This window comes from Burkholderia aenigmatica, assembly GCF_902499175.1.
GTDB classification, from domain to species: Bacteria; Pseudomonadota; Gammaproteobacteria; order Burkholderiales; family Burkholderiaceae; genus Burkholderia; species Burkholderia aenigmatica.
This window is the reverse complement of record NZ_CABVQC010000035.1, coordinates 1-89,231: the sequence shown is the minus strand read 5'-3', so window position 1 is coordinate 89,231 and position 89,231 is coordinate 1. Positions and strand designations below refer to the sequence as shown.

The 89,231-nt window shown below is 66.8% G+C and carries 81 protein-coding genes and 2 pseudogenes; 41 read left to right on the top strand and 42 right to left on the bottom strand.

Features of this window, described 5'->3' with window-relative positions:
* Nucleotides 1-2: 2 nt before the first annotated feature.
* The gene (locus BDO18943_RS24145) at nucleotides 3-458 is read right to left on the bottom strand and encodes a MarR family winged helix-turn-helix transcriptional regulator (protein ID WP_043179652.1); all 456 of its coding nucleotides are present in this window, start codon (nucleotides 456-458) and stop codon (nucleotides 3-5) included.
* Nucleotides 459-631: 173 nt separating this feature from the next.
* On the opposite strand from BDO18943_RS24145, the gene aceE reads away from it, so the two are divergent.
* Nucleotides 632-3,325: a pyruvate dehydrogenase (acetyl-transferring), homodimeric type gene (gene aceE, locus BDO18943_RS24140; protein WP_175024333.1), complete on the top strand. Its 2,694-nt coding sequence runs from the start codon at nucleotides 632-634 to the stop codon at nucleotides 3,323-3,325.
* 60 nt (nucleotides 3,326-3,385) lie between these two features.
* Here the strand turns inward: aceE and BDO18943_RS24135 are convergent, their stop codons facing one another.
* Genes BDO18943_RS24135 through BDO18943_RS24125 form a run of 3 tightly spaced genes read right to left on the bottom strand, consistent with a single transcriptional unit; the run spans nucleotide 3,386 to nucleotide 9,319 of the window.
* Complete coding sequence (locus BDO18943_RS24135; protein ID WP_043179656.1) at nucleotides 3,386-4,909, bottom strand: efflux transporter outer membrane subunit; 1,524 nt, start codon at nucleotides 4,907-4,909, stop codon at nucleotides 3,386-3,388.
* Nucleotides 4,906-8,079, bottom strand: a complete 3,174-nt coding sequence (locus BDO18943_RS24130; protein ID WP_175024332.1) for an efflux RND transporter permease subunit — start codon at nucleotides 8,077-8,079, stop codon at nucleotides 4,906-4,908. The genes BDO18943_RS24135 and BDO18943_RS24130 overlap by 4 nt, the downstream gene beginning before the upstream one ends.
* A 13-nt stretch (nucleotides 8,080-8,092) precedes the next feature.
* Complete coding sequence (locus BDO18943_RS24125) at nucleotides 8,093-9,319, bottom strand: efflux RND transporter periplasmic adaptor subunit (protein ID WP_175024331.1); 1,227 nt, start codon at nucleotides 9,317-9,319, stop codon at nucleotides 8,093-8,095.
* A gap of 80 nt (nucleotides 9,320-9,399) precedes the next feature.
* Here BDO18943_RS24125 and soxR point away from each other — a divergent pair, with 80 nt between their 5' ends.
* Both soxR and BDO18943_RS24115 read left to right on the top strand, forming a co-directional pair.
* Nucleotides 9,400-9,879, top strand: a complete 480-nt coding sequence (gene soxR, locus BDO18943_RS24120; protein WP_175024330.1) for a redox-sensitive transcriptional activator SoxR — start codon at nucleotides 9,400-9,402, stop codon at nucleotides 9,877-9,879.
* 23 nt (nucleotides 9,880-9,902) lie between these two features.
* Nucleotides 9,903-10,085, top strand: a pseudogene (locus tag BDO18943_RS24115) (LysR family transcriptional regulator); the annotation flags it as partial.
* A gap of 13 nt (nucleotides 10,086-10,098) precedes the next feature.
* Here BDO18943_RS24115 and BDO18943_RS24110 read toward each other — a convergent pair.
* Nucleotides 10,099-10,759, bottom strand: a pseudogene (locus tag BDO18943_RS24110) (TetR/AcrR family transcriptional regulator).
* Nucleotides 10,760-10,907: 148 nt separating this feature from the next.
* Between BDO18943_RS24110 and BDO18943_RS24105 the strand changes: the two are divergent.
* Both BDO18943_RS24105 and BDO18943_RS24100 read left to right on the top strand, forming a co-directional pair.
* Nucleotides 10,908-12,200 (top strand): NAD(P)/FAD-dependent oxidoreductase, encoded by a 1,293-nt coding sequence (locus BDO18943_RS24105; protein WP_175024329.1) that lies wholly within the window; start codon nucleotides 10,908-10,910, stop codon nucleotides 12,198-12,200.
* Between the two features lie 44 nt (nucleotides 12,201-12,244).
* Nucleotides 12,245-12,643 (top strand): DUF3331 domain-containing protein, encoded by a 399-nt coding sequence (locus tag BDO18943_RS24100; RefSeq protein ID WP_175024328.1) that lies wholly within the window; start codon nucleotides 12,245-12,247, stop codon nucleotides 12,641-12,643.
* A gap of 29 nt (nucleotides 12,644-12,672) precedes the next feature.
* Here the strand turns inward: BDO18943_RS24100 and BDO18943_RS24095 are convergent, their stop codons facing one another.
* Nucleotides 12,673-14,001: a dicarboxylate/amino acid:cation symporter gene (locus BDO18943_RS24095; protein WP_043179672.1), complete on the bottom strand. Its 1,329-nt coding sequence runs from the start codon at nucleotides 13,999-14,001 to the stop codon at nucleotides 12,673-12,675.
* A gap of 225 nt (nucleotides 14,002-14,226) precedes the next feature.
* Complete coding sequence (ggt, locus tag BDO18943_RS24090; protein WP_175024327.1) at nucleotides 14,227-15,978, bottom strand: gamma-glutamyltransferase; 1,752 nt, start codon at nucleotides 15,976-15,978, stop codon at nucleotides 14,227-14,229.
* A 364-nt stretch (nucleotides 15,979-16,342) separates the two neighbouring features.
* On the opposite strand from ggt, the gene BDO18943_RS24085 reads away from it, so the two are divergent.
* The gene (locus BDO18943_RS24085; RefSeq protein ID WP_175024326.1) at nucleotides 16,343-17,221 is read left to right on the top strand and encodes a MurR/RpiR family transcriptional regulator; all 879 of its coding nucleotides are present in this window, start codon (nucleotides 16,343-16,345) and stop codon (nucleotides 17,219-17,221) included.
* 67 nt (nucleotides 17,222-17,288) lie between these two features.
* On the opposite strand, the gene BDO18943_RS24080 is transcribed toward BDO18943_RS24085, so the two are convergent.
* The 5 genes from BDO18943_RS24080 to BDO18943_RS24060 all read right to left on the bottom strand — a co-directional run bounded on the left by BDO18943_RS24080 (nucleotide 17,289) and on the right by BDO18943_RS24060 (nucleotide 23,780).
* Complete coding sequence (locus tag BDO18943_RS24080) at nucleotides 17,289-18,053, bottom strand: hypothetical protein (protein ID WP_175024325.1); 765 nt, start codon at nucleotides 18,051-18,053, stop codon at nucleotides 17,289-17,291.
* A 228-nt stretch (nucleotides 18,054-18,281) separates the two neighbouring features.
* Entirely contained in the window at nucleotides 18,282-18,473 is a 192-nt protein-coding gene (locus BDO18943_RS24075) for a hypothetical protein (protein ID WP_175024324.1), read from the bottom strand.
* Nucleotides 18,474-18,999: 526 nt separating this feature from the next.
* A complete protein-coding gene (locus tag BDO18943_RS24070; protein ID WP_175024323.1) occupies nucleotides 19,000-20,346 on the bottom strand; it encodes an ABC transporter ATP-binding protein in 1,347 nt (448 codons plus the stop codon).
* Nucleotides 20,347-20,357: 11 nt separating this feature from the next.
* Nucleotides 20,358-22,109: an ABC transporter permease gene (locus tag BDO18943_RS24065; protein WP_175024322.1), complete on the bottom strand. Its 1,752-nt coding sequence runs from the start codon at nucleotides 22,107-22,109 to the stop codon at nucleotides 20,358-20,360.
* A gap of 81 nt (nucleotides 22,110-22,190) precedes the next feature.
* Nucleotides 22,191-23,780 (bottom strand): inorganic phosphate transporter, encoded by a 1,590-nt coding sequence (locus tag BDO18943_RS24060; RefSeq protein WP_175024321.1) that lies wholly within the window; start codon nucleotides 23,778-23,780, stop codon nucleotides 22,191-22,193.
* 255 nt (nucleotides 23,781-24,035) lie between these two features.
* On the opposite strand from BDO18943_RS24060, the gene BDO18943_RS24055 reads away from it, so the two are divergent.
* The 4 genes from BDO18943_RS24055 (at nucleotide 24,036) to BDO18943_RS24040 (ending at nucleotide 27,244) form a co-directional block, all read left to right on the top strand.
* A complete protein-coding gene (locus tag BDO18943_RS24055; RefSeq protein ID WP_175024320.1) occupies nucleotides 24,036-24,980 on the top strand; it encodes a metallophosphoesterase family protein in 945 nt (314 codons plus the stop codon).
* A 25-nt stretch (nucleotides 24,981-25,005) separates the two neighbouring features.
* Complete coding sequence (locus BDO18943_RS24050; protein ID WP_175024319.1) at nucleotides 25,006-25,338, top strand: cupredoxin domain-containing protein; 333 nt, start codon at nucleotides 25,006-25,008, stop codon at nucleotides 25,336-25,338.
* Between the two features lie 92 nt (nucleotides 25,339-25,430).
* A complete protein-coding gene (locus BDO18943_RS24045) occupies nucleotides 25,431-25,892 on the top strand; it encodes a cupin domain-containing protein (RefSeq protein ID WP_175024318.1) in 462 nt (153 codons plus the stop codon).
* 212 nt (nucleotides 25,893-26,104) lie between these two features.
* Complete coding sequence (locus BDO18943_RS24040) at nucleotides 26,105-27,244, top strand: patatin-like phospholipase family protein (protein ID WP_089452357.1); 1,140 nt, start codon at nucleotides 26,105-26,107, stop codon at nucleotides 27,242-27,244.
* Between the two features lie 137 nt (nucleotides 27,245-27,381).
* Here the strand turns inward: BDO18943_RS24040 and BDO18943_RS24035 are convergent, their stop codons facing one another.
* Nucleotides 27,382-28,545, bottom strand: a complete 1,164-nt coding sequence (locus BDO18943_RS24035; RefSeq protein ID WP_175024317.1) for an alpha/beta hydrolase — start codon at nucleotides 28,543-28,545, stop codon at nucleotides 27,382-27,384.
* Between the two features lie 384 nt (nucleotides 28,546-28,929).
* Between BDO18943_RS24035 and BDO18943_RS24030 the strand changes: the two genes are divergently transcribed.
* Nucleotides 28,930-29,229, top strand: coding sequence for a hypothetical protein (locus BDO18943_RS24030; RefSeq protein ID WP_235996181.1), 300 nt, complete (start codon nucleotides 28,930-28,932; stop codon nucleotides 29,227-29,229).
* Between the two features lie 275 nt (nucleotides 29,230-29,504).
* On the opposite strand, the gene BDO18943_RS24025 is transcribed toward BDO18943_RS24030, so the two are convergent.
* A complete protein-coding gene (locus tag BDO18943_RS24025) occupies nucleotides 29,505-30,185 on the bottom strand; it encodes an HAD family hydrolase (RefSeq protein ID WP_175024316.1) in 681 nt (226 codons plus the stop codon).
* 81 nt (nucleotides 30,186-30,266) lie between these two features.
* A complete protein-coding gene (locus BDO18943_RS24020; RefSeq protein WP_231937848.1) occupies nucleotides 30,267-30,578 on the bottom strand; it encodes a winged helix-turn-helix transcriptional regulator in 312 nt (103 codons plus the stop codon).
* On the opposite strand from BDO18943_RS24020, the gene BDO18943_RS24015 reads away from it, so the two are divergent.
* Entirely contained in the window at nucleotides 30,577-30,834 is a 258-nt protein-coding gene (locus BDO18943_RS24015; protein WP_175024270.1) for a hypothetical protein, read from the top strand. The two genes, BDO18943_RS24020 and BDO18943_RS24015, sit on opposite strands and share 2 nt — an antisense overlap.
* Nucleotides 30,831-31,373 (top strand): carboxymuconolactone decarboxylase family protein, encoded by a 543-nt coding sequence (locus BDO18943_RS24010; protein WP_175024315.1) that lies wholly within the window; start codon nucleotides 30,831-30,833, stop codon nucleotides 31,371-31,373. Before BDO18943_RS24015 ends, BDO18943_RS24010 begins: the two co-directional genes overlap by 4 nt.
* Before the next feature lie 34 nt (nucleotides 31,374-31,407).
* Here BDO18943_RS24010 and BDO18943_RS24005 read toward each other — a convergent pair whose 3' ends face one another.
* Nucleotides 31,408-31,914: a winged helix-turn-helix transcriptional regulator gene (locus tag BDO18943_RS24005; RefSeq protein WP_175024314.1), complete on the bottom strand. Its 507-nt coding sequence runs from the start codon at nucleotides 31,912-31,914 to the stop codon at nucleotides 31,408-31,410.
* A gap of 162 nt (nucleotides 31,915-32,076) precedes the next feature.
* Between BDO18943_RS24005 and BDO18943_RS24000 the strand changes: the two genes are divergently transcribed.
* From BDO18943_RS24000 to BDO18943_RS23990, 3 genes are all read left to right on the top strand, one after another.
* A complete protein-coding gene (locus tag BDO18943_RS24000; protein ID WP_175024313.1) occupies nucleotides 32,077-32,868 on the top strand; it encodes an SDR family NAD(P)-dependent oxidoreductase in 792 nt (263 codons plus the stop codon).
* Nucleotides 32,869-32,904: 36 nt separating this feature from the next.
* A complete protein-coding gene (locus tag BDO18943_RS23995) occupies nucleotides 32,905-33,324 on the top strand; it encodes a tautomerase family protein (protein WP_175024312.1) in 420 nt (139 codons plus the stop codon).
* 93 nt (nucleotides 33,325-33,417) lie between these two features.
* The gene (locus BDO18943_RS23990; RefSeq protein ID WP_175024311.1) at nucleotides 33,418-33,765 is read left to right on the top strand and encodes a hypothetical protein; all 348 of its coding nucleotides are present in this window, start codon (nucleotides 33,418-33,420) and stop codon (nucleotides 33,763-33,765) included.
* Nucleotides 33,766-33,819: 54 nt separating this feature from the next.
* On the opposite strand, the gene gcvA is transcribed toward BDO18943_RS23990, so the two are convergent.
* Entirely contained in the window at nucleotides 33,820-34,731 is a 912-nt protein-coding gene (gene gcvA, locus BDO18943_RS23985; protein WP_175024339.1) for a transcriptional regulator GcvA, read from the bottom strand.
* Nucleotides 34,732-34,907: 176 nt separating this feature from the next.
* Between gcvA and BDO18943_RS23980 the strand changes: the two genes are divergently transcribed.
* From BDO18943_RS23980 to BDO18943_RS23925, 12 genes are all read left to right on the top strand, one after another.
* Nucleotides 34,908-35,681: an SDR family NAD(P)-dependent oxidoreductase gene (locus BDO18943_RS23980; protein WP_175024310.1), complete on the top strand. Its 774-nt coding sequence runs from the start codon at nucleotides 34,908-34,910 to the stop codon at nucleotides 35,679-35,681.
* 118 nt (nucleotides 35,682-35,799) lie between these two features.
* On the top strand, nucleotides 35,800-36,081 hold the full coding sequence (locus BDO18943_RS23975; protein WP_175024309.1) for a hypothetical protein: 282 nt from the start codon (nucleotides 35,800-35,802) through the stop codon (nucleotides 36,079-36,081).
* A 55-nt stretch (nucleotides 36,082-36,136) separates the two neighbouring features.
* A complete protein-coding gene (locus BDO18943_RS23970) occupies nucleotides 36,137-36,481 on the top strand; it encodes a carboxymuconolactone decarboxylase family protein (protein WP_175024308.1) in 345 nt (114 codons plus the stop codon).
* Between the two features lie 74 nt (nucleotides 36,482-36,555).
* A complete protein-coding gene (locus BDO18943_RS23965; protein WP_175024307.1) occupies nucleotides 36,556-37,224 on the top strand; it encodes a cupin domain-containing protein in 669 nt (222 codons plus the stop codon).
* A gap of 2 nt (nucleotides 37,225-37,226) precedes the next feature.
* The gene (locus BDO18943_RS23960) at nucleotides 37,227-38,351 is read left to right on the top strand and encodes a flavin monoamine oxidase family protein (protein WP_175024306.1); all 1,125 of its coding nucleotides are present in this window, start codon (nucleotides 37,227-37,229) and stop codon (nucleotides 38,349-38,351) included.
* Between the two features lie 53 nt (nucleotides 38,352-38,404).
* Entirely contained in the window at nucleotides 38,405-39,490 is a 1,086-nt protein-coding gene (locus BDO18943_RS23955) for an alcohol dehydrogenase (protein ID WP_175024305.1), read from the top strand.
* Entirely contained in the window at nucleotides 39,487-40,494 is a 1,008-nt protein-coding gene (gene tehA, locus BDO18943_RS23950) for a dicarboxylate transporter/tellurite-resistance protein TehA (protein ID WP_235996180.1), read from the top strand. Before BDO18943_RS23955 ends, tehA begins: the two co-directional genes overlap by 4 nt.
* A gap of 164 nt (nucleotides 40,495-40,658) precedes the next feature.
* Nucleotides 40,659-40,832: a hypothetical protein gene (locus tag BDO18943_RS23945; RefSeq protein WP_175024303.1), complete on the top strand. Its 174-nt coding sequence runs from the start codon at nucleotides 40,659-40,661 to the stop codon at nucleotides 40,830-40,832.
* Nucleotides 40,832-41,416: a disulfide bond formation protein B gene (locus BDO18943_RS23940; protein WP_186248504.1), complete on the top strand. Its 585-nt coding sequence runs from the start codon at nucleotides 40,832-40,834 to the stop codon at nucleotides 41,414-41,416. The genes BDO18943_RS23945 and BDO18943_RS23940 overlap by 1 nt, the downstream gene beginning before the upstream one ends.
* A 90-nt stretch (nucleotides 41,417-41,506) precedes the next feature.
* On the top strand, nucleotides 41,507-42,028 hold the full coding sequence (locus BDO18943_RS23935) for a carboxymuconolactone decarboxylase family protein (protein WP_175024338.1): 522 nt from the start codon (nucleotides 41,507-41,509) through the stop codon (nucleotides 42,026-42,028).
* 133 nt (nucleotides 42,029-42,161) lie between these two features.
* A complete protein-coding gene (locus BDO18943_RS23930) occupies nucleotides 42,162-43,412 on the top strand; it encodes a MalY/PatB family protein (protein WP_175024301.1) in 1,251 nt (416 codons plus the stop codon).
* Between the two features lie 178 nt (nucleotides 43,413-43,590).
* Entirely contained in the window at nucleotides 43,591-45,024 is a 1,434-nt protein-coding gene (locus BDO18943_RS23925; RefSeq protein ID WP_175024300.1) for an amino acid permease, read from the top strand.
* Between the two features lie 69 nt (nucleotides 45,025-45,093).
* Here BDO18943_RS23925 and BDO18943_RS23920 read toward each other — a convergent pair whose 3' ends face one another.
* Complete coding sequence (locus BDO18943_RS23920; RefSeq protein WP_235996179.1) at nucleotides 45,094-45,957, bottom strand: AraC family transcriptional regulator; 864 nt, start codon at nucleotides 45,955-45,957, stop codon at nucleotides 45,094-45,096.
* 119 nt (nucleotides 45,958-46,076) lie between these two features.
* On the opposite strand from BDO18943_RS23920, the gene BDO18943_RS23915 reads away from it, so the two are divergent.
* The 3 genes from BDO18943_RS23915 (at nucleotide 46,077) to BDO18943_RS23905 (ending at nucleotide 49,810) form a co-directional block, all read left to right on the top strand.
* Nucleotides 46,077-47,399: a tetratricopeptide repeat protein gene (locus BDO18943_RS23915; protein ID WP_175024299.1), complete on the top strand. Its 1,323-nt coding sequence runs from the start codon at nucleotides 46,077-46,079 to the stop codon at nucleotides 47,397-47,399.
* A 163-nt stretch (nucleotides 47,400-47,562) separates the two neighbouring features.
* The gene (locus BDO18943_RS23910) at nucleotides 47,563-48,801 is read left to right on the top strand and encodes an MFS transporter (protein WP_175024336.1); all 1,239 of its coding nucleotides are present in this window, start codon (nucleotides 47,563-47,565) and stop codon (nucleotides 48,799-48,801) included.
* Nucleotides 48,802-48,904: 103 nt separating this feature from the next.
* Complete coding sequence (locus BDO18943_RS23905) at nucleotides 48,905-49,810, top strand: LysR family transcriptional regulator (protein WP_175024298.1); 906 nt, start codon at nucleotides 48,905-48,907, stop codon at nucleotides 49,808-49,810.
* A gap of 142 nt (nucleotides 49,811-49,952) precedes the next feature.
* Here the strand turns inward: BDO18943_RS23905 and BDO18943_RS23900 are convergent, their stop codons facing one another.
* Together BDO18943_RS23900 and BDO18943_RS23895 are read right to left on the bottom strand one after the other, a co-directional pair.
* The gene (locus BDO18943_RS23900; protein ID WP_235996177.1) at nucleotides 49,953-51,353 is read right to left on the bottom strand and encodes an APC family permease; all 1,401 of its coding nucleotides are present in this window, start codon (nucleotides 51,351-51,353) and stop codon (nucleotides 49,953-49,955) included.
* A gap of 72 nt (nucleotides 51,354-51,425) precedes the next feature.
* Entirely contained in the window at nucleotides 51,426-52,985 is a 1,560-nt protein-coding gene (locus tag BDO18943_RS23895; protein ID WP_235996176.1) for a carboxylesterase/lipase family protein, read from the bottom strand.
* Between the two features lie 162 nt (nucleotides 52,986-53,147).
* Between BDO18943_RS23895 and BDO18943_RS23890 the strand changes: the two genes are divergently transcribed.
* From BDO18943_RS23890 to BDO18943_RS23880, 3 genes are all read left to right on the top strand, one after another.
* The gene (locus BDO18943_RS23890; RefSeq protein ID WP_043181322.1) at nucleotides 53,148-53,702 is read left to right on the top strand and encodes a TetR/AcrR family transcriptional regulator; all 555 of its coding nucleotides are present in this window, start codon (nucleotides 53,148-53,150) and stop codon (nucleotides 53,700-53,702) included.
* A 220-nt stretch (nucleotides 53,703-53,922) separates the two neighbouring features.
* Nucleotides 53,923-54,231 carry an ArsR/SmtB family transcription factor gene (locus BDO18943_RS23885; protein WP_043179776.1) on the top strand — a complete coding sequence of 103 codons (309 nt, stop codon included), beginning with the start codon at nucleotides 53,923-53,925 and terminating at the stop codon, nucleotides 54,229-54,231.
* Between the two features lie 82 nt (nucleotides 54,232-54,313).
* On the top strand, nucleotides 54,314-55,375 hold the full coding sequence (locus BDO18943_RS23880) for an alkene reductase (protein ID WP_175024295.1): 1,062 nt from the start codon (nucleotides 54,314-54,316) through the stop codon (nucleotides 55,373-55,375).
* A gap of 97 nt (nucleotides 55,376-55,472) precedes the next feature.
* Here BDO18943_RS23880 and BDO18943_RS23875 read toward each other — a convergent pair whose 3' ends face one another.
* The 3 genes from BDO18943_RS23875 to BDO18943_RS23865 are packed head-to-tail and all read right to left on the bottom strand — an operon-like array spanning nucleotide 55,473 to nucleotide 59,200.
* Nucleotides 55,473-56,765, bottom strand: a complete 1,293-nt coding sequence (locus BDO18943_RS23875; protein ID WP_175024294.1) for an MFS transporter — start codon at nucleotides 56,763-56,765, stop codon at nucleotides 55,473-55,475.
* A 14-nt stretch (nucleotides 56,766-56,779) separates the two neighbouring features.
* Nucleotides 56,780-57,952, bottom strand: a complete 1,173-nt coding sequence (locus BDO18943_RS23870) for a porin (protein ID WP_175024293.1) — start codon at nucleotides 57,950-57,952, stop codon at nucleotides 56,780-56,782.
* Nucleotides 57,953-58,012: 60 nt separating this feature from the next.
* The gene (locus BDO18943_RS23865; protein ID WP_175024292.1) at nucleotides 58,013-59,200 is read right to left on the bottom strand and encodes a M20 aminoacylase family protein; all 1,188 of its coding nucleotides are present in this window, start codon (nucleotides 59,198-59,200) and stop codon (nucleotides 58,013-58,015) included.
* Here BDO18943_RS23865 and BDO18943_RS23860 point away from each other — a divergent pair.
* Nucleotides 59,199-60,236 carry a LysR family transcriptional regulator gene (locus BDO18943_RS23860; protein ID WP_235996175.1) on the top strand — a complete coding sequence of 346 codons (1,038 nt, stop codon included), beginning with the start codon at nucleotides 59,199-59,201 and terminating at the stop codon, nucleotides 60,234-60,236. The two genes, BDO18943_RS23865 and BDO18943_RS23860, sit on opposite strands and share 2 nt — an antisense overlap.
* Nucleotides 60,237-60,280: 44 nt before the next feature.
* Here BDO18943_RS23860 and BDO18943_RS23855 read toward each other — a convergent pair whose 3' ends face one another.
* Entirely contained in the window at nucleotides 60,281-60,808 is a 528-nt protein-coding gene (locus tag BDO18943_RS23855; RefSeq protein ID WP_175024291.1) for a GNAT family N-acetyltransferase, read from the bottom strand.
* Nucleotides 60,809-60,894: 86 nt separating this feature from the next.
* Between BDO18943_RS23855 and BDO18943_RS23850 the strand changes: the two genes are divergently transcribed.
* Nucleotides 60,895-61,506: a LysE family translocator gene (locus BDO18943_RS23850; RefSeq protein WP_175024290.1), complete on the top strand. Its 612-nt coding sequence runs from the start codon at nucleotides 60,895-60,897 to the stop codon at nucleotides 61,504-61,506.
* A gap of 56 nt (nucleotides 61,507-61,562) precedes the next feature.
* Entirely contained in the window at nucleotides 61,563-62,519 is a 957-nt protein-coding gene (locus BDO18943_RS23845) for an alpha/beta hydrolase family protein (RefSeq protein WP_175024289.1), read from the top strand.
* Here the strand turns inward: BDO18943_RS23845 and BDO18943_RS23840 are convergent.
* Nucleotides 62,516-63,436, bottom strand: a complete 921-nt coding sequence (locus BDO18943_RS23840; protein ID WP_175024288.1) for a phosphatidylinositol-specific phospholipase C — start codon at nucleotides 63,434-63,436, stop codon at nucleotides 62,516-62,518. The genes BDO18943_RS23845 and BDO18943_RS23840 overlap by 4 nt on opposite strands.
* 6 nt (nucleotides 63,437-63,442) lie before the next feature.
* Here BDO18943_RS23840 and BDO18943_RS23835 point away from each other — a divergent pair, with 6 nt between their 5' ends.
* A complete protein-coding gene (locus BDO18943_RS23835) occupies nucleotides 63,443-64,465 on the top strand; it encodes a LacI family DNA-binding transcriptional regulator (protein WP_175024287.1) in 1,023 nt (340 codons plus the stop codon).
* 32 nt (nucleotides 64,466-64,497) lie between these two features.
* On the opposite strand, the gene BDO18943_RS23830 is transcribed toward BDO18943_RS23835, so the two are convergent.
* The 17 genes from BDO18943_RS23830 to BDO18943_RS23750 all read right to left on the bottom strand — a co-directional run bounded on the left by BDO18943_RS23830 (nucleotide 64,498) and on the right by BDO18943_RS23750 (nucleotide 86,239).
* Nucleotides 64,498-65,385: a carbohydrate ABC transporter permease gene (locus BDO18943_RS23830; protein ID WP_374101901.1), complete on the bottom strand. Its 888-nt coding sequence runs from the start codon at nucleotides 65,383-65,385 to the stop codon at nucleotides 64,498-64,500.
* Nucleotides 65,355-66,224 (bottom strand): carbohydrate ABC transporter permease, encoded by an 870-nt coding sequence (locus BDO18943_RS23825; protein WP_175024285.1) that lies wholly within the window; start codon nucleotides 66,222-66,224, stop codon nucleotides 65,355-65,357. The genes BDO18943_RS23830 and BDO18943_RS23825 overlap by 31 nt, the downstream gene beginning before the upstream one ends.
* 34 nt (nucleotides 66,225-66,258) lie before the next feature.
* Nucleotides 66,259-67,497: an ABC transporter substrate-binding protein gene (locus tag BDO18943_RS23820; RefSeq protein WP_175024284.1), complete on the bottom strand. Its 1,239-nt coding sequence runs from the start codon at nucleotides 67,495-67,497 to the stop codon at nucleotides 66,259-66,261.
* A 201-nt stretch (nucleotides 67,498-67,698) separates the two neighbouring features.
* Entirely contained in the window at nucleotides 67,699-68,892 is a 1,194-nt protein-coding gene (locus BDO18943_RS23815) for a porin (protein ID WP_175024283.1), read from the bottom strand.
* 167 nt (nucleotides 68,893-69,059) lie between these two features.
* Complete coding sequence (locus tag BDO18943_RS23810) at nucleotides 69,060-69,998, bottom strand: helix-turn-helix domain-containing protein (RefSeq protein ID WP_041493501.1); 939 nt, start codon at nucleotides 69,996-69,998, stop codon at nucleotides 69,060-69,062.
* 63 nt (nucleotides 69,999-70,061) lie between these two features.
* On the bottom strand, nucleotides 70,062-70,649 hold the full coding sequence (locus tag BDO18943_RS23805) for a DUF3156 family protein (protein ID WP_175024282.1): 588 nt from the start codon (nucleotides 70,647-70,649) through the stop codon (nucleotides 70,062-70,064).
* Nucleotides 70,646-72,148, bottom strand: coding sequence for an APC family permease (locus BDO18943_RS23800; RefSeq protein WP_175024281.1), 1,503 nt, complete (start codon nucleotides 72,146-72,148; stop codon nucleotides 70,646-70,648). The genes BDO18943_RS23805 and BDO18943_RS23800 overlap by 4 nt, the downstream gene beginning before the upstream one ends.
* Nucleotides 72,149-72,385: 237 nt before the next feature.
* A complete protein-coding gene (locus BDO18943_RS23795) occupies nucleotides 72,386-73,726 on the bottom strand; it encodes an aspartate aminotransferase family protein (protein WP_175024280.1) in 1,341 nt (446 codons plus the stop codon).
* A gap of 72 nt (nucleotides 73,727-73,798) precedes the next feature.
* Nucleotides 73,799-75,301: an aldehyde dehydrogenase family protein gene (locus BDO18943_RS23790; protein ID WP_175024279.1), complete on the bottom strand. Its 1,503-nt coding sequence runs from the start codon at nucleotides 75,299-75,301 to the stop codon at nucleotides 73,799-73,801.
* A gap of 241 nt (nucleotides 75,302-75,542) precedes the next feature.
* A complete protein-coding gene (locus BDO18943_RS23785) occupies nucleotides 75,543-75,740 on the bottom strand; it encodes a hypothetical protein (RefSeq protein ID WP_043179813.1) in 198 nt (65 codons plus the stop codon).
* A gap of 160 nt (nucleotides 75,741-75,900) precedes the next feature.
* Nucleotides 75,901-76,572: a hypothetical protein gene (locus BDO18943_RS23780; RefSeq protein ID WP_175024278.1), complete on the bottom strand. Its 672-nt coding sequence runs from the start codon at nucleotides 76,570-76,572 to the stop codon at nucleotides 75,901-75,903.
* Between the two features lie 51 nt (nucleotides 76,573-76,623).
* Nucleotides 76,624-77,364: a helix-turn-helix transcriptional regulator gene (locus tag BDO18943_RS23775; RefSeq protein ID WP_175024277.1), complete on the bottom strand. Its 741-nt coding sequence runs from the start codon at nucleotides 77,362-77,364 to the stop codon at nucleotides 76,624-76,626.
* Between the two features lie 285 nt (nucleotides 77,365-77,649).
* A complete protein-coding gene (gene ypfJ, locus BDO18943_RS23770; RefSeq protein ID WP_175024276.1) occupies nucleotides 77,650-78,522 on the bottom strand; it encodes a KPN_02809 family neutral zinc metallopeptidase in 873 nt (290 codons plus the stop codon).
* Nucleotides 78,523-78,871: 349 nt separating this feature from the next.
* Entirely contained in the window at nucleotides 78,872-80,899 is a 2,028-nt protein-coding gene (locus tag BDO18943_RS23765) for a sigma-54-dependent Fis family transcriptional regulator (RefSeq protein ID WP_235996174.1), read from the bottom strand.
* A 309-nt stretch (nucleotides 80,900-81,208) separates the two neighbouring features.
* Nucleotides 81,209-81,715, bottom strand: a complete 507-nt coding sequence (locus BDO18943_RS23760; RefSeq protein ID WP_098551598.1) for an acetone carboxylase subunit gamma — start codon at nucleotides 81,713-81,715, stop codon at nucleotides 81,209-81,211.
* A gap of 43 nt (nucleotides 81,716-81,758) precedes the next feature.
* Nucleotides 81,759-84,083 (bottom strand): hydantoinase B/oxoprolinase family protein, encoded by a 2,325-nt coding sequence (locus BDO18943_RS23755; protein ID WP_175024275.1) that lies wholly within the window; start codon nucleotides 84,081-84,083, stop codon nucleotides 81,759-81,761.
* Nucleotides 84,084-84,094: 11 nt separating this feature from the next.
* On the bottom strand, nucleotides 84,095-86,239 hold the full coding sequence (locus tag BDO18943_RS23750) for a hydantoinase/oxoprolinase family protein (RefSeq protein WP_175024274.1): 2,145 nt from the start codon (nucleotides 86,237-86,239) through the stop codon (nucleotides 84,095-84,097).
* A 346-nt stretch (nucleotides 86,240-86,585) separates the two neighbouring features.
* Between BDO18943_RS23750 and BDO18943_RS23745 the strand changes: the two genes are divergently transcribed.
* The 3 genes from BDO18943_RS23745 to BDO18943_RS23735 all read left to right on the top strand — a co-directional run.
* Complete coding sequence (locus tag BDO18943_RS23745; protein ID WP_175024273.1) at nucleotides 86,586-87,377, top strand: SDR family NAD(P)-dependent oxidoreductase; 792 nt, start codon at nucleotides 86,586-86,588, stop codon at nucleotides 87,375-87,377.
* Between the two features lie 135 nt (nucleotides 87,378-87,512).
* Nucleotides 87,513-88,559 (top strand): LysR family transcriptional regulator, encoded by a 1,047-nt coding sequence (locus BDO18943_RS23740; RefSeq protein ID WP_175024272.1) that lies wholly within the window; start codon nucleotides 87,513-87,515, stop codon nucleotides 88,557-88,559.
* A gap of 100 nt (nucleotides 88,560-88,659) precedes the next feature.
* On the top strand, nucleotides 88,660-89,231 hold a 572-nt coding region (locus BDO18943_RS23735; protein ID WP_175024271.1), incomplete at its 3' end, for a DUF4286 family protein.

Below are 89,231 nucleotides of genomic sequence, written 5' to 3'. Positions count from 1 at the left end.
CGCTACTTCGCGTCGGCCGCCGCGTCGCGCGCCGCGGCGGTCGCGCGGTCGAGCGCGGCGGCCATCGCCGCCTGCTCCTTGCCGCCGAACTGATCGAGGAAGAGCTCCGCGACCGTCGACTGGTACACCTTCCACATCTTCTTGCGCAGCACCCGCCCCTTGTCGGTGATGCTCGCGTACGCGGCACGGCCGTCGTCCGCCGAACGGGCGCGCGTGACAAGCCCTTCCTGCTCGAGCCGGTCGACGAGGCGCGTCAGGTTGTAACGCTCGATCGCGAGCACGTCGGCAAGTTCGTGCATGCGGCGCGTGCCGTCGGGCCCGCTTTCGAGCCCCCACAACGCGTCGTACCACGCATAGGCCGGCAGGCCGGCCGCCGCGAGGCGGCGCTCGATCTCGCGAATCATCGTCCGGTGCGCGCGGACGAACGAGAACCACAGATCGGGTTCGGGTGCGCTCATGTCAGGTCGTTCCTCTCGTTGAATTGCAGTTGCAATTAAATTCTACCTCGATAACAATTGCCCTCACACGATTGCAATTGCAACTATCTGCCCGCCGATCGGCGGGCGTTCCGTCGCGCGTCGCGGCGCCACGACCGTCGCCCCGCGCAGCCTTATGCTTCTGGAGACACTGCATGACCGCACCTCTCGCGCTACCCGACATCGACCCGCAGGAAACCCGCGAATGGCTCGATGCACTCGAATCCGTGATCGCGCTCGAAGGCCGCCCGCGCGCGCACTACCTGCTCGACCAGCTTGCCGACCTCGACGCGGCGCGCCACGGCGACCTGCACGGCCGCGTGACGACCGCGTACGTGAACACGGTGCCGCGTGAACGGCAACCGGCCTATCCGGGCGATCTCGCGCTCGAACGGCGCCTGAACGCGATGATCCGCTGGAACGCGATGGTGATGGTGCTGCGCGCGGGCCGGCATTCGAACGTCGGAGGGCACATCGCGACCTACCAGTCGGCCGCGGTGCTATACGACGTCGGCTTCGATCACTTCTTCCGCGGCCGCACCGACACCTTCGACGGCGACATGGTCTACATCCAGGGACATTCGGCGCCCGGCATCTATGGCCGTGCGTACCTGGAAGGCCGCATCACGGACGCGCAGCTCGACTACTTCCGCCGCGAGACCGGCCGCGAAGCGGGACGCGACGGGCTGTCGTCGTATCCGCATCCGCGCCTGATGCCCGATTTCTGGCAATTCCCCACCGTATCGATGGGGCTCGGGCCGCTCACGGCCGCGTATCAGGCGCGCTTCATGCGCTACCTCGAATATCGCGGGCTGAAAGCGCATCAGGGGCGCAAGGTGTGGGCCTTTCTCGGCGACGGCGAAATGGACCAGCCCGAATCGCTCGCCGCGATCTCGCTCGCGGGACGCGAACGGCTCGACAACCTGATCTTCGTCGTCAACTGCAACCTGCAGCGCCTTGACGGCCCGGTGCGCGGCAACGGCAAGGTCATCCAGGAACTCGAAGGCACGTTCCGCGCGGCGGGCTGGAACGTCGTCAAGGTGATCTGGGGCGGCGGCTGGGATCGCCTGCTCGAACGCGACACCACGGGCTTGCTGCGCCAGCGCATGATGGAATGCGTCGACGGCAATTACCAGACCTTCAAGTCGCAGAGCGGCGCGTACGTGCGCGAGCATTTCTTCGGCAAGTATCCCGAACTGCTCGAGCTCGTCGCCGATCTGTCCGACGACGACATCTGGAAACTGGCGCGCGGCGGCCACGATCCGGAAAAGGTGCATGCGGCCTATGCGCAGGCGATGCGCGCGGACGGACGGCCGACCGTCGTGCTCGCGAAGACGGTCAAGGGCTTCGGGATGGGCGAAGCCGGCGAAGGCCAGAACGTGAACCATCAGCTGAAGAAGATGAGCGCGGACGCCGTCCGCGCGTTCCGCGACCGCTTCGCGCTGCCGGTCAGCGACGCGCAACTCGACGACCTGCCTTACCTGAAACCCGAACCGGGCAGCGCCGAGGCACGCTACTTCGCGGAGCGCCGTGCCGCGCTCGGCGGCCACGTGCCGGCCCGCTTCAGCCAGGTGGCGCCGTTGCCGGTGCCGCCGCTCGCCGCGTTCGACGGTCAGCTCAAGGACAGCGGCGAGCGCGGGTTGTCGACGACGATGGCGTTCGTGCGCATCCTCGGCACGCTGCTGAAGGATCCAGCGCTCGGCAAGCTCGTCGTGCCGATCGTGCCGGACGAATCGCGCACGTTCGGGATGGAGGGCCTGTTCCGCCAGATCGGCATCCACTCGCATCTCGGCCAGCTCTACACGCCACAGGACGCGGGCCAGCTCAGCTACTACAAGGAAGCGAAGGACGGGCAGATCCTGCAGGAAGGCATCAACGAATCGGGCGCGATCGCATCGTGGATCGCAGCCGGCACTGCGTACAGCAACCACGGCCTGCCGGCGATCCCGTTCTACATCTTCTATTCGATGTTCGGGCTGCAACGCGTCGGCGATCTCGCGTGGGCCGCCGGCGACGCGCGTACGCGCGGCTTCCTGCTCGGCGCGACGTCCGGCCGCACGACGCTGATGGGCGAAGGGCTGCAGCACGACGACGGGCACAGCCATGTGCTGTCGTCGGTGATTCCGAACTGCGTGTCGTACGACCCGACCTATGCGTACGAACTCGCGGTGATCGTGCGCGACGGCCTGCGGCGGATGTTCGCGGAACAGGAGGACGTGTACTACTACATCACGCTGCTCAACGAGAACTACCCGCATCCGGCGCTGCCGGACGGCGCGGAGGCCGGCATTCTCAAGGGGCTTTACCTGCTGCGCGAAGGCACGTCACAGGCGGCCGATATGCAGCACGTACCGCGCGTGCAGTTGATGGGCAGCGGCGCGATCCTGCGCGAAGTGCTCGCGGCGAGCGACCTGCTCGCGCAGGACTTCGGCGTGACGAGCGACGTGTGGAGCGCGACGAGCCTGAACGAGCTGCGCCGCGACGGGCTTGCGGCGGAACGCTGGAACCTGCTGCATCCGGATCAGGCGCCGCGCGTGCCATACGTGCAGCAATGCCTCGACGGCCGCACGGGGCCGGTGGTCGTCGCGACCGACTACATGAAGATCGTCGGCGACCAGATCCGCGGGTTCGTCGACGGCCGGCGCTTCGTGTCGCTCGGCACCGACGGCTTTGGCCGCTCGGATACGCGCGACGCGCTGCGCACGTTCTTCGAGGTCGACCGGCACTTCATCGTGATCGCGGCGCTGAAGGCACTCGCCGACGACGGTGCGATTCCGCGTGCACGCGTCGGCGAAGCCATCCGGCGCTACGGCATCGACATCGACAAGGTCGATCCGGCCAGCGTGTAGTCATGCGGTGGCGCGGCAGGCAGGATTGCGCCAGCCTGCCGCGCCACCGCCCTGCCCGCGCTACTGCCCCGACTGCGCGAGCGGGCCTTGCGGGCCCTGTCCCGTTCCCGACGGCCAGCCGCCCGCCAGCGCCTTGTACAGCGCCACCGTCGACGCCGCACTGCGCATCCGCCCGTCGGCCGCCGCATCCTGCGCCTGCAGCAGCGTGCGTTGCGCGTCGAGCACTTCGTAGTAGTCGATCGCCCCCGCCGAGAAACGCGCCTGCGCCAGTTGCGCGGCGCGCGCGCTGTCGGTCGCGGCCCGCACGAGATGGTCCGTCTCGTCACGCGTGCGGGCGGCGCGCAGCAACGCATTCTCCGTTTCCTCCAGCGCCCCGAGCACGGTCTGCCGGTACTGCGCGAGTTGCCCGGCCGCTTCCGCATCGCTCGCGGCGATCCGCGCACGCACGCGGCCGACATCAAGGAACGACCAGTCGATGCCGAGCGCGATCAGGTTCGTGTCGCTGCCCGCGCGGAAGAACCCGTAACTGCTCGTCGCGCTGCCGAGCAGGCCCGACAGCGTGAAGCGCGGGAACAGGTCGGCCGTCGCGACGCCGACGCGCGCGGTCGCCGCGTGCAGCCGCGCCTCGGCGGCCGCGACGTCGGGCCGCCGCCGCAGCAGGTCGCCCGGCGTGCCGGGATCGATGTCGGCGGCCAGCGCCGGCAGCGGCACGGGCGTGCCCGCCGACGCGGCTGCCTTCGGCAGATCGAAGCGGCCGATCAGCGCGTCCGGTGTCTGCCCGGTCAGCACCGCGAGACGGTGCTCGTCGACGCCGATCGCCGCTTCGTACACGGCGATCCGCGACGTCGTCGATTCGTACTGCGCACGCGCCCGCGCCGCATCGAGTTCGGAGCCGCGCCCCGCGCCGACGCGCGCATTGATCAGCGCGAGCGTCTGCTTCTGGTTGTCGGCGTTCTCGCGCGCGATCCGCAGCCGCTCCTGCGAGCCGCGCAGATCGACGTACGTGCTCGCCACCTCGCCGGCGATCGCGACCCGCACCGCGCGCACGTCCGCCGCGCTGGCGGCCGTTTCCGCACGCTGCGACTCGATCGACCGGCGCACGCGGCCGAACAGGTCGAGTTCCCACGCCGCATTGATCCCGACGCTGGACGTCGGCGTATCGCGCTGGCTGCGCGGCGCGCCGAATGCCTGATCCTTGCTCATCAGCTGATGGCCGATCTTCCCGCTCGCGGTGATCGTCGGGTAGCGGTCGAACGTGGCCTGCGACAGCAGCGCATTCGATGCGTCGTAGCGCGACACGGCGACCTGCAGGTCCTGGTTCGCCGCGAGCGCCGTGTCGATCAGTTGCGTCAGCGTCGGATCGCCGAAGCCGCGCCAGAACGTGGCATCGGCATCGGCCGACGCGTCGGGCGGCGTATCCGGCGTCGTACCGGACGGCGACGCATCGCGCGGCGACGCCGGATGCGCGTCGCGCGCGAACCGCGCGGTCGTGGCCGTGTCGGGCCGCTTGAAATCGGGGCCGACCGCGCACGCGGCGAGCGTCACCGACATCGCGAGCGCGGAAAGACGAAAAGCGGCGCTCATCGGTTTTCTCCTTCGAGGGTGCCGTGGTGTTCGCTCCACACGGCCGGTGTGCCGCCCGCGAGCTTGCGGATCGCCACATAGAACACGGGCGTCAGGAACAGCCCGAACAGCGTGACGCCCAGCATCCCCGCGAACACGGTGATGCCGGTGGCCGCCCGCACTTCGCTGCCCGCGCCGCCGCCGATCAGCAGCGGCACCGAGCCCGCGATGAACGCGACCGACGTCATCACGATCGGGCGCAGCCGCAGCTTGCACGCTTCGAGCGCGGACTCGATCACGCCCTTGCCCTGGATTTCGAGCTCGCGTGCAAACTCGACGATCAGGATCGCGTTCTTGCACGCCAACCCCATCAGCACGACCAGACCGACCTGCACGAACACGTTGTTGTCGCCACCGGACAGCCACACGCCGAACAGCGCGGCGCAGATGCACACCGGCACGATCAGGATCACCGCGAGCGGCAGCGTCCAGCTCTCGTACAGCGAGGCAAGCACGAGGAACACGAGCATCACCGCGAGCGGGAACACGACGATCGCCGCGTTACTCTGCGTGACCTGCTGGTAGCTGAGGTCGGTCCATTCGAGCGTGATGCCCGGCGGCAGCACGTCCTTCGCGATCTGCTGCAGCTTCTCGATCGCCTGCGACGACGACATCACCTTCGGATCGGCGTCGCCGATCAGGTTCGCGGCCGGATAACCGTTGTAGCGCACCACCGGGTCGGGCCCGTACGCGGGCGCCACCGTCACCATCGAGCCGATCGGCACCATCTCGCCCTTCGCATTGCGCGTGCGCAGGTTCGCGATGTCGGCGGCCGTCTGCCGGTGGCCGGCATCCGCCTGCGCCATCACGCGGTACACGCGGCCGAACAGGTTGAAGTCGTTCACGTACATCGAGCCGAGATAAACCTGCAGCGTGCTGAACAGGTCGGTCAGCGCGACACCCTGCGCCTTCGCCTTCAAGCGGTCGACCTTCACCTCGAGCTGCGGGATGTTCGCCTGGTACGAGCTGACGGGGTAGCTCATCCCCGGCGTCTTCGCGACCGCGGACTGGAACGCGGTGAGCGCGTTCTGCAATGCGCCGTAGCCGAGCCCGCCGCGATCCTCCAGGTACAGCGAATACCCCGAGCCGTTGCCGAGGCCCTGGATCGGCGGCGGCATCAGTGCATAGGTAATGCCGCCGCCGATGGCCGCGAAGCGCGCGTTCAGGTCCGCGTTGATCTGCGCGGCACTGCGGTGGCGCTGATCGAACGGCTTCAGGATCACGTACGAGTTCGTGATGTTCGGCGTGTTCACGCCCTGCAGCGCATTCAGCCCGGCAAACGCCGGCACCATCTCGACACCGTCGGTGCCGAGCGCGATCTTCGTCATCTGCTCGGTCACCTCGCTGGTGCGCGCGAGCGATGCGCCTTCCGGCAGCTTCGCGCCCGCGAACAGGTACAGCTTGTCCTGCACGGGGATGAAGCCGCCCGGCACCGCGTTGAGCAGCAGCGCGGTCGCCGCGAGCAGCGCCGTATAGACCGCGAACACCACGCCGCGCCGCTTCAGCGTGCGGCCAACGAAGCCGTGATAGCGATCGGAACTGCGGTCGAAGAAGCGGTTGAACGGATGGAACAGCCAGCCGAACGCGCGATCGAGCCCCCGCGTGAGCGCATCCTTCGGCGCGCCGTGCGGGCGCAGCAGCTTCGCGGCGAGCGCGGGCGACAGCGTCAGCGAGTTGATCGCGGAGATCACCGTCGAGATCGCGATCGTCACCGCGAACTGCCGGTAGAACTGGCCCGTGACGCCGGACATGAACGCCATCGGCACGAACACCGCGCACAGCACGAGCGCGATGGCGACGATCGGCCCCGACACCTCGCGCATCGCCTGGTGCGCGGCGTCGCGCGGGCTCAGCCCCTGAGCGATGTTGCGCTCGACGTTCTCGACCACCACGATCGCATCGTCGACGACGATCCCGATCGCAAGCACGAGCCCGAACAGCGTCAGCGTGTTGATCGAATAGCCGAGCAGATAGAGCCACGCGAACGTGCCGACCACCGACACGGGCACCGCGACGAGCGGGATGATCGACGCGCGCCAGGTCTGCAGGAACAGGATCACGACGAGCACGACCAGCACGACGGCCTCGATCAGCGTGTGCTGCACCGCGCGGATCGATTCGCGCACGAAGACGGTCGGATCCCACACGGGTCGGAACGCGACGCCGGGCGGGAAGCGCTTCGACAGTTCGTCGAACTTCGCGTACACGGCCTTCGCGACCTCGAGCGCGTTCGCGCCCGGCGACAGGAAGATGCCGACCACGGCAGAATGCTTGTTGTTGAAATACGAGCGCAACGTGTAATCGCCCGCGCCGAGCTCGATGCGCGCGACGTCGGACAGTTTCACGACCTGGCCGTCGCCGCCGTTGCGCAGCACGATGTCGCCGAACTCCTGCGCCGTGCGCAGCCGGCCGCGCACGTTGATCGACAGCAGGAAGTCGTTTTTCTTCGGCGACGGCTCGGCGCCGAGCTGGCCGGCCGACACCTGCACGTTCTGCTCGCGCACGGCGGCAATCACGTCGCTCGCGGTCAGCCCGCGCGACGCGAGCCGGTTCGGGTCGAGCCACAGCCGCATCGCGTAGTCGCCCGAGCCGTACACGCCGACGTCGCCGATGCCGGTGAGCCGCGACAGCTCGTCCTTCACATGCAGCGTCAGGTAGTTGCGCAGGTACAGCGAATCGCGGCTGTTGTCCGGCGAATAGAGGCTCACGTACATCAGCGGCGTCGGCGACTGCTTCTGCGTGGTCACGCCGTACTGGCGCACCTCGTCGGGCAGGCGCGACAGCGCCTGGCTCACGCGGTTCTGCACGCGCACGGCGGCCGTGTCGGGATCGACGCCCTGCAGGAACGTGACGACGACCTGCAGGCTGCCGTCGGAACCGGCGACCGACTTCATGTACATGATGCCTTCGACGCCGTTGATCGCCTCTTCCAGCGGTTCGGCGACCGATTCGGCGATTTCCTTCGGGTTCGCGCCCGGGTACGTCGCCCGCACGACGACGCTCGGCGGCACGACTTCCGGGTACTCGCCGGCCGGCAGCATCGGAATCGAGATCAGGCCGATCGCGAAAATGACGATCGACAGCACGACCGCGAAGATCGGCCGGTCGATGAAGAATCGGGAGAAATCCATGACCTGTCTCCCGTCACTGCGCGGCCGGCGCACCGGCGTCGGCGACGGCCTGCGTGCCGTTGCCTGCGCCGTTACCCGCGCCATTGCCGGCACCGGCGTCGGCGCGCGCAGGCAGTGCCTTCGGCTTCACCTGTGCGCCCGGATAATAGATCCGCTGCATGCCGTCCACGACCACGCGGTCGCCCGCCTGGATCCCCTTCTCGATGATCCGCTCGCCGTCCAGCCCGCGGCCGATCGTCACGTCACGGCGCATCGCCTTGTCGCCGGGTCCGATCACATACACGTACTTGCGGTCCTGGTCGGTAAGCACGGCCTTGTCGTCGACGAGCAGTGCATCCTGATCGCGGCCGCTGACGAGCTGCACGCGCGCATACAGGCCCGGCGTAAACGTATGGTCCGCATTCGGCAGCCGCACGCGCGCGCGGATCGTGCCCGTTTGCGGGTCGAGCCGGTTGTCGAGGAAGTCGACGGTGCCGGCATGCGGGAAACCCGTCTCGTTCGCGAGGCCCACGCGCACCGGATCGGCGCCGATCGCACGGTGCTTCGGATCGGCACGCCGTGCGTTGTAGCGCAGGTAGCTCTGTTCGTCGCAGTCGAAATACACGTAGACGGGGTTCTGCGACACGACGGTCGTCAGCAGCGTGTCGTCCGCGCGCGCCAGATTGCCGACGGTAGCGACCGCGCGGCCGACGCGGCCCGCGATCGGCGCCCGCACTTCGGTGAAACCGAGATTGAGCTTCGCATCGGCGACGGCCGCGTCGGCCGCCTGCAGGTCGGCACGCGCCTGCTCGGCCGTGGCGCGCGCGTTGTCGAGCTCTTCCTGCGACGTCGCATGCGCATCGATCAGCGTCTGCACGCGCTTGAGCTGCACGTTCGCGAGGCTCGCGGCCGCGCGGGCCCGCTGCAGCTGCGCATTCGCGCGATCGAGTGCGATCCGGTACGGGCGCGGGTCGATCTCGAACAGGAGCGCGCCCTGCGCGACCAGATCGCCTTCCTTGTAGGCGACGCGTTGCAGATAGCCGCTCACGCGCGGCCGCAGTTCGACCGCGTCGACCGCTTCGACGCGTCCGTTGAATTCGTCCGCGAGGCGGATCGTGCGCGGCGCGATCGTGGCGACGCCGACTTCGGGAAGGGATTGGGCCGACGACGTGCCTTTGCCGTCGTGACAGCCCGACAACGCCAGCAGCAGTGCACAGGCCGCGCCCAAAGGCGACGTCCTGCGTAGGGATAAGGAGAGCATGATGCCTCGCGACGGGTTAAACTGCCGCGTAGCATAAAAGTTGAAGTTAACTTCAAGTCAAGTTTTCCCGGAGGGGCAACATGGGTATCCAGGAAATCCCGCAATGGCCGCTGATGTCGATTCGCGAAGTGGCCGCGCGCAGCGGCGTGCCGGCGTCGACACTGCGGTTCTACGAGACGCGCGGGCTCATCAAGTCGCACCGCAACGGCTCGAGCCATCGCCACTATTCACGCGCGGTGCTGCGGCTGATCGCGTTCATCGTGTTCGCGCAGAAGATCGGCTATACGCTCGACGAAATTGCCGAGCAGCTCGTCAGCCTGCCCGAGGACACCGCGCCGAGCAACAAGGACTGGCAGCGGCTGTCGCGCGGCTGGAAGCAGCGGGTCGCGAGCCGGATCGAGGAGCTGCAGCGGCTCTACATCAGCCTCGACGAATGCATCGGCTGCGGCTGCCTGTCGCTGAAACGCTGCAAGCTGACGAACCCGGAAGACCGTGCGGGTCGCAACGGGCCCGGCGCGCGGCGCTGGCTCGGCGACCCGCCGCCCCCGGACCTCGAATGACCGGCAGACGGGCGCGGTGTGCGATGCCGCGCCTGTTCGTGCCGATGCAACCGCAAGGTATTACGTTCCGCGAACTGAAGGATGCGGGCAGCCCGCTCGCGTACGAGCTGGCGATCGCGTACCGGACGCCATCGCCGCTCGTCGATGCATTGCGCGAGACCGCGCGAAGTGCGGTGCGCGAACTGGGGCTGGTGCTGGCGGTGTGACCGCGCGCGGCGCTCAGCCGCCGACGACGTTGAACGCGACGTCGACCACGGCCTTCCGGAACGCGTCCGGCTGCGTGGGCAGCGACGTGTACTCCAGCATCATGTGACTGTACGACACAGTCGTGCCGATCGCGCTCGCGATCATGAAGAACAGCACCGTCGGCTCGACCGGGCGGATCACGCCGGCCTCCACCGCATCCGACAGCAGCGGGAACATCACGTCGTAATACGGGCGCACGATCTGCTCCTGCAGCCGGTCGAGCCGCCCGCCCACTTCGGTCGCCGCCGTCGAGAAGAACATGCCCATGTCAGGCTCGTCGAACTCGTGGTCGACACACAGCTCGATCGCGCGCCGCACGCGGTCGCGATGCGGCAGCGGCGACGTGCGCAGCGCGCGCATCGCATCGAACATCGGCACGGCCAGCTCGGCGATCTGCTCGACGACCGCCAGCCACAACGTTTCCTTCGTCCCGAAATGGTGCGCGATCAGCGCCGCGTCGACCCCCAGCTCGCGCGCGACTTCGCGCACGCTCGTTGCGTCATAGCCACGCCTCGCGAACGTGCGGCGCGCGGCGCGCGGCCCGCAGTATCACGTCCGGACCGACGGACGCCCCGGCCAGCGGCCGCCCTCGCATACGCCGCTTGGCCGGCGCGCGCTCAGTGACTTCAGCCACGTTCTCCTGCTCTCCTTGAATGATTCGAATGCCCCTGTTCCGGCCCCGCTTGAGCGCCGCCGAAACCGGGTGACCTGCCCCACTCCGTTGACACGCGAAGCCGGGAAGCGCTAGGATCATACCTTATTCATCACGTGATGATTTATACATGACAACCCCTACACGCATCGTCATCGTCGGCGGCGGGATCGCCGGACTGCAGCTCGCCACCCGCCTGGGCGAGCGCCTCGGCCGGTCCGGGCGCGCGCAGGTCACCGTCGTCGACCGCAGCCCGACCCACATCTGGAAACCCATGCTGCACACGATCGCGGCCGGTACGCGCGACGTCCAGCAGCAGCAGGTGATCTTCCTCGCCCATGCACGCGACCACGGCTACACGTACCAGCCCGGCGAACTGAAGGGGCTCGATCGCGCACGCCGCCGCGTGCAGCTCGGCGAGATCCGCGCGCAGGACGGTGAGCTGATGCTCGACGCGCGCGAACTCGAATACGACGTGCTGATCCTCGCGCTCGGCAGCCAGGCCAACGATTTCGGTGTGCCGGGCGTGCGCGAGCACTGCTATTTCATCGACAGCCAGCAGCAGGCCGAGACCTTCAACGAAGCGTTGCGGATGCGCGTATTTCGCAGCGTCGCGCGCGACGAAGCACTGCGCGTCGCGATCGTCGGCGCGGGTGCGACGGGCGTGGAACTCTCGGCGGAGCTGAGCCGGTTGCTGGAAGTGGGACAAGCGTATGGCGACGCGAGCGTGCGCGAGCGGCTGCAGCTCACGCTGCTCGAAAGCGGCCCGCGCATCCTCGCCGCGTTTCCGCCGAGGATTTCCGCATCGGCGCAGCGACGGCTCGAACAGATCGGCTTTCATGTGTTGACGTCGACGCGCGTCACGGCAGCCGACGCGAACGGCTTCCACTACGGCGACGGCTCGTTCGCGGAAGCGGACCTGATGGTCTGGGCGGCTGGCGTGAAGGCGCCCGATTTCATGCAGGCGCTCGACGGGCTCGACACGAATCGTGCGAACCAGCTCGTGGTCGGACCGACGCTGCAGGCCACGGGCGACGAGCACGTGTTCGCGATCGGCGATTGCGCGAGCCTGTTGCCCGACGGCCACGAACGGCCGCTGCCGCCAACCGCGCAAGTCGCGACGCAGCAGGCCGAGCATCTCGCGAAGCACCTGCCTGCGTGGCTCGACGGCACGCCGATTCCGCCGTTCGCGTTCCACGATTTCGGCGCGCTCGTGTCGATCAGCGACTACGACGCGTTCGGCACGCTCGGGCAGTTCGGGTTCTTTCGCGGCGGCTTCATCCAGGGGCGCTTCGCGCAGTTCAGCCACCTGATGCTCTACCGGCGGCACCAGCAGGCGCTGCACGGCTTTCCCAAGGCGACCCTGCTGTGGATCGCCGAACGGATCAACGGCTGCGTACAGCCGCGCATCCGCCTGTCGTGATGCCGCACGTGGCGGTGTCGCGTAACGTTTAGAGGAAAACTGACATGAACAACCGTATAGCGCCCTGGCTCGTGACCGTCGCCGCGATCAGCAGCTTCGACATGCCGTCCGTCTCGTGGGGCGTGCCGCGACGGCGCAGCGTCACGCGCGACCGGCTGCCGTCGTGGGACGCGACGAGCAAGCCGTCCATCAGCGTGCTCGAACGGCCCACGGCCGACACCGTGATGATTTCATGGTGCGACGCCTGCACGGGGCACTACGGTTACCAGAAGTGGCGGCTGTTCACCACGCGCAAGCGCGGCGTGTGCGCGCTGTCGGGGCAGCCGATCGAGATCGGCGACAGTGTCTTTGCGCCGCAATTGCTCGGCTCGACGCCGGGCAACGCCGCCGCGATGGTGCTGGCCGCGTGCATCGACGCGGCCCGCCCCGCCGAGGCGGCCTGAGGGCCGGGAATTCGGCCCGGGATTCCGCTTCAGGCAGTGGTGACGCGATCCGCATCGCGGACCGCCTCGCTCATCCGCGCTTCGGCTTCCGCATCCAGCCGCGCCGCATTCGCTTCGGCTTCCGCTTCCGGCATCAGCTCGCCTTCCCATTTCGCGACCACCGCGCTGGCGATCGAGTTGCCCACCGCGTTCGTGGCCGAACGGCCCATGTCGAGGAACGTATCGACGCCCAGAATCAGCAGCAGCCCCGCTTCCGGGATGTTGAACTGGTGCAGCGTCGCGGCGATCACGACGAGCGACGCACGCGGCACGCCGGCCATGCCTTTCGACGTCAGCATCAGGATCAGCAGCATCGTGACCTGCGTGCCGAGCGACAGGTGAATGCCGTATGCCTGCGCGATGAACAGCGACGCGAACGTGCAGTACATCATCGAGCCGTCGAGGTTGAACGAATAGCCCATCGGCATCACGAAACTCGAAATCTTGCGGCGCACGCCGAACCGGTCGAGCGCATCGAGGATCTTCGGATACGCGGCTTCCGAGCTCGCGGTCGCGAACGACAGCATGAACGCTTCCTTGATCAGCACCAGCAGCTTGAACACGCGGCGGCCGAGGAACAGCAGCCCGGCGGCGACGAGCGTGCCCCACAGCAGGAACAGGCTCAGGTAGAAGTCGCCCATGAACACCGCGAACTTCAGCAGGATCGACAGGCCGTTGATCGCGACGGTCGACGCCATCGCCGCCAGCACCGCGAGCGGCGCAAGCTTCATCACGTAGCCGGTAATCTTCAGCATCACGTGCGCGAGCTGGTCGATCGCCGCGACGAGGATCTTGCCGCGTTCGCCGAGCGACGCGAGCGCCACGCCGAAGAACATCGAGAACACGACGATCTGCAGGATCTCGTTGTTCGCCATCGCTTCGGCGATCGACTTCGGCACCATGTGACCGACGAAATCCTTCAGCGTGAACTTCGACGTCGCGAGATGCGCGGACGCGCCGATATCGGGCAGCGGCAGTCCGAGGTTCTCGCCGGGGCGCAGCAGGTTCGCCATCAGCAGCCCGAGCAGCAGCGAGATCAACGACGCGGTGACGAACCAGCCGAGCGCCTTCACGAACACGCGGCCCACCGACGACGCGTCGCCCATGTGCGCGATGCCGACGACCAGCGTCGAGAACACCAGCGGGCCGATCACCATCTTGATCAGTCGCAGGAACACGTCGGACACCAGCGAGATGTAGCCGGCGATCTCCGTCGCGGCCTGCTTGTCCGGCAGTTGCGTATAGATCATGTAGCCGATCAGGATGCCGGCCGCCATCGCGAGCAGGATCCAGCCTGCCGCGGACATTCGTTTGTTCATAACGGAATTCGACGCACGGGAAGATGTTGACGGATGAAAGGCGCGCATCCCGTGCCGTGCCAGGGGGCGCGCGCGGCAAGCCGGTCGTGCCCGGTGTGTCGGGCACGGGTGCCGGCGCCGGTCAGGCTCGCGGAGATCCGCGAACTGACGTACTGCCGCCGCAACGGCATTCGCTCGGAGGCGAACGCCGGCGGCAGCGATTCAGCATGATGCAATCAGATCAGGTCAGTAACCGATCGCCGAACCGGCCGGACGGCGCGGGTCGTTGTAGCCGTAGATGAAGCCGACCCGCACGTTGCCGGACACGGACGAATCGTTCCCGGAACTCTGGCGGCTCGCCGCTTCGGTACCCGGCAAGCCGACCATGATCAGCTCGGCGGCGCCCCACGGCGTCTGCTCGACCATCTTGTAGCCCATGTTGCGCAGGATCGCGAGCGTGTCGGGCGACAGTCCGTAGGTTTCGTAATAGACCTCGTCGGGCAGCCACTGGTGGTGGATGCGCGGCGCGGTGACCGCGTCCTGCGGCGTCATCCCGTAGTCGATCACGTTCAGCACGGTCTGCAGCGTGATCGTGATGATGCGCGAGCCGCCCGGCGAGCCGACCACCATGAACACCTTGCCGTCCTTCTTCACGATGGTCGGCGCCATCGACGACAGCGGACGCTTGCCCGGTGCGATCGAGTTGCGCGTGCCCTGCACGAGACCGAACAGGTTCTGCGCGCCGACCTTCACGGTGAAGTCGTCCATCTCGTCGTTCAGGAAGAAGCCCGTGCCCGGCGCGATGACCACGGCGCCGAAGCGGCCGTTGACCGTGTAGGTCGTCGATACCGCGTTGCCGTCCTTGTCGATGATCGAGTAATGCGTCGTCTCCGGCTTCTCGTGCACGCCGACGCCCGGCTGCACGTCGACCGACGGCGTTGCCGTATCGGCATGGATGCTCTTGCGGATTTGCGCCGCGTAGTCCTTGCTCGTCAGCTTCGCGACCGGGTTGTCGATGAAGTTCGGGTCGCCGAGCAGCGTGTTGCGGTCTTCATACGCATGGCGCATCGCTTCGGTCATGTAGTGAACCGCCGCGGCCGAATGGTAGCCAAGCTTGCGCATGTCGTACCCTTCGAGGATGTTCAGCGTCTCGCACATCGTCACGCCGCCCGAGCTCGGCGGCGGAGCCGACACGAACTCGTAGCCGCGATACGTACACGTCAGCGGCGCCATGTCCTGCGCGCGGTACGACGCGAAATCGGCCGCCGTGATCAGGCCGCCGCCCTTCTTGGCCGCGGCCTCGACGATCTTCGGGATCTCGCCGTGATAGAACGCGTCGGGTCCCTGCTCCGCGATGCGCTCGAGCGTGCGAGCCAGGTCCTTCTGCACCAGGCGATCGCCCGGCTGCAGCGGCGAGCCATCCGGCCGCAGGAAGATGCGGGCCGCATCCGGGTCCGTCTTGAAGCGGTCGATCGTCGTATCGAGGATGTCCGTATCGGCGCGCGTCAGCACGAAGCCGTCGCGCGCGAGCCGGATCGCCGGCGCCATCACCTGCTTGCGCGTCAGCTTGCCGTACTTGCGCTGCGCGAGATCGAGGCCGGCGACCGTGCCCGGCACGCCGACCGCGCGATAGCCGTACAGGCTGTCGTCCTGAATGACGTTGCCCTTCGCGTCGAGATACATGTTCGCCGATGCCGCGGCCGGCGCCGTCTCGCGGAAATTGATGAAGCGGTCGCGGCCGTCGGCGAGGTGCACGGTCATGAAGCCGCCGCCGCCGATATTGCCGCAGCACGGGTTGGTCACGGCCTGCGCATAGCCGACCGCTACCGCGGCGTCCACCGCGTTGCCGCCTTCCTTCAGGATATCGACGCCGATTTGCGACGCGAAATGCTGCGAGGACACGACCATGCCGTTCTTCGCTTCAACCGCGGGGTCCGAAGCGGCGAACGAGCACACGCTCATGGCCGACAACAGGGTGAGTACTACGAGCCGCCTCATGACGGAATCCTCCAGACAAAAAAAACCGGGCCAGGCCGGGATGCGCCACCGCGTCATCACGTGCCAACGCTGCCAACCCGATATGTAATAAACCATACATTCCTGCGAGGCCGCGATCATAGCACTCGCCTTTTTTCGCTAAAACCTAGGGTTATCACTGAATTTACTGCGGCCGTTCCCGGGAATGCTTTTCGATGTATGTTTGTTTCATTACATAAACCGACGTGCCATGCGACCGAATGATGCGTCCCTCTAATTTCGAGCTGCACACGGCCTGCCGCACGTCGATCGGCTAACATGCATGGAGTCGCCGGCAGACACCCGTCTGCCGTTTGTCATTCAGATCAGAAAGCTGGAGTGCCCGATGGGGACGAGCATCAGGGCGTTGCTGTTATCCCAGATGGATAGCTTCACGCCGTCGGAACAGAAGGTTGCGCAGGCGTTGCTGGATCGCTATCCCAGCCTCGGGCTCGGACCCATCGCCCAGTTTGCGAAGCAGGCGGAAGTCAGCGACCCGACCGTGTTCCGCTTCGTCGTCCGGATCGGGTTTCCCAACTACTCGTCGTTCCAGCAGGCGCTGTACGGCGAGATCGACACCGCGATGAATTCGCCGCTCGCGCGGATGGATGCGTTCCACTCGGAAACGGGCATGCGCGACAGCCATGCGGCGATTTTCCAGCGGCTGTCCGAATCGCTCGCCACCACGATCGACGGGCTCGATGCGGCCGCATTCGACGCGGCCGTGGCGTTGCTGGCCGATCCGGATGTGCGTGTCTTTTGCGGCGGCGGGCGTTACACGGCGCCGCTCGCGTCGCTGTTTTCATTCACGCTCGCGTACGCGCGGCCACATGTTCAGTATATCGAACCGAATGTGAATCTCGCGTCGGTCGCGTTGGCGGACATGGGCCCCGGCGACGTGCTCGTCATTTTCGATTTTCGCCGCTATCAACGGGACAGTATTCGGTTTGCGCAGGCCGCGCATCGGCTCGGCACGCGCGTGCTGCTGATCACGGACGAATGGCACTCGCCTATCGGCGAGTTCGCGGAGATCGTGCTGCGCATCGGGGGGCAGCCGTTCGCGATGCTGCAGACCAACGTGCCGGCGCTCGCGCTCGCTGAAGCACTCGTGATCGGTGTGACGAACCAGTTGCCGGACCTGGCGCGGCAGCGGATGGAGAAGATCGAACTTCTGAATTCCGGGGGGAGCGAGCCGGATATCAGTCAGCGGGATTTGCCGGAGTGAGGGGGCGCTGCGCGCAACAGCGCCATTCACCGAGGCTGGACGCGCCGAAACCCGATCGTCGACACGTTCAAGGTTCCGCGCGCCACCGGTAGGTGTTCTCCACATCCGGCCGCCAGGTGGCACAGCTTTCCTCCGTTCCGAGCCTGCTCGCATCCTCATTGACCCGCGTCGGCGACCATGGCACGTTTCGCTGCGCCCCGAGCTGCGCAGAGGTCCGGATGGCGACGACGCCGGAGCTGCTCCAGCTCAACGGGTTCGGAATCCCGGTGCAGTGATCCAGCATGGGGCCCGGCTCTCCCAACACCTTCGGCAATGCCAGATTGATGGTCACCGACGCCCCGCGCTCAAATGCACGGCGGGTCTTTTGATAGTCTGCCAGCGCCGCGTCCGCTTGCTTGAGCACAAGCTGCGCGCTCGGCTGCTGCAACATGAACTTGAGCGGCAACACCAGCGACACGCCGTCCAGAGACGCGCCGCGGTGACTGACCGGCAGTTCGAACCGCAGTTGGATCGATTCCTGCCCGGACGGGCCGGGCATGACCCGGGGCTGCACCGTAACAGGATGATCTTTCGTTTCACTCTCCAGATGCGGGGAGGGATAACACACCACACCGGTCATGCATCGCGACATTTCCACGACCGTGGTCGGCTTCCAATAGTGGCCGACGATACTCGCGTGCTGCAGCATTTCATCGAGGGCATTTCGATTGTCGGACGGACTCGCGTACTGATAGCGCAATGCGCGCGCTTCAACGGTGAAAGTCACGGCTTCACTCGCGCTTGCCGATACCGCGCCAAAAGGCAACGTCGCCACGGCCAACCCGATCGACACTATTCTCCGGCTCTTCAATGCACGACTCCCGATACACAAAAAATGCCGGCGATCCGGTTACACGGCATACCCCGCTCCCGCAGCAGAATGGTCATTGATCAACGAGAAACGCCAAACCGCAATCTGGCCTGCGACGCCAGGACAGGCAGGACGCCATCACGCGCCACATGCATGCCGGTGTGGGCCTTCCATACAGGCCCGATTGCCTGCCGGCCACAGACCGCCATCTTACCTTTTGCCGGCAACCGCCTCGGTGCGAACGTTATTCCGCTCCGCCGCGCCCATCCGTGTCCGCGCTGTCATGTTCGGGTTGAATGCAATGACCGGCAATCCATTATCGGTCTGATAGAAAGCGTGGCCGCCCGCGGCAAGGTAGCGAATTCCGCCAAGGGGTGTCGATACCGCGGGAATCGCGAGCATTTATCGCGACTGCTCCATATTTTCCAGAATGACGGGCATACGAGCGACCCGAAATTATTTTCTTGTCGGAAAGGGAGGCAGCCAACGCTGGATGCGTCAGGAATGGAAAGCATGACGCGAAGGCGGCGTCGATGATCTTTTTCATCGCTCCGCCCCGGCAACTGATCCGGTATCGCCGCAGGCACTGATTCGCCCGAACATCGGCCATGCCGATTTCCGGCATTTCCCGTCACCGTACGATCGGCCAGTGGTGACATTGCATTCGATGAACGTGCACGCCGTGTCGCGCCTGCCGGGCAATACGCGCACGCGTTCCAAAGGATGTCGCGCGCCCGCTTCAGACGCGCCGCTTCGGCACGCAGCCTCGACCATTCCGTCGGCTTCGGACTGACTGGTTTCGCACTGCCTCCGCAAGGCTCCCCCCTTCCTGCCCGGCCCTGCTCATCTGCTTGCCCCTTGCCCGGGTTAGAACACTCGGCAAGGGGCTCGTGTTGCAGTGGCTGTTCGGTCGATCCGTCCGAGGGCTTCAGCTCTCGACATCCTCGAGACTGAACACCTCGGTCTTGTCGTTATACGAGAACACTTCGCCGTAACGGCCCCAGTCGATCACCGCGTCGAGCGTTTCCTCGGCCGCTTCGTCGGACAGGACATCCTCCAGCTCCTGCTCGAAGCGCACGCGCGGCGCACGATGGCCCGGACGTTCGTTCAGCACCTTGCGGATCCGCGCGGCCAGCGGCACGTGCTTCAGCAGGTGATCCGCGAACATCAGCTTGCGCTCCTGCGTGCCGAATTCCGCGAACACGCGCGCGGGCGGCGTGAGGAACACGTCGCCTTCACGCACGTCCGCGAAACCGAGGTACTGCAGCACTTCGGCGATCGGGAACAGTTCGTCGACTTCCAGATGCAGCGTGCGCGCGATTTCCGGCATGTCCGCGCGGCCGTGGTACGGCGCCATCGCGAGCGTCTCGATCAGACCGGACATCAGGTTGGTCGACACGCGCGGCAGCCAGCTGCCGAGCTCCAGCCCCTTCTTCGTCGCCTCGTTGGTCGCACGCGCCGTCATCTTCGCGTAGATGTCGTCGACGAGCTTGCGGAAATCGGTGTCGAGCCGGTTGCGCGGATGCTTGAACGGCACCTTGATCTCGGCAATCACGCGGCCCGGGTTCGACGACAGCACGAGGATCCGGTCGCACATGAACACGGCTTCCTCGATGTTGTGCGTAACGATCAGCACCGACTTGATCGGCATCCGGCCCTGCGTCCACAGATCGAGCAGGTCGGTACGCAGCGTCTCGGCGGTCAGCACGTCGAGTGCCGAAAACGGCTCGTCCATCAGCAGGATCGTCGGATCGACGACGAGCGCGCGCGCGAAGCCCACGCGCTGACGCATGCCGCCCGAAAGCTCGCGCGGATATGCGTTCTCGAAGCCGTCGAGACCGATCAGGTCGATCGCGGCCAGCGCACGCTCGCGCCGCTGGCGGGCGTCGACACCGAGCGCCTCGAGGCCCGCTTCCACGTTCTGCAGCACGGTAAGCCACGGGAACAGCGCGAAGGTCTGGAACACCATCGCGACACCTTCGGCCGGACCGTCCAGCGGCTTGCCGAGATAGGACACCTCGCCGCCGGTCGGCTCGATCAGGCCGGCGATGATCCGCAGCAGCGTCGACTTGCCCGAGCCGGAACGACCGAGCAGGCCGACGATCTCGCCTTCGCGCAGCGACAGGTTCGCGTCGTCGAGCACCAGCAGCTCGCCTTGCGACTTGTTGAAACCGCGGCTGACATGCTCGACGCGCAGGATTTCGTCGCCGAGACGCGGCGGCTGGGCCGCCTGGTTCGTCTGGACGGGGGCATTCATGACATTCGGATTTTGCATCGCGCTTACTCTCAATCGAGACGGAGCCGGGCTTCCGCATAGGCGTACATCGGACGCCACAGCAGACGGTTGAACAGGGTAACGAACAGGGACATCACGGCGATGCCCAGGATGATCTTCGGAAAATCGCCGGCGGCAGTCGTTTGCGCGATGTACGCGCCGAGGCCGTGCGCGACGACCTTCGTATCGCCCCACTGCACGAATTCGGACACGATGCTCGCGTTCCACGCGCCGCCCGATGCGGTGATCGCACCGGTCACGTAGTACGGGAAGATGCCCGGCAGGATCGCCTGCCGCCACCACTGCTTGCCGCGGATATGGAAGTTCTTCGTCACTTCCTTGTAGTCGTTCGGATAGGACATCGCCCCGGCGATCACGTTGAACAGGATGTACCACTGCGTGCCGAGCACGATCAGCGGCGACAGCCAGATGTCCGCATTCAGGTGGAAGCGGACGATCACGATCACGAACACCGGGAACAGCAGGTTCGCCGGGAATGCGGCGAGGAACTGCGCGAGCGGCTGGATCTTCTCGGCCAGCGCCGGGCGCAGCCCGATCCACACGCCGAGCGGCACCCAGATCACCGATGCGATCAGGATCAGCAGCAGCACGCGCAGCAGCGTGATGAGACCGAGCACGAGCACATGCCCGACCTCGGCCATCGTCACGCCGGTCGACACGAAGCTGACGACGCGCCACACCACATACACCGTCAACAGGATGACCAGCACGCCCCAGACGATGTCGCCGATCCGCGACGACCGGCGGCGCGATGCACCGCGCGCACCGGCGCCCTTGAACGACGGCAGGCGCAACGGAATCCGCGCGGCCTGCGACAGCAGCCAGCCGGCCGGCACGAGCAGTTGATGGATCAGATGCGTGCGACGCATCATGTCGAGCAGCCACGACTGCGGCGCATCGCCCGATGCGGTGTTCTCCATCCGGAACTTGTCGGCCCACGCGACGAGCGGGCGGAACAGCAACTGGTCGTACGCGAGGATCACGACCGTCATCGTGACGATCACCCAGCCGACCGCGCCGAGGTTCTTGTCCGAAATCGCCTGCGCGAGATACGCGCCGATCCCCGGCAGCGTGATCGTCTGGTTGCCGACGGTGATGGCCTCCGACGCGACGACGAAGAACCACCCGCCCGACATCGACATCATCATGTTCCAGATCAGGCCCGGCATCGAGAACGGTACCTCGAGCTTCCAGAAGCGCTGCCACGCCGTCAGGTGGAAGCCGCGCGACACTTCATGCAGATCGCGCGGCACCGTGCGCAGCGACTGGTAGAAGCTGAACGTCATGTTCCACGCCTGGCTCGTGAAGATCGCGAAGATCGCCGCGAGCTCCGCGCCGAGCACGCGGCCCGGGAACAGCGCGATGAAGAACGTGACGGTGAACGAAATGTAGCCGAGCACCGGCACCGACTGCAGGATGTCGAGGATCGGGATCAGCACCATGCCCGCGCGGCGGCTTTTCGCGGCGAGCGTGCCGTAGACCAGCGTGAACACGAGCGACGCGACCATCGCGGCGAGCATCCGCAGCGTGGTGCGCAGCGCGTATTCAGGCAGGTTCGACGGGTCGAGCGAGATCTTCTGGGTCTGCAGCACGCCGATCGGCGCCATCGTCTGGTGAAAGCCGATGATCGTCATCGCGAGCAGGCAGATGATCAGCGGAAACGCGACGGCATCCCAGCGGTTGGGTAGCACGCGCCACGCCGAGGCGTTCGCGGTGCGGTTCGGATCGAAACTGATATCCATCGGTAGCGTCTTGTGTTGAATTGAAAATCGATGGGACCGGCCGCGCGTCGCGCGGCCGGACGTCGCGCCCCCCGGCGCGGGTCAGAACAGTCCGTGCAGCGCCCAGTACAGGAGGGCCGACAGGGCGATTGACGCGGGCAGCGTCAGCACCCACGCGAGCACGAGGTTGCGCACGGTATCCCAGCGCAGGCCCGAGCCGCTCGCCGTCATCGTGCCGGCCACGCCCGACGCGAGCACGTGCGTCGTCGACACCGGCAGCCCGTATGCGTCGGCCATCCCGATCGTCAGCATCGCGACGGCCTCGGCCGATGCGCCCTGCCCGTATGTGAGATGCGACTTGCCGATCTTCTCGCCGACCGTCACGACGATCCGCTTCCAGCCGACCATCGTACCGAGACCGAGCGCGATGGCGACCGCGACCTTCACCCAGGTCGGGATGAATTTCGTCGCGCGATCCATCTGCTTCTTGAACGCTTCGAGCGCGCTCGCGTCCTCGACCGAGAACGCTGGCGTCTTCGCCTTCTCCATCAGCCGGATCGCCTCGGACGCGACATACATGTTGTTGCGCACGTTGTCGACGAGGTTCTGCGGCACGCTCGAGATGCCGCCGGCCTGCGCGACCTGGTCGGCGATCGTGTCGGTGAGCTTGCCCAATGCCGGGATCGTCGCGGGCGACAGCTTGTGCGTGCGCACGTACGCCTCGACGTCGGCGCGCGGGTCGGACGACTGCGCGACCGGATCCGCGTACTTGACGAGCGTCGTCGACGCGTGACGCGCCACCGCGACGAACGTGCTCGTCTGGTCGGGCGTCACGGCCTTGTTCAGCGCGTAGGCGGTCGGCATCACGCCGATCAGGATCAGCATGATCAGCCCCATGCCCTTCTGCCCGTCGTTCGAACCGTGCGCGAACGACACGCCCGTGCAGGTGAGGATCAGCAGCAGGCGGATCCAGAACGGCGGCGGCTTGTTGCCCTTCGGTTCCTGGTACAGCGCCGGCACGCGCACGAGCGCCTTCAACAGCAGCAGCACGAGCGCAGACAGTACGAAGCCGATCAGCGGCGAAAACAGCAGCGCCTTGCCGACGCCAAGCGCCTGGTTCCAGTCGACGCCGCTCGTGCCCGACGGGCCGCTGACGATCTGGTTCATCAGCCCGACGCCGATGATCGAGCCGACGAGCGTGTGCGAGCTCGACGACGGCAGCCCGAAATACCAGGTCGCGAGGTTCCACGTGACGGCCGCGATCAGCAGCGAGAACACCATCGCGAACCCCGAGCCGCTGCCCACCTGCAGGATCAGTTCGACCGGCAGCAACTGCAGGATGCCGAACGCGACGGCGCCGCTCGACACGAGCACGCCGCACAGGTTCCAGAGGCCCGACCAGACGACCGCCAGGTGCGGGTCGAGCGAATGGGTATAGATGACGGTCGCGACCGCGTTCGCGGTGTCGTGGAAGCCGTTGACGAATTCGAAGCCGAGCGCGATCAGCAGCGCGACGATCAGCAGCAGGAACGGGAGGACCGAGCTTTCCTTGACGGGACTGAGGTCGGCGCTGAGATGAATACCGACATAGACGATGCCGCAGGCAATGATCAGAAAAAACAGCGCGAGGCTGATGGTGCGCGTGCGGTTGCTGACCGCACCGCTGGTTTCCGTTGCCGCGAGATTCGGCATGAAGGGGCTCCGGAGAGGTGACTCGGAGTGGCAGGCTATCGACCGGTCGTGACGCAAATGTGACGTGTCACTTACAAGACATTGACAAGCCATCTGTCAGGAATCGCGCCGCACCGCGCAAGCCGCAAACACGGGCGGTCGACCTTGTAACGCATGGGAATAAATCCGCCGCTTCGCCGGTATGGCACGCGAAGGCGCCGGTTTCTTCCAGGACGATCCGGCCGTCCGGTTTCGTCACACGAATGCGAGGCTCACATGTCTTCATCGACCCCCACCAACCCGTCGCGACGCAAGGCCCTGCAGTGCATGGCCTTCGGCGGCCTCGGCACGCTGTTTACACTGTCGGGCGGCGTCCTGACGCCGTTCGACCTTGCGCTCGCGCAGACCGGCGACACGCTCCCGGCCAACGCGGGCCGCCCGCTGTTCGTGCAGATCAGCGACACGCACATCGGCTTCAACAAGGACGCGAATCCCGACGTGTCGGCCACGCTGAAGCAGACGATCGACCTCGTCAACGGCATGCCGGCGATGCCCGCGCTGGCCATCCATACCGGCGACATCACGCACCTGTCCAAGCCCGAGGAGTTCGACCATGCGTCGCAGCTGTTGTCCGCACTGCGCGTGCCGGAACTGCATACGGTGCCCGGCGAGCACGACGTCACCGACGGTTCCGGCGCCGAATATTTCAGCCGGTTCGGCAAGGCGTCGGACAACCGCGGGTATTACAGCTTCGATCACGCGGGCGTGCACTTCATCGGCCTCGTCAACGTGATGCATTTCAAGCCGAACGGGCTCGGCAGCTTCGGCGACGACCAGCTCGCGTGGCTCGCGCAGGATCTCAAGGGCCGCTCGTCGAGCACGCCGATCGTCGTGTTCTCGCACATGCCGATGTGGACCATCTACGAGCCGTGGGGCTGGGGCACCGGCGACGCACCGCAGACGATGGCGCTGCTGCGCCGCTTCGGCTCGGTCACCGTGCTGAACGGGCACATCCACCAGATCGTGTCGAAGGTCGAGGGCAACGTGACGTTCCACACCGCGCGCTCCACCGCGTTCCCGCAGCCGACGGCCGGCAACGGCCCGGGGCCCGTGCCGCTCACCGTGCCGCGCGACCGGCTGCCGTCGATGCTCGGCGTGACGACCGTCGAATTCGCGGGTCATCCGGTCGCATCGTCGCTGCACGATGCGACGCTGGCGTGACGCACCGAACCGCAAGGAGACCGACATGACCCGCTTCAAGCCATTCAGCGTCGTCGCGGCGCTGATCCTGTGCGCCGCCGCTCCGCTTTCCGCACTCGCGCAGGGCCCGGACGGCACGCTCGTGACGATCCGCAATTTCATGTTTTCGCCGATGTCGACCACGATCAAGGCCGGCACGACGATCACGTGGAAGAACCTCGACGCGGAGCCGCACACCGTCGTCAACGACGCCGGCATCTTTCATTCGAAGGCGCTCGACCAGGACGAGACGTACTCGTTCCGCTTCGACAAGCCGGGCGTCTACAAGGTGTTCTGCGGGATTCACCCGTTCATGAAGGAGACCATCACGGTCGAATGACGCGGCGCACCGCGACACGCGCGGACGAATGGCGGGCGGCGCCGCCTACAATGCCCCCATCCCATTCGCCCGCGTGGCCGACGGAGCCGCCCATGCCCAGGATCGACCTCAGCACCGTGCCCGAACGCCGCGGCAGCGGCTATCCGCGGCCGTTCGACGCGCCGTGCGCGCAGCGCATCCGCCAGCGCGTCGGCGACGCCGGCGGGCTGCGCGATTTCGGCGTCAACCTGATGCGCGTGCCGCCGGGCGGCTGGTCGAGCCAGCGCCACTGGCATTCCGCCGAAGACGAATTCGTCTACGTGCTCGAAGGCGAACTCGTGATGATCGAGGACGACGGCGAAACCGTGCTGCGCGCCGGCGACTGCGCGGCATTTCCGAAAGGCTCGGGCAACGGCCATCACCTGGTCAACCGGTCGGACGCGGTCGCCGTCTATCTCGAGGTCGGCTCGCGCTCGCCGGACGACGTGATCACCTGCCCGGACATCGACATGATGAGCCCGAGCCGCGACGGCCGGTTCCTGCACAAGGACGGCACGCCGTACTCGGACGCGTGACGCCTGCAGCTCACGCCTGCGGATGCGCGGCCCAAAACGACGCGAGCTGCCGCATGCAAGCGCACCACGGCTAACGCACTTGAGGGTCGGAAGCGGCAGGCAACGCAGACGCAGCGGCCCGTTGAACTTGGGGGCGCTCCCCCGCCGCCGATCGCCTAAACTGAATCGAACCGTTCGGATCCAAACCACCGTCACACGCAGCGAGGCCAGCCATGACCGCGAGCCAGCCGGCACGCATGGATCTCCCCGGGCAAGTCGTGCTCGTGCTCCAGGGCGGCGGCGCACTGGGCGCGTTCCAGCTCGGCGTCTTTCAGGCGATGGACGAAGCCGGTATCCGGCCCGACTGGGTGGTCGGGACGTCGATCGGCGCGATCAACGCGGCGCTGATCGCCGGAAATCCGCCGGAGCAACGTTACGACAAGCTGTCGGCGTTCTGGCGCCGCGTGACCGAACGGACCCGCTTCGACGCCGCGCCGCTGCTGCCCGGCTGGGACCGGACGCTCGCCGAGCTGATGATCATCGGCGGCGGCATCGCGGGATTCTTCCAGCCGAATCCGGCATCGTGGCTCGGGCCGATGGCCCGCCTCGGCGTCGATCGCGCGTCGTATTACCGGATCGCGCCGCTGCGCGACACGCTCGCGTCGCTGATCGATCCCGACCTGCTGAACGCGGGCCACCCGCGCCTGACCGTCAGCGCGGTCAATGCGTGCACGGGCACGATGCGCTATTTCGATTCGCGCGATACGCGGCTCGGGATCGAGCACATCATGAGCTCGGGCGCGCTGCCGCCCGCGTTCCCGGCGATCCGGATCGACGGCGAACCGTACTGGGACGGCGGCGTGTATTCGAACACGCCAGTCGAGGTCGTGCTCGACGACAACCCGCGCCGCAGCTCGATCATCTTCTCCGTCCAGATGTGGAATCCGGCCGGCCCCGAGCCCGAGAGCATCTGGCAGGTGTCGGAGCGGCAGAAGGATATCCAGTATGCGAGCCGCACCGACAGCCACATCGCGCGCCAGCAGCAGATCCACCGGCTGCGCCACGTGATTCGCGAACTGGCCCGGCACGTGCCGGAAGCCGAACGCGCGTCGCCGGCCGTGCGCCGGCTCGCCGCGTGGGGATGCGAAACCACGATGCACCTGGTCAAGCTCGCGGCGCCGCGACTCGCCGGCGACAATCAGCTGAAAGACATCGATTTCACGCCGGACGGCATCGCGGCCCGCCGGCAGGCCGGCTACGAGGCCGCGCAACGGGCCATCGCGGCACGTCCGTGGGACACGCCGACGGACCCGACGGAAGGCCTGACGGTATTCGATGCAAGCGCGCCGCCCGGCACGGAAAAAACGGCATGACGCGCGGCGCGGCAATCGCGCGCCGATCGCGATCGGCCTGAACGCGGGCGTGACCGACAGCGAAACGCATCGATCCGGCCGGTTCGTGGATCGTTCCGATCGGTCGATGCCGGCCGGCGCGGATCTCCCGCACCCGCTTACGGCAACGCCGCGCGCACGCCCGGCGCGGTGCCAGCAACGACCGGGCACGATGACGGCAATGCCTGGTCGAACAGCACGGCCAGCCCGCAGGCGGACGTGAACATGCCGAGATTGTCGTGCCCGACGCCCGGTACTTCGACGACCTGCTGGACGAGATCGGCCGGGTGCCGCTTCTTCAGGTAGTCGAAATACGCGAGCCCCCGCGCGAGACGGTACGGGCCTTGCGCCATGGCCGCACACGAACGGTCGATGAAATGCGTGTACGGGTTCGTGTCGGCCTGGCCGAGCAGGTACACGACACGACGTGCGACGTAGCGTGCTTCGAGCGCGCGCACGTCCTGCGATGCGACATAGGGCGGCGCCGACTGCAACCCGTATTTCCATTGCGTCGCGCGCGGGCAGGTTCCGCCTGCGATCGCCTGGCCGTCCGGCCGTGCGTCGTCGAAATACAGGTAGCTCGACGGGTTCGCGACCACATAGCGCACGGCGATGCCGGCCCGCTCCAGCGCATCGCCTTCGTGTCCGGCCACCGCATAGCGCTGCAGCAACTGCGCGCCGGCGGAATGGCCGATCACGACCACGCTCGACAACGCGGGATACAGGCTGCGGTCGGCGAAATGCGCGAGCAATGCGTCGAGCGCGGTGAACGAACTGACCGGCTCCGGCTGACGGGCCGCGTCGCCGCCCTTCCATCCTTCCTGCGTCCACGCGAGCGTCTGCGCGGGCAACGAAAACGCGCGCGTATCGGCACGCGTCAGAAACTGCGGCGCGACGACCATCGTGCCCTTGCCAACCGCACCGGCTTGCTCGACGACCTTGAGCCCCGACGCGTAATACGCGTCGGCATTGCGCAGCGTGCCGTGAATCACGACGAAGACGCGCGTGACATCGGGCGCGGCCTGGTCGAGAGGACGATCCGCGTAGACGGGCAGCACCGCGCTGCCCTGCGGTGTATCGACGGCCACGCGCTGGCCGGCGACGGCCTTGACCGGCGCATCGAGGCGTTCGCGCTGCGTGACGGCTTCGGCCGGACGCGCGCCGCCCGGCACGCCGAGCACCGCACCGGCGGCCGCCAGCGAAATGGCGTATGACAGCGTTCGGGCGGCCGGCAGCACGCGCGCGAACCGGAGGCTGGCGAAGGCGACGGAAATGAGTGACATGGCGACGGATCGAGTAGCGGGTATGACTTCAACGGCGATGGTCGCAGAATCCGTCGCGCGCTGCCGGACTGTTGCCGAAAGCGGTTCAGCCGGCCGGTTCGGCTTCGCGTTCGGCCACCCGCGCATCCCCCGGGTCACGACGTCGACCAGCGCTTGATTACCCGGCCAACGACCGAATGCGAACTTTACGCAACAGTATTCTCTTCCGATTACAAATTCCGCATATTTAAAATAAAAATCAGAATAAATTATTTACCCCGGATCAAACTTTAAAAATCCATCACATACAATACAACCGCCGATCCGGATAACCAAGACATTACTGGGTCGACATCCCGTTTCAATTATCGACATTGTTTCAACAATGGATAAGGAGAAGCGATCATGGCTCAAGTTACGTTGTGGGGTAGCGTTCAGGGCAACGGTACGGTCGTGGATGGTTCGGGTGGATTCGCCGTGAAACGTGAAAGCACGGGCACGTATCAGCTCTCGTTCAGCACCGCCTTCACCAAGACGCCGGCGATTGTCGGGTCGCAATGGGGATACGGCGGCGGACAGAACACGCTGGACAACGTGATCTTCCCTGCGCTTTCCGGCAGCGGCGCGACGATTCAAACCGGCGACTCTTATGGAAAATACAGCGACCGGAATTTCAGCTTCGTCGTGATTGGCTCGATCAGCTGACACGCGATTCAGGCTGCATTTATTCCGAAAAGCGGGATTTAATGAAAATGATATTTCCTGAATCCTGAGCGACATGCAGCCTCAATGGGTTCGTCAACCCGACGAACCCGCGATGCCGGGATGAAGCAGGCGAAATCGCCATTTCGCGGACACCGATTCCCGGCATCCCTCATCTGACCTGCCAGCCACCGGCAGGTCGATCGTACTGGCCCGAAAGCAGACCGCCGGGATCATCGACAGGCCGAGGTCGCCTTGGCTTGCGGCGCGGCGGAGCGTCAGCCCGATGCTTCGGACGGATCGCGCTGCATCCGTTGCACGATCGCGTCCAGTTCGCCGATCTGCGTGGCCACCGCCTGCTTGCCCGCGCGTGCCCATCCGTCGAACGACGTCATCCCGCTCACCGCGCCGACGAACGCCACGCCGGCACGCTCGGCCGCCTGCGCGTCCACCGCGTGGTCGCCCACGTAGATTGCCGAGCGGGCCGGCACGCCCAGCCGCGCCAGCGCCAGCACGAGCCCTTCGGGATCGGGCTTGTGACGCTGCACGTCTTCCCCGCCGATCAGCACGTCGACGAGCGATTGCAATTCGTTCAGTGCAAGGATCGCCTCGATCCGGTAGCGAAACTTCGACGAAACGATCGCGACCGCGAGACCCTGCTCGCGCAGACGCGCGAGCAGCGACGGAACCTCGGGATAGATGCGCGTGCCGTGCACCATGATCTCGTCGGCCCGCGCCACGAAGTGACGTGCGAACGCGTCAGCCCGCGCCGGCTCGGTTTCCCCCGTGAGCGAGCGGAACATCTCGTGCAGCGGCAGCCCGATCACGGCACTGATCTGCGCCGGCGTCGCGCCGGCGGCATCCAGCCGATGCAACGCGTACTCCGTGCACGCGATGATCGCGGCGGACGAATCCGCCAGCGTCAAATCGAAATCGAAAAGGACGGCCCGAACAGGCATGAAAGGACTCCGCAAAATATTGGCGCGTGCGCGATGCGCGAACCGGCATGACGTGGCGATGCAAACCCGCGCGTCGATCGATCAGCGTTCCTGACCGGATTGCTCGCGATCGGCCGCATCGAATCCGTCGGGGTCGCGCTTTGCCCATTGTTTTGCCCACCCCAGCAACGGCTGTAACGCCGCCTCGAGCCGCCGGCCTTCGGCGGTCATGCAGTAGCCGCCCTCGCCATGCTCGACGAGGCCCGACGCCTTGAGCTCCGCCAGCCGCGTGTTGAGCAGGCGTGCATTCGTTTCGCAGGCTTCCTGCAGCGCACGGAAGGTGAGCGGCTCGCCGCGCAGCTCCCACAGGATGCGCAGCGTGGTGCGCCGCCCGAGCAGATCCAGCACGACCATGATGGGTCGTCCCGTCTTCGATCCGCGAACGCGTTGTCCGATTTTGGGTGTGGTCATGCTGTACTTTTTAAAGCAAACGCCGCGTGACGTCAACGAATCGATGCAATGTCGGACGCATGCGGCATCGCCCGATGTCGATGAATTTTCGTCACTCATGCTTTACTTTTTAAAGCACGCCACCTACGCTACCGGCTCAGCCATCGGCGAATGCGAGCGTTCAGACGCACCCGCCACGGGCACGAAGGAGTTCACATGACTCAGCGTATCGCATGCGCAGTGCCGCCGTTTGCCCCCGACATTGCCGCGTCGATCGACCGGATCATGCGGGGCCGCCCGCCATTGCGCCTCTTCACCACGCTGGCGCGCGACACTCGCCTGTTCACGAAGTTCTTCGCCGCCGGGCTGCTGGACAAAGGCCACCTCGACATCCGGCAACGCGAGATCGTCATCGACCGCACGACGGCGCTGTGCCGTTCCGAATACGAATGGGGGGTGCATGTTTCCGTGTTTTCGCCAGCCGCGGGGTTGACCAGCGAACAGATTCGCTCGCTGGCCCGCGGCTCGGCCGACGACGCATGCTGGAGCGATGCGGACCGGTTGCTGATCCGGCTGTGCGACACGCTGCATCGGCATTGCGACATCGACGACGAGCTGTGGCACGCGCTGCGCCCGCATTTCAGCGACGAGGCGCTGCTCGAACTGCTGATGCTCGCGGGCTTCTACCGGACCGTCAGCTACCTCACGAACGGGCTGCGCCTGCCGCCGGAAGCGGGCACAGCACGATTTCCGGCATGAGCCGTGAACCGGCAGCGCGACGGCGATGCGCGCGTCACGATTCGCCGCGCCGCGCGCGCGTCTTCTCGAGCCGCCAGTGCATGATCTCGTCCGCGCCGGGCCCCGCCTCCACGCGCAAGTCCGGGAGGTCGATCGGGCTGCCCGTCTCGGCATCGACCAACGCCAGCCGCACCGCATGCCCCGAGCGCGCCTCCATGAAACGGAGCGGCGGCGCCTTCGATTCCGCCTGCCCCCATGCATCGCCGACCTGCGCGAGCGCCATCAGCACGATGCCGATGTCGCGGCCGCGCGGCGTCAGATGGTATTCGTACCGGTCGGGGCGCGACTGATACAGCCGGCGCTCGATCAGCCCCCGGCCTTCGAGCGCCTTCAGCCGATCCGACAGCGTCGCATGGGTCACGCCCGTGGACTGGCGCAGATCGTCGTAACGCGCCAGCCCGAGCGCCAGATCGCGCACGATCAGCGTGCTCCATCGATCGCCGAGCGCATCGAGCACGCTGGCGATCGAGCAGGTCATGCCGTCAAAACTCTTGGATTTCATCGCAAATCACCTTTCCTGACTTCGATGCGCAGCCCATGCCGGTGCGCGCACGGCGGTAATCGTATCGCATCCGGCAACGCTTGACGGCGTGTCGCCCTCGACTTACTCTGATAATAAGAGTTAATAGAAACCTTGTCAGTCCAACCCTTTGGAGGTTCGAACATGAAGCAAGAAGATCGAGGCGTGATCGTCGTAACCGGTGCGTCGTCGGGGATCGGCGCGGTCTATGCGGATCGTCTCGCCGCTCGCGGATACGACCTGATCCTGGTTGCGCGCCGGCGCGAACGGCTCGCGGCGCTCGCCGACCGGCTCCGGTCCGCATACGGCTGCGATGCGCAGGCCGTCGCCGCCGACCTGTCGAGCCACGACGGCGTCGCGCACGTCGAGGCGCTGATCGACGGCACCGCCGATTTCGCCGGCATCGTCAATGCCGCCGGCCTCGGCGCACTGGGCCTGTCGGTATCGGTCGACCCGGCCGCCGTCGACACGATGATCCGGGTCAACGTGCTCGCGCTGACCCGGCTCTCGCTCGCGGCCGCGCGTCGCTGCAGTGCGGCCGGACGCGGCATGATCGTGAACATCGGGTCGATCGTCACGCTGATGCCCGTGCCCGGTGCGGGCGGATACAGCGGCTCGAAAGCATACGTGCTCAACTTCACGCGCTCGCTGCACGCCGAGCTTGCGTCGCGCGGCGTCGCGGTCCAGGCCGTGATGCCGGGGCCGGTGCGCACGGCGTTTTTCGGCAACGCGGCCGCGCCGTTCCCGGATTCGCTGTTCATGACGCCGGAAACGCTCGTCGACACCGCACTGCATGCACTGGATCACGAGGAATCGGTGTGCTTTCCGACGCTCCACGATCTCGGCGCATGGCAGCAGTTCGACGGCGCGCGCGGCACCCTCCTTCATGCCGTCACGCGGGATGGCCAGCCCGCCGCGCGCTACAGCGCAATCTGACACGACACCTGCTCTCTCACGAACCGGAGAACACACATGCCGCTCTGGAACATCTACCATCCCGAACACGCCTATTCCGATACCGACAAACTGGAGATCGCCGAGCGCATCGTCGGCCTCTACGACGGATTTCTGCCGCGCTTCTACGTGAACGTGCTGTTCCAGCCACTGCCGCCCGCGTCGTTCCTGATCGGCGGCAAGCCGACCGACGACTTCGTGCGGATCCGGGTCGACCACATCGCGCGGCAGATCGAGGATCCCGCCGAGCAGGCGCGGTTCATGCAGCATGTCGGCCGGCGCCTGGCGCCGTTCATCGGCGAGCGTGGCTTGCGCTGGGAAATCCATATCGGCGAAACGCCGTTCGGGCTGTGGACGATCGAGGGGCTGCGCCCGCCGCAGCCGGGCACACCGGCCGATCTCAAGTGGCGCGCGGAGAACCGGCCGTCGCCGTACTGAAAGACGCTGCCTCCCGGGGTCTGTCGTCCGACTCAAACGCCTCCCGGGGGCATCCCCGCCGCATCCCCACGATTCGCGAATGGAGGCACTGCCGTGATCACCGAAATCGTCTTCTTCAAGCTGCGGCCCGACGTCGACCTGCCCACACTGCGAGACCGCTATGAAGCGACCGCCGTGAAGTGGGCGCTGAACCCGGACCTGCTGTACAAGTGGTACTTCTACGACGCGGCCACGCACGAAGGCGGCGGCGTGTACGTGTGGCGCACGCGCGAAGCCGCCGCGCACTGGCACGGCGACGAATACAAGGCGATGGTCGAGCGCGTGTACGGCTTTCCCCCCGTGATACGCGTGCTCGACACGATCGCGCATGTCGATGCGACGCAGGGGCGGTACGAGATCGTCGGCAAGCCTCCGGTCACTGCGGCACCGGGCAAGCGGTAGCCAACGCAATTCAGGCCGGCGACAAGCCCGTCGTCGGCTGCGCGCGGTCCCTCGCTACAACGCCGCTTCCTTGAGCAACCAGTCGCGAAAGGCCGCGAGTTTCGCCAGGCCGGAACACTCGTTGCGATACACGATGTAATAGGCCAACGGCGAAGCGAACGTGATTTCCGGGAAGAGACGCACCAGACGCCCGGTCGCCAGATCGTCACGCGCCATGACGCTACGCGCGAGCGCGACGCCGTGCCCGTCGATGGCGGCCTGCAGGACCGCCGCGGAATTGTTGATCTGCATCCCGCGCCCGGTAGCGGCATCCGCCACGCCGGCCCTGTGCAGCCACGTATCCCAAGCGGGAAAGCCCGTCCGGCTATCCATCGACAGGTCGTGGATCAAGGTCTCCCGGGCCAGATCGGCCGGCTTTTGCAGACGCGGACGCCCGCGCAGCAGCCCGGGCGAACATACGGGATAGACATCTTCGTCCATGAGTTTGTCCGCAACGAGCCCAGGCCAGCTGCCTGTCCCGTAGCGCACGCCGATATCGATCTGCTGGGTCACGAAATCCACCGGCTTGAGGTTGGTATCCAGGCGCACGTCCGTATCGGGCCACGCGTTCTGGAAGCGCTCGATCCGGGGTAACAGCCACTTGGCCGCGAAGGCCGGGCTGACCGCGACGGTGAGTACCCCGCTCGTGGATCCCTCCTTGAGCCGTTCGAGACCGACCGTCAGCCTGTCGAAGCCTGCCCGAATATCCGGCAGCGCGCGCTCGGCCGCCTCGGTCGGCACGAGTCGCAGACGCCCGCTGGCGCCGCGATGGAACAGCGGCGTACCCAGCCATTCCTCCAGCGCGCGGACGAGTTGACCAACCGCCGCAGGCGTCACATGAAGCTCGGCCGCGGCTGCCGAAAAGCTCCGATGACGAGCACTGGCCTCGAATGCACGCAACGCATTCAGGTGAACGGGCGACTTCATCATGACAAAGATTTTCTTTCAATGAAGAACACTTTATCTCGTTTGCCGATGAAAGTGAATCGGCGAAAAATTCACGACATGCCCGTTGCTGCCGCCAAGCAGCGTTGAACGGGCCTGCAACATGGCCCATCCGGGTCCGGTCCCATCCATAGCTTTTCTTCTAAACGGAATTCACCATGAGCAATCCATTCAAGGGCAGGAAGCTGCTGGTCGTCGGCGGGACCAGTGGCATGGGGCTGCAAACGGCCCGCCTGGTGCTCGCCGAAGGCGGTAGCGCAGTCATCGTCGGCCATCGGGCCGACAAGGCCGAGGCGGCGCAGCGGGAATTGGCCGCGCTGGGCCCGGTCGCGGTACTGACGGCGGACCTGTCCAGCGACGACGGCCTCGCAGCGCTGCTCCAGACCCTTGACGCGCACCATCCGGACATCGACCTGCTGGTCAATGCCGCGGGCGTGTTCTTCCCCAAGCCGTTCCTCGAGCATCGCGACGCAGACTACGACCAGTACATGAAGCTGAACAAGGCGTTCTTCTTCATTACGCAGAAAGTCGCCGCCAATCTGGTCGCCAGCGACCGCCCGGGCGCGATCGTCAATATCGGCTCGATGTGGGCGAAACAGGCGATCGCCGCGACGCCGTCGTCGGCGTACTCGATGGCAAAGGCGGGCCTGCACTCGCTGACGCAGCATCTGGCCATGGAACTGGCCCCGAAGCACATTCGCGTCAACGCGGTGTCGCCGGCAGTCGTCCAGACGCCGATCTACGAAGGCTTCATCCCGAAGGCCGACGTGCACGACGCGTTGCAAGGCTTCAACAGCTTCCACCCGATCGGCCGGGTCGGCACGCCGCAAGACGTGGCGGAAGTCGTTGCGTTCCTGCTGTCGGACAAGTCGAGCTGGGTCACCGGCGCGATCTGGGACGTGGACGGCGGCGTAATGGCCGGCCGCAATTGATGGACCGCAGGCAGCAGCACGACATGCCCGCCTGCTCCGTTCGAACCGGATCGTCGACCCATGACGGATCGATGGCCGGAACCCCGCTGCACCTTCCCGCTCGATGAGGAGAAACGACATGGTTTATTTGCAGATCACGCTCAGGATTGCCGACGCCAACCGCGCTGCCGCAGCCGAGATCTACAGGCGCTACAAGACGCCGTTCCTCGACACCGTCGCCGGTGCGCAATCGAAGGAACTGCTCGTGCGCGATGAAGACGTGCAGGTGCTGCACGGCTTCGACAGCACGGAGCACGCGAACGCCTACCTGCAAAGCGAGCTGTTCACCGCCGACGTGGTGGCCGGCCTCCAACCGCTGCTGGATGCCGCGCCCGACGTGCGCATCTACCCGGTCGCCTAGTCACGCGACCGGGCGCTCTCCGGAACCCACCCATTATTTATCAGGAAACCTTAGCATGATGAACGACTGGAACGCCTACCGTGCTTCCCTGCTGGAGCGCGTCGGCGACTATGCGAAGCAGAGCCCCGACGTGGTGCGCGGCCTGACGGCAATCGACAGTGCCGCCGCGAAAACGGGCCATCTGGATCCCAAGATCCACGAGCTGATCGCGCTGGCCGTGGCCGTGACCACCCGCTGCGACGGCTGCATTTCCGTGCACACCCAAAAGGCAGTCGAGCACGGCGCCACGCTGGGGGAAATCGCCGAAGCGCTGGGCGTCGCGATCGCGCTGAATGCGGGGGCTGCGCTGACCTACTCGGCGCGCGTCATCGAAGCCCACGCGCAACTGTCCAGCCGGTAATTGGCATCGAGGCCGGCTGGCTGCCAATTCCCCGTCGGCCGGCCGCGCGCTCATCCAGCCCAGGAACAACACCCATGCTCGTCAACGCAGATTTCTCGCGGCGCGTCGCCGTCGCGCCTCACCAGTATCGATGGGTGGCCTCCCCGCAGTCCGGCGTCGAGCGCGTGATGCTGGATCGGCTGGGTGGCGAGCAGGCGCGCGCCACCAGTATCGTCCGGTATGCGCCCGCTTCGTGCTTCCCGCCCCACCTGCATCCCGAGGGCGAAGAGATATTGGTGCTGTCCGGCACCTTCTCGGAAAACGGCGTGCATTATCCGGCAGGCTGGTATCTGCGCAATCCGCCCGGCTCCAGCCACCGCCCGTCCAGCCGCGAGGGCGCCCTCCTCTTCGTCAAGCTGCGGCAGATGCGCGCCGGCGAGCGGCAGCGGGTACGCGTCGACACCAACGACCCGGCGGCCTGGCAACGGCGCGACGGTCGCGACACCTGCCCGTTGTTCGCGAACGATGTCGAACAGGTTTGCCTGCAACGGCTGGCGCCACGTGAAGCACTGTTCTCCGCGCCGACAGACAGCGCCGAAGTGCTCGTCCTGGCCGGAACGGTCGAGGACGAGGCTTGGTCCCACGCGCATGGCAGCTGGATGCGCCTGCCGAAGAGCGCCTATCCAGAGATCGTCGCCGGGGCCGGCGGGGCCACCGTCTATCTCAAGACCAGCCGCCCGGCCAGCATCACGGTGGATGCCTAGTCATGCAGACAGCACGCATCGCCATCGTCGGCGCGGGCCTGAGCGGCCTGTACGCGGCCTTTCTGCTGGAGCAGCGAGGCATCAGGGACTACGTGCTGCTCGAGGCACGCGATGTCCCGGGTGGTCGCATCGCCTCCGTTTCTCGGCACACGGCCGACGGCACCGCGGTTGCGACGGACGACATCGATCGGTTCGATCTGGGCCCGACGTGGTTCTGGCCACACCTCCAGCCCCAGTTGGATCGACTGATCCACGATCTGGGCCTGCAGCGCTTCGAGCAATACGAAGCGGGCGACATGATGATCGAGCGCTCGCCAGATGCGCCGCCCGTACGCATGCAGGGGTACGCCAGTACGCCGGCGTCGATGCGCGTGGCAGGCGGCATGAGCGCGCTGATCGATGCGCTGCGCGGCCGCCTGGACGCGCGCCGTGTCGTCACCGGTCAGATCGTGCGGCGCATCCGCATCGTCGATGCCCATGTAGAACTGGAAAGCGAAAGCGTCGCCGCTGGCGTCACGACCTGGCGCGTCGAACACGTGCTGCTGGCCATCCCGCCGCGACTGGCGGAGGAGCGCATTGCATTCTTCCCGCCATTGCCGACGGCACTGGCCCGGCAATGGCGCGGCACAAGCACCTGGATGGCGCCGCATGCCAAGTACGTCGCCATCTACGACACGCCGTTCTGGCGCGAACAGGGACTGTCAGGCGAGGCCCGAAGCGCACGCGGGCCACTGGGCGAGATCCACGACGCGTCCATGTCGGGCGGCAGCGCCGCACTGTTCGGCTTCTTCGGGATCCCCGCACACGTTCGCAAGAGCGTGCGTGACGACGTGCTGCGCGCACATTGCCGCGCACAGCTGGTGCGCCTGTTCGGTGCGAAGGCGGCGACGCCCGAAGCCGAGGTCATCAAGGATTGGGCGCAGGACGCCTTCACGGCCGCCGCCGCCGATCTCGACGACAACGGCCACCACGCGCAAGCCCCTGCCGCCGCCGCGTCGTCCGGCCCCTGGCACCGACGCCTGACCGGCATCGCGAGCGAATGGTCACGACCGTTTCCGGGCTATGTCGCCGGCGCGATCGAAGCGGCGCACGCGGGTGTGCAGGCCTTGCCTGAATCGGGCGAATGACGACGCATCGCTGCAGCACATCAGGTTCCATTCACGACTCTGGAGAAACCCTCATGAAAAGTCATTACCGGGCCATGCAGGTCACCCGCCCAGGCGTTCTCGAACTGGTGGAGCGCAAGACGCCCACGCCGGCAGCCGGCGAGGTGCTGATTGCCGTCGAGGCTTGCGGGATATGCGGTGCGGACGCCGCCGACATCGAACGCGCCGACCCGGCCTTGCAACCGCCACGCGTTCCGGGTCACGAGATCGTGGGACGGATCGCCGCGCTCGGAGCCGGTGTGCCGTCGCGCTGGCAGATCGGGCAGCGCGTCGGGGTGGGCCGTCTTGGCGGCTACTGCAACGAATGCGTCCAATGTCGCCAGGGACACTTTCAGCTTTGCCGCAACCAGCCGGTCGTCGGCGCAACCTGTGACGGCGGTTACGCCGAGATGATGCTCGCCCGCAGCACGGCGCTCGTCTCGATCCCCGACGAGCTCGGCGCGACAGAAGCCGCCCCGCTACTTTGCGCCGGGATCGCGACCTTCAACGCGCTCAAGAAGTGCGGTGCCGAAGCGGGCGATGTCGTGGCCATTCTCGGCGTCGGCGGCCTCGGGCACATGGCGTTGCAGTATGCGCGCCACATGGGATTCAAGGTCGTCGCCATCGGCCGTCGCGGCGAGGTCGCCGCGGATGCGCTCGCGTTGGGCGCACACGTCTACATCGATACCAACCAGGAGCATGCCGCCACCCGGCTGCAAAGCATGGGCGGCGCGCGCGCCATCCTGACCACCATCGGCAATGCCGACGCGGTATCCGGTTTGCTGGACGGCCTGGCCCCCGCCGGCCGGCTCGTCGTGCTAGGTGTGACCCGGGACCCGCTGTCCGTCTCGTCCGGCCAGCTGGTCGTCGGCGAGCGGACGATACAGGGATCGATTACCGGCTCACCGTACGAGAGCGAGAAAACGCTCGATTTCAGTGTGCTCACGGGGATCCGCCCGATGATGGAAGTCATGCCGCTGGAGCAGGCCAACGAGGCCTATCGAAGAATGAAATCAGGCGACGTCAGATTCCGCATGGTGCTCACGATGAACCATGAGCCTTCGGATGAAACAAGCGATGGCCCGCTGCGGGAACAGGCATGGCACACCCAGGACAGGTGACGATTCCGGCGTCGCATTTCGGCATGGTGCTGGGCCTCGCCGGCCTCGGGCAGGCCTGGCGCACCGCCACGCGGCTGTGGGCACTGCCGCCGCTCGTGGGTGAGACGATTCTGGCGGTGGCGGGCCTGACCTGGGCCGTCCTGATCGCCGGCTATGCGTGGCAAGCCGTGCGTCGCTTCGAGCAGGTGCAGGCCGAGTGCCTGCATCCCGTGCAGGGCGGCACGCCGGCGCTGGTGTCGGCGGCCACTTCGCTCGTTGCGATGGCGGCCCAGCCGTATTCGATGACCCTCGCGTGGATGCTAGCCATCGTCAGCATCGCATGGCATCTGGGGTTCAGCCTGTGGCACACGGGCACGCTCTGGCAAGGCGGGCGGAATGCGCAGGACACGTTGCCGACCGTGTATCTGCCGACCGTCGCAGGCAACTTCACCAGCGCGGCCGTACTCGGCTCGTTGGGTCACCCGGACTGGGGGTGGCTGTTTCTGGGTGCAGGCCTGTTCTCCTGGGTGGCGCTCGAGTCGCTGGTCATACAGCGGCTGTGGCACCCGACAACGGTACCGGCACCGCAGCGCCCGTTGATCGGCATCCAGCTCGCACCGCCGACCGTGTGCGCGCTGGCCTGGCTGACCTTGTCACCCGACAGCGCAGATCACTGGATTCTCATGCTGTGGGGCTACGGCCTCTTTCAGTTGCTGCTGGGCCTGCGGCTCGCCGCGTGGCTGCGCGCGCAACCGTTCGTCCCTGCGTACTGGGCCTATACGTTCGGCGTCGACGCTGCATCGGTGACCAGCCTGAAACTGGCCCATGCGGGTGTGGGATCGGCCCAGGCATTGGCGCTACCCGTCTTCATCGGCGCCAACCTGTTGATCGGATATCTCGTTCTACGGACGGCCAGCCTTTTCATCGGGAATCTTGCAACGCGGCAAGCGCATGCGTCGACGCCAGAAAGCACGATCGATCCGGCCGCGGATGCCGAATACTCGCGCCGAGTCGAGCGCTCTTGACCGGGCGGCGACGCATCGACAGATCGCCATTCACGTCGAAGTTCTTTACGCTTGTCCATTCCTCGATACAGGTTGACGACCGATCGACATACAACAAGCCCGCTCGGCGATAAATTCCCTATTCGATTATTCCGTTGGTTTTCCTGAACAAGGAGAAGTCTCGCATGTTCATCGGCTTTATTCCGGTGCTGTTCGCGTTTGCCGCGGCGCTGGCATCGCTTCGCAACCTGGCCGCCGCGCGGCTCCTGTGGTCGACGAGCGCATTACTGGCCGTCGTGTGGACCGTTCATCACGGCAGCCATCACATGAAGGATCTGATGACGCTGGGGTCGTGGTAATGAAGCTCACACCACGCCACCTCGACGGACTCGATACCGCCGCGCTGCTCGGCATCGCCGTCACGCTGCTCGCCGCCTTCTACTTCCAGCTGGCAATGGGCGAGCTCCCGTGCGCATTCTGCAATCTGATCCGGGTGGGCTTCATGCTCTTCGGCAGCGGCCTGCTGTTGAATCTGCGTTTCGGCGCCCAGGCCTGGAACTATCTTCTCAGCGCCTTCGGTGCACTGATCGGTAGCCTGATCAGCCTCCTGTTCATGTTCGCGAAGGCGCCCGCCTATACGGTCCCGACGGGCTCGGCGATTCTGGGCCTGCACATGTACACGTGGACTTACCTGATCTTCACCGCCGCGATCCTCTATTGCGTGCTGATGCTGTGCCTGCACACGCAGGCACGTGCGACCTCGGCCGCGGATCCGTCGCAGCGTCCGCGCCCGGCCATTCGCTCGTTCGCCATGGTGCTGTTCATCGCGCTGGTGGGCGCCAATCTCGTCTCGGCATTCCTGCAGAACGGCTTCCATTCATTCAAGGCCGGCGGACAAAAGCACTACGAGATGCTCTACGACGGCGACGTCATGAAACCCTGACACCGGCCAGGGCCAGGCGCCCGTGCCGCGTGACGGTCGGGCGCCGCCCCTGGCGACGGTATCGCAACGAACATTCCACTGGAGGTGAAGATGTCAAACGTGAGAGTCGTCCCGTGGCAGGACGGAGAGCCCGCCCCCGAAACGTTGCTGGCCGCGATGCGCGCGCGTCGTCCGGGCGGCGAACTGATCGGCATCGACCGTGTACTGCTCAGGAGCGAGCCGCTGGCGGCGGGATGGAACGAACTGCTGCGCCGGGTGCGCGCCGATTTCAGCCTGCCGCTCGTGCTCCGTGAACTGATCATGCTGCGCGTGGCCGTGCTCAACGGTGCGGATTTCGAGTGGCACGTTCATTACCCGGCCTATCTGGCGGCAGGCGGCACGCGCGCGCAGAGCGAAGCCTTGAGGGCTGCCGAGGTAGACAGCCGGCTGTTCGGTGACGCGGAACGCGCGCTGATTCGTCTGACCGATCAATCGACGCGACAGGTGCATGTCGATGCCGATGTGATCGCCGAACTGACGTTGCATTTCGGTGAAACGCAGACGATCGAGGCCGTGGCCACGGCGGCCGCCTACAACATGGTTTCGCGCTTTCTCGTGGCACTGGGAATCTGACGTGTGCCGCGAACCGGCATCCATGAGCCGGGCTCACTGCTCCATGAGGAGATACCATTGTTCGTCAAAATTTCGCGCTGCTACTCTATTCGCCATACGTGGTCACGCCGCCGGCGTGCCGTTTTTATCGTGAATGGAAGGGAACGTGAAGTCTCATTCTGAATTGGCTGCCGGCGGGGGCGCCGCAGATACGCCCGCCTCGATCTTCGACGAAGTCATCGACCGCAGATCATCGAACTCGCTGAAATGGGCGTTCGGCGCCACGCTGCTGTCACCCGACGAGCATGCTGCCGATCCGCTGCCGATGTGGGTCGCCGACATGGATTTTCGCGCGCCGCGCCCGGTCATCGACGCGCTGCACGATGCGGTCGAATACGGTGTCTTCGGTTATTCATGCGGCGCGACCGCAAGCTATGTCAGTGCTGTCGTCGACTGGCAGGCGCGTCGCTTCGGTTGGGAAGTCGATCGCTCCTGGGTGATGCAGGCAAGCGGCATCATTACGGCGTTGAAGACGGCGATCCAGGCCTTCTCGTCACCCGGCGATACGGTCCTGATTCAGCCGCCCGTCTATGCGCATTTCCATGATGATGTCCTGCTGAACGGGCGGCACCTCGTGTTCGCACCGCTCGAGCGCGCCGGCACCGCCTATCGTTTCGACGAGCGCGCGTTCGAGGCCGCGATACGCGACAACACGCGGCTCTTTATCCTCAGCAATCCGCACAATCCGACCGGCAATGTCTGGAGCGAAGGTGAGCTGCGGGCGATGGGCGAGATCTGCGCGCGGCGCGGCGTGATCGTCATCTCCGACGAGATCCACCAGGACCTGATCCTCAATCCGGCCAGGAAGCACATCCCTTTCGCGTCGCTCGGCGCATCGTTCGCGCGCAACAGCATCACCTGCACCGCGCCGAGCAAGACCTTCAACCTGCCCGGACTGCAGAGCGCGAACCTGTTCGTGCCGGATCCGCGCCTGCGCGACTCACTGCGGCGCCAGTTCGACCGCAACATGTACCAGTCGGTCAACACGCTCGGCATGGGGGCCGCCGAAGCCGCCTATACCCATGGCGAGTCGTGGCTCGAAGCGCTGCTGACCTATCTGCGCGGCAATCACGCCCATTTCCGCGACGCGATCCACGGCATCACGTCGCGCATCGAGGTCTTGCCGGCCGATTCGCTCTATCTGGCCTGGATGGATTGCCGCGGGCTCGGCATGGACCCCGACGTCCTCAATCGCTTCATGCTGACCCAGGCGCGGCTCTGGCTCGACAAGGGGCAGAAATTCGGCATCGAAGGGCACGGCTACATGCGCGCAAACCTCGGATGCCCGCGTGTGCTGATCGACGAGGCGGTCGAGCGGCTGAGCCTGGCACTGGCCGCGCTCTGACTTCCGCGATGCAAGCCGGCGCGAGGCAGGACTAGCGCCCGCTTCGCCCTCGGTCACCCGGTGCAAGACAAGGGTGCCGATCGTCATGAACAACCACGCCAAACAATAAGGAATACAAACAAAAAACCCGATTTCCCATGCAACTGCAAAGACAGATGAAGACACTCTCGGAGGCGACATGACACAGACCCCCACGACCCCTGCTTATGAACAGGAAGACCTGAAGCGCGACCTGTCGAACCGGCACGTCCAGATGATCGCCATCGGCGGCGCAATCGGCACCGGACTTTTCTACGGCTCGTCCTGGGCCATCCGCACGGCCGGACCGGCCATCCTGCTCGTCTATGTGCTCGCCGCCATCGCGATCTACTTCGTGATGCGCGCACTGGGCGAGATGGCGGTCGAGGAGCCCGTATCCGGTTCCTACGTCTCGTACTCGAACCGCTACATTCACCGCTTCGTCGGCTTCCTGAACGGCTGGAACGCGTTCATCTTCCTGCTGGCCACCAGCGCGGCCGACCTGAACGCGCTCGGCAACTACGTGCACTTCTGGTTCCCCACCATCCCGATCTGGGTGACGGCTGGCACGGCCGTCTCGATCATGTTCTGCGTCAACATCATCGGCGTGAAGTTCTATGGCGAGGCCGAATTCTGGTTTGCGCTCGTCAAGGTGGCGGCGATCGTCGCACTGATCATCTTCGGCGCCGGCATGATCGTGTTCGGCATCGGCAACCACGGCGTACCGATCGGCTATCACAACCTCGTTGCCAACGGCGGATTCTTCGCCAAAGGCGTGGGCGGGACCTTTCTCGCGATCGTGATGGTGGCCTTCTCGTTCGGTGGCGTCGAGAATCTCGGCCTGGCGGCCGGCGAAGCGAAGGACGTCCGCACCACCATGCCGAAGGCGATCAACGCGACGTTCTGGCGCCTGCTGATTTTCTATGTCGGCGCGATCGCTGTCCTGCTGATGGTGTTCCCGTGGACCTCGCTGACCACCAAGGGCAGCCCGTTCGTCGAGGTGTTCACGAAGATCGGCATTCCCGCCGCGGCCGGCATCATGAATCTCGTCGTGATCATGGCAGTGCTCTCGGCCGTGAACGCGAGCGTGTTCACCAACAGCCGCACGTTCTACAACCTGTCGCTGCAGAAGAATGCGCCGGCCTTCCTCGGCGTCGTCAACGGCCGCAAGGTGCCGTTTCGCGCGATCCTGATGGTGTTCGCGACGATGTTCGCCGGCGTGCTGCTCAACTACGTGATGCCGGAGCAGGCGTTCGAGCTGTTCTCGTCGGTCACCGTGTTCGCGCTCGTCTGTGCGTGGGGTTCGATCGTCATCAGCCACCTGCGCTTTCGCAAGATCCGGATCGCGAACGGCGAAGCGGACAAGCTCACCTACAAGATGCCGTTCTATCCGTACAGCAACTACATTGCGCTCTGCTTCGTCGCCGCGGTGATGGCCTGTATCGCGATCCTGCCGGATATGCGGATGTCGCTGGTGGTGTCGGCGGTCTGGGTCGCGTTCGTGTATGGGGTGTATCGCTTCTATATCCGAAACGAAACCACGAGCACCGATGCCGCGCGCGAATCGTGCGATCCGAAGGATCTTCCTGCGTAAGCGGCACCGGCCGGATCCTGGCAGGCATCGCGCCTGCCGGGGCCCGATCGGCCCCGATTGCTGTCGCCTTCAGCGCGGGCGCGCCGGCGCGCGTTCGCCGACCGCGGTGCCGCGCCCGCGCATGTAGACCTGCGGGCTGCTGCCCATCTCCAGCCGGAATGCGTAGACGAAAGCCGACGTCGAGCCGTAGCCCAGTTCCATCGCGACGCGCGTCACACCGTGGCCGCCCGCCAGCAGTTCGATCCCCCTGAACAGGCGCATGCGACGGCGCCACGAACGCAGGCTCATGCCGGTTTCGGCGACGAACCGGCGGGCCAGCGTGCGCGTCGACATGCCGAACCTCGCCCCCCACTCCTCCGGGCCGCTCAGGTCAGCCGGATCCGCATAGAGCGCTTCGCACAGCGACATCAGCGCCGCATCGCGCGGCCAGGGCAATGCCGACGGAAGTGCCGGCGCACGTCGCAGCTGGTCGAGAATCAGATGCGTGATACGCCCCGCATAGCCGTCTTCGTCGGGTTGCCCGTCGATTTCGCTCGCCTCGACGATCAGCGCCTTCAGCAACGGCGAGACGGTGAACACACTCGGACTCGTGCCCGGCAGCGCCGGCCCTGCGTCGTCCGAGATCCACAGGCTTCGAAATTCCGCGCCCAGGAGCGAGCCGACGCGATGCCGCGCGCCGGTGGCCAGCCACACGGCCTGATCCGGCGAGATCACGTAGGAACCGCCTTCCGCGATCACCGTCAACGCGCCCGAGATCGCGTACACCACCTGATGCCAGTCATGATGATGTTCGGGAAAACAATGGCGGGCGGGAATGAACTGCGCGCGCACCCTGAGGGGTGCCGGTGGCGCCGTGTTCTCCGGCGCCTCGATCGTCTCCCAGACCATGATGATTCTCCAGTTGGCAGATATTCTATACATCTTGTCTATCAATCGAAATACCGACACGGCGAAACTTGGTCTAATGACGTCATGCCTGTTTCGCGGCAACGTGCGCAATCGACTACCGCAGCCCCAAACCGCCAACGATCCTTACCGGAGTTTCCCGCCTCATGGCCTGTTTCGACCGCTACAGCCTGCCCCTTTCGACGACTTCCGAAGTCGCGGCCGAGCGCTATCGCGCCGGCGTCGACCTGCTCCTGTCCCTGTGGCCAGGCGTGGCCGAAACGCTCGACGAGGCGATCGCGGCCGATCCCGAATTCGCGCTGGCGCAGGCGGCCCGGGCACGCCTGCATGCGATCCGCGCCGAGATCGGTGAAGCACGCGCGATGGTCACGAACGCGGTCGTACTCGCTGCCCGCAACGGCACGCCGCGCGAGCGCAGCCATGTCAACGTGCTGTCGCTCGCGATCCACGGGCAGTCCGCCCAAGCACTGACCGCCGCGCTCGAGCATGCCGACAGCTGGCCGCGCGACGTGGTCGTGTTGTCGCTGCCGCTCGGCGCGTTCGGCCTGTTCGCGTTTTCGGGCATGGCGGATCACGACCAGGCGCGCGTCGATCTTTGCGAGCGCCATGCGCGGCATTTCGAGGACGACGACTGGTGGTTCCTGACGTATCGCGGCTGGGCACATGGCGAGAACGGCGACGTCCGGCTCGGCCGTACGCTGACGCAGCGTGCGCTCGAACTGCGCCGGCACAACGTCAATGCCGCACACGCGGTGGCACACGTGCTGTACGAGGCGGGGGCGAACGACGAGGCCGACGCGATGATCGCCGGCTGGCTGCCCGAATACGACCGCAGCGGCATCCTTCACAGCCACATTGCGTGGCATGCGGCCCTGATCGCGCTCGAACGCGGCGACACCGAACGCGCGCTCGCGATCTACGACGCGCAGGTTGCGCCGGCGGCGTCGCTGGGCGTGCCGATCAATGTGGTCAGCGATACCGCTTCGTTCCTCTGGCGCATGCAGGCTTACGGCTACACCGTTCCCGACGGCAAGTGGGACGACGCGGCCCGATATGCATCGGATTACTTCCGGCAGGCGGGCTTCCCGTTCGCCGATGTCCATATGGCGTTGATCGCGGCGGCCACGGGCGCAACGGCGGCGCTCGACGAACGTGTGGGCGCGCTCGACGCGCTCGTCGAGGCCGGCACGCTGCGGGCCGGTGCCGTGGTGCCGGCGATCTGCCGGGCGGCGCGTGCCTTCGCCGAGGAGCAATACGCGCTATGCGCGGCACTCCTCGAGCCCGTGGCGCACGAAGCGGTACGCATCGGCGGCAGCGGCGCGCAGCGCGAAATCGTCCAGGACACGCTGCTGGTTGCGTGGATGCGCAGCGGCAACGCCGGCAAGGCACGCGCACTGCTCGAGCAGCGCCTGCATCGTCGCCCGTCGCCGCGCGACACGCGCTGGCTCGGTCAGCTCGTTACCGCCTGATCCGGCCCGTCGGTGACCGCGTAACCGGTAGCGGCGCGCCCCGCGCCCTCCCTTCACCCCGCCCGCCGGCGCCCCTGCCGGCTCGCGCGGACATGTCCGTCCGATTCGGCGCGTGGACGGCGAGCGAGACCGCGGGCAGCCGCGCAACCGCCAAGGAAGTCATATGTGTTCAAGCATCGTGGAACCGCGCACCGGGTTGCGGCGCTGGCTGGTCGACGGAATCGGGCCGGTTGCCGCGATCGCGCTCGCGCAGTTGTTCGGTACGGCGCTGTGGTTCAGCGCGAACAGCACAGCCCCGGACCTGATGCGGCTCTGGCAGGCGAGCGCGGCCGACATCGGCTGGCTGACCAGCGCGGTCCAGCTCGGCTTCATCGTCGGCACGCTGGCGATCTCGTTGAGCGGGGCCGCGGACCGGTTTCGCGCGAGCCGGATTTTCGTGTGCAGCGCCGTGCTCGGCGCCGCCTTCAACCTCGGTTTTGCGTGGTTGTCGAGCGGTCTTGTCACGGGTGCGGCGTTCCGCTTCGCCGTCGGCATCTGCCTCGCGGGCATCTATCCGATGGGCATGAAGCTAATCGTCGGCTGGGCGCCGGATCGCACGGGGTCCGCGCTGGCCCAGCTGGTCGCGATGCTGACGCTCGGCACGGCGCTGCCGCACGCCATGCGGGTCGTCGGGACCGGTTCGCCGTGGCAGTGGATCATCACCGCGTCGTCGGTGCTCGCGCTGATCGGCGCCGGCGTGATCGGCGTCCTCGGGGACGGCGCCCGCCCACGGACGAACGCGGCCGTCGGGCAGCAACGCGGCCCGGCCGCCGTGCTCGGGGCGTTCCGGATCCGCGCGTTCCGCGCCGCGACACTCGGCTACTTCGGTCATATGTGGGAGCTCTACACGTTCTGGACCGCCGTGCCGCTCTTGATCACCCATACCGCGCTGGCGACCCACTTTCCCCGTGTCGGCGTGTCGGGCCTGGCCTTCGGCGTCATCGCCACGGGCGCCATCGGCTCGCTCGTCGGCGGGAAGCTGTCGCGCACGCTGGGCAGCGCGAAGGTCGCGCTCGGCGCGCTCGCCCTCTCGGGGCTCTGCGCGCTGACCTTCGCACTCGCATGGCGCGTGCTGCCGCCGATGGCCATGGCGGTGCTGCTCATCGTCTGGGGCGCGTCGGTCATCGCCGATTCGCCGCAATTCTCGGCGCTGGCGGCACGCGCCTGCCCGCCCGAGTGGGTCGGGGGCGCGCTGGCCATTCAAAACTCGATCGGCTTCGCCATCACGGTCGTCTCGATCGCTGCCACCACCGCGCTGCTCGAGAAGATCGGGCTCGATGCGATCTGGCTGCTGGTGCCCGGGCCGGTGCTGGGGCTGGCGGCGTTCCTGTGGACCTCGGGCCGGGGCCCGGCCAGCGCATGACCCGCACGGGCAAGCGGCGGCGCCGTGCCGCGGGCCGGCCGATGCGCGTCACACGTACCGGCGCCGGCGCTCGCGGGTTGCAAGCAATGTGGGGAGTTCAACGATGCTCGATCTCCAGTATCTGTCGATCCTGAAGGAAGTCCAGCGCCTCGGCAGCCTGACCGCGGCCGCCGAGCGCCTCAACGTCACGCAGTCGGCGCTGTCGCATATGGTCCGCAAGTTCGAGGAGCGGCACGGCGTCAAGTTCTGGACCAAGAACGGACGCGGCCTGCGCTTCACGCACGCGGGCGAATATCTGCTTGCGCTGGCCGAACGCGTGCTGCCGCAGATCGAACATGCCGAGCGCACACTCGTCGAGTTTGCGGAAGGACGACGCGGCGCACTGCGTGTCGGGATGGAGTGCCATCCCTGCCAGAAATGGCTGACGCGGCTGACTTCACGCTATCTCGCCAGCTGGCCCGATGTCGACTACGACGTACGAACCGCGTTCGGTTTCGATGGCGTGGCGGCGCTGCTCGGCTATGAAATCGACCTGCTCGTCACCCCCGACCCGATCGACCTGCCCGACGTCGTGTTCGAACCGGTCATCGACTACGAGCTGATGCTGGTGGTACACGAGCGGCACCCGCTTGCAGCCCGCGAATTCGCGCTGCCGCATGACCTGCTCGCCGAGGAACTGATCACGGTGCCGGTCAGCAAGGAGCGGCTCGACATCTATACGCGCTTCCTGGTACCGGCCCATTGCCGCCCCAAATTTCATCGCACGGCCGAGCAGACCGAGCTGATGTTGCAGCTCGTCGCGGCACACCGTGGCGTGGCCGTGCTGCCCGACTGGCTGGCGATCGAGGAAGGCGCGGCCATGCCGATTCGCACGGTGCGCCTCGGTCAAGGCGGCATTCACAAAAGCATCCACCTCGGCGTGCGTCGTGGGGAGCAGGACACGGCCTATATCGCCGGCTTTCTGGCACTGGCGCGGCAGCAGGACGTCAAGGCCGGCAAGCCGGGCTGAAGCCGACGTGCATGGATGCGGGGCCCGTCGGTCGAACCGAACCCGCCCCCTGGATCGTCAATCCGGAACACCTTCGTCACGCAAATCCATGTGGATACCTTAACGATTCATCCATGCCCGTTTCAGGAATATGTCCGCATGCTCAGCTATCGCTGAGAAATTGCCCCAGGCCGTTGTACGCCGACGGCCGCGCACGTCGCAGCCAAACCGCGAAGCCGGCACCCGCGACAGCAACCGCCGGCGTCGTCCACGGCAGAAGCGAAACGACGGTCGAAGCCGTGCCGGCCATCAGCGATACGTTGCCGATCATTGCGTACAGGAAGTAAGCGAATCCGGCAAAGCTCAGGGCCGGAAACACGGCCCACCGGATGAACCGCGTTTCGCGCTCGCGGCGGGCCGCGAAGAAGCGGATGACCGCCAGCGCGGTCAACGCCTGAACGCACACGATCCCGATCGCGGACGGAATGCTGAGATACGGTGCAATCACCATCACCGGATCGACGCGATAAGCGGCAGACAAAGCGATCAGCGTGACCATGAGCACGGACTGCAGGTTCGCGGCCCGGACCGGCAGGCCCTTCTTCTCGCTCAATTGCGCGAGCCGCTTGAACGCAATGCCGTCGCGGCCGAGCGAATACCAGTAACGCACGGTCGCATTGTTGAAGCTGATGATCGCCGCGAGCATGCTGGTGATCAGCAGTGCGTTGGTGACCACCACCATCTGCTTGCCGAGCACCCGCTCCGTCACGGCGAACCACAGATCCGCGGGAGACTTCACCGCCAGCGCGACAACTTCGGCATAGCCGAACGCATTGGACATCTGCACCGTCGACACGACATAGATCGCCATGATGACCGCGACGCTGACGTAGGTGGCAATCGGAATGGAGCGGCCCGGATTCCGGACGTCGTTCGCGTAGATCACCGTCGTCTCGAAGCCCATGTAGGCGACCACGACGAACACCAGCGACGTGCCGAACTTCCCGGTGAACACGTTCGCCGGGTGCAGCGGTGCGAGGCTGAAGTGCTCGACCCCGCCGCCCGTGGCCGCGACCTTGAGGTTGAATGCGACGATCAGCGCGATCTCGACGATCATCAGCAGGAACAGCACGGCGCCGTTGAACTGGACGTTGTTGATCGCGAACGCATGCACGACGGCTGCCGCGCAGAGTGTACTGACCCACCACGGCACGACCAGGCCGGTGAGGTTGTTGATGAAATAGCTGATATAGAACCCGAGCAACGCGTAACACGCCAGCGTGATCACGAAATACGACGCGACCGCCATGAACGCGGCGCCGACACCCGCCGGCCGGCCGAGCCCTTGCCCGACGTACGCATACAGCGCGCCCGCATTGCCCACGTGACGGCTCATCGCCGTGAAGCCGACGGCGAAGCACAGGTAGATCAGGCCGACGCACAGGTAGGAACCTGCGATGCCGATGCCGTTGCCGTACGCGACGCCATACGGCACGCATCCGATCAGACTGGTGAGGGGTCCGTTGGTGGCGAGGACGAAAAATACGATTGCGACCCAGTTCAAGGGGCGCGTGGATGAGGATTCCGAGGTTACCGCTGACGTCTCCATGTCTTCTCCTTGTCGATGATGAGTGTGTCACGTGCCCGCGCGCGCGGCGAACAGCGCCCGCCGGCGTTCGGCATCCGGATCCTCCTCGACGCGGCAGACCCGGTCGAAAATCCGTGTCGCACGCGCCTCCGGTGTGTAGCGCGGCCACACCGACACGCCGCTGGCGGACGGATCGCCGTATCGGGCGAAATCGGCCCACGCACGCTGCACGCGTGCAGCCAGGCCGAACCGCTCGCCAGGCGTGTCGCCCGAATACCGCGCGTTCGGGAGATCGGCGTCATCCCAGGCCGGCGATGGGTAGTCGAGCATGCCGAACACGAACGGGATTTCGGCGCCGTGAATCGAGTAATGGCCGCCGCAGCACGGATATGCCCAGTCGAACCGGTACATGAACGTGTTCGCATGCCGGCTGTTGCGTTCCGCCAGCGCGACCGCGGGCTTCCAGAACAGGACGTCGGTCAGGTCCCGGCCGATCGAGCGAGGCGGTATCGCACGCGTACGCGATGCGACGTCAGCCGCTGCCCGCGCATCGTCCGGGCCGATGCTGAATGGCCTCAGGCCGTCCTCCAGCGCATCGCGGTAGCCGACCGGCTCGAGCGGGCCGTGCGCGAGCAGCTGCGGGGGCAGGAAGTACGCCGACTCGTGCCGGGTCGTGCCGATCATCATCGGCACCGATGCGCGCGGGATGCTCGACGCATCGATGACGACACCGTCGTCGACGGGCCAGAACGCGGTATAGCCGTACCGGTCGATCAGGCGGCGCGCGGCCGCAAGCGCCAGTTCGTCGCTGATCGCATCGAGTGCGCCGATGTCGGCGCCAAGCATCGACAGGAATGCGTCGGCCCTGACCTGTGCCTGCGCTCGCGACAGCATGGTGAGAAAGGCCCCGCTCTGGACGATCGCCTTGTGAAACAGGCCCTCGGCCGACGGCATCATCGTGAGCGCGCAGATCTTCCCGCCACCGCCCGATTCGCCGAACAGCGTCACGTTGTCTGCATCGCCGCCAAACGCACCGATGTGTGCCGCAATCCATTCGAGCGCCAGCACGATATCCTGCTGCCCCACGTTCGCAGCAGTCGACGGGCTGTCGCCCCGATCGCCGAAATGCAGGTAACCGAAGACGTTGAGGCGATGGTTGATCGACACGACCACCACCTGCTCCTGCTCGGCGAGCACGCGTCCGTCGTACAGGGGCAGGTTGGCGGACCCGGACAGATAGGCCCCGCCATGCAACCACACCATCACCGGCAAGCGATCGCCGGGCGCCGCCGACGCAGGCGTCCAGACGTTGAGATTGAGGCAGTCCGCCGAGTGGTCTCCATCGAACTGCCATGCGGGCAAGTCGTCGTTGACCTGCGGACACGCATCGCCGTAGCCGCGGCAATCGCGGATTCCGTCCCATGCTGGCGCCGGCACGGGCGGCCTGAACCGCAAGTCGCCGATCGCAGCCTTTCCGTAAGGAATGCCAAGAAATCGACAGATGCCATCGTTGCAGCTGCCGCGGATACTGCCCTGCGGAAGCGTCAGCACGCCATCGCGGCGCGCGATGCAGTCGTCGATCGTGGAGAGGCTTGCATGTTCGTTCATCGTTCTATCCATGCCCGGGTAGAGGGGTTCGAGGTTCGTTGACGTGATGTATACCGTCCAGCCGGTACAGTACCGAACTCAAAAAAAATGGCAAAGGGAATTTGTATAATGCACCGTCCAGCCGGTACGGCTTATTTCGGTGCATTTTCCGCGCAATTCCCGATGAACGAGAATATTGATAGCGAAATTGGCGACACCAAGAGAAAAATATTCGAAGCCTCACGAAAAATCCTGCAGGACAAAGGCATCCTGGGATTAACCCTTGCCGAGGCCGCGTCAGTTGCAGGCATCAGCAAGGGGGGGCTGCTCTATCACTTCTCGAGCAAGTCGGAACTCCTCGCAGGGCTGCTGCATTTCGAAGCGACCACCTTCGAGCAGGCCGTGACCGACGCCGCACTGGCGGACGGCCAGCCCGGGGCCTGGACCCGCGCGTACATCATCGCAAGCTCCGAGCAAGCGCTCCAGGGCAGAAGCTTGTCGGCCGTGATCGGCAGCCTGCTCCTGGAGCCGAGCCTGCTCCCCGTCTATGCGGGCCACGCTGCCCGCTGGACGGAATTGCTGAGCCGGGACGCGTTGCCGGAACGGACCGCGCGGATCATCCGCTTTGCCGTCGAAGGATTGTGGTTCGATGAAGTATGTGGGGTACGTCCGCTGGACCCGACGCAGCGCAAGGCATTCATCGACGAATTGCTGGCGATGACGCGCTCGAACGGCTGACGCCCGCCAACGTGCGGCGGTGGCTTGCCGACCCTGCGTCGATTCGGCAAGCCACCGGTTCGCTCGGGCGTCAGATGGCCCAGCCAGCCTTGATGCCCTGCGACAGCCGTTCTCTATCAACCCCATTGGCAACAATGCTTTCAAACATATCGTCACATTCCGATATAAGATTCGCCCATCGACGATACCTGGTTGCCCGACCGAAACACCCCACCTCTCCATGCCGACCGAACTCGACATCGAAGCGATCCTGAAAGCGCTCTCGAACCCCGTACGCCGGGAAATCCTTGTCTGGCTGAAAACGCCGGACGTGCATTTCCCGAACCAGACGCTGCCGTACGAACACGGCGTCTGCGCGGGCCAGATCGACGCGCGCTGCGGGCTGTCGCAATCGACCGTCTCCGCGCACCTCGCGACGCTACAGCGCGCGGGGCTCGTGACGTCGACGCGGATCGGCCAGTGGGCGTTTTTTCAGCGCAACGAGGCCGTCATCGACGCATTTCACGACGCCCTGCGCCGCGAACTCTAGCCAACACGGCCGAACCGGCCATGCGGGTTGCGGTCGCCCATGACGCGACGGCTGCCCGCCTTTCGTGAAGAGGTTATTTGCCATGCCCACCCTGTTCGATCCCGTCACCCTCGGTGACCTGACCCTGCCGAACCGCATCGTGATGGCGCCGCTCACCCGCTCCCGCGCGGGTGCGGCACGCGTGCCGAACGCACTGATGGCCCGCTACTACACCGAGCGCGCAACGGCCGGCCTGATCATTACCGAGGCAACGTCGGTCACACCGCAGGGCGTCGGCTATGCGGACACGCCCGGCATCTGGTCCGACGAGCAGGTCGAGGGCTGGAAGCAGGTGACGCAGGCCGTGCATGCGGCCGGTGGGCGCATCGTGCTGCAGCTTTGGCACGTCGGCCGGATCTCCGACCCGGTGTTCCTGAACGGCGACCTGCCGGTCGCGCCGAGCGCGATCGCCGCGGGCGGCCACGTGAGCCTCGTGCGCCCGCAGCGCCCGTACGTGACGCCGCGCGCACTCGAACTCGACGAAATCCCGGGCATCGTCGCTGCGTACCGCAAGGGTGCCGAGAATGCGAAGGCCGCCGGCTTCGACGGTGTCGAGATCCACGGCGCGAACGGCTACCTGCTCGACCAGTTCTTGCAGGACAGCACCAATCGCCGCACCGATGCGTACGGCGGCCCGGTCGAGAACCGCGCACGCCTGCTGCTCGAAGTGGTCGATGCCGCGATCGACGTGTGGGGCGCCGGCCGTGTCGGCGTGCACCTTGCACCGCGCGGCGACGCGCATACGATGGGCGATTCCGATCCGGCGGCAACGTTCGGCTATGTCGCGCGCGAACTCGGCCGCCGCAAGATCGCGTTCATCTTCACGCGCGAATCGTATTCGGGCGATCACTTGAGCCCGCGCCTGAAGGAAGCGTTCGGCGGCCCGCTGATCGCGAACGAGCAGTTCACGCTCGACACCGCGCAGGCCGCACTCGCGAACGGCAGCGCCGACGCGATCGCATGGGGCAAGCTGTTCATCGCGAACCCCGACCTGCCGCGCCGCCTCGAACTCGGCGCGCCGCTCAACAGGCCGGTGCCGGAGACGTTCTACGCGGAAGGCGAAACGGGTTACACCGATTACCCGGCGCTGAGCGACGCGGCCTGATCGCACCGCAGGCCACGTGCGACGAACGGACCGGCCTCGCCCGTCCGCTCGTCGCGCACCCCACCGGGCGAGCATGCAACGCATTCGCCCTTCCCGCTCACCGCCTGCCGTCCACGGCGGGCGCGTCCACGAACAACGCCAGACCGACCAGGCTCGCCGCGCTGCATCCCAGCACATACCACGCAGGCGCGTAAAAACTGCCGGTCGCGCGCCACATCGCACCGACGATCAGTTGTGCGAACCCGCCGAAAATCGTCACGCCGAGCGCATAGATCATCCCAAGCGACATCGCCCGCACTTCGGGCCGGAATGCATCGAGAATCATCACGAAACCGGCGGGACTCGACAGCGTCATCAAGCCGATCAGCACGATCACGACCGCGACCGCGGTAACCACCGACGGCCACACGCTCATCGCGTAAAACGCCGGCAGCACGAGCACGGCCGACGCGACGCACGTCACGCCCACCAGCCGCTTGCGACGACGCACGCGATCCGCGAGCCGCCCCGCGAACGGCGAACCGATCAACAGCACGGCACCCGCCGCGCAACCCGACAGCAGCGATACCGACGCCGGCATGCCGACGGTCAGCGTCAGGAACGACGGCAGGAAAAACACGATCGTATAGGTGGTCGACGTGCCGCCGATCACGAGCAGCGTGCCGGCCACGACCTGCCGCCACGGAATGCGCGCACGCTCGCGCGGTGCGCCGGCCGCCGCGTGCGGCAGCGTATCGTCGAGGTGACGCCGCAGATAGAAGCCGACCGGGCCGATCAGCAGACCGAGCACGAACGGTACGCGCCATCCCCACGCGTGCAGCGCCTCGGGCGACAGTGCGCGCGACAGCGTCAGCGCGACGAACGCGCCGACCAGCGTCGCGCCGCCCTGGCTCGCCATCTGCCAGCTCACCCGCTCGCCGCGCCGGCCGGTGTCGCCCGACTCCATCAGCAGGGTCGTCGCGGCGCCGACTTCGCCCCCCGCCGAAAAGCCCTGCAGCAAGCGCCCGATGACGATCAGCAGCGGCGCGGCGATGCCGATCTGCGCATAGGTCGGCGCGAAGCCGATGATCCCGGTGCCGAGCGCCATCAATGCGACCGTCAGCACGAGTGCAGGCTTGCGCCCGGCACGGTCCGCATAGGCGCCGATCGCGACGCTGCCGAGCGGCCGCGCGACGAAGCCGACACCGAACGTCGCGAGCGACAGCATCAGCGCGCCTACGTCGCTCGACGCGGGAAAGAACAGCTTGCCGATCAGTGCGGCGAAGAAACTGTAGACGGTGAAGTCGAAGAATTCGAGCCCGTTGCCGAGTGCGGCCGCAACGACCGTGCGGCGCGTCACGCGCGGCGCGGCATCGACCGGCGCGGCGGCCGTGCGATTCAGGGTATGCATCGGAAAATTCCCGTTCAGAAGTTGTGGTACATACCGAGCGACAGCGTCACGGGTGTCGTCCCGGTGCGCGGTGCGGTGCCGCCCGGTTCGGTCGGCAGCGGGTTGCCGTTCAGCAACACGGTCGAGATGCCGTAGTTGCGGATGAACCCGGCGCGCGCATAGAGGCCCGTGCGTTTCGACAGCAGGTAGTCGTAGCCGAGCATCGCGCCGAGCGCCGAGTCCTTGGCCGGCTGGCCGGCCGCGTCGCGTACGCCCGACGTATCGCGATAGACGACCGACGCGCGAATCGCATTGACGCCGAACGGCACGATCGCGCCGACCGTGTAGACGCGCGCGATGCCGTCGCCGGCCAGCTTCGGCGCGTACTGGTTGAACGATGCGGACAGCACGATCCGCCCCGTGTCATAAACAGCACCGAGCCCGTACAGGTCGTTGCGCACGGTGCTTGCCCCGTTGACGCCCCACACCTGGTTGTAGCTCGCGGCCAGATAGGTCGAGCCGTTGTACCACTGCAGCAGCGCGCCTTGCGCGGACGCCGTGGGCGCGCGCCCGGCCACGTTGCTCGGCGCATACATCAGCATCAGCGACGTGGTGCCCGCGACGATCGGCGTACGGTACGTGATGGCGTTGTCGACGCGCGCCGGCAATTGCGTCGCCCCTGGCCCGAGGTCCGAGTTGTAGCCGACGCCGCGGCTCGTCTGCACGGCTGCCGCGCCCAGCCACGTATAGACCGAGTTCGTGCCCACCGTGCCGAACACGTCGATGAACAGCGGCAGCGCCGTGCCGATCTGCTTGCCGAGACGCAGCCGCCCGTAGCTGTCCGACGTCAGGCCGACCCAAGACTGCCGGTTGTAAGTCGACTGCTTGTCCTGCTGCGCGCCGTTGTTCGCGAGAAACCCGCTTTCGAGGTTGAACTCGGCGCGCCAGCCGCCACCAAGGTTCTCACGGCCGAAGAAGCCGAATTTGGAGGTCCACTCGCCGCCGCTCTGCGTCTGCCACAGCGAATGGCCGCCGACCGTCTGGTAGTTGATCCCCATGTCGACCGAGCCGTACAACGCGACACCCTCCGTCAGTCGACCGTTGTACTCGGGCACCGCCGCCAGCAACACGTCCTGATAGGGCACGGCACGCGCGTTGCCTGCGCCGAGCGCGAGACAGGCCACGCCAAATGCAAATCGCTTCTTCATTCGCTATCCTTATTGTCAATTCGATCCATCTCCGGCCGGCGCGTCTCCTGTGCGCCGTCGTCAGCCCGCCTTCAGGAAGCGTTCGGCGATACCGGCGAAATAGGCCGCCCCCCAGCTCAACGCGGTGTCGTTGAAGTCGTAACCCGGGTTGTGCACCGAACACCCGCCCCGGGAATCGACGCCGTTACCGATCAGCACGTAGCAGCCCGGTACGCATTCGGTCATCCACGAGAAATCCTCGCTGCCCATCACGCCGTCGGGCAACAGCATGAGCGCGCCCTCGCCAGCCAGCGCCGAGATCGTCTCGACCGCGAGATCCGACGCCGCATGGTCGTTGTCCACGACGCGCGAGATCGACTGGTATTCGATCTGCGCGGTCATCCCGAACGCTTGCGCCTGCGCGTCGACGATCCGGCGGATCCGCGCCTCGATTTCGTCGCGCGTCGCCGCATCGAGCGCACGCACCGACAACTGCAGCGTCGCGGTTTCCGGAATCACGTTCGGCGCGGTGCCCGCATGGAACGTGCCGACGGTCACGACGGCCGGTTTCAGCGGATCGACGTTGCGGGAGACGATCGATTGCAGCGCGGTCACGATTTGCGCGCCCGCGACGATCGGATCGCTCGCGAGTTGCGGCATCGCGCCGTGCCCGCCTTTGCCCGTCACGGTGATCGTCACCGAATCGGACGAGGCCATCATCGGCCCGTAGCGCAGCGCGAAATGGCCGACCGGCACGCCCGGCGCGTTGTGCAGCGCATACACGCGTTCACAGGGGAAACGTTCGAACAGGCCGTCGTCGATCATCCGCTTTGCGCCACCGAGCCCTTCCTCGGCCGGCTGGAAAATCACGTTGAGCGCGCCGTCGAACCGGCCCTGTTCAGCGAGATAGTGAGCGGCGGCCAGCAGGATCGCCGTATGGCCGTCGTGTCCGCACGCGTGCATCGTGCGCGCCACCGTGCTCGCATACGGCAGCCCCGTCGCCTCCTCGATCGGCAGCGCGTCCATGTCGGCGCGCAGGCCGAGCGTGCGCGCCGACGCGCCGCGCCGCAATTGGCCGACGACACCCGTGCCGCCCACGCCCGTCGTCACGTCGTACCCCCATGCGGCGAGCTGTTCGGCGACGAGCTGCGCGGTGCGGGTCTCGGCGAAACCGAGTTCGGGATGGGCGTGGATGTCGTGGCGGATCGCCACGAATCGGGGCTCCGACTCGCGAATTGCCGCGAGTACGTGAGCAAGGTTCTGCGTCATGAATGGCTCCGTGGAATCGGCCGCGTCGCGACCGTCTCGGCCAAGCATAGAGACGCGTTTCGGGTCAAAAAACTCACGAATTTTGATGCGGATAACTTTTGGTAATATCTTCCGCATCATGAAAATTCATCAATTGCGCGCGCTCGTCGCGGTCACGACGGCCGGCAGCATCAAGGCCGCGGCCCGGACCCTGCACGTCACGCAGCCGGCCATCAGCAAGGCGATCCAGGAACTGGAGAACGAATTCGGCGTACCGCTCCTCGAGCGCAAGCCGTGGGGCGTCGCGCCGACGCCGGAAGGCGACGCGCTGCTGGGGCGCGCCCAGGCCGTCGTGCGCGAGCTCGAACGGGCGAGCGAGGACATGGCGCACATGAAGGGGCTGCGGGACGGACGGCTCGTGATCGGTTTCACGCCGATCGTCGCGGTGACGGGCTTTGCCGAGGCCTACGCCGCGTTCCGCCGCCACTGGCCGAACGTCGAGTGCGAACTGCGTGAACTGACGTTCAACCTGCTCTCGGAACAGTTGCGCAATCGCACGCTCGATCTCGCCTTCGTCGCCGTCACGGGCCCCATTGCCGAGTCGGTCGACATCAAGGCGATCCGCACGTTCGACACCGCATTCGTCACTCGCGAGAACGGGCGCTTCGCCGGCGCGACATCGCTCGAGGCGCTGCGCGACGCGGAATGGATCCACGCCGACGCAAGCGACAACTTCCCCACGTACATCCGTGACCTGCATGCGCACGCGGGCCTGCCCCCGCCGCGCTGCATCACGCGCTGCACGTCGTATGCGCTGTTCTACAGCCTGATGATGACCAACGATGCGATTTTCTCGTGGACCCGGCTCTCGCTCGCGGAAACCGTGTTCGGCCAGAAGCTGACGCCGCTGCCGCTACCGTTGTCGCCGCCACCGCTGCAGTTGTACCGGCTTACGCCGCCGGGGCTGCAACTGACGCGGCCCGCTTCGGACTTTCTGGCGCACGTGGAAGCCGCGTTCGCGTCGCTGCCGTTGACCGGGAGCGACGCATTGCGCTGACAACGAATCGGGCTGCAGCCGACACCATGGCTCGCCGGGCCTGCTCAGCCCGAAACGCGCAACCGCATGAATACGCGCTGTGTCTCGTCGAGCCCGAGCGACACGTGATACGCGCGAATGGTACGCAGCATATCGTCGAGCATCGCGTCGTCGAGCACCTCGAAACCCAGGCGCGCGTAGTACGGCGCATTCCACGGCGCCTCGCGAAACGTCGACAGCACGACCTCCGCGATGCCGTCCTGCGCCGCGCGCGCCATCACCTGTTCGATCAGCCGCGCGCCGATCCGCTGTCCGGCATGCGACGGCGCGACATCCAGTTCTTCCAGATAAAGCCGCTGCGCATCCAGCAGCCGGTAGAACGCAAACCCGACGCACGCGCCGTGCGCATCGACCGCCACATAAGCCCGGCCGCCATCGATGCGCACGAGCACGGCGGCCGTATCGGTCGGCTCGGCTTCCGCGATGTGGGTCATGCCGATTTCGCGAAACCGCTGCGCGGCAGCCACTTCGACGGCGGCCATCGCGGCCGCGTCTTCCCGCGTGGCGGGACGGATCAGGATCGATGCAGTCATGACGGCAACTCAGGCAGACAGTCTGGAACGGCCGTCACTATAATCGAAACTTCATACGTTTCGAACGCCCGCCCACGAGGTCCGTCATGACGCTGTCCGCGCTCGCCGTCTTCGCTGTCACCCTGCTCGTCACCGCCGGCACGCCCGGGCCGAGCGTCGCCGCGCTGGTCGCGCGCGTGTTGACGAACGGCGTGCGGGACGTGCTGCCGTTCCTGGCGGCCATGTGGCTCGGCGAAGCGCTGTGGCTCACGCTCGCGGTCGCGGGGCTGTCCGCGTTCGCCCGCACGTTCGAGACGGGCCTGATCGTACTGAAGCTGCTCGGCGTCGCGTACCTGCTGTTCCTCGCATGGAAGATGTGGACCGCACCGACCGAGACCGGCGCCGACGACCTGCCGCGCGGCCAGTCGCCGTGGCGCATGTTCGTCGCGGGCATGGCCGTGACGCTCGGCAATCCGAAGATCGCCGTTTTCTATCTCGCGCTGCTGCCGACCATCGTCGATCTCGCGCACGTCGGCGTGACCGCATGGGCCGAACTGGTCGGCACGATGCTCGCGGTCCTGATCCTGGCCGACTGCTTCTGGTCGCTGCTTGCATCGCGCGCACGGACTTTCCTGACGTCGGCGCGCGCGAAGCGGATCGCCAACCGCACGAGCGCGACCGCGATGGCCGGTGCGGCAGTGGCGATCGCGACGCGCTGAGCGCATCTGTCCGGCGCACGTCGCGCCGCGCCTCCTCCATTGCCCCGGGAATCGACATGAAAACCTGGCTTTCGGCTGCCCTGCTCTGCCTGTCCGCCACGGTCGCGCACGCAGCCGGCGTCAAGTTCGCCAGCATTCCGGCCGACGCGGCCGGCCCGGAGCTGCGCGCGGCCATCTGGACGCCCTGCGCGACACCCGCACAACCGCTCACGATCGGCCCATTCCTGTTGAAAGGGCAACGCAACTGCCCGACCGTCGGCGACAAGTTGCCGCTCGTCGTGATCTCGCACGGCCATGCCGGTACCTACTTCGGGCATCACGATCTCGCCGAAACGCTCGCCGACGCGGGCTACGTCGTCGCGGCGATCAACCATCCCGGCGACACGCACACGGATATCAGCCATGCGGCCGACCTGCGGGAGCTGGCCGAGCGCCCGGATGACATCAAGCGTCTCGTCGACTACATGCTGGCCAACGGGCCCGACGCCGCGCATATCGATCCGGCGCGGATCGGCTTCTTCGGTTTCTCGCGCGGCGGCTATACGGGCCTCGTGCTGGCCGGCGCCAATCCGGATTTCGTGCACGCGCACGTGGCCTGCCCGGATCCGACCTGGCTGATCTGCAAGCAGATCCGCGACCGCGACGTGCCACGCCAGCCGCTGACACACGATCCGCGGATCAAGGCCTACGTGATCGCCGACCCGATGAACGAATTCCCGACCGCCGATACGCTGAAGGACGTGCACGCGCCGATCCAGCTCTGGGGGTCCGAAGCGGGCGGCGACGGCGTCGAGCCGGAAACGATCCCGGCGCTGGCCGATATGTTGCCGAAACGGCCGGAATTCCACGTCGTGCCAAACTCCGCGCACTTCGCGTTTCTCGCGCCTTGCTCCGAACAACTGGCGCACATCTCGCCCGAAGTCTGTACCGATGCGAAGGGATTCGATCGCGCGGCATTCCACGAATCGCTCGACACGAAGGCGCTCGCGTTCTTCAGCGCGAATCTCCGCTAACAGCGAAACGTCTTGCGCCAGACGCCCGGCGACGGTGCCTGGTCGTTGCACGCGATCAGCGCGCGCACCAGCGCCCAGTCGTCGTCATCGCAGAAGTCGAGCAGCATCGCGCCGTACGGGCCGCGCTGCACGCGCAACCGTTCGGCCAGCCGCGCATGAATGCCTCGCACCCTGCCGTCGCCGTGTGCGACCACCGACGGATTCGCACCCATCCCGGTCCCGCTGCAGAAGTTGATCGCCCAGCGGCCGCTGTCCGGCGACGGCAGGTCCGTCAGCAACGCGTCGATCGCACGCCACTTCCAGCCGATCGACGCGGCCACCGGCACGCGATATTCGTCCTGGATCACGAACGCACCATCGGGATGATCGATCGTGAACGTCGCGTTGTCGGGCCACGCGGTCAGGTCGATGCCGAGCGGCCGGCTGCTGCGAAAGCGCCGCAGCAGCACGATCGCGCCGCGCACGTCGCCGAGCGCCGGCAGCGGGCCGCCGGCATGCCAGCGCAGCCGCGGGTGCCGCGCGCGATGCGCGTCGAACGTCGCATCGAAACTGCGTGTGCACGCGTGCGCCGGCCATTCGTCCTTCACCGACATCACGAGGCATTCGCGCGGATGCGCATCGAGAAAACGCGCACAGGTGACCAGCACGTCGTCGAACGTCATGCCGAGCGCGATGCCGCCGTGGTGAATCGCGAACGCATCGCGCACGTGCCGGCAGCGGATGTCGAGCAGCCGCACGCCCTGCGCGAGCTGCGCATCGAGCGGCGCACACTGCGTGCGCACGAGCGGATCGTCGACGGTATACGCACAGGTGTCATGGCTGCCCGGTAGGGTCAGCGTATGCAGCGGCCGCGCGTCGTCGAGCGCCGACATCCAGTCGGCAGGCGGCGTGCACGTATCGTGGCTCGAAGGAATCATGAATCGATGAATGACAAGGAAAGAAAACCGTGGGTAACGGCGTCGGATGTCGCGGCACGCGCGGGCGTCTCGCGTTCCGCGGTGTCGCGCGCGTTCTCGCCGACGGCAAGCATCGCGCCGCAGACGCGTGAGCGCGTGATGGTCGCCGCGCGCGCGCTCGGCTACCAGGTCAACCTGATCGCGCGCGACATGATCACGCAGCGCAGCAGCATGATCGGCGTCGTGACGGCCGGGTTCGAGAATCCGTTCCGCGCGCGGCTGCTGTCGGACCTGATGGCCGCGCTCGGGCAGCGCGCGCTCACGCCGCTCGTGACCAACGCGGAAGATCCGCGCCAGGTCCGGCAATCGCTCGAACAGTTGCTCAGCTACCGGATCGCGGGCCTCGTGATGACATCCGCGTCGCCGCCGCTGTCGGTTGCACAGCAGTATCTCGAACACCGGATCCCGGTCGTGATGATCAACCGCGAGGCGAACCTGCCGGGCGCGGACATCGTCGTCAGCGACAACGCGGCGGGCGCCGTCCATGCGGCGCAGCGGCTCGTGCGGGCCGGCGCGCGCCGGCTCGCGTTCGTCGGGCCGCGCGGCGCGAGCTACAGCGCGCAATCGCGCGCCACCGCGTTCGAGCAGGCGATCGGGCGCGGCGACGCGTTCGACGCGACGCTCGCGCACGTGCTCGACACGCCGTCCGACACCCATGCGAGCGGCGTCGAAGCGGCGCGGCAACTGTTCGCGAACGGCAAGCGGCCCGACGGCGTGTTCTGCTCGTCGGACCTGCTGGCGCTCGGCGTGATCGACGTCGCGCGCAGCGAATTCGGGCTGCGCGTGCCGGACGACGTGCGCGTGATCGGCTTCGACGACATCCCGGCCGCCGAATACGACGCGTATCGGCTCACGACACTCCGGCAGGACACGCGCGGCCTCGCGCAGGCGGCAGTCGACCTGCTCGCCGACCGGATGCAGACGTTCGACGGCCCGTCGCGCACGCGCGTCGTGCCGGTCACGCAGGTGGTGCGGGCCAGTTGCGAGTAACACGGGGAGATCGGGCGCGGCGTTGCCGCGCGTCACTTCAGCCCGCCCGCGAACCCGCGCAACAGGTAGCGCTGCACGTAGCCGGCCACGGCCAGCGTGGGCAGCGACGCCATCAGCCCCGCGCTCATCAGGTCGCCCCAGTCGATGCCGTTCTCCGTCACGTAGCCGGCAATCGCGAGCGGCAGCGTGAAGCGGCTCGGCGTCGATACGAACAGCAGCGCGATCAGGAATTCGTTCCACGCGGCGATGAACACGAAGATCGCGGTCGCGATCAGCCCCGGCGCGCACAGCGGCAGCACGATCTGCACGAGCCGTCGAGCCAGGCCCGCGCCGTCGATGCAGGCGGCTTCCTCGTATTCGATCGGCACGTCGCGCACGAATGCGAGCAGCATCCAGATCGCCATCGGCAGCGCGTAGATCTGGTACGCGAGCATCAGGCCGAGCGTCGAATCGAGCAGGTGCAGCCGCTTTGCGAGCGCGAACAGCGGCACCGCGATCGTGATCGGCGGCATCAGCTTCAACGCGAGCACGAGCACCAGGAACAGCAGGTCGAGCCGCGCCGGAAACCGCAATCGCACGAGCGCGTACGCGGCTGGAAACGCGAGCGCCAGCGCGAGCAGCGTCGTGCCGAAGCCGACCAGCAGCGAATTGAACAGCGGCGCGCCGATGCCGTTGGACCATACCGATGCGAAATGCTCGAAGGTCGGTGCGGCCGGCCAGATCCGCAACGGATGATCGAGGCGTTCGAGCGTCGGCATGAAGGCCGCGCCGGCCATCCACAGGCACGGCAGCAGCAACAGCGCGAGCGCGACGATGCGCAACGCCCACGGCAGTGCGCGACCGAATGCGGCGCCCGTTCGTGCGCCCGTGATGACTGCGGGTTGCGCCGTCATGCGCGCCGCTTGCGAACCGTCTGCCATACGTACCCCGAGACCAGCAGCGCGGACGCCGCGAGCATCAGCACCGACGCGGCACTCGCCGGCCCGACGTTGAAGAAGCGGAAGCCCGTGTCGTAGATATAGGTCGACAGCGTCTGTGTCGCGTTGCCGGGGCCGCCGCCCGTCAGCGCATAGACCTTGTCGAACAGCTTGAACGTGTCGATCGAGCGCAGCAGCAGCGCGAGGCCGATCTGCGGCGCGGCGAGCGGCAGCGTGATGTCGCGCAGGCACTGCCACTCGCTCGCGCCGTCGGTGCGCGCGGCTTCGTACAGTTCCTGCGGAATCGACTGCAGCCCGGCGAGCACGATCAGGAACGCCATCGGCGTCCACTGCCATACGTCGACGAGCGCGAGCGACCACAGCGCGAGATGCGGATCGGACAGCCAGCGCACGCCTTCGATGCCGAACGCCGCGAGCAGCGCGTTCAGGAAGCCGTCGAAGTTCAGCCAGTTGCGCCAGATCGCCGAGCACACGAGCGTGGACAGCATCATCGGCAGGATCGCGAGCGGCAGCGCGATGCGCCGCCCCGGAAACGCACGCACGAACAGCAGCGCGAGTCCGAAACCCAGCGCGACTTCGGCGAGCGACGCGACGACCGTGAAGCGCAGCGTGTTGCCGAAGCCGGCCGTGAACGCGTCGTCGCCGAGCACCGCGCGATAGTTCGCAAGCCCGGCGAATGCGCGGCGGCCGGCCGAATAGTCGACCTGGCAGAACGAATCGATCAGCACCTGCGCGACCGGATACAGCGCGAGCGCGGCGAGCACCAGCAGCGCGGGCCCGAGCAGCGCGACGAACGGCAGGCTGCGGCCGAAGGCTTTCATGCGCTGTGTCCCGGCGAAGGTTCGACGCGCGCCGTCACTTGCCCGCCGCGGCCGTCGCCTGCGCGATCTTCTGCTGCGCCTGGCGCAGCGCCGCGTCGGGTGCGGCCTGCCCCGTCAGCGCGAGTTGCAGCTGGTCGCCGAGAATGCTCTCGACCTGCTGCCAGTCCTTCACGCGCGGCCGCGCACGGCCCGCTTCGAGCGCCTTCAGCTGATCCGGATACCAGCGGTACTGACGCACCAGCGCCGGATCATTGAACACGCTGCGGCGGGTCGGCGGAATGCCGATGCCGGCGAGGCGCGTCTGCGTGTCGCGTGCGGTCAGGTACGCGAGGAAATCCTGTGCAAGCTTCGCGTGCGGGGCGTCCTTCGGAATGCCCATCTGCCAGATGCCGAGCATCGGCGCCGGGCCCGCGGTCTGCCCGGGCGGCGGCTGCAGCGCGATCTGCCCGACCACGCGCGACTGCTTCGGATCGTCGAGCGCCGGCACCCACGCCGGCCACACCTCGATCGACTGCGCGGCGGAGCCGCGCTGCAGCGCGTCGCGCACTTCCGCCGCGCCATACACGTCGACGTCCTTCGGCGCGGACGCCTTCAGCGCGAGGAAGGTCTTCAGTGCGGCCTGCGCCTCACGCGAATCGATCGTCACATTGCCGGCATGGTCGAACACGTCGCCGCCGTAGGCCCACAGGATCGGCAGGAAACCCGTCACGACGGGGTTGCCCTTCGTGCCGCGGAATACGACGCCCGACACGCTCTTGTCCGCGCCGCCGACGGTCTGCGCGATCTTCAGCACGTCGTCCCAGTTGCGCGGCGGCTGCAGCTTGTACTTCGCGAGCAGGTCCTTGCGGTACGCGAACATCTCGACGTTGCCGACGATCGGCAGCGCGTACAGCGCACCCGTCGCGTTGCGGCCGAGCGCGACGGCAGACGGCACGAGATCGGCGTCCGCGAGCGACGCGGGCAGCGGCTTGAGCCAGCCGTTGCCGATGAATTCGGGTGCCCACGTGTCGTCCATCATCACGAGGTCGTATGCGCCGGTGCCTTCGCGCATCGACAGCTTGAGCTTCTGGTACAGATTCGCGTTCGGCAGCTTGAGCAGCTCGATCTCGGTGCCCGGGTGCAGCTTGTTGAAGCCGGCGACGGCGTCGGCCAGCCCCTTGCCGTAGATGTCGTCGCGGCCCGCGATGACGAGATCCGCGGCAACGGCGTGCGTGGCGGCGAAGGACAGCGCAAGGGCGGCGGACAGCGCGCGCAGGCGGCTCAGCAAGGTCATGAGGTCTCTCTCGTTCGGCGTGGTGGCGGGACGGCCAGGCGTTGCACACGTGTGCAACGCGGGCGACGCTTCTGGCCGCCTGAAGCGAACGCCATTGTTCACGCCGATCGTTAAGAATTTATGGCACACGGCGGGAGAGGCGGCCGCCGCGCCCGGCCGCCCCACCCGTGCGGCCTCCCCGGCCAGACCTCCCCGGCCGGATCAGAAGTTCACGCGGATCCCGGCCATCACCGCCAGTTGCCGGCTCGAATTGCTGTTCGCGAGCACCGGAATCTGCGCGTAGTTCACCGCGTTGCCGTCCGCGTCGGTGCCGAGGCCCTTCCCGCTCGAGATCTGGCCGATCGCGACCGCATACAGCGCCGTGCGCTTCGACAGGCTGTAGTTCGTGCCGACGTTCACCTGGTGGAACCGCGTCGTGCCCCGCCCGTCGGTATGCGCGGCGTTGAAGATATAGGCGACGCCACCCTGCAGCGCGGGCGTGAACAGGTAGGTGGCGTTCAACTCGCCGATGTCGAACGTGAACGCCTGCGTGCGCGGCTGCGCGGTGGTCGAGAAATAGCGGCTATGCGTATAGGTGAGCGCGATCGTCGCATCGCCGAACGTGACGGACCCGCCCGCGCCGAACGCGCGCATCGAGCCCGCATCCTGCAGCAGGCAGTACATCGCACCCGGGTTACTGCACGCGAAATCGCCGATATAGCCGTTCGCGCCGCCGAGCGCCGCGTCGAGCGGCTGATGCAGGTCGAGGTAACCGACCGAGAACGCGACCGGCGCGCGCGTGTACGTCGCGGCCACCGCATAGCCGCGCTTCGCGGAGAAGTCGCCGGCCTGCCCGCCGAAGCTGAACGTGCCACCGAACGTGAGGCCGTTGAAATCGGCACTGGTGAACTTCACCGCGTTGTTGAAGTTGAATGCGGCGTTCAGGTTGTCGACGTCGCCGAGGTGCGAGCCGTACGGCGTCGCCCAGTTGTTGCTCGACACGTACGCGCCGAGCATGTCGGTGTACGAGTCGTATTGGCGCCCGAGGCCGAGCGTGCCGATCCCGTCCTGGCGCAGCCCGACCCACGCCTGCCGGCTGAAGGCCGTGCCGCCCTGCAGCGCCTGCCCGTTCGCCGACAGGAACTGCTGCTCGAGCGTGAATACTGCATTGAGCCCGCCGCCGAGCGGCTCGGCACCCTGGAAGCCGAAGCGCGACGGCACGAGGTTGCCGCCGCCCATCTGCCACGCATGGCCCCCGCCCGTGCTGCCGTCGGCGCGCGTGAACTGCTGGTTCGTCGAGTAGATGATGCCGGTGTCCACGGTGCCGTACAGCGTCACGCTGCCGGAGGTTTGCGCGTGTGCGTGCATGCAACCCAGCGTCGCCGCAGCCGCGGCCAGTCGTCGTCCGATCTTCATGTCCCGCCCCTCTGTTGTCATCGATTCGCAGTGCAGATCGATGGGGTTATCGATATGGGTGACAGGACTCTATCCAGCGAAAATTCAGGACCTCTATCGCAAATCGGCAAACAGTCGCACGCGTTGCCCGCGACCGTGCCCAGCGGCGCCGTTGCGGCGCGCGTGCGTCATTCGGGGCGCGTCGTCTGGGACGGCAGCTCGCCGAACAGGTCGCGATACTCGCGCGCGAAATAGCCGAGGTGCGTAAAACCCCAGCTCGCAGCGGCCTCGCCGACGCCGAGTTGCTGCACCGACGTCGTGCGCAGCATGCGGCGCACCGCGTTCAGCCGGATCGTGCGCAGATAGCCGACCGGTGTGACGTCGGCCACGCGCTGGAAACTCGTTTGCAGCGTGCGGCGGCTGCAGCGCAGCGCACGGCACAGTTCGAGCACGGTGACGGGTTCTTCGGGCCGGTCGCGCAGATGCTTCTCGCAACGGCTCACGATGTCGCTGTAGGTGGCGTGCGTGATGTCGCGGCGCTCGACGCCGATGCCCTGCTCGAGTGCGTCGAGGAACATGCCGAGCATCGCATCGCGGAACATCTTGCGGGTGGCCGCGTATTCGAGGTGGCCCGGGTTGCGCTGCGCGTCGTCGATCAGCGCCGACAGCCGCACACCGAGCGCGACGCCCTGCTCGTCGGACAGCCGCGTCACGTGGCGCAGCTTGCGCGCGCCGGATGCGCCGAATTCGGCTTCGCACAGCTCGTCGACCATGTCGGACGCCGCACTGATCCCGACGAGCCCCATCCCTTCCGGCGTGTGGAATTCGAAATCCTCGCCGGCGCGCAGTGCAAGCAGCGCATAGCCGTCGACGGGCTGGCCCTGGAACGTGCCCGCGAGCGGCACGGACAGCGGCACCGCGAGCGACGTGCGCCCGGCCGGCGCGAGCCCGGTTTGCGCGACACGCCGGTTGGTCGTTTCGCGGAAGAAGTGGAAATCGTCGTACAGCACCTGCGTGACGGTGCCCTTGAAGCGGCCCGGCGTCATCTGGCGATAGACCTGATGCCAGCCCGCGATCGCGAGCCCGTGATCGTGCACGTCTTCGTGTGAGCGTGACTGGAACAGCATCGGCATCTCCGGTAAAACCCCTAAACGCGGCCGCCGGGTTCCCCCGGTGCGCAACGCCACAGCTTACCCGTGCAAAATCCTGCGTAGTGCGGTTTCGAACGCAAGACAGGCCGCCGACAGTGCAGCAGCCTGCTCACCCGTCAGACGGACGTAGCGGCGGAACGACGGCATCCGGTTCACGACCTCGCTGCCACCGAACGGCACGATCGCGAGCGTCCAGCGGCCGTCGCGCGCGTCGATCGTGCAGTCGGTCAGGTGCAGCGGCCGCAGCGCGTCGGCCAGCGACGGCTCGGCCACCAGTGCGGCCAGCGTGTCGGCGAATCCGGGGTCGCATCCCGGCGCGGCCAGCGCGTCGATGCCCGTGCAGCGCAGCCAGCCGGTCTGCCGCACGCGCGCACTGCCCTGCACGGCCGGGCCGCACACGGTTGCCGCCACCTTCACGCTGACCGTGTGCATCAGGAACTGGCGGTCGACCCGCTCGTCGATGCTCACGCGCACGCCGTTCGGCAGCCTCGCCGTCAGACTGCCGACGCGATCGGCATCGCGCTCGGCGCCCAAGTCGGCCAGCACGCGCGCGGCGATCGCGCCGGGCCGATGGCCGGGCGGCGGCGCATCGGGCGCCGCGCGCCAGCGGGCAAGCACGGCCTTCACGACGCGACGTGCTCGTTGCGCAGCACTTCCTCGACCGGCACCGGCTTGAACGGATGCCGGCGCTGCACGACGAGCGTCCAGAACAGCGCGTACAGCGCGGTGAGCCCGAGCATCGCGCCGAACGGCACGTAGATGTCGCGCGCATTCATGCCCGGCGGCGTGATGTACCAGATCGCGAGCACGATGCCGACGCTCGACACGATCTGCGGCAGCGGGAACAGCGGCGAACGGTACGGGCGCGGCAGGTCCGGGCGGCGAATCCGCAGCATCACGACCGACGCGGTGACGAGCAGATACGCGGTCCCCCACGCGCAGGTCGCGGCGAGCACGAGGTGCAGGATGCTGTCGAGATTGCCGTTGATCAGCCATGCATGGAAGATCGGCACGATCGCCGCCGCGACGATGCCGACCACCGGCGTCTTGAAGCGCGGATGCAGGTACGCGAAGCAGCGCGGCAGCGCCCCGTCGATCGCCATCCCGTACAGGATGCGCGGCAGCCCGGCCATCAGCGTGTTGATCGTCGCGGCGCCCGCGCACAGGAACGCGATGCCGAACCACACGCGGCCGAAGGGCCCAAGCACCTGCAGCGCGAACGCGGGAATCGCGCCCGGTGTATCGAGCAGGTGCGTGAGGCCGTCGGGGCTCACCGGCACGTTCGCGACCTGGCGGCGGATCGCCGCGCCGTACAGGAACATACAGATCGCGACGCCGACGAGGCCCAGCGCCATCGCGCGCGGAATCGTCTTGCCCGGCGTCTTCATTTCCGGCGCGAGCGGCGTGACGAACTCGCAGCCGACGAACATGAACATCGCCATCCCGACCAGCGACAGCACGGCCGGCACCGACGTCCCGACTTCCGAGCCGCCGAACCAGCCGTCGAGATGCACGGCCGGCGCGGCCGCGAGCCCGAGGATCCCGAAGATCATCAGCGACAGCCACATGCCGGCCGTCAGCACGATCTCGAGCTTGCTGAACACCTTGATGCCGATGATGTTGGTGATCGCGAACGTGACGACGAGGCCGACGCCGACGAGCCACGAGCTGTTGTGCTTCTCGAACGCGGCATTCAGCGATTCGAAATTGACGAGCGCCATGATGCCGCTCAGGATCGTCTCCGCCGTGCCGGCGAATACGTGCACGAGGAAATACGCGGAAATCGTGCCGGTGATCGCCCAGAAGCGGCCGAGCCCGCACGACAGGTAATCGTAAACCGAGCCGGCCGTCGGCAGCATCGCGGCGGCTTCGGAGAAGGTCGTCGCCTGCGCCTGCATCATCACGAACGCGATGATCATCGCGACCGCGAACGCCCAGCCGCCCATCCCGAAGCCCGACGTCGCGGTGAGAATCACCGGGCTTGCCATGATGAGGCCGACGGCGCTCGCCAGCGCGGTCGGAAAACCGACCGCGCCCGCGTTCAGCGCCGTGCCGCCACCCGCTTCAGCCGGCGCGCCGGCGGGCGTGTCGCCCGCTGCGCCGGTAACTCCAGACCATCCCGACATCCTTGTCTCCTTCCTGTGTCGAACCGTGCCACCGCTTCGTCGGCGGCCGGGGTTCCATGGCATTGCGGTCGGCCCGGGGCGGCGCTTCAGCGCTTCGATTCCCGGGCCCCCTGTCGATCACACCTTGATCCGATGTCGAAAAAATACGCAGGCAAAATAATCCGGTCATAGCGCAAATCGGCAAACCGGCGGCAGCCGCGCTGCCCGCCGCCGGCGTGCCGTCACGCGATCACGCCATCACGCGAACGGCACGGCCTCGAAGCCCGCCGCGAGCGCGTCGACGATCCGGTCGAGCTGCTCGCGCTGGATCACGAGCGGCGGCGACAGGATGATCTTCGTGCCGACCGGGCGCACCAGCACGCCGTTCTCGCGCGCGACTTCCGCGACCGCGTTCGCGTAGCCGGACAGCGGGTCGATCGGCTCGCGCGTGTCCTTGTTCGCGACGAGGTCGAGCGCGAGCATCAGCCCCTTGCCGCGCACCTCGCCGACCGCCGCGAAGCGTTCCGCGAACGGCTTCAGCGCTTCGAGCAGATACGCGCCCTGCTTCGCCGCATTCGCCGGCAGGTCTTCCTTCACGACGATGTCGAGGCTCGCGATCGCGGCCGCGCATGCCACCGGGTGGCCCGCGTACGTGTAGCCGTGCATGATCGCGCCGCCGAAGTCCGCGTTCGCGGCGAACGCGTCCTCGATCCGCGCGTTCACCACCGTCGCGCCGAGCGGCACGTAGCCCGACGAGATCCCCTTCGCGAGACACATGATGTCCGGGCGCACGCCCCAGCCACGGCTGCCGAACAGGCTGCCGCTGCGGCCGAAGCCCGTCACGACCTCGTCAGCGATCAGCAGTACGCCGTAACGGTCGCACACCTCGCGCACCAGCGGCCAGTAGTTGGCCGGCGGCACGATCACGCCGCCCGCGCCCTGGATCGGCTCCGCGATGAACGCGGCCACCGTGTCAGGGCTCTGGAACTGGATCTCGCGCTCCAGCATTTCCGCGCAGATCCGGCCGAGTTCCTCCGGATCCTGCGTGAACGGGTTGCGGTACAGCCACGGCGTCTCGACATGGAAGCAGCCGGGCAGGTTCGGCTCGTAGTTGCGGCGGAACACCGTGTTGCCGTTCACCGACGCACCGCCGAAGTGCGTGCCGTGATAGCCCTGCTTCAGCGAGATGAACTTCGTGCGGTCGGCCTGGCCGCGCACCTTCCAGTACTGGCGCGCGATCTTCAGCGCGGTCTCGATCGAGTCGGAACCGCCGGAGCTGTACAGCACGCGGCGCATCCCTTCCGGTTCGAGCATGTCGATCACCTGCTTCGACAGCTCTTCCGCGCGCGGATGCGAAATGCCGTCGAACAGCTGGAAGTATTCGAGCTCGTCGAGCTGGCGCACGATCGCGTCCTTCACTTCCTGGCGGTTGTGGCCGACGTTCACGTTCCACAGGCCCGCGACGCCGTCGACGAGCTTGCGGCCCTGTTCGTCGAACACGTAGCAGCCGTCGCCGCGCACGATGCGGATCGGCTTGCGCTGCTTCATGTCGTTCGGGTGCACCATCGGATGCCAGAATTTCGCTTCGTTGTAGCTCATTGCAGTCTCCACTGTCGGATCGGTTGAACCTCGATCGCCGAGGTTCGCGGTTTTCGCAATTGGCGCCGCGCGTCAGTGCGCGATGCAGACGGATTTGGTTTCGGTAAAGCCTTCGATCGCGTACTGGCCGAATTCGCGGCCGATGCCCGATTGCTTGTAGCCGCCGAACGGCATCGACGGGTCGAGCGGGATATGGCAGTTCACCCACACGGTGCCGGCCTCGATCTGCGGCACGAGGTTCATCACGCGCTTCAGGTCGTTGCTCCACAGGCTCGCGGCGAGGCCGTACGGCGACGCGTTCGCGAGGCGCACCGCGTCGGCCGCGTCGTCGAACGGCACGACGACGATCACCGGGCCGAACACTTCGTCGCGCACGATCGCGCTGTCCGGATGCGGATCGGCGATCACGGCCGGCTTCACGTAATAGCCGGGCAAATCGTCGGCCGGTGTGCCGCCCGCGAGGAACGTGAGGCCCGCGCGGCGCGCGCCTTCGATGTGCTGGACGACCTTGTCGCGGTGATGCGCGGAGACCAGCGGGTTGATCTGCGCGGTCGTGTCGAGGCCCGCGCCGAGCTTCATCGACTGCGCGACGCCCGCGAGGCCGTCAGCAAGCTGCGCGAACTTGCTGCGATGCACATAGATGCGCGATGCGGCCGCGCACACCTGCCCCTGGTTGAAGAACGCGCCGGCGGCGACACCGTCGAGTGCCTGCGCGACGTCGATGTCGTCGAGCATCACGATCGGGTTCTTGCCGCCGAGTTCGAGCGAGAAGCGCGTCATGTTCTGCACGGCCGCCGCGCCGACCAGCTTGCCGGTCGCGGTCGAGCCCGTGAACGAGATCTTCGCGATCGACGGGTGGCTCGCGAGCGCGGCGCCGCACACGCGGCCGCCGGTGACGACGTTGAACACGCCGGGCGGCACGCCGGCTTCGAGCGCGAGCTCGGCGAGGCGCAACGCGGTGAGCGGCGTTTCCGGCGACGGCTTCAGCACGATCGTGCAGCCGGCCGCGAGCGCGGGAATCAGCTTCCACACCGCGATCATCAGCGGGAAATTCCACGGCACGATCGCGGCGACCACGCCGACCGGCTCCTTGCGCGTATAGGCCGTATAGCGCGCGCCGGGCGGGAACGGGATCGACACGTCGAGCGTCTGGCCGGTGATCTTGGTCGCCCAGCCGGCCATGTAGCGCACGTATTCGACGCTCGCGCCGACCTCGACCGCGCGCGACACGTGGATCGACTTGCCCTGGTTCAGCGTTTCGAGCTGCGCGAGCGTTTCGGCGTCGCGCTCGATCAGGTCGGCGAGTTTCAGCAGGATGCGTTCGCGGTCGGCCGGGCGCAGGCCGCGCCACACGCGGGAGTCGAATGCGCGCTTCGCGCTGGCGACCGCGCGGTCGACGTCGCGTTCGTCGGCGTCCGCGACCGTCGCGAGCCGCTCGCCCGTCGCGGGGTCGTACACGTCGAGCCGTGCGGCCGCGTGCGCGGGCTGCATTTCACCGTCGATGAAGAGGCCGAAGTCGCGCGCAACGAAGGTGCGCACGGTGTCGCTGACGGCGACGAAATTCGTGGTGCTCATGGGCGTCTCGAGGATTGTCGTGGCTGGACCGCGTGCGCATGGGCACGCGGGCGTCGTTCCACTGTATCGACGAGGGTTCGCGCCCGGTGAGCGCAAATTGGCAGCGCGTGGGCGCTGAGGGTGGCGGGTTCGAACCCCGCGGTGGCGGGTCGAGTGTCGAGACGGGAAGCCGGCTCGGTATCGCACGGGCAGACCGGCCGGCCTACTCGACCGGTGCGGGCCTGCCCGCGCCGGTACCGGGCTAGTTTCTGAAGCCGTGCCCCATCGACGCAAGGAAGTCGTACGCCTGGTAATCCAGCCAGTAGATGCCGAGCGCCAGCGGAATCAGGAAGTACAGCGAATCGTATATCCCGCTTCTCACGGTCCTGATGATGAAAATCGGCAGTGCAATGCTCAAGGCGGCGACCACAAGCGCAACTGCAATGATCGTGACGTCCATGTTCCCGGCCCCTGGTTGTTATTGAAACGACGATCGCGCATGGTACTGCACGACGGCGGAAATCCGCGAGCAGAACGATTGCGGCGGCGAGCCAACCGGTTCGGTACGGTTCGACCGATCAGGCTTGCGAGGTGGATGCTTGACAGAGGCGTCCGGCCGGTCAGCCGCTGACATCCAGGCAGCCTGCAGGACCGACCAGTTCGTTTTCCTTGGCATTGCCCGACGTGAACAGGCAAAAATTCGTGCCGATTTCACTGCCGAATTCCATCAGGAAGTCCAGTCGGCCGTCGCGATCGAGGTCGCCCGCCCAGATCAGGGTGACGCGAAACGGCGGCGGGTCGCCGCCGAAATCATGCAGGACCGACCGCTTGCCCCCGCCTTCGGCAATCACCGCGCCGGATGCGGTGTAGCGCAACGCGTACCGGTGGCCGTGAAACGCGAAACGCTGCGGTTCGGGGCCGGGCTCGATCACCCTTCCACCGTTCGGGAACGCCAGGTTCACCGTGTCGACCCGGCCCTGCCTGAGCGATGTGCAACGCAACAGCGCAACGGCATGTTTCACGTCGGGCGTGACGTCGACGACAATGCCATCCGGTTGCACCGGTTCGAGCCGGATGCGTGCCGGCGCGAGCTTCCAGCGATTGCCGTCCGGCGCCAGTGCGAGCCATCCGTCGCCGAGATCAGTGCCAGCGTCGCCGACGTCATCGGCCAGCATCCGGAGCGGTTGCAGTACGGCGCAGGAATCGGGTTCGCTCTCTTGCGCGAACGCAGTCGAGGCCGCGGAAACACCCAGCAACACGAGCAGCCCAGCCAGCAGCGCCTTGATATTCATGAATCGGCAATCGCGAAAGGTTTGAATTCCGGATCGCAATTATCCGATGAATTACAGGAACAGCGCCCCGACCAGTTCGGTGCGGTTCGACACGCCGAGCTTGCGGTACATCCGCATCAGGTGCGTCTTGACGGTCGGCTGGCCGAGCGCGAGATCGCGGGCGATCTCCTTGTTCGAGCGGCCGTCGCGCACGAGGCGCGCGATCTGCTCCTCGCGGTAGGTCAGCCGCTCCTCGCAGCCGATCCGGTGGATCCCGCGCCGCGCGCGCAGCAGCGGGCTCAGCGCGGCTTCGGCAACCGGCTGCAGCCGCGCGAGCGCATCGATCTCGCCGGGCGCGAACCGCCCGGCCGTGCTGTTGCCGGCCACGCCGCCGCGCGTTTCGCCCGACCCGAAGCGCAGCAGCGAGAACGCGCCGACCGTCCGGCCCGCGTCGCGCAGCCAGATCTCGACGACGTCGGCCACGTCGTGCCGCCGCAGGAAACGGGTCCAGTACGCGGACGCGTCGCGCCTTTCGTCAGGCAATTGGGAAGCGAGCGTGACGACCGCGCGTTCGCCCGCCGCGCAACGCGACGGATGCAGCGGATCGAGCATCCGGTAGCGCGCGACATAGGTGCGATGCATCGATTCCGGCATCCCGAACAGCTCGAAATCGGCCGGTTCGCCGCTCTGGTCGAGCCGGTAGAACACGATCGCGGACGGGCTCGCGAACGCGTCGAACGCGTCCACGCACGCGCGCAGCGCGCGTGGCCAGTCGGCGGCGGCCGGGTCGGCGGGAACGGATGGGGTCGGCATGGTGGAGTCGGCTGGCGAGCGAACGTATCGAAGATCGAAGTTCGGGCCAGCCTACCGGCGCCGAAAAGCGCCGGTGAGCACAAATCGGCAAATCGGCTGTGGGCGGCGAAGGAAAAGCCGCCTGCCGGGTCGCGACGACGGAAGTCCAGCGTGGGCGCCGCGCAATCGACGACGAACGCCGAACGGGACGTGAAACATCGCATGCGCCGATCGCATCCGATCGGAACGATCAGTCCAGCCTCAATCGACACGCGCGCCGGCCTGAAACGCCGGCGCAGCGCCCCATCAATGCGCGTTCGCGGCGAACGTATCGCAGGCGCTCACCTCGCCCGACTCCATCCCGCGCCGCAGCCAGTACACGCGCTGCTCGCTGGTGCCGTGCGTGAAGCTCTCCGGCACGACGTAGCCCTGCCCTTGCTGCTGCAGCCGATCGTCGCCGATCGCGGCCGCCGCCTTCAGCCCCTGTTCGAAATCGCCCGGTTCCATCAGCCGCTGGTTCGCGCGCTGCGCATTGTTCGCCCACACGCCGGCGAAGCAGTCGGCCTGCAGTTCCATCCGCACCGACAGCGCGTTCGAGCGCGCCTCGCTCGAGCGCCGGCGCGCGGCGTCGACCTTGTCGGAAATGCCGAGCAGGTTCTGCACGTGGTGGCCGACTTCGTGCGCGATCACATAGGCCTGCGCGAAATCGCCGCCCGCGCCGAACCGCTTGCGCAACTCGTCGTAAAAGCCGAGATCGATATACACCTTGCGGTCGGCCGGACAGTAGAACGGCCCCATCGCCGTCTGGCCGGTGCCGCACGCGGTCGGCGTCGCGTTCGTAAACATCACGAGCTTCGGCGGCTCGTATTGCGCGTGCAACTGGGTAGTGAAGACGTTCGTCCACGTGCGCTCGATATTGCCGAGCACCTTGCGCGTGAACACCACGCCGGGCTCGTTCGACGGCGCGCCCTGACGCTGCGCGGGCTGCGCCTGCTGCTGCGCACCTTGCAGCGCCGATGCGCCTTCCAGGATCACGCGCGGGTCGATCCCGAAGAAATACGATGCGGCGAAGGCGACCACGATCGTACCGATGCCGATCGTCGCGCCGCGTCCGCCGACGAAACCGCCGCCGCGGCGATCCTCTACGTTCACGCTTTCTCTTTCGTCGTCCAGCCTCATTGCCGGCCCCTCCCTTGCTTGTCGTTGCGCTGACCGGACGGCCCCCCGCCAGGCGATTGATTCCCGTCGGCCGGCTCGCTATCGCACGGCGCCGCCCGGCCAGTCCCGCGCGACCGCGCAGGCCTGTCGACCCATGACGGACGCGGCAGCCGAATCCCGGATGCCAGGCGCGGCGCACCCACCGTTTTGCCGACTCCGACGTCTTATCTTAAAAATTATGAAGCATGGAGCGTGCAATCAGGCCGGCGACATCGTCATTCTTTGCAAAATGACGGTTCGTGCGGCCCGGGAGGACGGGAAGCCGGGGGAAGAACCGGGTTTATCCGCGCCGCCCGGGACCTGCCGCGACTTACTTCGCGCGACTCCGGCGGACGTCGCTCACCGCGTCGAGCAAGCGGTACTTGCGGATCTTTTCGTAGAGCGTGCTCTTCGCGATGCCGAGCTGACTCGCCGCCTTCGTCAGATTGCCGGCATGACGCGCGAGCGCGCGCCGGATGGATTCGGCCTCGGCCTTCCTCAACGACTCGCCGGCATCCGGCGCCAGCGCGTCGACGGGCCGTACGGCGCACACATCGCGCGCGGCCGCCAGGCCGATCTCGGCAGGCAGCTTGTCGGCGCTGATCACGGGGCGATCCGACAGCAGCAGCGCCCCTTCGATCGCGTTCCGCAGTTCACGCACGTTGCCGGGCCACGCATAGCGCAGCAGCCGCTCGTACGCGTCATCGTCGAACGACCGCGGGGCAAGGCCATAGGACTCGCACAGGTGTCCGAGCCAATACGCGATCAGCGCCGGCAGATCCTCGCCGCGCTCGCGCAAGCTCGGAATCGACACGGTCGTGACCGCGATCCGGTAGTACAGATCCATCCGGAACCGGCCTGTCGCGACGGCGTCCTTCAGATCCCGGTGCGTCGCCGCGACCAGCCGGAAATTCACCCTGCGCGGCGTATTCTCGCCGAGCCGGTAGATCTCGCTCTCCTCCAGCACCCGCAGCAGATGCGGCTGGATGTCGAGCGGCATTTCGCCGATCTCGTCGAGAAACAGCGTGCCGCCGTCGGCCGCTTCGATCTTGCCCGCGGCACCGGACTTGCGTGCGCCGGTAAAGGCCCCTTCCGCGTAGCCGAACAATTCGCTGGCGAGGAGATCCCTCGACAACCCGCCGCAGTTGAGCGCGACGAACGGCGCGTCGGCGCGATCGCTCGCCCGGTGGATTCCCTGCGCGAACAGCTCCTTGCCGACGCCGGTGTCGCCGAGCAGCAGCACCGGCACCCGGGACGGCGCGAGCTGGCGCGCGCGATTCACGGCCTCCCGCAGCGCGGCGCTGTCGCCGACGATGCGCTCGAACCCGCGCGGCTCGCCGCCGCGCCGTTCCGGTCCGCGCGCAATCGGCACGGCGCCGCGGGGATTCGCGATGCCCGGCGTCACGATCATGTAGCCCAGCACGTCCGCGCCGTCGCGCACGGTTTCGACGTGGCTGCTCGACAGCCATGCCGGCGCACTCGCCGGCAGGCGGCCGTCGTCCGCGTAGCGCTCGAGTTCGGGCAACGCGAATGCCGCGTCGCACCGGATGTCGAATCCGAGCCGGCGCAGCACCGCCACGACCTGGGCATTGGCCTTGACGAGCCGGCCGCGTTCGTCGACGACGATCACCGCATCGGCGGACGACGCGCCGAAGCGCGACGCGCAGCGGTCCAGCAGGCTCAGGCGGCGCGCCATGCCCTCCTTCGCGAGCCGGCTTTCGATACGGCCCGCGAGCGATACCGCGAGCGCAAGGCAGTACGGGTTGTAGGTCTGCGCGAGCCCGGAAATGTCGATCACGCCCAGGACGTGCCCGTCGCGGGGATCCTGGATGACGGTCGCCGAGCAGGTCCAGCGCTTGATGCCCGCGCAGAAGTGCTCCGCGCCGTGGATCTGGACCGGCTCCCGGAGCGCAAGCGCAGTGCCGATCGCATTGGTGCCGCAATTCAGCTCGGTCCACTCGCAGCCCGGAATGAGGCCGACCTCGCGCGCCGGCTCGACGATCCGCATATCGCCCTCGTGCTGGAGGATCATGCCGCTCGGATCGGCCAGCAGCATCACCGTGCCCGTCTGCGCAAGGAAATCCCGGGTCTGCTGCATCAGCGGCAGGCTGGCGTCGACGAGGCGGCCGTTCGACCTGCGCCGCTGCACGAGCCCGTCTTCATCGAGCGGCGGCGGCGCGCGATCGACACCGGGATCGACGTGGCTGACGAGACAGCGCTGCCACGAATCGTCGACCACGCCGCGTACGTCGGGCGAACGCCAGTCGCTGCCCGTCACCAGATGCTCCCATGCGGCCATGATGCTCGCGTCGTGGTGTGGACTGGGAAACCAGTCCATCGGCGTGCCTCTCTGTTGCATGTCTGTCTCCTGGCGGTTTCGTGACGACACGAACCGCAAGGCCGTCGTAGCGGCCTTTTTTGTCGACTTTGCGGGGTGCCCGACCGCAACCGGCGGCGAGCGTGGCGACTATCGTACTCCGTTACGGCGCCGTGACGACCGTCCGGAGATGCACCACTGCAAGCAATGCGCGCGCCAGCCGGCGGTGGCCCGCGAGCCGTCGTGCGGCGCGGTGCGCCGCCGCATGCCGGCGGCCGAAAAGAAACCGGCCGTTCGAAAATCGAACGGCCGGAAATCGAACGCCTGGCGCGAACAGACTCACCGATCAGATCATTGCGCACGCTCCGGAACCGGCAGATTCACCCATTCCGAATAGAACGCGTCGATGTCGGGTTCGAAGTCGTGAATGACCGGGTACCACGGCGTCGGCGCCTCGACGTCGTGCATCGCCGCGCAGGTCGGACAATAGTATTCGCGATAGACCTGCCATTGCGTGTCGGGCGCCATCAGGCGGGGATAAACCTCGTCCATCGCCTCGTCGGATTCGCGCACGAAGACGTTCGCGTGCAGCTTCCAGTTTTCGCGGTAATCGCAGAACACGTGGCCGCAGTCGCACTGCGTGACCCAGTGCTTGGTCGCCCATTGCTGCACGATGTACAGATGCGGGCCGAGCGGCAGCACGATGCGGTCCTTCCAGCCGAGCTTCTGCTGCAGCGCGTCGACATACATCCGGAAGCGCTCGCCGTCCTTCGGCATCGACAGCATGCGCAACGTCGTGTCCCAGTCGAGCTTGCCGTCGACCATGTTCCTGATCTGTTCCTTGGTGTAGGTAGACATCTTCAGTTCTCCATGTGGGTGATGGTGCGTAGGGGCGTCCGGTTCACTCCTCGACCAGCACCACCGTATTGACGTCGGGCATCTTCGACAGGTCCATGCGGAATTTCGAGCCGTAGGTCGGCACGTCGAGCTCGTCCTCGGTGAGCGTCCACGTGTCCGGCAGCTCCCAGAACGCGCGGAACTGCTGCTCGAATTTCGTCGACAGGCCGAAGCTCGTCGCGAACATGTGCTGCACCTGCGTCGACGCGTGCTTGACCAGGATCCGTTCGCGCTCGCCCTTCATCCATTCGCGGGTCGGTTGCGAGCGCGCGAGGCGCGCGTTGCGGATCTCGATGCGCTGCAGCGCGCTCGCCTGCGGATCGACCGTCCAGATGCCGTTGGCATCCCGCGTCGCGACCGCCCCGTAGACCTTCTGCGCGTATTCGGGCAGCAGCACCGCATTGTTGAGATCGCGTTCGATCGCGTCGATTTCCCGGTCGAGCGGATCGCCGAAGCCGGGGCCGCCGCGCAGGTAGTTCAGATAGAGATCGTAGTTGCTGTAGCAGTCCTCCGTGGTCATGCACTGCTGGTCGCGCTTGACGACCGCGCCGGCGTTCAGGTGGTTTTCGTAGTCCGGCAGGTCCGGATTCGTATCGCCGCCGAGCGGCAGGCTCTCGCCCCGCGCGATGCGCTCGTCGAGGCCCGTGCGATGCGCTTCGAAGCGATAGCCGGTCGCAGGCGGGTAGCCGCCCATCAGCCCCCAGTCGCTGTTCATGTAGCCGTTGCCCATGAAGAACATCGTCCAGTCCTGCGCCTTCCAGACCATCCGCAGCGTCTCGAATCCGCAGCCGCCGCGATACTTGCCGTAGCCGCCGGAATTCGACTTCACGTTGCGGCCGAGGTACAGCAGCGGCTCGGCCATCTCCCAGATCTCGATGTCGCCCATGTCGCCTTCGGGGTTCCAGATCGCGGCCGCGTGATTCAGGCCGTCCTTGATCGCGCACGCGCCGGTGCCGCACGACGACGCCTCGAAGCTGTTCACCGCATGGATGTCGCCGTCCTGGTTGATCCCGCCGCCCTGCAGCCAGTTCGACGTGTTGGCGTTCCCGGCGTTGACTTCCTCCAGATAGCCGCGGCTGAAATACGCCTGCGACAGGCTGCGCCACATCGCGCTCCAGCCCGACACCAGGAAGTGCCACGCGTAAGCGTGTCCGGTGCGGCGGTCGTCCGGGTTCATCCATGCGCCCTTGGGCAGATGGAATTCGGTGCCGAAATATGCGCCGTCGTTGATGCGCTGCGTCGGCACCAGCGTCTGCGTCATCATCACCCAGATGCCGCTCGTGAACGCGACCTGGTGCGCGTTGTACGAGTGCCAGCCCCAGCGGCTCGCGCCCTCGAAATCGAGACGCCACGAGCCGTCCTTGCGGATCTCCATCTCGACCGGCGAATGCATGATCGAGTCGAGCTTCGCGAACGCCGACGACGTCTGCACGTCCGGATGGTTGTACGGCACGTCGACGAACGCGACCTTGCGATACTTGCCGGGCAACGTCATCGCCTTGATGCGCGTCTGCAGGCCGCGGCGCCCTTCCTCGATCACCTCGTAGCTGAATGCCTCGTAGGCGTCGAGGCCTTCGTCGGCAATCACTTCCTCGATCAGGTCGCGGATCATGTGGCAGCCGGCGATGCGCGTGCGTTCGTCGAGGATCCAGTACTTCGGCGTGCGAACCGAGCGCTGGCTCTCGTGCAGCCAGTCGCGCAGCGGCGTGTCGTTCACCCCCGTCTTGCGGCACGTGATCATGTAGCCGTCGCCGAAGCGCTGCACCTGGCCCGTCGACATCGAGCCCGGCGTCACCGCGCCCGTGTCGATCACGTGCGTGACGCCGCCGACCCAGCCGACCAGCTTGCCGTGCGCGAAAATCGGCACGATCGTCGCGATGTCGCACGGGTGGACGTTGCCGATCGAGCAGTCGTTGTTGGTGAACATGTCGCCGGGCTGAATGCCCGGGTTGGCTTCCCAGTTGTTCTCGATCATGTACTTGATCGCCGCGCCCATCGTGCCGACGTGGATGATGATCCCGGTCGACGTGAGCACGCAGTCGCCCGCCGCGTTGTAGAGCGTGAAGCACAGCTCCCCTTCCTGCTCGACGATCGGGCTCGCGGCGATCTTCTTGGCCGTTTCGCGCGCATGCACGAGGCCGCCGCGCAGCTTCGAGAACATCTTCTCGTAGCGGATCGGATCGCGCTCGCGCAGTGCGAGCCGCTCGAGCCCGTTGTAATGGCCGGTTTGCGCGGTGCGTTCGAGAATGCCGTCGCGAAACTGCTTAAGCGTCTGGCCGTTCTTCAGCAGATCGGCGAAACCGACTTCCTGGCTGGACATCATGTTCATCGCATGTCTCCTTACTTGACTTCCCTGAGGTGGAAGAGGCGGTGCTTGTCGAGCGTGGTGGCGAAGCCCTTGGGAACCACGAAGGTCGTCGCGTCGGATTCGATGATCGCGGGGCCCGCGATCTCGTTGCCCGGCTTGAGCGACTCCATGCGCCAGATCACCGCGTCGTGCCACTGCCTGTTTCGGTACAGACGCCGCGTGCCGACGTGCGCGTCCGCCGGCGGCGCGGGATCGGCGACCGGGTCTTCCGGCAAGACCGGCTTCTGCGTGATGACCATGCCGCGCATGATCGCGCCCGTGACCGAGAAGCCCAGCTCCGGCGAACGCGCGGAACTCGCGTACACGCGGCCGTAGGTGTCTTCGAAGGCGGTCACGATCTTGTCCCAGTCGTGCGCACCGGACGCGCTCGCGATCGGCGATTCGATTTCGAGGTCGTTGAGCTGGCCCATGTACTGCATCCGGAAGCCCGGCCGCAGGATCACGTCCCGCTCGCTGAAGCCGTTGATGCGAAACTCGTCGATCACCTTGGCCGTCAGTTCGGCCCAGGCCTTCTGGATCGTCTGCGCGGCGCCCGCCTTGTCGTCGTCGGAGGCGAGTTGCGGCAACGCGAGATCGACGCTCTTGTCGTAGCGATACTCGAAATCCGCGCACGCGCAGCCGAAGGCCGAGAAGCCTGCCGCCCACGCCGGCACGACGACGTCCTTGAAACCGAGCCCTTCGGTGTAGCCATAGGTATGAACCGGCCCCGCGCCGCCGTACGAGAAGCACACGAATTCGGTCGGGCTGTAGCCTTTCGCGCTGACGTTCGAGCGCAGGTATTCGCGCAACTGCAGGTCGAGCAGCTCGATCACGCCGGCCGCCGCATCCTCCACCGAGAGTCCGAGCGGCTCGGCGATCTGCTCGCGGATGTGCTCGCGGGCGCGATTCACGTCGAGCTTGATCTGGCCGCCGAGGAAGTTGTCGGGATTCAGGTAGCCGAGCACGACGTGGCAATCGGACACGGACACCGTCGTCAGGCCGCTGTCCGGCCAGCACGTGCCGACGCGATAGCCGGCGCTGTCCGGCCCGAGCTTGATGGCGCCGCTGTACGGGTCGAGCCGCACGAAGCTGCCGGCGCCCGCGCCGACCGAGTCCATCGCGACGAGCGGCAGCGACAGCACGAGGCGCGCCATGTCCGGGTCGGACGCGATCGCGAATTTGCCCTTCGTGATGAGCGCCATGTCGAACGACGTGCCGCCGATGTCCGAACACGCGATGTTGTCGTAGCCGAGCGCCTCGCCGAGCAGCTTCGAGCCGATCACGCCGCCGATCGGCCCCGACACGATGGTGCGCGCCAGTTCCTTCGCCTTCCAGCTGATCGTGCCGCCGTGGGTCGCCATCACCCGCAGGTCGAATTTCGCGCCGTGCTTGCGGAAGCGGTCGCTGACTTTCCGGAGCGTCTGCCGCGACGGTTCGGCCGCATACGCCTCGAGCACCGTCGTGTTCATCCGGTGGCTTTCCTTGCGCTGCGGGTAGTAGTCGACCGACGCGAACACCGGGAGATCGACGCCGCGCCCCGCCAGCTCGTCGCGCACGATGTCGCGCGCCTGACGCTCGCTCGTCGCGTTCTTGTGCGACTGGAGCAAGCAGATGACGATCGCCTTGGCGCCGGCGGCGACAAGCTCCCGCGTGGCCTGCCGCACTTCGTTTTCCCGCAGCGGAATGACGATTTCGCCCTGGACGTCCGTACGCTCGGTGACGCCGCGCGTGCGCGACAACGGCACGAGCGGCTCGTCGTAGCGGTGCGTATTCAGATGGATGCGCTCTTCGAGCGCGTACCCGAGGTAGCTCTGGATCGCGCGCCCCATCAAGTGCACGTGCTCGAAGCCCTTGTTGACGAGCAGCCCGACTTCGAGCCCCTTGCGTTGCACGACGCGGTTGAGCATCGCCGTGCCCGAATACACGCAGGTGACGAGGTCCGGATAGACGTCGTCGACGTCGCGTTGCCAGTGTGCGAGCGCATCCTGCGACGAGTTGAAGATCGCCAGCGACTCGTCCTCCGGATTGCTTTGCGCCTTGCCGACGACGAACCGTCCGTCCTCGCGCACGAAGAAGGTGTCGGTCATCGTGCCGCCCGCGTCGATGCCCAAGACCTGGACTTGCGAAAGTCCTTCCATGGTTGATGTCTCCAATGATTGAAGTCGTGATGAGCCGTGTTCCGGTTCGAGCGAGGCCATCGTGCGATCCCGGGCGCCGGCTCGTCTGCAGGAACGCAACAACCGTGCCATTCGACGGGGCCGGCCGCTCGATGCGGCCGGGCCATGCCGGGCGGGCGCTCGTCGAATCCGGCGCGGTGGCACGGGCGGGCCACGCACCGACGGACGTCCGGATTCCGGACTGCGCCGGCGTCCGGAGATCAGTCGGCGTCGCCGGCTGCGCTCCCGCGTTCAGCCATTCGGCTGATAGCCGCGCGGCCGGCCGCCCGCTAAAGTGACCCGACACGACACCTTTCCGGAGAACGACATGACGCCCCCGCAACCCCGTACGATCGCGATCACCGGCGCTGGCACCGGCATCGGCGCTGCATGCGCGCGCCGCTTCGCGGCCCGCGGCGACCGCGTCGTGCTGATCGGGCGGCGGCGCGCACCGCTCGACGCGCTGGCCGCCGAAACGGGCGGCCTCGCGCTCGCGGGCGACGCGGCGAGCACGGCCGACTGGGCCGGCTTCCTGCCGGAGATCGCCGAACGGTTCGGCCGCGTCGACGCGCTCGTCGCCTGCGCGGGCGGCCACGGCCTCGGCCGCGCGGACGAAACCGACGACGCCGGGTGGCGCGACGCGATGCACGCGAACCTCGACACCGCGTTCGTCAGCGCCCGCGCGTGCCTGCCCGACCTGATCGCGCAGCGCGGCAGCATCGTGCTGGTCGCGTCGATCGCCGCGCTCGCGGCCGGCCCCGGCGTCTGCGGCTACACGGTCGGCAAGCATGCGCTGCTCGGGCTCGCGCGTTCGCTCGCCCGCGACTACGGGCCGCACGGCGTGCGCGCGAATGCGGTCTGCCCGGGCTGGGTCCGCACGCCGATGGCCGATGCGGAGATGGAACCGCTGATGTCCGCCTACGGCGACACGCTCGACGGCGCATATGGGCGCGTGAGTGCCGACGTGCCGCTGCGGCGCGCGGCCGATCCGGACGAGATCGCGGCCGTGTGCGCGTTCCTCGCATCGCCGGACGCGTCGTTCGTGACCGGCGCGACGCTCGTCGCGGACGGCGGCGCGATGGTCGTCGACGTACCGACGCTCGCGTTCGACACGCTGTGACGACGGGCGCTGCACCGCGCCGCGCGACGCGTCGTTGAAGGCCGCCGCCCGGCCGGCTCGTTGGCCACCCCGAAAATCCGCTAACATCGACCGATCCGCCGCCGCGCGCGGCACCGCCTCACCGTTCGGGATTCGATGAACATCCGGTTTCTTGAAACCTTCGTCTGGCTCGCGAAGCTGGAAAATTTCAGGCTCACGGCCGAGAAGTTGCATACGACGCAGGCCGCCGTGTCGAGCCGCATCGCGTCGCTGGAAGAGGCGTTCGACGTGCGACTGTTCGACCGCAACACGCGTTCGGCCACGCTCACGCCCGCGGGCCGGCGCATGCTCGCGTATGCCGAGCGGATCGTGCGGCTCGACAGCGAGATGCGGCGCGACATCGACGCGGCGAGCGACGCCGGCCTGATCCGGATCGGCGTGATCGAGTCGATCGTGCACAGCTGGTTTCCGGCGCTGATGGCACAACTGCGCGAGCGCTACCCGCGCCTCGACGTCGAGATCACGAGCGACACGACGCTGCACCTGATCCGGCTGCTGAGCACCGACGGCGTCGACCTGATCCTGCAGACCGACCCGGTGCCCGGCCCCGACTTCACGAACCTGCCGCTGTGCGAATTCCCGGTGCACTGGGCGGCGAGCCCGCGGCTCGGGCTCGGCAGCGAACGGCTCGACGTCGCGCGGCTCGCCGCGTATCCGATCATCAGCTTCTCGCGCCACTCGGGCCCGCACGCAACGATCGAGCGGCTGTTCGCGGCCGTCGAGCGGCCGGCCAGCATCAACTGCATCACGTCGGTCGCCGCGATGATCCGGCTCGTCGCCGACGGCTTCGGCGTGGCCGCGCTGCCGCCCGCGATCATCGGCCGCGAACTGCAGGAAGGCGCGCTCGAACTGCTCGACGTCGAACCCGAATTCCCCGCGCTGCCGCTGGTCGCGTCGTATCGCACGCAGGGCCTGCCGGTCGCCGCGCGCATCGCGGAACTGGCGAGCGAAGTCGCGCGTGCGATGTCGGCCGCCGCGAGTCGTGCCAAGCCGGGCGCGTCGGCAAAGGCCGATGCGGATACCAACGCCATCGACAACGCACCTGCCCGACCGGCGACCAAAACCAAAACCGCGGCGGCAAAACGCACGCCGAAATCCGCGCCGCCCGCCCCTCCGGCGAAGCGCCGGCCGCGCCGCTCATAAGAAAACCTGTTCACCGCGAATTTGTTTTCTTGTTGGACGGGCACGGCCCGTCTTCGGGACACTGCAGTTCCTGACACACCTCGTCTCAAGGAACCCCGCGATGACCCGCCTTTCCCTTCCGCACGGACAACTCTGCGTCTGGACGGATATCGACCCCGCGCACGAAGCCGATTTCAACGCGTGGTACGACCGCGAGCACATGCAGGAGCGCGTCGCGATTCCGGGCTTCACGCATGCGCGGCGGTTTCGCTCGACCGATAACGGCCCGCGCAAATACCTCGCGCTGTACGTGACCGAGACCCTCGACGTGTTCCGCAGCGACGCGTACCGGCGCGCGTTCACGCATCAGACGGCCTGGTCGCTCGCGAATTTCGAGCGGATGACGGGCACGCAGCGACGGGTCGGTGACCTGACGATCGAAGCCGGCGACGGCGAAGGCGTGCATCTCGCGCTGTTCGTGCTGCCGCCGGAGCGCATCGACGTGCCGGGCCTGCGCGAACGCTTTGACGACGCGCTGCGCGAACCCGGCATCCATGCGGCACGGCTGTTCCGCACCGCGCCCGATCTTTCCGCGCCGATCGGCGCCGCTGCGGCCGCGCTCCCGGCCGCCGACGCGCTCGTGCTGATCGAGGGCAGCGACGCGGCCGCCACGCGCCGCGTCGCCGCCGCGCT

Excerpts from the sequence above, each read along its gene's own strand:
- BDO18943_RS24145 (WP_043179652.1), bottom strand. The coding sequence starts at position 458 with ATGAGCGCACCCGAACCCGATCTGTGGTTCTCGTTCGTCCGCGCGCAC.
- aceE (WP_175024333.1), top strand. The coding sequence starts at position 632 with ATGACCGCACCTCTCGCGCTACCCGACATCGACCCGCAGGAAACCCGC.
- BDO18943_RS24135 (WP_043179656.1), bottom strand. The coding sequence starts at position 4,909 with ATGAGCGCCGCTTTTCGTCTTTCCGCGCTCGCGATGTCGGTGACGCTC.
- BDO18943_RS24130 (WP_175024332.1), bottom strand. The coding sequence starts at position 8,079 with ATGGATTTCTCCCGATTCTTCATCGACCGGCCGATCTTCGCGGTCGTG.
- BDO18943_RS24125 (WP_175024331.1), bottom strand. The coding sequence starts at position 9,319 with ATGCTCTCCTTATCCCTACGCAGGACGTCGCCTTTGGGCGCGGCCTGT.
- soxR (WP_175024330.1), top strand. The coding sequence starts at position 9,400 with ATGGGTATCCAGGAAATCCCGCAATGGCCGCTGATGTCGATTCGCGAA.
- BDO18943_RS24105 (WP_175024329.1), top strand. The coding sequence starts at position 10,908 with ATGACAACCCCTACACGCATCGTCATCGTCGGCGGCGGGATCGCCGGA.
- BDO18943_RS24100 (WP_175024328.1), top strand. The coding sequence starts at position 12,245 with ATGAACAACCGTATAGCGCCCTGGCTCGTGACCGTCGCCGCGATCAGC.
- BDO18943_RS24095 (WP_043179672.1), bottom strand. The coding sequence starts at position 14,001 with ATGAACAAACGAATGTCCGCGGCAGGCTGGATCCTGCTCGCGATGGCG.
- ggt (WP_175024327.1), bottom strand. The coding sequence starts at position 15,978 with ATGAGGCGGCTCGTAGTACTCACCCTGTTGTCGGCCATGAGCGTGTGC.
- BDO18943_RS24085 (WP_175024326.1), top strand. The coding sequence starts at position 16,343 with ATGGGGACGAGCATCAGGGCGTTGCTGTTATCCCAGATGGATAGCTTC.
- BDO18943_RS24075 (WP_175024324.1), bottom strand. The coding sequence starts at position 18,473 with ATGCTCGCGATTCCCGCGGTATCGACACCCCTTGGCGGAATTCGCTAC.
- BDO18943_RS24070 (WP_175024323.1), bottom strand. The coding sequence starts at position 20,346 with ATGCAAAATCCGAATGTCATGAATGCCCCCGTCCAGACGAACCAGGCG.
- BDO18943_RS24065 (WP_175024322.1), bottom strand. The coding sequence starts at position 22,109 with ATGGATATCAGTTTCGATCCGAACCGCACCGCGAACGCCTCGGCGTGG.
- BDO18943_RS24060 (WP_175024321.1), bottom strand. The coding sequence starts at position 23,780 with ATGCCGAATCTCGCGGCAACGGAAACCAGCGGTGCGGTCAGCAACCGC.
- BDO18943_RS24055 (WP_175024320.1), top strand. The coding sequence starts at position 24,036 with ATGTCTTCATCGACCCCCACCAACCCGTCGCGACGCAAGGCCCTGCAG.
- BDO18943_RS24050 (WP_175024319.1), top strand. The coding sequence starts at position 25,006 with ATGACCCGCTTCAAGCCATTCAGCGTCGTCGCGGCGCTGATCCTGTGC.
- BDO18943_RS24045 (WP_175024318.1), top strand. The coding sequence starts at position 25,431 with ATGCCCAGGATCGACCTCAGCACCGTGCCCGAACGCCGCGGCAGCGGC.
- BDO18943_RS24040 (WP_089452357.1), top strand. The coding sequence starts at position 26,105 with ATGACCGCGAGCCAGCCGGCACGCATGGATCTCCCCGGGCAAGTCGTG.
- BDO18943_RS24035 (WP_175024317.1), bottom strand. The coding sequence starts at position 28,545 with ATGTCACTCATTTCCGTCGCCTTCGCCAGCCTCCGGTTCGCGCGCGTG.
- BDO18943_RS24030 (WP_235996181.1), top strand. The coding sequence starts at position 28,930 with ATGGCTCAAGTTACGTTGTGGGGTAGCGTTCAGGGCAACGGTACGGTC.
- BDO18943_RS24025 (WP_175024316.1), bottom strand. The coding sequence starts at position 30,185 with ATGCCTGTTCGGGCCGTCCTTTTCGATTTCGATTTGACGCTGGCGGAT.
- BDO18943_RS24015 (WP_175024270.1), top strand. The coding sequence starts at position 30,577 with ATGATGGGTCGTCCCGTCTTCGATCCGCGAACGCGTTGTCCGATTTTG.
- BDO18943_RS24020 (WP_231937848.1), bottom strand. The coding sequence starts at position 30,578 with ATGGTCGTGCTGGATCTGCTCGGGCGGCGCACCACGCTGCGCATCCTG.
- BDO18943_RS24010 (WP_175024315.1), top strand. The coding sequence starts at position 30,831 with ATGACTCAGCGTATCGCATGCGCAGTGCCGCCGTTTGCCCCCGACATT.
- BDO18943_RS24005 (WP_175024314.1), bottom strand. The coding sequence starts at position 31,914 with ATGAAATCCAAGAGTTTTGACGGCATGACCTGCTCGATCGCCAGCGTG.
- BDO18943_RS24000 (WP_175024313.1), top strand. The coding sequence starts at position 32,077 with ATGAAGCAAGAAGATCGAGGCGTGATCGTCGTAACCGGTGCGTCGTCG.
- BDO18943_RS23995 (WP_175024312.1), top strand. The coding sequence starts at position 32,905 with ATGCCGCTCTGGAACATCTACCATCCCGAACACGCCTATTCCGATACC.
- gcvA (WP_175024339.1), bottom strand. The coding sequence starts at position 34,731 with ATGAAGTCGCCCGTTCACCTGAATGCGTTGCGTGCATTCGAGGCCAGT.
- BDO18943_RS23980 (WP_175024310.1), top strand. The coding sequence starts at position 34,908 with ATGAGCAATCCATTCAAGGGCAGGAAGCTGCTGGTCGTCGGCGGGACC.
- BDO18943_RS23975 (WP_175024309.1), top strand. The coding sequence starts at position 35,800 with ATGGTTTATTTGCAGATCACGCTCAGGATTGCCGACGCCAACCGCGCT.
- BDO18943_RS23970 (WP_175024308.1), top strand. The coding sequence starts at position 36,137 with ATGATGAACGACTGGAACGCCTACCGTGCTTCCCTGCTGGAGCGCGTC.
- BDO18943_RS23965 (WP_175024307.1), top strand. The coding sequence starts at position 36,556 with ATGCTCGTCAACGCAGATTTCTCGCGGCGCGTCGCCGTCGCGCCTCAC.
- BDO18943_RS23960 (WP_175024306.1), top strand. The coding sequence starts at position 37,227 with ATGCAGACAGCACGCATCGCCATCGTCGGCGCGGGCCTGAGCGGCCTG.
- BDO18943_RS23955 (WP_175024305.1), top strand. The coding sequence starts at position 38,405 with ATGAAAAGTCATTACCGGGCCATGCAGGTCACCCGCCCAGGCGTTCTC.
- BDO18943_RS23945 (WP_175024303.1), top strand. The coding sequence starts at position 40,659 with ATGTTCATCGGCTTTATTCCGGTGCTGTTCGCGTTTGCCGCGGCGCTG.
- BDO18943_RS23940 (WP_186248504.1), top strand. The coding sequence starts at position 40,832 with ATGAAGCTCACACCACGCCACCTCGACGGACTCGATACCGCCGCGCTG.
- BDO18943_RS23935 (WP_175024338.1), top strand. The coding sequence starts at position 41,507 with ATGTCAAACGTGAGAGTCGTCCCGTGGCAGGACGGAGAGCCCGCCCCC.
- BDO18943_RS23930 (WP_175024301.1), top strand. The coding sequence starts at position 42,162 with ATGGAAGGGAACGTGAAGTCTCATTCTGAATTGGCTGCCGGCGGGGGC.
- BDO18943_RS23925 (WP_175024300.1), top strand. The coding sequence starts at position 43,591 with ATGACACAGACCCCCACGACCCCTGCTTATGAACAGGAAGACCTGAAG.
- BDO18943_RS23915 (WP_175024299.1), top strand. The coding sequence starts at position 46,077 with ATGGCCTGTTTCGACCGCTACAGCCTGCCCCTTTCGACGACTTCCGAA.
- BDO18943_RS23910 (WP_175024336.1), top strand. The coding sequence starts at position 47,563 with ATGTGTTCAAGCATCGTGGAACCGCGCACCGGGTTGCGGCGCTGGCTG.
- BDO18943_RS23905 (WP_175024298.1), top strand. The coding sequence starts at position 48,905 with ATGCTCGATCTCCAGTATCTGTCGATCCTGAAGGAAGTCCAGCGCCTC.
- BDO18943_RS23895 (WP_235996176.1), bottom strand. The coding sequence starts at position 52,985 with ATGAACGAACATGCAAGCCTCTCCACGATCGACGACTGCATCGCGCGC.
- BDO18943_RS23890 (WP_043181322.1), top strand. The coding sequence starts at position 53,148 with ATGAACGAGAATATTGATAGCGAAATTGGCGACACCAAGAGAAAAATA.
- BDO18943_RS23885 (WP_043179776.1), top strand. The coding sequence starts at position 53,923 with ATGCCGACCGAACTCGACATCGAAGCGATCCTGAAAGCGCTCTCGAAC.
- BDO18943_RS23880 (WP_175024295.1), top strand. The coding sequence starts at position 54,314 with ATGCCCACCCTGTTCGATCCCGTCACCCTCGGTGACCTGACCCTGCCG.
- BDO18943_RS23875 (WP_175024294.1), bottom strand. The coding sequence starts at position 56,765 with ATGCATACCCTGAATCGCACGGCCGCCGCGCCGGTCGATGCCGCGCCG.
- BDO18943_RS23870 (WP_175024293.1), bottom strand. The coding sequence starts at position 57,952 with ATGAAGAAGCGATTTGCATTTGGCGTGGCCTGTCTCGCGCTCGGCGCA.
- BDO18943_RS23860 (WP_235996175.1), top strand. The coding sequence starts at position 59,199 with ATGAATGGCTCCGTGGAATCGGCCGCGTCGCGACCGTCTCGGCCAAGC.
- BDO18943_RS23865 (WP_175024292.1), bottom strand. The coding sequence starts at position 59,200 with ATGACGCAGAACCTTGCTCACGTACTCGCGGCAATTCGCGAGTCGGAG.
- BDO18943_RS23855 (WP_175024291.1), bottom strand. The coding sequence starts at position 60,808 with ATGACTGCATCGATCCTGATCCGTCCCGCCACGCGGGAAGACGCGGCC.
- BDO18943_RS23850 (WP_175024290.1), top strand. The coding sequence starts at position 60,895 with ATGACGCTGTCCGCGCTCGCCGTCTTCGCTGTCACCCTGCTCGTCACC.
- BDO18943_RS23845 (WP_175024289.1), top strand. The coding sequence starts at position 61,563 with ATGAAAACCTGGCTTTCGGCTGCCCTGCTCTGCCTGTCCGCCACGGTC.
- BDO18943_RS23840 (WP_175024288.1), bottom strand. The coding sequence starts at position 63,436 with ATGATTCCTTCGAGCCACGATACGTGCACGCCGCCTGCCGACTGGATG.
- BDO18943_RS23835 (WP_175024287.1), top strand. The coding sequence starts at position 63,443 with ATGAATGACAAGGAAAGAAAACCGTGGGTAACGGCGTCGGATGTCGCG.
- BDO18943_RS23830 (WP_374101901.1), bottom strand. The coding sequence starts at position 65,385 with ATGGCAGACGGTTCGCAAGCGGCGCGCATGACGGCGCAACCCGCAGTC.
- BDO18943_RS23825 (WP_175024285.1), bottom strand. The coding sequence starts at position 66,224 with ATGAAAGCCTTCGGCCGCAGCCTGCCGTTCGTCGCGCTGCTCGGGCCC.
- BDO18943_RS23820 (WP_175024284.1), bottom strand. The coding sequence starts at position 67,497 with ATGACCTTGCTGAGCCGCCTGCGCGCGCTGTCCGCCGCCCTTGCGCTG.
- BDO18943_RS23815 (WP_175024283.1), bottom strand. The coding sequence starts at position 68,892 with ATGAAGATCGGACGACGACTGGCCGCGGCTGCGGCGACGCTGGGTTGC.
- BDO18943_RS23810 (WP_041493501.1), bottom strand. The coding sequence starts at position 69,998 with ATGCTGTTCCAGTCACGCTCACACGAAGACGTGCACGATCACGGGCTC.
- BDO18943_RS23800 (WP_175024281.1), bottom strand. The coding sequence starts at position 72,148 with ATGTCGGGATGGTCTGGAGTTACCGGCGCAGCGGGCGACACGCCCGCC.
- BDO18943_RS23795 (WP_175024280.1), bottom strand. The coding sequence starts at position 73,726 with ATGAGCTACAACGAAGCGAAATTCTGGCATCCGATGGTGCACCCGAAC.
- BDO18943_RS23790 (WP_175024279.1), bottom strand. The coding sequence starts at position 75,301 with ATGAGCACCACGAATTTCGTCGCCGTCAGCGACACCGTGCGCACCTTC.
- BDO18943_RS23785 (WP_043179813.1), bottom strand. The coding sequence starts at position 75,740 with ATGGACGTCACGATCATTGCAGTTGCGCTTGTGGTCGCCGCCTTGAGC.
- BDO18943_RS23780 (WP_175024278.1), bottom strand. The coding sequence starts at position 76,572 with ATGAATATCAAGGCGCTGCTGGCTGGGCTGCTCGTGTTGCTGGGTGTT.
- BDO18943_RS23775 (WP_175024277.1), bottom strand. The coding sequence starts at position 77,364 with ATGCCGACCCCATCCGTTCCCGCCGACCCGGCCGCCGCCGACTGGCCA.
- ypfJ (WP_175024276.1), bottom strand. The coding sequence starts at position 78,522 with ATGAGGCTGGACGACGAAAGAGAAAGCGTGAACGTAGAGGATCGCCGC.
- BDO18943_RS23765 (WP_235996174.1), bottom strand. The coding sequence starts at position 80,899 with ATGCAACAGAGAGGCACGCCGATGGACTGGTTTCCCAGTCCACACCAC.
- BDO18943_RS23760 (WP_098551598.1), bottom strand. The coding sequence starts at position 81,715 with ATGTCTACCTACACCAAGGAACAGATCAGGAACATGGTCGACGGCAAG.
- BDO18943_RS23755 (WP_175024275.1), bottom strand. The coding sequence starts at position 84,083 with ATGAACATGATGTCCAGCCAGGAAGTCGGTTTCGCCGATCTGCTGAAG.
- BDO18943_RS23750 (WP_175024274.1), bottom strand. The coding sequence starts at position 86,239 with ATGGAAGGACTTTCGCAAGTCCAGGTCTTGGGCATCGACGCGGGCGGC.
- BDO18943_RS23745 (WP_175024273.1), top strand. The coding sequence starts at position 86,586 with ATGACGCCCCCGCAACCCCGTACGATCGCGATCACCGGCGCTGGCACC.
- BDO18943_RS23740 (WP_175024272.1), top strand. The coding sequence starts at position 87,513 with ATGAACATCCGGTTTCTTGAAACCTTCGTCTGGCTCGCGAAGCTGGAA.